Consider the following 115343-nt stretch of genomic DNA (forward strand, 5'->3'; position numbering starts at 1 on the left):
CGACCTCGACGGGCAGGTCGACCTGGTCGTCTCCAACCCGCCGTACATCCCGCTGACCGAATGGGAGTACGTCGCTCCGGAGGCCCGGGACTACGACCCGGACATGGCGCTGTTCTCCGGCGAGGACGGCCTCGATCTCATCCGCGGTCTGGAACGGACCGCGCACCGGCTCCTGCGCCCGGGCGGTGTCGTCGTCATCGAGCACGCCGACACCCAGGGCGGCCAGGTGCCGTGGATCTTCACCGAGGAGCTGGGCTGGGCCGACGCGGCCGACCACCCGGACCTCAACAACCGCCCCCGCTTCGCGACCGCCCGCCGGGCGATGCCGTGAACACCGCCCACGTGAACACCCACCTGACTTCTGTCCAGCAGTACGTGCACGAGGAGGCCCGCTAGACATGGCTCGGCGATACGACACCAACGACGCGACCGACCGTGTGACCGGTCTGCGCGAGGCCGCGTCCGCCGTCCGCCGGGGCGAGCTCGTGGTCCTTCCGACCGACACGGTGTACGGCATCGGCGCCGACGCGTTCTCCAAGGAGGCCGTGGGCGATCTGCTCGAGGCCAAGGGGCGGGGCCGCAACATGCCCACCCCCGTCCTCATCGGCTCCCCGAACACCCTGCACGGCCTGGTCACGGACTTCTCCGAGCTGGCCTGGGAGCTGGTCGACGCGTTCTGGCCGGGCGCGCTGACGCTCGTCGCCAAGCACCAGCCGTCCCTGCAGTGGGACCTGGGCGACACCCGGGGCACGGTCGCCGTGCGCATGCCGCTGCACCCGGTCGCCATCGAGCTGCTGACCGAGGTCGGCCCCATGGCGGTCTCCTCCGCCAACCTCACCGGCCACCCGGCGCCGGAGAACTGCGACTACGCCCAGGAGATGCTCGGCGACTCCGTCTCCGTCTACCTCGACGGCGGCCCGACCCCCGGGAACGTCCCGTCCTCGATCGTCGACGTCAGCCGCGAGATCCCGCTGCTGCTGCGCGAGGGGGCGATCACGGCCGACGAGCTGAGGAAGGTCGTACCCGACCTCGAGGTGGCGAATTGACAGCCCCTGACGCGGGGCGTGGCATAGGCAACGGGGAACGCGCCGCGGAGATCACGACGACCTTCGTCGGACTTCCGCGCGACACCTTCCGCATCCTCCACGTCAGCACCGGCAATGTCTGCCGCTCGCCCATCACCGAGCGGCTGACCCGGCATTTCCTGTCGCAGCGGCTCGGGGTGCTGGGCGGCGGGATGATCGTGGAGAGCGCGGGCACCTGGGGCCACGAGGGCGCGCCGATGGAGGCCAACGCGGAGACCGTGCTGGCCGACTTCGGCGCGGACCCCTCCGGCTTCACCGGCCGGGAGCTGCTCGACGAGCACGTCATCATGGCCGACCTCGTCCTGACCGCGACCCGGGACCACCGCGCCCAGGTCATCTCCATGGGGCATTCCGCGGGCCTGCGCACCTTCACCCTGAAGGAGTTCACCCGCCTCGTGAACGCGATCGACCCGGCCACCCTCCCCCCGCTGGAGGAGGGCGTGGTCCGCCGGGCCCGCGCCCTGGTCCGCGCCGCCGCCGCCCTGCGCGGCTGGCTGCTGGCCCCCACCCTGGAGGCGGACGAGGTCTACGACCCCTACGGCGCGCCGCTGCCGTTCTTCCGCTCGATCGGCGACGAGATACACCAGGCCCTGGACCCGGTGGTGACGGCGCTGACGGGCGTCCCGGCGCGAACCTGAGACGGCTCCACGGCGTCCCGGCGTCCGCGACAGCGCCCCGTTGCCCGGGAGGCCGGTCAGGGCCGGGCGGTGCGAGGGGCACGTCCGGAGTCCGTGGCAGCGCCCCGTTGCCCGGGCGGGCCGCCGGGGCGGGGTGGTGCGGCGGTGGTGACGGTGTTGAGGGGTGTGCGGGGTGCGGGTCTGCGGCGGGTCGGTGGTCGGAGTCCGTGTCCGGGGAGGCGCCCGGGGCTGACGGGTGTGGCGGCGGGCGGGGTGTGGGGGGTGGGCCTACATTGGTCGTACGGCAGCGTCGACGTCCCGGAGTCCGTCATGTCGGTCACCCCTGTATCTGTTGCGGCCGCCGATGCCGATGTGCTGCGGCGGCAGGATCCCGAGATGGCCGAGGTCCTGCTCGGCGAGGCGACGCGGCAGGCGTCGACGCTCCAGCTGATCGCCGCCGAGAACTTCTGCTCCCCGGCCGTGCTGGCCGCGCTGGGCTCGCCGCTCGCCAACAAGTACGCCGAGGGGTATCCGGGCGCCCGGCACCACGGGGGCTGCGAGATCGTCGACGTCGCGGAGCGGCTCGCGGTGGAGCGGGCGAAGCGGCTGTTCGGGGCCGAACACGCCAATGTGCAGCCCCATTCCGGATCGTCCGCCGTGCTGGCCGCCTACGCGGCCCTGCTGAGACCCGGTGACACCGTTCTCGCCCTGGGGCTGACCCACGGCGGTCATCTCACCCATGGCTCGCCCGCGAACTTCTCCGGCCGCTGGTTCGACTTCGTGCCGTACGGGGTGGACGCGGAGACCGGGCTGATCGACCACGAGCAGGTGCGGACGCTGGCCCGCAGCCATCGGCCCAAGGCGATCGTGTGCGGGTCGATCTCCTACCCGCGCCATGTCGACCACGCCTTCTTCCGGGCCGTGGCCGACGAGGTCGGCGCCTATCTCATCGCCGACGCCGCGCACCCCATCGGGCTGGTCGCCGGGGGAGCGGCGCCCTCTCCGGTGCCGTACGCCGACATCGTCTGCGCCACCACCCACAAGGTGCTGCGGGGCCCGCGCGGCGGGATGCTGCTGTGCGGCAGCGAGCTGGCGGAGCGGGTCGACCGGGCCGTGTTCCCGTTCACCCAGGCCGGCGCGCAGATGCACACGATCGCCGCGAAGGCGGTCGCGTTCGGCGAGGCGTCGACCGAGGCGTTCGCGGTGTACGCCCATCAGGTGGTCGCCAACGCGAGGGTCCTCGCGGCGCAGCTGGCGCAGGAGGGGCTGGCCGTGACGTCCGGCGGCACCGACACCCACCTCATCACCGCCGACCCGGCGCCCCTGGGCGTCGACGGGCGCTCCGCGCGCGGGCTGCTCGCGGCCGCCGGGATCGTCCTGGACTGCTGTGCGCTGCCCCACGCCGATGGGCGCGGGCTCCGGCTCGGCACGGCCGCGGTGACCACGCAGGGCATGCGGGAGGAGGAGATGGCGGGTGTCGGGGCGCTGATCGGAGGCGTGCTGCGCGGCCGGGTCGAGGCCAAGCGGGCCCGCGAGGAGGTCCGGGAACTGGCCACGGCCTTCCCGCCGTACCCCGGCTGAGGGAGGCGGAACCGGCCGACTTCGCGCGTACGGGCGCCGAAACCGGGTACGCGCGCTGTCACAAAACGCCCCCGTGCACCCATGCACACAGCCACACGTGCAACCATCGTCGCTACCCGGAAGTCCCCACACATATGCGCCGTGTGTGAGTCGATCGCTAGGGTGTGGGGCTGAGATGGCCAGCGAGACCTGTGGGGAAGCCTGTGCGTGAATACCTGCTGACGCTCTGCATCACGGCCGCGGTGACGTATCTGCTGACCGGGCCGGTACGGAAGTTCGCGATCGTGGCAGGCGCGATGCCGGAGATCAGGGCCCGTGACGTGCACCGGGAACCGACTCCGCGGCTCGGCGGGATCGCCATGTTCTTCGGGCTGTGCGCGGGGCTGCTGGTCGCGGACCACCTCACCAACCTCAACGAGGTCTTCGAGAAGTCGAACGAGCCGCGCGCCCTGCTCTCGGGGGCCGCGCTGATCTGGCTGATCGGCGTGCTGGACGACAAGTTCGAGATCGACGCGCTGCTGAAGCTGGGCGGCCAGATGATCGCCGCGGGCGTGATGGTCATGCAGGGCCTGACGATCCTGTGGCTGCCGATCCCGACGGTCGGCACGGTCGCGCTGACCCAGTGGCAGGGCACCCTGCTGACGGTGGCGCTGGTGGTGATCACCATCAACGCGGTCAACTTCGTGGACGGCCTCGACGGTCTCGCGGCCGGCATGGTGTGCATCGCCGCCGCCGCGTTCTTCATGTACACGTACCGCATCTGGTACTCGTACGGCATCGAGGCCGCCGCTCCCGCGACCCTGTTCGCGGCCATCCTGATGGGCATGTGCCTGGGCTTCCTGCCGCACAACATGCACCCCGCGCGGATCTTCATGGGGGACTCGGGCTCGATGCTGATTGGCCTGGTGCTGGCGGCGGGTGCGATCTCCGTCACGGGCAACGTCGACCCGGACAACCTGTTCGGCGGCTCCGAGCGCTCCACCGTGCACCAGATGGTGCCGGTCTACATCCCGCTGCTGATGCCGCTGACGATCATCGCGATCCCGGCCGCCGACCTGATCCTGGCGATCGTGCGCCGCACCTGGCGCGGTCAGTCGCCGTTCGCGGCGGACCGCGGGCATCTGCACCACCGGCTGCTGGAGATCGGCCACTCGCACAGCCGGTCGGTGCTGATCATGTACTTCTGGTCGGGGCTGATCGCGTTCGGCGCGCTCGCCTACTCCGTCAACGCGGCGTCCATGTGGATCGTCCTCGGTGTGGTGTTCCTCAGCGCGCTCGGTCTGGTGCTGCTCCTGCTGCCGCGTTTCACCCCGCGTGCGCCGCGCTGGGCGGAGGCCTTCGTGCCGCCGCGCTACCGCCGCCGACGGTCCGCCGAACTGGCCGCGGAGGCCGCGCTGGCCGCCGCCGAGGGGGCCGAGCCGCAGCCGCGTACGCCCGTGGCGGTGGGGGTCTCCGGGGTCAACGGTGCGACCGCCGTGGGTTCTCGTTCGCGGTCGGCAAGGTAAGAATCTGACTAGAGCATTGCCAAGTCGTGGGGGAAGCGGGCGCGGGCAAAGGCGCCCAATACCAGACAACTCGGCGCCGTTCCCGCACAGACGCGCACCGTCACTCTCATGTGTGACAGCGGGCACACCATCCAGGTAAAGACCTCATCAAATAGTTTGTGATACGGTTCACGAGAACCCCGGACGCAGCCGAAGGACCGTAGTGCGACGGCCCCTTGGCGCGAGGTAGGCGTGAGGTCTTTCGCCCCTCGAACCGGGACTACGCTCGTCCATGACGACACCCTGCCCCCATTGAAAGCGGAGTTGCCGCCATGCCGTCCAACGACGTCCGGATCCTGGCTCAGGCCGCCGTGCCCACAGCTGCCGCCGGCGCGATCGCAGCCGTCGTCAGCGGTGTGGTCGCGGGCGGCAAGGGGGCCATCGGCGCCGTCGTCGGCACGGTCATCGTGATCGCGTTCATGGGAATCGGCCTCTACGTCCTGCAGCGCACCGCCAAATCGCTTCCGCAGCTGTTCCAGATGATGGGCCTCATGCTCTACGCGGCGCAGATCCTGCTGCTGTTCATCTTCATGGCTGCGTTCAAGAACACGACGCTGTTCAATCCCCGCGCCTTCGCCATCACGCTCGTCGTCGCCACGATCGCCTGGATCGCCGCGCAGACCCGTGCGCACATGAAGGCCAAGATCCTTTACGTCGAACCCGATTCGGGCGCGAAGCCCGAAAAATCGGGGCACTCGTCGTGAGGGGTAGGGCCGGGATAAAGACGTCTGAGATCTCCTGCTATCGTCCGGTGCCAACTGCGGCATCGCGGGCGCGGGCATCCCAGCTGACGCCTGCTCAAGCGCGAGGCGAGATGCCCCACAGCCGCCCCCACATCCGAAACACCAGTCCCGTGCCGAAACGCGGCCGTACGCCGCGCCGACACAACGAGGTTGCCGTACCTATGCGCCACGACGAAGGAGCCCGCGGTGAGTGCTGACCCGACGCAGGTGCTCGCTTTCGAGACCGACTGCCACCTGTTCGACGGTTGTGGCTTCCCGGCTCCGGGCCTGCACTCGTTCCTGTTCGAGCCGCTCTTCGGCGACGCGGACGGCAACTCGTACTTCAACAAGACGATGCTGCTGGCGCTGCTCGGCTCGATCATCATCGTCGGCTTCTTCTGGGCCGCCTTCGCCCGCCCGAAGGTCGTCCCCGGCAAGCTCCAGATGGTCGCCGAGGCCGGCTACGACTTCGTCCGCCGCGGCGTCGTCTACGAGACGATCGGCAAGAAGGAGGGCGAGAAGTACGTACCGCTGGTCGTCTCGCTGTTCTTCTTCGTCTGGATGATGAACCTCTGGTCGATCATCCCGATCGCCCAGTTCCCGGTCACCGCGATCATCTCGTACCCCGCGGTCCTCGCCGGCATCGTCTACATCCTGTGGGTCTCGCTGACCTTCAAGCGCCAGGGCTTCGTCGGCGCCTGGAAGAACTTCACCGGCTACGACAAGTCCCTCGGCGCGGTCCTCCCGCTGTCGATGACGATCGAGCTGTTCTCGAACCTCCTCGTGCGGCCTTTCACCCACGCCGTCCGGCTCTTCGCGAACATGTTCGCCGGTCACACCCTCCTGCTGCTCTTCACGATCGCCACCTGGTACATGCTGAACGGCATCGGCATCGCCTACTCCGCCGTCTCGTTCGTGATGGTCCTCGTGATGACGGCCTTCGAGCTCTTCATCCAGGCGGTGCAGGCGTATGTCTTCGTCCTGCTGACCTGCAGCTTCATCCAGGGCGCGCTCGCCGAGCACCACTGAGCACTCCCGACCCCATCCAGACATCCGGTGGCCAACCCCCACCGGTCATTGAAAGAGAAGGAATAACCGGCATGTCCGCTCTCTCGCAGGCCACCCTCGCCGCCGTCGAAATCAAGGGCAACCTCGGCTCGATCGGTTACGGCCTCGCCGCGATCGGCCCGGGCGTCGGCGTCGGCATCATCTTCGGTAACGGCACCCAGGCGCTCGCCCGTCAGCCCGAGGCTGCCGGTCTCATCCGCGCCAACCAGATCCTCGGCTTCGCCTTCTGTGAGGCGCTCGCCCTCATCGGTCTGGTCATGCCGTTCGTCTACCCGACCTCCTGATCCGTCGGACCGCCCCTTTCGACGAAAGGCACTGATATGAGCCCCCTGGTTCAGCTGGCGGCTGAGGAAGCGGAAAACCCGCTCATCCCGCCGATTCCGGAGCTCGTGATCGGCCTGATCGCCTTCGTCATCGTCTTCGGCTTCCTCGCCAAGAAGCTCCTCCCGAACATCAACAAGGTTCTGGAAGAGCGTCGCGAGCAGATCGAGGGCGGTATCGAGAAGGCGGAGGCCGCTCAGACCGAGGCCCAGAGCGTGCTCGAGCAGTACAAGGCTCAGCTCGCCGAGGCCCGCCACGAGGCCGCGCGCCTGCGCCAGGAGGCTCAGGAGCAGGGCGCCACGCTCATCGCGGAGATGCGCGCGGAAGGCCAGCGGCAGCGCGAGGAGATCGTCGCCGCCGGTCACGCCCAGATCGAGGCCGACCGCAAGGCCGCCGCGTCCGCGCTGCGTCAGGACGTCGGCAAGCTCGCCACGGAACTGGCCGGCAAGCTCGTCGGCGAGTCCCTCGAGGACCACGCCCGCCAGAGCCGCGTCATCGACCGCTTCCTCGACGAGCTTGAGGAGAAGGCCGAGGCGTCGCGATGAACGGAGCGAGCCGCGAGGCCCTGGCAGCCGCACGTGAGCGTCTCGACGCGCTGACGGACTCCACGTCCGTGGACGCGGCGCGGCTCGCCGACGAGCTGGCGGCCGTCACCGCGCTGCTCGACCGCGAGGTGTCGCTGCGTCGGGTCCTCACCGACCCGGCGCAGGCCGCAGAGGCCAAGGCCGAGCTGGCCCAGCGCCTGCTCGGCTCCCAGGTCAGCGGCAGCACCGCCGACCTGGTGGCCGGCCTGGTGCGGTCCCGCTGGTCGCAGTCGCGCGACCTGGTGGACGCCCTGGAGGAGCTGGCGGACATCGCCGACCTCACCGCCGCGCAGAAGACCGGCGCGCTCGACGACGTCGAGGACGAGCTGTTCCGCTTCGGGCGGATCGTCTCCTCCAGCACCGAGCTGCGCGCCGCGCTGACCGACCGGAAGGCCACCGCCTCGGCCAAGGGCGAGCTGCTGCGCAGCCTGCTCGGCAGCCGTGCCGACGCGGCCACCGTTCGACTGGTGACGCGCCTTGTGACCGCTCCTCGGGGACGTAGCCTGGAATCGGGACTCGAGTCCCTGTCCAAGCTCGCCGCCGAGCGCCGCGATCGCGTCGTGGCCGTCGTCACGTCGGCCGTTCCGCTGAGCGACCCGCAGAAGCGACGCCTCGGCGCCGCCCTCGCGAAGCTCTACGGGCGCCAGATGCACCTCAACCTCGACGTGGACCCCGACGTCGTCGGCGGGATCCGGGTGCAGGTCGGCGACGAGGTGATCAACGGCTCCCTCGCGGACCGCATCGAGGACGCCGCCCGCCGCATGGCGAGCTAGCAGCACCGCAACAACGCAGCAGTACGTACGCAAGCGGCCCTGGTTGGGCCGTGCAGAGGATTCACCTCTTTCAGGGGGGAGTCCGGGAGTTTAGGCATCCCCCCAAAGTGAAACTTCGGGCCCAACAAGGAGAGCAGGGAACCCAGATGGCGGAGCTCACGATCCGGCCGGAGGAGATCCGGGACGCGCTGGAGAACTTCGTCCAGTCGTACAAGCCGGACGCGGCCTCGCGCGAGGAGGTCGGTACGGTCACCCTTGCCGGCGACGGCATCGCGAAGGTCGAGGGTCTCCCCTCGGCCATGGCCAACGAACTGCTGAAGTTCGAGGACGGCACCCTCGGCCTCGCGCTCAACCTCGAAGAGCGTGAGATCGGTGCCGTCGTCCTCGGTGAGTTCAGCGGCATCGAGGAGGGGCAGCCGGTCACCCGTACCGGTGAGGTCCTCTCCGTCGCGGTGGGCGAGGGCTACCTCGGCCGCGTCGTCGACCCGCTCGGCAACCCGATCGACGGCCTCGGCGAGATCGAGACGTCCGGCCGCCGTGCCCTGGAGCTCCAGGCTCCCGGCGTCATGGCCCGTAAGTCGGTGCACGAGCCGATGGAGACCGGCTACAAGGCCGTCGACGCGATGACCCCGATCGGCCGTGGCCAGCGTCAGCTGATCATCGGTGACCGCCAGACCGGCAAGACCGCCCTGGCCGTCGACACGATCATCAACCAGCGCGACAACTGGCGCTCCGGTGACGTGAACAAGCAGGTCCGCTGCGTCTACGTCGCCATCGGCCAGAAGGGCTCGACCATCGCCTCCGTGCGTGGCGCCCTCCAGGAGGCCGGCGCGCTGGAGTACACGACCATCGTCGCCGCCCCGGCGTCCGACCCGGCCGGCTTCAAGTACCTGGCGCCGTACACCGGCTCGGCCATCGGCCAGCAGTGGATGTACGAGGGCAAGCACGTCCTGATCATCTTCGACGACCTGTCGAAGCAGGCCGACGCCTACCGCGCCGTGTCGCTGCTGCTGCGCCGCCCGCCGGGCCGCGAGGCCTACCCGGGCGACGTCTTCTACCTGCACTCCCGCCTGCTGGAGCGCTGCGCGAAGCTCTCCGACGAGCTGGGCAAGGGCTCGATGACCGGTCTGCCGATCGTCGAGACCAAGGCCAACGACGTCTCGGCGTTCATCCCGACCAACGTCATCTCCATCACCGACGGCCAGTGCTTCCTGGAGTCGGACCTGTTCAACGCCGGTCAGCGCCCCGCGCTGAACGTCGGTATCTCCGTCTCCCGGGTCGGTGGTTCCGCGCAGCACAAGGCGATGAAGCAGGTCTCCGGCCGTCTCCGCCTCGACCTCGCCCAGTACCGTGAGCTGGAGGCGTTCGCCGCCTTCGGTTCCGACCTGGACGCCGCGTCGAAGGCGCAGCTGGAGCGCGGTCAGCGCCTGGTCGAGCTGCTCAAGCAGGCTCAGTACCAGCCGATGCCGACCGAGGACCAGGTCGTCTCCGTGTGGGCCGGTACCACCGGCAAGATGGACGACGTCCCGGTCGCCGACGTCCGCCGCTTCGAGAAGGAGCTCCTGGAGTACCTGCACCGCTCGGAGCAGGGCCTCATGACCTCCATCAAGGAGGGCGGCAAGATGTCGGACGACACCCTCACCGCTGTTGCCGACGCCATCGCCGACTTCAAGAAGCAGTTCGAGACCTCGGACGGCAAGCTTCTCGGCGAGGACGCCCCGGCCGCGGCCAAGTGACGTAAGGAAGGGACCTGACTCATGGGAGCTCAGCTCCGGGTCTACAAGCGTCGCATCCGATCCGTCACCGCGACCAAGAAGATCACCAAGGCGATGGAGATGATCGCCGCCTCGCGCGTCGTCAAGGCGCAGCGCAAGGTGGCGGCCTCCACGCCGTACGCGACCGAGCTCACCCGCGCGGTCACGGCGGTGGGCACCGGCTCGAACACGAAGCACCCGCTCACCACGCAGGCCGAGACGGTCGTGCGGTCCGCGGTGCTGCTCCTGACGAGCGACCGTGGTCTTGCCGGCGCCTTCAACTCCAACGCCATCAAGGCCGCGGAGCAGCTGACGGCGCGCCTCGAGGCCGAGGGCAAGCAGGTCGACACGTACATCGTCGGCCGGCGTGGTCTCGCGCACTACAACTTCCGTGAGCGCAAGGTCGCGGAGTCGTGGTCGGGCTTCACGGACGAGCCGACGTACGCGGACGCCAAGACGGTCGCGGCCCCCCTGATCGAGGCCATCGAGAAGGACACGGCGGACGGCGGCGTGGACGAGATCCACATCGTCTTCACCGAGTTCGTCTCGATGATGACGCAGACGGCGCTGGACGACCGTCTGCTGCCGCTCAGCCTCGACGAGGTTGCCAAGGAGGCGAAGCCGGCGGGCGAGATCCTTCCGCTCTACGACTTCGAGCCCTCGGCGGAGGACGTCCTCGACGCCCTTCTGCCGCGCTACGTGGAGAGCCGCGTCTACAACGCTCTCCTCCAGTCGGCAGCCTCGAAGCACGCCGCCACGCGGCGCGCGATGAAGTCGGCGACCGACAACGCAGGAGAGCTCATCGAGACGCTCTCCCGCCTTGCCAACGCGGCCCGCCAGGCCGAAATCACCCAGGAAATCAGCGAGATCGTCGGTGGCTCCGCAGCCCTGGCCGACGCGACCGCGGGGAGTGACAGGTAATGACGACGACAGTTGAGACGGCCGTTGCCACGGGCCGCGTCGCCCGGGTCATCGGCCCGGTCGTCGACGTGGAATTCCCCGTCGACGCCATGCCGGAGATCTACAACGCCCTTCACGTCGAGGTCGCCGACCCGGCGAACGAGGGCGAGAAGAAGACGCTGACCCTCGAGGTCGCCCAGCACCTGGGTGACGGCCTGGTCCGCACGATCTCGATGCAGCCCACCGACGGTCTGGTCCGCCAGGCCCCGGTCACCGACACCGGCACGGGCATCACCGTCCCGGTCGGCGACTTCACCAAGGGCAAGGTGTTCAACACCCTCGGTGAGGTGCTGAACGTCGACGAGAAGTACGAGGGCGAGCGCTGGTCCATCCACCGCAAGGCCCCGAACTTCGACGAGCTCGAGTCGAAGACCGAGATGTTCGAGACCGGCGTCAAGGTCATCGACCTTCTCACCCCGTACGTCAAGGGTGGAAAGATCGGTCTGTTCGGTGGTGCCGGCGTCGGCAAGACGGTGCTCATCCAGGAGATGATCTACCGCGTCGCCAACAACCACGACGGTGTCTCCGTGTTCGCCGGTGTCGGTGAGCGCACCCGTGAGGGCAACGACCTCATCGAGGAGATGGCCGACTCGGGCGTCATCGACAAGACCGCGCTGGTCTTCGGCCAGATGGACGAGCCCCCGGGCACCCGTCTGCGCGTGGCCCTCGCGGGTCTGACCATGGCGGAGTACTTCCGCGATGTGCAGAAGCAGGACGTGCTGTTCTTCATCGACAACATCTTCCGCTTCACGCAGGCCGGTTCCGAGGTGTCGACCCTGCTCGGCCGTATGCCCTCCGCGGTGGGCTACCAGCCGAACCTGGCCGACGAGATGGGTCTCCTCCAGGAGCGCATCACCTCGACCCGTGGTCACTCGATCACCTCGATGCAGGCGATCTACGTCCCCGCGGACGACCTGACCGACCCGGCCCCGGCCACCACCTTCGCCCACCTCGACGCGACGACGGTGCTCTCCCGTCCGATCTCCGAGAAGGGCATCTACCCGGCCGTGGACCCGCTGGACTCCACGTCCCGGATCCTGGACCCCCGCTACATCGCGGCGGACCACTACAACACCGCGATGCGCGTCAAGACGGTCCTGCAGAAGTACAAGGACCTCCAGGACATCATCGCGATCCTCGGTATCGACGAGCTCGGCGAGGAGGACAAGCTCACCGTCCACCGTGCCCGTCGTGTGGAGCGCTTCCTGTCCCAGAACACCCACGTCGCCAAGCAGTTCACCGGCGTCGACGGGTCGGACGTGCCGCTGGACGAGTCGATCACCGCGTTCAACGCGATCATCGACGGCGAGTACGACCACTTCCCGGAGCAGGCGTTCTTCCTCTGCGGTGGCATCGAGGACCTCAAGGCCAACGCCAAGGAGCTGGGCGTCTCCTGAGCCTCGCGCTCATGAAGAGGGGCGGGCGCGTCCCGCCCCTCTTCGTACGCCCACTAGACTTGTAACCCACACCCGGCAGAACCGCCGGGTGGTGACCCGAGGAGCCACCTTGGCTGCTGAGCTGCACGTCGCGCTGGTCGCGGCCGACCGAGAGGTCTGGTCCGGCGAGGCCACCCTGGTCGTCGCGCGCACCACGTCCGGCGACATCGGCGTCATGCCCGGTCACCAGCCGCTGCTCGGTGTGCTGGAGTCGGGCCCGGTGACCATCCGTACGAGTGAGGGCGGGACGGTCGTCGCCGCGGTGCACGGCGGTTTCATCTCGTTCGCGGACAACAAGCTGTCGCTGCTGGCCGAGACCGCCGAGCTGTCGGACGAGATCGACGTCCAGCGCGAGGAGCGCGAGCTCGAGCGCGCGAAGGCGGAGGGCGACGCCATCGCCGAACGCCGTGCGGACGTACGACTGCGTGCGGCGGCCTCGCGCTGACAACCCGGCGCGGAGCTGTATGACGTCACTCAGCCGCGGTCGGCACCGGAGCAATCCGGAGCCGACCGCGGCTGAGGCAGATATGGATGTTTTTTCCGTTCCGTTACCTATTTTCGGTACCTAGGAGACGAGGAGGTCGGTGTCGATGGTCCTCGCTCTGACTGTGTGCGGAATCGTCGTGGCCCTGGTGGTGCTGGGGCTGTTCGTCTTCGGTCTGCGCCGCAGACTCATCCAGCGCTCCGGCGGCACCTTCGACTGTTCCCTGCGCTGGGACATCCCCGAGAAACCGGACACCAGCGGCAAGGGCTGGAGCTACGGCGTCGCCCGCTACAACGGCGACCGCATCGAGTGGTACCGCGTCTTCTCGTACGCCTATCGCCCCCGCCGGGTCCTGGAGCGCGCCTCGATCGAGGTGGCCGGCCGTCGGCTCCCCGAGGGCGAGGAGGAGCTGGCGCTGCTGTCCGACGCGGTGATCCTCGCCTGCTCCCACCAGGGTGTCCGCCTGGAACTGGCGATGAGCGAGGACGCGCTGACCGGTTTCCTCGCGTGGCTGGAGGCAGCCCCGCCCGGTCAGCGCGTCAACGTCGCCTAGTCGCTGCTCTACAGGTTGTTGCTGATGGCGCTCACCAGCTCCCCGTTGCTGGTGTCGCCGCTGAACTCCCAGAAGAACGCGCCGCCGAGGCCCTGGTTCTTGGCCCAGGTCATCTTCCCGGCGATGGTGGCCGGGGTGTCGTAGGACCACCAGTTGCTGCCGCAGTGCGCGTAGGCCGTGCCGGCGATGGTGCCGGTGGCCGGACAGGACGTCTTGAGGACCTTGTAGTCCTCGATGCCCTGCTCGTAGGTGCCCGCCGCGGCGCCCGTGGCGGTGCCGCCCGGGGCGTCCTGGGTGACCCCGGTCCAGCCGCGGCCGTAGAAGCCGATGCCGATGAGCAGCTTGCTCGCGGGGACGCCCTTCGCCTTGAACTTGGCCATCGCGTCGGCGGTGGTGAACCCGGCCGTCGGGATGCCGCTGTACGAGGTGAGCGGGGAGTGCGGGGCGGTCGGGCCCTGGGCGGCCCAGGCGCCGAAGAAGTCGTACGTCATCACGTTGTACCAGTCGACGTACTGGGCCGCGCCCGCGTAGTCGGCGGCGTCGATCTTGCCGCCGGAGGAGCCGTCGGCCGTGGTGGCCGCGGTGACCAGGTTGCCCGTGCCGAACTTGGCGCGCAGGGCCTGCATCAGGTTCTTGTAGGCCGCCGCGCCGCTGGTGTCGCAGGACAGACCGCAGGCGTTCGGGTACTCCCAGTCGATGTCGATGCCGTCGAAGACGTCGGCCCAGCGCGGGTCCTCGACCAGGTTGTAGCAGGACTGGGCGAAGGCCGTGGGGTTGGCCGCCGCCTGGGCGAAGCCGCCCGACCAGGTCCAGCCGCCGAAGGACCACAGCACCTTGATGTTGGGGTACTTCGCCTTGAGCTGCCGCAGCTGGTTGAAGTTGCCGCGCAGCGGCTGGTCCCAGGTGTCGGCGACGCCGCTGACGGACTGGTCGGCGGTGAAGGCCTTGTCGTAGTCGGCGTAGGAGTCACCGATCGCGCACTGTCCGTTGGTGACGTTGCCGAAGGCGTAGTTGATGTGGGTGATCTTCGCGGCCGAGCCGGACGTCACCAGGTTCTTGACGTTGTAGTTGCGGCCGTAGATGCCCCACTCGGTGAAGTAGCCGAGCTTGACCTTGGAGCCGGTGGTCGGGGGAGGGGTGGTGCCGCCCGTGGTGTGCACGGCGACCGCGCCGCTGACCGGGCCGGTCTGGTCGGCGGTGTCGCGGGCCTGGACGGTGTAGGAGTAGTCGGTGCCGGCGGTGAGGCCCGTGTCGGTGTACGACGTGGTCGTCACCGTGGCGACCTTGGTGCCGTCGCGCAGGACGTCGTAGTTCTTGACGCCCTTGTCGTCGGTGGCGGCGGACCAGGCCAGGGTGGCCGAGGTGTTCGTGATCCCGGAGGCGGTGGGGGTGCCGGGCGCCGAGGGGGCCGCGTCGCCGGGGACCGTCGTTCCGTCACAACTGTCGTTGTTCAGCTTGCAGTTGGACGGGGAACCGGAGCCCGCGCCGTTGAAGCCGAAGGAGACCGAGGTGCCGGGGGCGAGGGAGCCGTTGTAGGACTTGTTCTTGGCGGTCCAGTGGGTGCCGGAGGAGGTGACGTCGGCGTCCCAGGCGGAGGTGACGGACGTGCCGGAGGGGAAGTCCCACTCCACGGTCCAGGAGCTGAGGGCGGTGGTGCCGGTGTTCTTCACCGTCCACTTGCCCTCGAAGCCGGTGCCCCAGTCCTGGGTCTTGGCGTAGGTGGCGGTGGCCGTCGTGGCGGCCTGGGCGGGACTCGCGAGACCCACCAGCCCGGCCAGGGGGAGCAACAGGGTCGCGAACCCTGCCGCGGCTCTGTGTCTGAAGCGCATGCTGCGCCTCCTATGGGGAGTTGGGGGGCGCGACTGAGCCTTCACGCCCACAGTGCCGCGAGAATAGAAAGGTCTGGACCACGGGTCAATAGGTCTGGACCACTCTCGTATACGGCTGCTTGATCCCCAACTCCCGTGCTACGGCGCCTGCTTGGACCCGGCTGCGCAGACTCGTCGAGCTCGAGGCCGTCGCCACCAGTACGTCCGCCGGCCCCTCCCCGACGACCTGACGGGTCGCCGCCACCCCGTCCAGACACGGCATCTGCACATCCATCAGCACCACATCGGGCCGCAGCTCCCGGGCCGACGCCACCGCCCGCTCCCGCATCTGCTCCGGAGCCGGTGGCCGCGGACCGCCGTCCGGCAGCCGAGGGACACGGTCACCGGCCCGGGCAGGCGTGCTTGAGGGCATTGGCCGACGACTCCAGAACGATCCGGTGGGCGGCGAGCTCCACGGGTGCCGGGATCCGGCCGGGATCGGCGTCCAGGGTGACGTCGAGGGTCGGCGTCACGGAGGGCTCCGGCGATCCGGTGGGCGGCGAGTTCCACGGGTGCCGGGATCCGGCGGGGATCGGCGTCCAGGGTGACGTCGAGGGTCGGCGTCACGGAGGGCTCCGGCGATCCGGTGGGTGGCGAGTTCCATGGGTGCCGGGATCCGGCGGGGATCGGCGTCCAGGGTGACGTCGAGGGGCGGTGACGCGGGAGGGCTCCGGCCCGCCGCCCTCGTCGCGCAGGATGCCGATCAGTCGTCGCATCTCCGTGAGCCCGTCGGCGCCGTTCTCCCGGATGACGGCCGGCGCCTGCCGGGAGGTCTCCGGGGGCGTCGATGGACGGCGCGGCCGTGGAGTGGATGGCGATCGCCGACAGATGGTCGGCGACCAGGTCGTGCACCTCCCGCACGCTCCAGTCGGTGGCGGCGTACGCCAGGTCGGTGAACATCGGGATCGCCGTCGAGGAGCGCGTTCGGCTCGGTGGCCGGCCGGGTGCTCGGGCCAAAGGGCATCAGCGGCAGCCCGCCGAGCAGCTGCTCGACCGGGCGGAGGAAGGTGAGCGGACCGTCATCACCCGGGGCGGTGCTCCGGTGGCGGCCGCGGACCCTCCGGGAGGGGAGCGGGGCGTCGCGGGCCACGCCGGCGGACGTGCTCGCGGACATCTTCGGCCCGCCGCCACCTGCAGGGGGCCGATCAGGCGACCGCGCTGTGCGTTCTGCGCGGCCGGAGGGTGATGCGGGTCAGCGTTCGCCGCCCGGGACCCACAGGACGTCCCCGATCTCTTTGTTGGCCGTGCGCGCAAGGATGAACAAGAGGTCGGAGAGGCGGTTGAGGTAGGTCGCGGTGAGCGGGTTCATCGTCTCGGCGTGGGTCTCCAGGGCGGCCCACGTCGAGCGTTCGGCCCGGCGTACGACCGTGCAGGCCTGGTGGAGCAGGGCGGCGCCCGGGGTGCCGCCGGGCAGGATGAAGGAGCGGAGCTTCTCCAGCCGCTCGTTGAAGAGGTCGCAGTCCGCCTCCAGCCGGTCGACGTAGAACTGCTCGACCCGCAGCGGCGGGAACTGCGGGTTCTCCACCACCGGCGTCGACAGGTCCGCGCCCACGTCGAACAGGTCGTTCTGCACCCGGGTGAGGACCGCGACGACCTCCTCCTCCAGGCCGCCCAGCGCGATCGCGGTGCCGATGACCGCGTTCGCCTCGTTGGCGTCGGCGTAGGCCGCGATCCGCAGGTCGGTCTTGGCGACCCGGCTCATGTCACCGAGGGCGGTCGTGCCCTGGTCCCCGGTCCTGGTGTAGATGCGCGTCAGATTGACCATGCGGCCAATCTAGACCGTCCCCGCGGATCCGCCGCGTTCGCTGGGTCACGTCCGCCCCGCGAAGATCCAAACGGTGCGAATAGGCTTGAATCGGACAGGAATTGACGACGTGACCGGTGTCTCACGCCGTGAGACGTGAGACGCGTTACTAACCGGTCGCACAGCGCTCCACGAGCGCTAATCTCCGGCCGAGAGCCATACGTGAGCCATACGGCGAATGCGCCGGATGGTTGACGCCGGTGACATCCGAGGCGAGAGCGGGCAGGGCTTACTCCAAGCGCCGAAACCGCACAGGCCCCAGGGGTCTCACCCCTGCGGGTGAATTCGGTATCGGTTCGCTCACAGACGGCAACCTCCGACCGCTTCGCGCAGTCAGAGCATGCAACACCGGACATCACACCGCGGAGCACGAGACGCACGCTTAGGGGAGCGCTATGCACATCAGGGGCGACCACGTCGAGCTGGTCGTCGGGGGCCGCCTCGACGTGCGCAGCGCGGCGGACGCCCGCACGGCCCTGCACACGGCCGTGGACGACGGCGTCGGCGACCTGGTGCTCGACCTGTCCGAACTGGACTCCTGGGACGCCACCGGACTCGGCGTCATCATGGGCGTCCACCGACGGGCCGGCCGCTGCGGCCGGCGCCTGGTGCTGCGCGGCGTACCCCCGCAGATGCAACGCCTGCTGGTGGCCACCCGGCTGCACCGGATCCTCGCCATCGAGGGCGGCATCGGCGTGGAGTCCCTGCCCCGGGTCTGACCGCGACGGGGCCGACACGGGGCCACCTGCGGCGAAACGTACGGCGGGCACCAATCCTCACCGGACTGTGACGTCTCGGACCGCGCGGCACCCCGGACTGTCGTAGATACTGTGCGAAGGTTTACGGTTCGTCTGCCCGCCGCCCTCGGCCCTCTACCGAGCGGGCACCGGACCAGAAGCGACAGCGCAGTGTGCAGCGAGGCCGGGAGGGGCTACCGCCACACGACGCTCTTGGGGGGCTATAACCCATGGACCCGACGAACCAGGGGCCCGAGGAGTACGGTCACGAGGGCGACGGCCGCGCGCCGCGCCCCCGCCCGCCCAGGGACCCCCTCACGCCCGACTTCGGCGCGCACACCCCCGGACCCGCCCGCACGGTCCGCGTGGTCGCCGGCGAGCATCTCCTCACGGTCAACCCCGTGGACGGCAGCGAGATCGAACTCTGCCCGCCCACGGAGCGGCCCGGCCGCCCCGCCAAGCGGTCCGCCGAGGAACGCGCCGAGTACGACGAGCTCGCCGCCCGGCCGCCCGCCCCGGCCGGCCCCGCCCGGCCCGAACAGCCCCTGCTCGGCCGCCAGGACGAACGCGAACAGCTCGTCCGCCTGCTCGCCCGCGGCCGCTCCGTCCGTCTCACCGGACCCTCCGGCTCCGGCCGCACCAGCCTGCTCGACCTGGTCGCCGAGGACTGTGAGGACCTCGCCCCCGACGGCGTCGTCCGCCTCTGTGGCTACGGCCGCACCCCGGCCGAACTCCTCCACGACCTCTTCCACACCGTCCACGACGCCGACCTGCACCGCCCCGACCCCGAGGAACTGCGCACCCTCGTCCGGGAGATCGGCGCGGTCGTGGTCGTCGACGACCTCGGCTTCGGCGGCGCGCTCCTCGACGAGCTCCTGGACGCCACCCCCGAGTGCGCCTTCCTGCTCGGCGCCACCCCCGACACCCCGCTGCCCTCCGCCGACTCCGCCGTCGAGGAGGTCGTCCTCAGCGGCCTCGACCGGGCCGGCGGCGTGGACGTCATCGAGCGCGCCGTGGGCCGCACCCTCACCGAGGAGGAGGCCAACTGGGCCGGCGACCTCTGGTTCGAGTCCGAGGGCCTGCCGCTGCGCTTCGTCCAGGCCGGCGCCCTGCTGCGGCAGCGCGACCAGCTGCGCGCCGACGTGGACGCCGTGGACACGTTCGGCGTGTTCGAGGACGCCCGCCCGCTCGCCGCCCCCGTCGACGCCGGAGCCGGTGAGGCCGAGGAGATACCCCTGCCCTCCCTCGGCGAGGCCGCCGCGCCCGCCCCGCTGCTCGCCGCCCGGCTCAGCGCCTCCGCCCGCGCCACCCTGCGCTTCGCCGTCGCCCTGGACGGCGAGGTCCCGCACCAGGCCCATCTGCCCGCCCTGGTCGGCGACACCCACGCCGACGCCGCCCTCGGCGAACTCGTCGCGTGCGGACTGGTCTCCCCGGTCGGCGTCCGCTACCGGCTCGCCGCCGGCATCCAGACCCAGCTGGAGGCCGCCGGATACGACGACGACACCGAGGCGCGCGCCGCGTCCGCCGCCCAGCACTACGCCTGGTGGGCCGGCCACCCCTCGGTCACCCCCGAGCGGGTCTGCGCCGAGGCGGACGCCGTCCTCACCGCCCTCGCCCTCGTGGTGCCCTCGACGACCCCGCCCGCCGAGGACGAGGAGGCCACCTCGGTCCGCCTCGCCCGTGCCGCGGCGCCCGCGTTCGCCGCCGGACTGCACTGGAGCGCCTGGGAGAGCGCCCTGCACGAGGGCGCCGAGGCGGCCCGGCTCGCCGGGGAGTCCGCCGACCGCGCCTACTTCCACCACGAACTCGGCGTCCTCGCCCTGTGCGCCGGGGACCTCGACCGGGCCCGCTCCGAACTCGAGGCCTCCCTCGGGCTGCGCGGCGCCCTCACCGACAAGCGCGGCACCGTCGCCGGCCGCCGCGCCCTCGCGCTGGTCGCCGACGCCTCCGGGGACGTGCCGGGCCTCGCCGCCCTGACGATCGGCGAGGAGGTGGCCGACGCCCGCCCCGAGGAGCCCGTGTCCCCGCCGCGCGGCATCCAGGCGGCGCTGCCGACCTATCCGCCCGAGGCCCAGACCGTCGTCCACCGCGCGGTGACCCCGCCGCCCGCCCCGGCCCCGCAGCCCCGGCGCCAGGGCGGCCTCAAGGGCCTCGCCAAGCGCAACCTCGTCGCGGCCGGAGCGGGCGCGCTCCTCGTCGCCGTCCTCGGTACGGTCGTCACGCTCGGCGCGACCTCCAACAACGACGCGGGCGATCCCGCCGACCGCGGCGGCGTCAACCCCTCCGCCAGCTCCGGCCTCGACGACGGCGGCCTGGACTCCGACACCCCGGGCGCCGACACCGGCACCGGCGACACGGGCACGGCGACCAGCCGGCCCACGGACCCGGGCCCGGACGGGACGATGGGGACCTCGGACGACCCCACGCCGTCGGAGTCGGCGTCGGCGACGGAGAGCGGCTCGACGGGGGCGACCAGCGGCACCTCCCCGTCCCCGTCGCGGTCCACCTCATCGAGCCCGTCCTCCCGGCCCTCGCCCTCGTCGAGCCCGTCGGCATCGAGCAGCTCGGGTACGGGCAGCTCGCCGTCCCCCTCGTCGAGTCCGTCGTCGAGCCCCTCCAGCTCGCCGAGCGGCAGCCCGGCGACGGCGAGCAGCTCGGTCTCCTCCGCCCCGATCAGCTCCGCCAGCTCCTCCCAGAACAGCGGCGCGAGCACATCGGACCCGGTGATCTGAGACACCCCCGCACACGAGCGAAGGCCGGGTTCCTCTCCAGGAACCCGGCCTTCACCGTCGTAGCACCCCCGCGGGACCGTCCGCTCAGAACAGCCGCAGCTTGTCGTCCTCGATGCCGCGCAGGGCGTCGTAGTCCAGGACCTGGCAGCCGATGCCGCGGTCCGTGGCGAGGACGCGGGCCTGCGGCTTGATCTCCTGCGCGGCGAAGATGCCGCGGACCGGCGCGAGATGCGGGTCGCGGTTCAACAGCTCCAGATAGCGCGTGAGTTGCTCCACGCCGTCGATCTCGCCGCGCCGCTTGATCTCGACCGCGACGGTCTGCCCCGTCGCGTCCCGGCAGAGGATGTCGACCGGGCCGATGGCCGTCATGTACTCGCGGCGGATGAGGGTGTAGCCCTCGCCGAGGGTCTCGATGCGGTCGGCGAGCAGCTCCTGGAGGTGCGCTTCCACGCCGTCCTTGATCAGGCCCGGATCGACGCCCAGTTCGTGCGACGAGTCGTGGAGAATCTCCTCCATCGTGATGATGAGCTTCTCTCCGCCCTTGTTGACGACGGTCCAGACGCCCTCCTCCTCGCCCGTGCCCTCCTTCAGCGTGCAGGGCGGCGACATCCAGTTCAGGGGCTTGTAGGCCCGGTCGTCCGCGTGGATCGAGACGCTGCCGTCCGCCTTCACCAGGATGAGACGGGGGGCGGAGGGGAGATGGGCGGTGAGCCGGCCGGCGTAGTCGACGGAGCACCGGGCGATGACGAGACGCATGGTCGGCAACGCTATCCGACACCTTGCGCCCCACGCGATTCGCCCTGGAAAACGATCGTTCGGACTACGGCCGACTCTGGCCGATTGTGTGCCCCATAGGGACCGCCTATGTGCCCATTCTCCTGGTGCCGTCACGGTCAGTTGCCTACCGTAGTAAACGGGAGGTCGCGATGCGTGTACTCAGCGTTGCGGTGTTTTGGCATGGCGAACTCCCGTGCCCTGTCCGGCAACCCCTGCTCTCTTAGGGGTGCGAGAGGAGAACCCATGTCGCTCGACGTCTCACCGGCCCTACTCGAACAGGCCGAGCGAGGCGAGGTCGACGAAGCTGAATTCGTCGACTGCGTCCGGACCTCCCTGCCCTACGCATGGGAGATGATCAGCTCCCTGGTGGCCCAGCTGAAGGTGGACGGCGGAGCCTTCGCCGACAACCAGACGCCCCCGCCGGACGAGCAGGCGCGCGGGCAGCTGCTGCGCGCGCTCGCGAGTGACGCCATACGCGGCGCCCTGCAGCGGCACTTCGGTGTCCGGCTGGCCTTCCAGAACTGCCACCGGGTGGCGGTGTTCCCGTTGGACGCGGCTGTCGACGAGAAGCTCGCCCGCTTCACCTCGGTGCGCAGCCAGGTGCTGAACCAGTCGCCGGAATTCCGGGACTGCTGAGGCATCGGTGTGAGCCTGTTGCTTGCCGCTCCGCACGCAGGAGGTGCGAACCGTACCGGAGCGGCAAGCTCCCGGCCGTCCCGCCCCGTTCAGCGAAGCCGGGGGAGCACCTCCGCGCCCAGCCGCCGGACGTTCTCCTCGGTGGCCGCCAGGTCGCCCGAGCCCTCCACGAGCAGGGCGAAGCGCGAGATGCCGGTCCGTTCGCAGGTCGCCGCGAGACGGTCGGCACACAGCCGCGGGGTGCCCACCGGGTGCAGCCCGCAGAGCAGTTCGGTGTACGCCACCGGGTCCCGCATGGAGCGGGGGCGGCCGTCCACCGTCACATGGGCGTCGAGCCCCTGCCGCAGCCAGCCCGGCATCGCCTTCACGAGGGTCTCCACCGCGTCCGTGCGCCGGTCCGCGAGCTGGCAGACGCCCGCCGAGACATGGGCCGCGGCCCGGATCTCGTCGCCCGAGCGCCCCGCCGCGCGCGCGTGCTGCCGCCACAGGGCGACCATCTCCGCCTTCTCCTCGTCCCCGACGTGCATCCCGAGCAGCATCGGCAGCCCGCGCTCGGCGGCCAGCCGGACACTCGCCGGTGAGGTGCACGCCACGATCACCTCCGGGCCCCCGGTGTCCGTCAGCGCCTCCGACGGGCGGGGGACGACGGGGACTTCACGGAAGCGGAAGCGTTCGCCCTCCGCTCCCACGGACGGCTCGCGCAGCCAGCGCACCAGCAGATCGAGTGATTCCGGGAACCCCTTCTCGTACGCCGCGAGGCCCGATCCGAAGACCTCGAGATCGATCCACGGCCCGCCGCGGCCCACGCCCAGCGAGAACCGGCCGCCGCTCGTCAGATGCAGCAGCGCGGCCTGTTCGCCGAGGGCGACGGGATGGACGGTGGGCAGCACGCTCACCGCCGTACCGACCCGGATGCGCCGGGTGCGGCCCAGCAGCAGCGCGGCGAGGGTGACCGCCGACGGGCAGGTGCCGTACGGCACGAAGTGGTGCTCGCCCAGCCAGACCGAGTCGAGGCCCGACTCCTCGGCGACCTCCGCGGAGCGGACCGCGCGGTGCAGCGCCTCTCCCTGGCCCTGTCCGGGGAACTGGGCACCCAACACGAAACTACCAACGCGCATGGACTTTCCTGCTTCCTTGGCTCCGACACGGAGCTCCCCCACCCGGCATAACCGGCTGACACGTGCCGAGGACACGGCCTGGCGGAGAGATTTGCCGATTGTCTGCAGAATGGGGTGTCGGGCAGGGGGACTTGTGGGGATCGGTCCCTTCCGGGTACCCGTGTCGGCGCCGCGTAGGCTGGACGGGAACCCTGCTTCCTGTATAGCCCTGTGAGGTGTTCCGTGTCCCCGCGTCGCAACCGACCCAAGGGTGCCGATCCGTCCGGCGCGTCCGGCTCGTCCGGCCGGAGCGCCGAGGACGACCGCGCGAGCCGGTACGGCGGCTGGCAGTCCTCGGTGAGCTGGCAGGGCGAGGAGTGGAACGTACGGCATGTGGCCGGCGCGAGCGCGCAGGGCAAGAGCTACCGGTGCCCCGGCTGCGACCTGATGATCCCGGACGGGGTGCCGCATGTCGTCGCCTGGCCCGAGCACGCGGGCGTCGACGACCGCCGGCACTGGCACAAGGCCTGCTGGAACGCGCGGGACCGCCGCACCCCGGGGGTGCAGCGGTCCCGTAACGCGCCTCGCTTCTGAGCGTGCTCCCGGCTAGACGTCCCGCTTCTCCAGCAGGGCGAAGGCCCCGGCGAACGCGGCGGCCGTGACGCCGAGCGCGATCCACAGCGGGTCCCAGCCGGAGGGGCCGGTCTCGCTGAGCTGGGTGGAGTACCAGACGCCGAGCTGGCTGGGGATCGAGTACTCGAACAGGGCCTCGCGCAGCTTCTGCAGCGACTCGGAGAACATGAAGATCGCGATGACCAGCGGGGCCAGCAGCAGGCCGATCATGATGGTGATGGCGCCCGCGGAGTGCCGGATGATCGAGCCGACGGCCAGGGACAGCAGCCCCAGCAACGCGATGTAGAGGGACACGCCGACGGTGGCCTTCAGCCACTCGCCGGCCGAGGGCTCGCGCGCGTCGGTGAACAGCGCCGCGTCCACCATGGCGACGAATCCGGTGGAGACCAGGGTCACGACGAACGCGATCGCGAAGAACACGATGCCCTTCGCCGCGAGGACCCGGCCGCGCGAGGGGCAGGCGACCATCGTGGTGCGGATCATGCCGGTGCCGTACTCGGAGGCGGTGGTGAGCACGCCGAGCGTGATGATCGGCATGCTGCCCAGGAGCACGCCGAAGAAGCCGAAGGACAGCGGGCTGTCACCCGCGAGGTCGCCCTCGGAGGCGTTCGCGTCGACGATCAGCGCGACCATCATCCCGATGCCGACGACGAGGAGCACGAACACCCCGAGCGTCCACATCGTCGACCGCACCGACCGGATCTTCGTCCACTCCGACGCGATGGCGTGCCCGAGGTGCGTGCGCACGACGGGAATCGGCGAGGTGTAGCCCGGGACGGCGTACGAGGGACCGGGCGCCCCCTGCCAGCCGGGCGCGGCGGCCTGCGGGGCCGGGTGCTGCGGGGTGCTCATCGGGCGTCCTCGGGCTGAGTCGTCGGGGCGGCATCGGAAACGGGGGCCTTCGCCGGCGAAGCAGGAGCGACCGCCACCGACCCCTGCGAAGCGACGGCCTGCGCGGCGGCCGCCACCGACGGGGCGGTCTGCGCGGCGGCCGGGGCCACCGGCGGGGTGGTCTGGGCGGCGGCCGGCGCTACGGACGGGGCGGTCTGGGCGGTGGTCGGGGCCACCGGCGGGGCAGCCTGGGCGGTGGCCCTCGGGGCCTCTGCCGGGGCGGCAGCCGCTGCGGGCGGTACCGGGCTTCCGGCCGACGGCGCGGGAGCCTGGGCGTACGGGTTGGCGCCGGCCGGGGCCGGGGGCGCGACGGGGGCGCCGTAGCCGGTGCCGTACGGCTGCGCGGGCTGCGGCGGGGCGTAGCCGTGCTGCGGGGGCGGTGGGGCGTACCAGCCGGGCTGTCCCTGGCCGGGGACCGGCATGGGCGGCATGGCGCCGGGCGGCAGCGGCTGCTGGAGGCCTTCCTTCTGGTCGGTCGTCGAGCGGTAGTCGACGGCGCCCTGCGTCATCCGCATGTACGCCTCCTCCAGCGAGGCCTGGTGCGGCGACAGCTCCCACAGGCGTACGTCCGTGTCGTGGGCGATGTCACTGATCTGCGGCAGCGCCAGTCCGGTCACCCGCAGGGCGCCGTCCTGCTCGGGCAGGACATGGCCGCCCGCCGCCGACAGCGCCCCCGCGAGCTTCTCGCGGAGCTGCGGCTCGGTCTGCGGGGTGCGGACCCGCGCGAAGTCCGCCGAGTTGGCCGAGATGAAGTCCCTCACGCTCATGTCGGACAGCAGCTGACCGCGTCCGATCACGATCAGATGGTCCGCGGTCAGCGCCATCTCGCTCATCAGGTGCGAGGAGACGAAGACCGTGCGGCCCTCCGCCGCGAGGGACTTCATCAGGTTGCGCACCCAGAGGATGCCCTCGGGGTCGAGGCCGTTGACCGGCTCGTCGAACAGCAGCACCTGCGGATCGCCGAGCAGCGCCGCCGCGATGCCGAGCCGCTGCCCCATACCGAGCGAGAAGCCCTTGGAGCGCCGCTTCGCCACGTCCTGGAGCCCGACCACGCCGAGCACCTCGTCCACCCGGCGGGCGGGGATGCCCGAGAGCTGGGCCAGGGACAGCAGATGGCTGCGCGCCGACCTGCCGCCGTGCACGGCCTTGGCGTCGAGCAGCGCACCCACCTGGCGGGCCGCGTTCGGCAGCCTGCGGTACGGGTAGCCGCCGATCGTGACCGTCCCCGAGGTGGGGTTGTCCAGGCCGAGGATCATCCTCATCGTCGTCGACTTGCCCGAGCCGTTCGGCCCGAGGAAGCCGGTGACGGCACCCGGCCGTACCTGGAAGGAAAGGTTGTACACAGCGGTCTTGTCGCCGTAGCGCTTGGTCAGGCCGACTGCCTCGATCATGCTCCGCACCCATCGACAGGTTCAGGACAGCGGGGCACACGCCCCCGTAAGGGTTAGGAGCTTATCGAGGCGCTGACGGTTCCGCCCAAATCAAAGTAAAGCCCAGAGCTTCACACCGGTCCGCACGCCACGAAGCCCGCTGCCACCCCTGGCAACGGGCTTCGTCCGACATCGGCCGGTGTACCCCGAGGGTTACCGGGACTGCTGCGCCGGCACTCCGCGGGAGATCGGCTCGTCGTCCGCGACCGGCGCGCCGGCCGCGGCCACCGCGGCGCCCGTCAGCGTGGCGAGCATCTCGCGGACGTTCGTCAGCTGCGCGTTGATGCTGTCGCGGCGGTTGGTGAGGGCCGCCAGCTCGCGCTCGGATTCCGAACGGATCCGGTCCGCCTTGGCGTTGGCGTCGGCCACGATGTCCTCGGCCTGGCGCTGCGCCGTCTCGACGGTCTGGCGGGCGCGGCGCTCGGCGTCCGTGCGCAGCTTCTCCGCCTCCAGGCGCAGCTGCTCCGCGCGGTGCTCGATCTCCGCGAGACGCTTCTCCGCCTTCTGCTGACGGGACGCCAGGTCACGCTCGGACTGCTCGCGGCGCTTGGCCAGGTTGGTCTCGAAGTCGGCGGCGGCCTGCGCGGCCTTGGCGCGGGTCTCCTCGAAGAGGGCGTCCGCCTCCTCGCGCTTCGACTGCGCGTCCTTCTGGGCCTCCTGGCGCAGCTGCGACGCGTCGCTCTTGGCCTTCTCGACGATCCGGACGCCCTCGTCCTCTGCCTTGGCCTTGCGGTCCGCAGCGAACGATTCTGCGTCGTTGCGCACCTGCTGGGCCGCCGACTCGGCGAGCTCGCGGTGCTGCTCGGACGCGCGACGGGCTTCCTCGCGCAGATCCTTGGCCTCCTCCTCGGCGAGGCGGAGGATCTTCTCGACCCGCGCGCCGAGCCCGGCGTACGACGGCTCGGCGTCGGTGACCTGGGCCTGGGCGTTCTGGGTCTCGAGGTGGAGCTCCTCGATGCGCTTTTCCAGAGCGGTGATGCGGGCGAGAGCGCTGTCACGGTCGGAGACGAGCTTGGAGATCCGTTCGTCCACCTGAGCGCGGTCGTACCCACGCCGCACTAGCTCGAAGCCGTAGGGGGAAGTGTCGCTCATGGGGTTCCTGTCGAATGAGACCGGTGAGGTGATAGGTGGAATCCTAGGGGCCAGAGCGCTGTGTCATCGAGCGTATGCGTGTTTGATCTGAGGAATGACACCCCTTTTGGGTGGCTGAACCCCACACCCCTTGCCAAAAACTCAGGGTAAGAGGGCAGACTTTAACGCAATCCACACATTCTGTTAGCCGTCAGTGGACTTCCCACCCGATCGTGGCGCGCCGATGCTCGCGCCGGCCCGGACGCTCCCGTCCTTGTTCCCGGACGGGATCTCGAAGGACTCCAGCGCCTCCAGCACATCCTGGACCCGGGAGATCTCGGCGTTGATGTCCTCACGCCGCCGCACCAGGACCTCCAGCTCGCGCTTGCCCTCCTCGACCGTGAGCCGCGCCTCGCGGATCGCCTCGGCCTTGAGCTCCTCGGCCTCCCGGATCAGCGCCGACTTCTTCTGCTCGGCCTCCTTCAGCAGGCCCTCCGCCTTCTTCACGGCGGCGATCCGGACCTTGCCGGCCTCGGAGTTGGCCTCCGACACCAGCTCCTTCGCCTTGGCCTGCGCCTTGGCGAGCTGCTCCTCGGACGCCTTGATCAGCGCGTCGCAGCGGTCGCCGGTCGACTTCATCGTCTCCGCGGCCTCGCGGCGGGCCCGCTCGTGCAGCGACTCGATCTCGGCGGTGATGCGGTCGCGCAGCTCCTCCGCGCGCTCCCTTATGGCGGTGGCGTCCCGGCGGGCGCCGACGAGCAGCTCGTCCGCGTCCGTACGGGCCTTCTCCACCCGGGTGTTGCCCTCGCGCGTCGCCTCGGAGACCAGCCGGTCGGCCTCGGTACGGGCCGCGCCCACCATCGAGTCGGCCTGCGTCTCGGCGTCCGCGGTGGTCTGCAGCGCCTGCTCCTGAGCCTCCGTCAGCAGCTTGTCGACCTCGGCCGTGGTCTCCGTGATGAGCGTGTCGACCTGCTCGGCCGCCTCGGAGCGCCGCCTGTTGGCCTCCTTGCGGGAGGAGTCCAGCGTCTCGTCGGCCTCGTCGCGGGCCACGCTCAGCATGCGGTCGGCCTCCGCCGCCGCCTGCGCCTTGACCCGCTCCGACTCCAGCCGGATCCGCTCGGCGGCCTGCTGCGCCGAACCCACCGTCTCGGCGGCCTCGGCCCGCAGCCGCTCCGCGTCGCCGCTCGCGTCCTGGATCAGCTTCTCCGCCCGGGCGACGGACTCGGCACGGACCCGCTCGGCCTCCGCGGCCGTGTCGGCCGTCAGCCGCTCCGCCTCGGCGATGGTCTCCGTCTGGAGCCGCTCCGCCTCGTTGCGGGCCTCGGTGATCAGGGTGTCCGCCTGGGTCGCCGCGTCCGACCGGATGCGGTTGGCGTCCTCGCGGGCCTCGGCCCGGGTGCGGGACGCGGCCTGGTCGGCCTCCGCCAGCGCGTCCGAGGCCTCCGTGCGCACCCGCTGGGCGTACGCCGACGACTCCGCGCGCAGCCGCTCGGCCTCCGCGATCGCCTCGCCGACGGTCCGCTCGGCCAGTTCCTGCGCCGCCTCGGCGGCGTCGTTCGCCTCGCGGCGGATCCGGCTCGCGTCCTCGCTGGCCCGCTCCCGCTCGGCGTAGGCGTCGGAGCGGACCCGGTCCGCCTCCTCCTCGGCCTCCCGCCGGGTGCGGTCCGCGGCGTGCTCGGCGGCCGAGCGCAGCCCGTTGATCTCCTCCTGGGCCTGCTCGTGCAGCCCCGTCACGGAGTCCCGTACCTGCTGGGCGTGGAGTTCGGCCGCGCCGACCATCTCGCCGGAGCGCCGGTCGGCCTCCTCGACCAGCCGGACCGCCTCGGTCTGCGCCTCCTCCACCCGGTTGCGCGCCGACGCCAGCAGCTCCTCGGACTGCGCCCGGGCCCGCTCGCGCTCCTGGTCGGCCTCCTGACGGGCGGAGCCGAGGAGCTCCTCGGCCTCGCGGCGCCGGCGGACGGCCTCCTCCTGGGCGGCGTCCAGCGTCTCGGTCGCCTCGTCGGCCAGCCGCTCGGCGGCCGCCGTGGCCTCCGTGCGCACCCGGTCGGCGAAGTCCTGCGCCTCGTTCTTGAGCCGCTCGGCCTCGGCCGCGGCATCCGACCGCAGGCGTACGGCGACGGCCTCGCCCTCGGCGCGCGAGGCGGACGCGTCGGCCGCGGCCTCGGTGCGCAGCCGGTCGATCTCGTCGGCGGCCTGCTGCTGGAGCGTACGGATCCGCTCGGCGGCCTCGGTGCGCAGCCGGTCGGCCTCGTCGGCGGCCTCGCGGCGGATCCGGGCGGCCTCCTCACGCGCGTCCGTCAGCGCCTGCTCGGCGGACGCCAGCCGCGACTCGGCCTCCGTGTGCAGCCGGGTCAGCTCCTCGGCGGCCTCCGCCTGCCGGGCCTCGACCCCGCGCTCGGTCTCCTCGCGCAGCTCCTCCGCCGCGCGCTCGGCGCCGGAGGTGATGGTCTCGGCGAGCTCCACCGCCTCCTCGCGGGAGCGCTCGGCCTCGGCGCGGGTGCGCTCCAGGGTTTCCTCGGCCTGCCGGCGCAGGGTGGTGGCGCGCTCGATGGCCTCGGTGCGGACCTTCTCGCTGTCCGCCGTGGCCTTCTGGCGCAGCTCGTCCGCGTCGGCCTTCGCCTTGGACAGCAGCTCCTCGGCCGACCGGGCGGCCTCCTCGATCTGCTGGACGGCCTCCCTGCGGGCCTCCGCGCGGATCTTCTCGCCCTCGCCGACCGCGTCCGAGCGCAGCTGCTCGGCCTCGCCGCGCAGCCGGCGCGCCTCCTCCTGCAGCTCGACCGTCTTGGCGCGGTACTCCTTGGTGTCGTCCTTCGCGGAGCCCTTGAGCTGCTCGGCGATGTCGTGCGCCTCGGCGCGCAGCCGGTCCGCCTCGTTCTCCGCCTCCCGGCGGATCCGCTCGGCCTCCTCGGCGGCGGCCTTGGTGGTGCCCCGCGCGTCCGCCTGCGCCTTGTTGAGGACGTCCTCGGCGGTCTTGGCCGCCTTCGACAGCTGGGTGGCGCTCTCCTCGGCGGTGATCGTGCGGGCCTTCTCGGAGGCCTCCGCGACGATCTTCTCGGCCTCGGCGCGGGCGTCGGCGACGACCTGCTCCGCGTCCGCCTTGGTGGTCTCGGCCTCCTGGCTGGCCTCGGTGACCAGCCGGGCGACCTGCTCCTTCGCCGTACGGGTGCGCTGCTCGTTGGTGGCCTCGGCGCTCGCGAGGGCCTTCTCGGCGGAGGCATTGGCCTCGGCGACGACCTTCTCGGCCTCGGACTGGGCCTTGCGCAGCGCCTCCTCGGCGTCGGCCATCCGCTGCTCGGCGGCGCGGCTCAGCTCACCCGCGTGGCGGCGGGCCGAGTCCGACTCGTTCGCCGTGGAGCTGCGCATCGCCTCGGCGTGCTCGGTGGCCTCCTGGGCCTGGGTGGAGGCGGCGTTCAGCATCCGCTCGGCGTCGGTGCGGGCGCGCAGCAGGAGCTGCTCGGCCTCCGCGCGGGTCTGCTCCGCGTCGGCCTGGAGCCGCTGGCGGGCCTCCGCGGCCACCCGTTCGGCCTCGGCGCGGGCGGCGGCCATGGCCTGCTCGGCCTCGGCCCGGGACTCCTCGAGGAGACGGCGGGCCTGGGCCTCGGTCCGGGCGCGCAGCTGCTCCGCCCAGGCCACGTTCTCGTTGACGTGCGACTCGACGGTCTGCCGGCGCTCCGCCAGCTCCTGGTCGAGCTGCTGGCGCCGGCTGACGGCCTCCTGGTGCAGCTCGGCCTGGAGCCGGGCCGCCTGCTCGGCGTGCTCCTGGAGGATGCGCTGGGTCTGCGCGCGGACCTGGCTCAGCTCACGCTCGGCGTCCTGGCGCAACTGGTCGGCCTGCATCTGCGCGTTGCGCAGCATCTGCTCGGCCTGGTACCCGAGGTCGCCGCCGTCGAAGGACGGCCGGGACATGAGTGTGCGGCGCGCCTCGTGCAACTTGGCGCGCAGCACCTCGACCTGGTAGCCGAGGTCCTCGGCATGCTGGATCGCCTTCTCACGCTCGGTCTTCAGCCGCTTCATCTCGGCTTCGAACCGTGTGAGGTGGTCGACGTCAGCCGCCGGTTCCCGCTCCTGGCTCTCGTAGCCCCGCACTGCGCGGTCCCATCCGTCCCTGGTCGCAAGCTTGCCGAACGAGCTCCGTCCATCCGCCGAACGGGGCCCCCGGGGAATGGTGTCAGATCAACGACGGAGCATGGGCTGCTGCCCCGACGCTCGTCCCCCGAAACCCGGACCCCGGCAACGTCCCGCCGTCCAAGGCAGCAGGACCGGCCGCCCTGGTGGAGCGACGACCGCCCCCAACCCTACCGGCCCATATGTACGAGGGTCAGTGCTCAGGTGACTCAACAGGTGCCGAAGTGACCAGTTCTGTCAGTACTCCGTGGCAATCCTTGGGGTGCAGGAAGGTGATTCGTGACCCCATGGAGCCGCGTCGCGGCTCTTCGTACAGAACGCGTACGCCCTTGGAGCGGATGTCCGCGGCCTCGCCGTCCACATCCGCCGTACCGAAAGCGATGTGGTGGACGCCCTCGCCGTTCTTGTCGAGCCACTTGGCGACGGTGGAGTCCGGGCGGGTCGGCTCCAGAAGCTGCAGGTAGGAGGCGCCGCCGTCGGAGGTCTCGTTGATCTTGAGCATGGCTTCCCGGACACCCTGCTCCTCGTTGACCTCCGAGTGGAACACCTCGAATCCGTACGTGGAGCGGTAGAACTCGACAGTCGCGTCGAGGTCGTGACAGGCGATCCCGATGTGGTCGATTCGCGTCAGCATGGTGTTAGTGGAGCGCGGCGGAGGTGGTTACGCAACGTGCGCGCGATCACACTGAAGGGCCGATGACGGCACGGAGTGCCACTCAGTACATTCGCAGTAAACCCTCGTTCACTCCTCGGCCAGTGCAGGCCGGTAAGGGGATTCGCAGCTCATGACTGGATCGACTGGAACGAACAGCAGGACCTCGGTGATCGTCGCGGGCGCGCGGACGCCCATGGGACGGCTGCTGGGCTCGCTGAAGTCCTTCTCCGGAGCCGACCTCGGCGGCTTCGCGATCAAGGCCGCCCTGGACCGCGCCGGGATCGGCGGCGACCAGGTGCAGTATGTGATCATGGGCCAGGTGCTCCAGGCCGGAGCGGGCCAGATCCCGGCCCGCCAGGCCGCCGTCAAGGCCGGCATCCCGATGAACGTCCCGGCGCTCACCATCAACAAGGTGTGTCTGTCCGGCCTCGACGCGATCGCGCTGGCCGACCAGCTGATCCGCGCGGGTGAGTTCGACGTGGTCGTCGCGGGCGGCCAGGAGTCCATGACCAACGCCCCCCACCTGCTGCCGAAGTCCCGCGAGGGCTTCAAGTACGGCGCGATCGAGATGCTCGACGCGATGGCGTACGACGGTCTCACCGACGCCTTCGAGAACATCGCCATGGGCGAGTCCACGGAGAAGCACAACACGCGCCTCGGCATCCTGCGCCCCGAGCAGGACGAGATCGCCGCGCTGTCCCACCAGCGGGCCGCCGCCGCGCAGAAGAACGGGATCTTCGAGGCCGAGATCACCCCGGTCGAGATCCCGCAGCGCAAGGGCGAGCCGGTGGTCTTCAGCAAGGACGAGGGCATCCGCGGCGACACCACCGCGGAGTCGCTCGGCAAGCTGCGCCCGGCCTTCACCAGGGACGGCACGATCACCGCGGGCACGTCCTCGCAGATCTCCGACGGCGCCGCCGCGGTCGTCGTGATGAGCAAGGCCAAGGCCGAGGAGCTGGGGCTCGCCTGGATCGCCGAGATCGGCGCCCACGGCAACGTGGCGGGCCCGGACAACTCGCTCCAGTCCCAGCCCTCCAACGCCATCACGCACGCCCTCGCGAAGGAGGGCCTCGGCGTCGCGGACCTCGACCTCATCGAGATCAACGAGGCCTTCGCCGCCGTCGCGGTCCAGTCAATGAAGGACCTCGGCGTGTCCACGGAAAAGGTGAACGTCAACGGGGGTGCGATCGCCCTCGGCCACCCGATCGGCATGTCCGGCGCCCGCCTCGTCCTCCACCTGGCCCTGGAGCTCAGGCGGCGCGGCGGCGGCGTCGGCGCGGCCGCGCTCTGCGGCGGCGGCGGCCAGGGCGACGCCCTGATCGTCCGCGTACCCAAGGCCTGAGCCGCTGGCCCGGCCCCGCGGGCTTGAGCCACCGGCCCGGGTCTGCGGCTTGCGCCTGCGGCCCGGGCTCGGGTGCTTGGGTCTGCGGCCCGATGCGGCGGTCTGGGCCTGGGGCTTGAGCCGGCGGCCTGGGTCTGTGGCTTGAGCCGGTGGTCTGGGTCTGTGGCTTGAGCTGGTGGGCCTGGGTCTATGGCCTGAGCTGGCGGTCCGGGTTCGTGGCCTGAGCCGCTGGTTAGGGTCCGTGGCTTGGGCCGCTGGCTTGGGTCTGCGGCCCGATGCGGCGGCCTGGGCCTGGGGCTTGAGCTGGTGGTCCGGGTCCGTGGCCTGAGCCGACGGCCTGGGCCTGTGGCCTGAGCTGGTGGCCTGGGCCTGTGGCTTGAGCCGGTGGTCTGGGTCTGTGGCTTGAGCTGGTGGGCCTGGGTCTATGGCCTGAGCTGGCGGTCCGGGTTCGTGGCTTGAGCCGCTGGTTAGGGTCCGTGGCTTGGGCCGCTGGCTTGGGTCTGCGGCCCGATGCGGCGGTCTGGGTCCGTGGCTTGAGCCGACGGCCTGGGCCTGTGGCTTGAGCCGACGGCCTGGGCCTGTGGCTTGAGCTGGTGGTCCGGGTCTGTGGCTTGAGCTGTCGGCCTGGGTGTGTAGCCCGATGGGGCGGCCCGGGTCCGTGGTCTGAGTCTGTGGTCTGGGTACGTGGCCCGGTGCGGCGGCCCCGGTCCGTGGACTGAGTCGGCGGTTCGGTCCGTGGTGGATCTCTTCGTGAACGGAGCTGTGATGCAGGACGTGCCCTCGCTGGTCGCCCAGGCCAGGGAAGGTCGGCCCAGGGCCGTGGCCCGGCTGATCTCGCTCGTGGAGGGGGCGTCCCCGCAGCTCCGTGAGGTCATGGCGGCCCTGGCCCCGCTCACCGGCAACGCCTATGTCGTCGGCCTCACCGGCTCCCCGGGCGTCGGCAAGTCCACCTCGACGTCCGCGCTGGTGACGGCGTACCGCAGACAGGGCAGGCGGGTCGGCGTGCTCGCCGTGGACCCGTCGTCGCCGTTCTCCGGCGGCGCCCTGCTCGGCGACCGGGTGCGGATGTCCGACCATGCCTCGGACCCCGGTGTCTACATCCGCTCCATGGCCACCCGGGGCCATCTGGGCGGCCTCGCCTGGTCCGCCCCGCAGGCGATCCGGGTGCTGGACGCGGCGGGCTGCGAGGTGATCCTGGTCGAGACGGTCGGCGTCGGCCAGTCGGAGGTCGAGATCGCCTCCCAGGCGGACACCAGCGTCGTCCTGCTCGCCCCCGGCATGGGCGACGGCATCCAGGCGGCCAAGGCCGGGATCCTGGAGATCGGCGATGTGTACGTCGTCAACAAGGCCGACCGGGACGGCGCCGACGCCACCGCCCGGGAACTGAACCACATGCTGGGCCTCGGCCAGCCCCGCAGGCCGGGGGAGTGGCGCCCGCCGATCGTCAAGACGGTCGCCTCCCGCGCCGAGGGCGTCGACGAGGTCGTCGAGGCCCTGGAGAAGCACCGCGCCTGGATGGAGGAGCACGGCGTCCTCACCGAGCGCCGCCGCGCCCGCGCCGCCCACGAGGTCGAGACGATCGCCGTCACGGCCCTGCGTCGGCGCATCGGAGACCTGCACGGCGACCGCCGCCTCGGCGCCCTGGCCGAGCGGATCGTCGCGGGCGAACTGGACGCCTACCGGGCGGCGGACGAGCTGATCGCGGGCCTCACCGCGAGCTGATCCCTCGTCATGCGGGCGCCCCCGCTGGTACGTTGACCCCCATGTTCCTCGCCCAGGCATAGAGCGCGCACCGAGCCACCGCCCCACGAAGGGCCGGGTGGCCCTCAGGTGTCCCCGCTCACGCCTCCTTCGAGGAACTCCCATGTCGCATTCCTACGCGGCCGTGCTGCGCCTCCCGCATGCCCGCCGCACCTTCGCCGCCGCCCTGCTCGGCAGGCTGTCGTACGGCGTCGTCCCGCTGTCCGTGATGCTCTCCGTGACCCGCGCCTGCGGCTCGTACACCGTGGCCGGCGCGGTGATGGCCCTGTTCGGCGGCACCGCCGTGTTCCTGTCGCCCGCCCGGGCGGCCCTCGTCGACCGCCTCGGCCCCCGCCGGGCGCTCCCCGCGATGAACGCCGCCTACCTCACCCTCCTGGCCCTGCTGACCCTCTCCCTCACCCGCCCCTCCCCGCTCGTCCTGGCCCCGCTCGCCGCGGCCGCGGGGTCCTGCTGCCCGCCGCTCGGGCCGACCATGCGGGCGGTGTGGGGCCGGCTGGCCCCCGACCGGGGGCTGCTGCAACGCGCCTACAGCCTCGACGGGGTCGCCGAGGAACTGCTCTTCGTCACGGGGCCCCTGCTGGTCGGCGTCCTGGCCGGGTTCGCCCCGCCGGCCGCCGGGATCGGCCTCGGCGCGGTCCTGATGGGCGTGGGGACGGCCGCCTTCGTGACCTCCCCGGCGGTGCGGGAGGTGCCGCCGGGGAAGGGGGCCGGGCGGCGCGGCGGAGGCGGCGGGCCGGGCCGGCTCGCGCGGCCGGTGGCCGCCGCCCTGGCCGTGGGGCTCGCGATCGGGGTGGCCGACCTGCTGATCGTGGCGTTCACCGAGAGCCATGGCTACGGCGGTGCGTACCCGGCCTGGCTGCTGGCGGCGATGTCGGCCGGGAGCGCGATCGGCGGGCTGACGCACGGTGCCGTGTCCTGGCGGGGCGCTCCCGGGGCACGTCTGCCGCTGCTCACGGCGGGTCTCGGGCTGACCCTGTGCGCCGCCGGACTGGCACCGGGTGTCGTCACCCTCGCCGCGGCCGTCGCGGCCGTCGGGTTCTTCGTGTCGCCGACGATCACCACCGGCTATCTGATGGCGGACGAGAGCGCCGCGCCCGAGGCCCGGGTGCGGGCCGGGGCCTGGGTCAACACGGCCGTCAACGCGGGCAGCACGGCCGGTACGGCGGTCGCGGGCGCGCTGGCCGGGCGGCTGCCGGTCGCGGCGTGCTTCGCACTGACGGGCGCGGTGGTGCTGACGACGGCGTCGGCCGTCGCCCTGCGCTCCGTCGGGGGCGGTCGGCGCGTGCCCGCGTGACCTTCCCGGTGCGCGCGGAACGCCGCCGGCCGGAGCCCGGACCGGGCCCCGGCCGGCGGTCGCCCGGGTGTGGTTACGGGCGTCCCCGCTGGCCGCGCAGGTGCTCGGCGATCGGCTTCAGGGACTTGTCGAGGTCCACGAGGGCCTCGGGGGAGAGGAGGTCGATGAAGTGCCGGCGCACGGATGCCACATGATGCGGGGCGACCTTCATCATGGTCTCCATGCCATGCTCGGTCAGGACCGCGTAGAGCCCCCGGCGGTCGGACTCGCAGTTCTCGCGCCGGACCAGGTTCGCGTTCTCCATGCGGGTGATCTGGTGCGAGAGACGGCTCTTGGACTGGAGGGTGGCGGACGCGAGGTCGCTCATCCGCATCCGGACGTCCTCCGACTCGGAGAGGTTCACCAGGATCTCGTAGTCGTTCATGGTCAGGCCGAACGGCTGCAGGTCCTTCTCGAGCTGGTACGTCAACAGCCTGTTGACCTCCAGGTGGGTGCGCCAGGCGCACTGCTCCGCATCGGTCAGCCAGCGCGTGGCCGTTTCGGTCTCCATATGTGAAGTCTACCTAAAATGTTGAAAGGCGAACTAGTGAGGGTGGTGTGACGGTGCGCACGCGTTCGATGTCACACTCCGCAGACTACCGCTCACAGCCCGAAGCGACGCTGGAGGTCTCCCAGCTGTCCGGGAAGGCGCGGTACGCCGCTCTGACCGCCGTGCCCACCCGGGACACCTGGCATTCCGCCCCCGCCGGGCACTCCCGGCTCATGCGGAACGGCCCCCGTGGCCTGCTCCACCATGAGGGTCTCGGTCGACTGCAGCAGCACCGTGCCGGCACCGACGAACTCGAACTGGTGCTCCTCCCCGGAGGCCCCGCCGAGGCCCGTCAGCGCACGTAGACCGCCCATGACACCCGTCATGTACCCGTGGTCGTAGTGATGGCACGGGGAGGGGCAGTCGGCCCAGCCGACGAGTGCCTGGGGATCCACCCGAAGGGGAGGTTCCATGAACACCACCGGGCCGTTAGATGCGGCCACGAACTTTCCGGTTCCGATCAGCGTGAGAAATCCCGGCACGATCGACTGCTTGAGGGACAGAGTTGGCTGAAAAGCGAGCAGATTGCCCGAGCGAATGGTCAGATTGCCGTCGTCCAGGTCGTACGAATTGACGTCGAAGGCCCGGTCGGCGAGGAGCATCTTGCCCGAGCCCTCCGCCACGACCCAGTCGCTCGCGTGCAGAGGCGAATGGAACGAGGTGCGCACCAGACGGTCCAGCCGGCCGTGCCCGATGCCGTTGAAGTCGATCGAGCCGTAGTAGGCGATCATCTTCCCCTTCTGGAGGAACCACTGGCTCCCCTTCAGCTCCACACAGAAGGTGTAGTGGTTGACGTTGTCGTCGACCGGGAGGGTCATCGGGTCGTACACGGTGGGGCCGGCATGGCCCGCGCCCGGGTGGTGGCTCACAGCTTCTCCTCCGACGCCTGGACGAACACCGCACCACTGCCGCTGAGCTCCAGCTGGAACGCCTCGCCGGAGCCGCGCCCCACCATGTCCCGCCAGCCGAGCGCCGTCGAGAGCTTGTTGCGCACGTCGCCGTGATGGGCGACGTAGGCCTGCGGATCGACATGGACCGGGCGCTGCGGGGTGATCGGGATCTCGAAGACCCCGCCGTGGGCCATCACGGCGACCGCGCCCTGCCCCTTGAGGGTGGTGGTGAACAGGCCCTGGCCGCTGATCTGACCCCGGACCATGCCCATCACCCCGCCCTGGGAGCCCAGGAACATCGTGCCCTGCTGGAGGGTGCCCTCGAAGGCGAGCAGCCGGTCCGCCTCGACGTACAGGGTGTCGCCGGTGAGCCGGATGACCTGGACGTGGTGGCCGCCGTGCCCGAACAGGACCGTGCCGCTGCCCTCGACCGTCATCAGCGGGGTGTCCTCGTTGGCCAGCCGCCGGCCGATCATGGACATCACACCGCCCTGACCGCCCTGCATGTTGGGGGTGAAGGAGACCTCGCCGCGGTACGCCAGCATGGCGCCGCGCTGACTGAACAGCCGCTGCCCCGGCGCGATCGTCGCCTCGACCATTTTGGAGTTGATCTCTCGGAAGGTCACCTCAGACGTCCCCCGCGATCGTGTTGCGCTCGCTCGGCTGGACGTACACCAGACCGTCCCCCTCGAAGCGGATCTGGAAGGCCTCGCCGCCGCCCTCGCCCAGGAACGTGCGGAACGTCACACCGGACTGGAAGGACTGACGGACGTTCCCCTGGTGCGCGATGTACGCCCCCGGGTCGACGGTCAGCGGGTACTGCGGGCTGACCCGCAGCACGACGGCCGGTCCGTCGGAGGTGATGGCCGCCTGGCCGTGCCCCTCCACCGTCGTCGTGAACAGCCCGTTGCCCTGGGAGGCGCCGCGCAGACCGGTGAAACTCGTCCCCGTCCGCAGGCCCGCGTCCGTCGCGAGCAGATTGCTCGACTCCACGAACAACTTGTCCCCCTGGAGGCTGACGAGGTTGATCTCGGAGGCGCGGTCGGCGAACCAGCACGTCCCCTGTCCCCTCACCTCCATCACGGTCATCTGCTCGCCGGTGAGCCGCCGGGTCACCATCCCCCGGATCCCCTCACCGCCGCCACTGAGCTTCTTGAAGGCCATCTGACCGTCGTACGCGACCATCGAGCCGTTCTTCGCCTTCACGGCGTCCCCGGTCATGTCGACGGCGAGCACCTTGCTGCCTTGCAGTCGGAACATCGCCACGCTGCGAAGGTAGCGGCCCCGTGGGTGCGCAGAACAGCACCTGTGGGTGGAGAACGACCCTGACCGCACCCCTAGGTGAACCGTTTGCCACAATGGGCGAACCCTTGTGCGTGCGTTCACAAGCGAACCGACCGACGTAGTCCCCCCGAAGTCCCCCCGAAGGTGACCCCGTGGACCTGAAGACCGCCTCCGCCCTCCGCCGCCTCCGACTGGTCTCCGCCCCGGAGGCCGTCTCGTTCCTGCTGCTGCTCGTCTGCTCGGTGCTGAAGCGGACCACGGACTTCAACGCGGTGCCCGTGATGGGCATGGTCCACGGCATCCTGTTCGTCCTGTATGTCCTGTTCTGGGCGGATGCCTGGAACCGCGCCAAGTGGTCCCTGAAGACGGCCGCCCTCTACTTCGTCCTCTCGGTCCTGCCGACCGGCGGCTTCTTCGCCGAGCGCAGGCTGCGCCGCGAGGCCGAGAGCGCGGTCGACGCGGCCATCGCCGCCCGCGCCCGCAAGGAAGGCGTGGTGAACGCGTGATCGTCGCCTTCTCCGTCACCCCGCTCGGCGTGGGCGAGGACGTGGGGGAGTACGTCGCCGAGGCCGTCCGCGTGGTCCGCGCGTCCGGCCTGCCCCATCGCACCGACGCCATGTTCACCTCCGTCGAGGGCGACTGGGACGAGGTCATGGACGTCGTCCGGCGTGCCGTGGCCGCCGTGGAGGAGCGCGCGCCCCGTGTCTCCCTCGTCCTCAAGGCGGACATCCGACCGGGGGTGACGGACGGTCTGACGTCGAAGGTGGAGACGGTCGAGCGGTACCTCGCGGACTGAGCGGTTCCCCCCCCCGGCGGGCCCTGGGCAGGGCGTCCGCGGGGCGGCTCACCGCCGCGCGGACGCCCGCCGCAGGTACTGCCGCACCGCCCGCTGGGCCACCGGGCCGAGTTCCTCCAGGGCGGCGACCAGGAGGCCCAGCTGTTCCAGGGCGTCCAGCGCGGAGGTGGCGCCGGCCGCGTCCACCCCTTCGTACAGTTCGATCCCGACGAACGAGGCCGCGACGGCCCGTGCGAGACCCGGGGGGTCGGTGAACTCGCCGAACGGGGTGCCGGTGAGCACGCGTTCGAGGACCTTCTCGATCTCCGCGACCCACAGGTCGAGGCCCGCCGCCGTGGCCGGGCCCAGCGTCGCGTGGGTCGGGGCGCCCGCCAGCAGCTGGCCGAGGAGCGGCACATGGCCGCCCGCGCGCTCCTGGTCGTGGATCTCGCGCCCCAGGGCGAGGAGTTCGGTCAGTGAGGCGACGGCGGCGAGACGGGGCCGGTAGCGCGCCACCGTGCGCTCGGCGCCGTAGCGGCAGGCCGCCGCGAGCAGTTCGTCCACCGAGCCGAAGTGGTAGAAGACCAGCGCCTGGTTGACACCGGCGGTCGCCGCGATCGTCCGCGCCGACGCCTTGGCGATCCCCTGCTCGGTGAGCGTGCGCAGGGTGCCTTCCAGCAGCTTGGTCCGGGTGTCCGGGCCGGTCCTCGGTGCGGGGCTCAATCGGGTGCCTCCGTGCGCGGAAAATGGTCGATACGGGTGAAATGCGGGTGAATTACGGGCCCCACCGGTGGCGCTCCGACGGGTCCTGTGTTCGAGCCCGGACCTCGTCGAGGCGGACCCGGACGCACGCCTCCATGAAGATCGTCATACGAATCCCCCAGGTCGGGGCCTGTTTGAGCGATCGCTCAAACAGCTCGCGAGGGACGGTACACCCGTTTGAGCAGTCGCTCAATAGGGCGACCGGGGGACGGGTTTCGACCCGGCGGGCGCTGGCTAATCTCTCCCGGTGTCGATCAAGTCCTGTGTGATGAACCGTTGTTCGGCCGCCGTGCTCCTGGCGGCCTCGCTGGCCTTCCTCGCGTCCGGAGCCGGTACGCACACGCGTGCGGAACACTCCGGCCACGCGTGTGTGCTCGCCCCCGGCGAGCTGACCGTCGACGACCTGCCCGCCGGCTCCTCCGCGACCCGCTGTGGCGCCGTGGGCCGTCTGGTCACCCATGGCGGCGCCGGCCTCACGGTCCCCGAACCCGGCACCAAGGCCAGCGTCGACTCCCTCACGGCGGACGGTTCCAGCCGCGGCTTCACCCTGGCCGTCGCCGCCGACGGCACGGTGTCCTACGGCTACGACGACGGCGAGGACGACCGCAGTCACGGCGACGCCGGGCACCGTCCGTCGGGCAAGGGCGCCCGCCCCACCCGCCTCAGGGGCAGCCGCGCCGACGCCCCCGCCCCCTGCGCGGACACCGCCTACTCCGTGGCCGACCGCAAGGAGTACGGCACGTACGAGTGGTTCGTCGGCGACGGCCCCCAGCCGGGCGACCTGCCCCGCCGTCAGGTCCGCCAGGCCTTCGAGGAGGGCATCACCGCCATCATCCGCGGCCGCAACGCCTGCGGACTCGCCGACACCATCGGGGCCCGCGCGAGGTTCCTGGCCGCCACCGGCCACGAGGCCGGGATCGACCACATGGCCCGCTGCACCGACCGGGACGGCATGAACGTCTGGGACGCCGGGGACCTCAGCAGCGACAGCGTCGCCACGACCTGCTCCTGGAGCCGCCCCGTCTCCCGCGGCCCGGACCGGCTGATCGAGGCCGACGTCCGCTTCAACATCCACGACTACACGTTCACCGACGACCCGACGGGCGACTGCGACGACGCGTACGACATCCGCAGCGTCGCCACCCACGAGGCCGGCCATGTCTTCGGCCTGGGCCATGTCGGGTCCGGCCACGAGAACCTCACCATGTACCCCAGCTCCTTCGCCTGCTCCACCACCGCCCGCACCCTCGGCAAGGGCGATGTGCTGGGCCTGCGCAGCATCTACTGAACGCCGCCGTCCGCCGGACGCGCGAAGACCCCCGCGCGCCCGGCGGACCGAAAGCCGAGACAGGGCTCACCACGATATGACCGGCGGGTAGGGTCGATTCCGTGCCGAAGCCGCTCAGTCTCCCCTTCGATCCCATCGCGCGCGCCGACGAGCTCTGGAAGCAGCGGTGGGGCAACGTGCCGTCCATGTCGGCGATCACGTCGATCATGCGGGCGCACCAGATCCTGCTCGCCGAGGTCGACGCGGTGGTCAAGCCGTACGGGCTGACGTTCGCCCGCTACGAGGCACTGGTGCTGCTCACCTTCTCCAAGGAGGGCGAGCTGACCATGTCGAAGATCGGCGAGCGGCTCCAGGTGCACCCCACCTCGGTGACCAACACCGTCGACCGCCTCGTGAAGTCGGGCCTGGTCGCCCGGCGCCCCAACCCCAACGACGGCCGCGGCACCCTCGCCGTCATCACCGCCAAGGGCCGCGAGGTCGTCGAGGCGGCCACCCGCGACCTCATGGCGATGGACTTCGGGCTCGGCGTGTACGACGCGGAGGAGTGCGCCGAGATCTTCGCGATGCTGCGCCCGCTGCGGGTCGCGGCGCGTGACTTCGACGAGGGCCGGCCCGGGGGCTGACCCGGCCCAAGATCTACCGGAACGGGCGGTTACGCTCGACGGCATGAAGAAGAGCGTGCTGACCCGCTACCGCGTGATGGCCTACGTCACCGGTGTGCTGCTGGTCCTGCTGACCCTGGGCGTGATCGCCAAGTACGTGCTCGACCTCGACGGCGCCGACGGCTTCACCCGTGCCGTGGGCATCGCGCACGGCTGGCTGTACGTCGTCTATCTCGTCTTCGCCTTCGACCTGGGTTCCAAGGCGAAGTGGCCGGTCGGCAAGCAGCTCTGGGTGCTGCTCGCCGGCACCGTGCCGACGGCCGCGTTCTTCGTGGAGCGCAAGGTGACGCGCGAGCTGGAGGAGCGGGTCGCCGACGCCGCCCCGGACGTCGTCAAGGCGTAGACCGGCGTAATGAAGGCGTAGTCCCCGAGAAGCACCCCCACCGCCGTACGCACGCGTGCGGCGGTTTCGGGCTGCCCCGGGCCGCCCTAGGAGCCGGGCGCGCCCGCCAGTCCCAGCAGCAGGATGCTCGTGAACCCGCGCACCCATTCCTCGTCCGCCGGTTCCGCGCTGACCAGGGTGCGGTGGACCACCGCACCGGCGACGATGTCGAAGATGAGGTCGGCCGTGCGGGCGGCCTCCTCGGGGCAGGACTCCGGGGGGAGTTCGCCGCGCAGCCGGGCCCGGGTGCGGCCCTCCAGGACGAGGTGCTTCTGCGGTTCCACGATGGAGGACCGGATACGTGCGCGCAGGGCCTCGTCGCGGGTGGACTCGGTGACCACCGCCATCAGTCCGCTGCGCGCCTCCGGCAGCGCCAGGATCGCCGCGAACTGGAGCACCACGCCCTCGATGTCGGCGGCCAGGCTGCCCCGGTCGGGGAGTTCCAGTTCCGCGAAGAGCTCGGCCACCGCGTCGACGACGAGTTCGTTCTTGCCGGCCCAGCGGCGGTAGAGGGTCGTCTTCGCCACCCCGGCGCGCGTCGCCACGTCCCCCAGGGTGAGCTTCGACCAGCCCAGCTCGACCAGCGCCTCCCGGGTCGCGGCCAGGATCGCGGTGTCCGCGGCGGCGCTGCGCGGGCGGCCGGCGCGGCCGACGGGGGTACGGCTCTGCATGGACCGACCATAACCGCCGGTTTCGGACCTGCCAGTCCCCCCGGCGCCGTGAGAGAGATCACCGGGAACCCGTGGTGCGCAGGCACTCGGTGCCATTACGATACGACGCGTAGCGAAAGCGTGCGATGCCGCGCGGCGCCCCTCGTGACGGACGTATCACGAGCCGCGGGCAAAGGTGTGGGGTGGGGACCCCGGCGCCTGGGCAGGAACGCTTTCGGAACGCTTTTCGCCTACGCGCGCGGACGGGGGAGGATGGACGCATGCAGCCACGGAACATGTCCATGAGCGGAGTCGTCGACCTCGCCGCGGTGAAGGCGGCCCAGGAGGCCAAGGCGAAGGCGGAGCAGGCGCGCGCCGAAACGGCCCGGCAGGGCGGCGCGGGGGCCGTCTCCCCGGCCGATCTCGTCATCGACGTCGACGAGGCGGGCTTCGAGCGCGAGGTCCTGCAACGCTCCGCCGAGGTGCCGGTCGTCATCGATTTCTGGGCCGAGTGGTGCCAGCCCTGCAAGCAGCTGAGCCCGGTCCTGGAGCGGCTCGCCGTCGAGTACGACGGCCGCTTCCTGCTCGCCAAGATCGACGTCGACGCCAACCAGATGCTGATGCAGCAGTTCGGGGTGCAGGGGATCCCCGCGGTGTTCGCCGTCGTGGCGGGCCAGGCGCTGCCGCTCTTCCAGGGGGCCGCGGGCGAGGCCCAGATCCGCCAGACGCTGGACCAGCTGGTGCAGGTCGCCGAGGAGCGGTTCGGGCTCACCGGTCTGACCGTCGACCCCGACGCCGAGCCGGGGGCCCAGGGCCCGGCCGCCGAGGTGCCTGCCGGGCCGTACGACGCCCTCCTGGAGGCCGCCGTACAGGCGCTGGACGCGGGTGACTTCGGCGGCGCGGTGCAGGCGTACAAGAACGTGCTCGCGGATGACCCGGCGAACACGGAGGCGAAACTCGGTCTGGCGCAGGCCGAGTTGCTGCACCGGGTGGGCGGGATGGACCCGCAGCAGGTGCGCAAGGACGCGGCCGAGCAGCCGGGGGACGCGCAGGCGCAGATCGCCGCCGCCGACCTGGATCTGGTGGGCGGTCATGTCGAGGACGCGTTCGGGCGGCTCATCGACACCGTGCGGCGCACGGCCGGCGACGACCGGGACGCCGTACGGCTGCGTCTGCTGGAGCTGTTCGAGGTCGTCGGGCCCGACGACCCCCGGGTGGCGGCGGCGCGGCGGGCGCTGGCGCGTGCCCTGTTCTGACGCGGGCGGCGGCCGGGCCTGACCAGTCGCTAAACGTCGGGGGCCTGTGGTTCCCCAGTGAAAATTCAGCCCAGATGGTTCCCGTGCGGCCGCGCTTTACCAAATCTTGGTAATCGCGGCCGCTGTTACTGGAAGTAAGACCGGGGCGTTGTTCTGTCGGGTTCTGTCCGTCCATCAACAACTTTGTGCCGGGCCCTGTTGACACCCTGAGTCGCCGCCCGAGATCTCTGGGTCGTTGCTCGGTTATCTGTCCGTTACTAGCGAGTAACGAACCCCCTTGTGCGGGCGGCGAGAATGGACCACGATCGGCCACGCTCGGTCCATTCCCGTACCCCGACAGCCGGTTGGGTACAACGGGTTTTCCTGGGTCCCCACCGAGCAGGGTCCACGGCACACGCCGCGGGCTCTTGGACAGGGGGGTCTTCGCCGCTCGGTGGAGCCTGTCCAGCAAGGTTGTGCGTGATGCGTGTCAGGCGCGACCAGTGGTTGTCGCTCGGGGGTGATCGCCGGTGATCGGTGCGCGGTACGCGCCTCCGAGACGGGCGCTCCCCTTCCCGAGGACGTAGCACTTCTCCCATCCCTGTCCGGCTGAGCCGCCGCATAAGTGGGGCGAGCCGGGGCCAGGAGATGTACGTCCGAGAAGGAGGAAATATGGAGTCCCAGGTGCGTGGCGGGACCAGATGGAAGCGGTTCGCGCTGGTCATGGTGCCCAGCGTCGCCGCCACGGCAGCGATAGGCGTCGCCCTGGCACAGGGTGCGCTGGCCGCGTCGTTCAGCGTTTCGGGTCAGTCGTTCAAGGTCAAGGCCGACTACATCCACGGCACGGGCTTCTCGCAGTACGGAGCCATCGACGCGGGCAAGACGCTGGACGGCAAGGACACGATCCACCCGGTCGCGGTGTCGGCGTTCTCCAAGGCCCGCATCCAGAACATGTGTCAGTCGGTCGTCACGCCGAACATCCCGCTGCTCGGCTCGGTCACGCTGACGCTCTCGGCGGGCGACAGCAGTGACGAGGACAAGCAGGTCTCGGCCTCGAACCTGTACATCGACGTCGAGGACCTCGGCGCCGACAACGCGGTGTTCAACGGTCTCGACATCGGCGTCCAGGCCGGCTCGATGACGAACCCGCCCATGAAGGGCGGCAACGAGAAGGCCAACCCCTACGGCTTCGGCCAGCAGGCCACGTCCGTGGACCTGTACGGCGTGAAGCAGACGGCGTGGGCGACCACCGCCGGAACCTTCACCCTGCCCGGGCTGAGCATGAAGCTCTCCGCGGGCTCCAACCCGTGCTACTAAGCACTCGGTGACGGGCGGGGGAGGCCGAAAGGCGCCCCCGCCCGCATCTCTCCGACCGGGTCTTCGAGCACGGTCCCGTGCAGCGACGGAAGACCCCCCTCACAGAGCAACACCGCACCAGGGAGCTGTTTCCATGAGCGCCGAGACTCCTGCTGCACCCAGCCAGTTCACCCGCTGGAGGCTGCAGTTCCGCGCCTGGCGCGGCATGAGGCCGTTCTGGGCCGGTCTGTTCATGATGATCGGCGGCGTCCCGATCATGTACTTCCCGTACGCGCACCTCACGATCGGTCAGCTGACGATCCGCATGTCCACCACGGCCGGTGCGGGATCGCTGATCATCGGAGTCCTGCTCGTCGTGCTGGGCGTCAGCGTCTGGTTCCAGCAGCACATTCGCACCTTCGCGGGTGTCGCGGCGATCCTGCTGGCCCTGGTGTCCCTCCCGGTCTCCAACTTCGGTGGCTTCGTCGTCGGCTTCCTCTTCGGGCTGATCGGCGGTGCGATGGCCATCGCGTGGGTGCCGGGGGCCCCGCCGGAGCCGCAGGCGGAGCAGACGCCGGAGGGCCTGGGCGACGCGCCCGAGAGCGCCGTCACGGACCTCACCAAGGCCGACGACGCGCCCGCTCGCCCCGAGGCCGCTGACGCACCTGCCCGCTTCGAGGCCGACGGCGGGCCGGAAGAGCCGAACGACATGTCAGAAACGAGCCCGGCGAACGGGGCGAACGGGAGGCACAGTGTCGGCTGACGAGGTGACGCACGGGGCGGACGCGGAGGCGTCCCGTGTGAGAACCGGGCCACGCCACGCGGCACCCAGGAAGCCGCTGCTCGCCAGGATCCACCTGCCGGCGGGCAAGGCGATCGCCCTGGCGGCGATGCCGACGGCCGTTCTCATGGGCATGGGGTTCACCCCGACGCTCGCGCGCGCGGACGACCAGCCGACCTCGAAGAGCCTCACGGCCGAGGAGTACGAGGCCTGCGTCGACGCCATGACGGCCGAGGCGTCGGCCTCCGCGTCGCCCTCGGCCTCCGAGACGTCGGCCGACGCCACGGACGAGTCCACGAGCGACACGAAGGAGTCGACCTCCAAGGACACGACCTCCAAGGACGACGACAGCGCCTCGGACGGCTCCTCCTCGTCGGATTCAGGTTCCGACGACACGGCCGAGCCCTCGCCGTCGGCCTCCTCCGAGGCCGCCTCCTCGACGGACACCTCGGCGTCGTCCTCCGACGACACCGCGACGGCCAGCCCGTCGGCCACGGAGACGAGCAAGAGCGTCCTGGAGACCATCGGCGACGCCATCAAGGACGTCTTCGACGGCGACAGCTCCGACGACGCGACCGCGACGGCGAGCCCGTCGCCCTCCGCGTCCGCCTCGGAGAGCGCCACGGACAACGGCACGGACACGTCCTCGGACTCCTCCGACGCCACCAAGGAGACGACCGAGAAGACCAGCGGCACGGTGAAGGACGCCGCGAGCGAGGCGGCTGCCGCCGCCGACGCCGCCGACACCGCGACGGAGTCCGCCGAGTCCGCCGACGCCTCGGCCAGCGCCTCGCCGAGCCCCTCCGCGAGCGCCACCACGGACGTCGAGGACTGCCCGGTCGCCACGGAGGACGAGAGCGGGGTCGACAACAAGCTGCCGCTGCCCGACGACCCCTGGTACCTCAACGCCAGTTCGCTGCTGCTCAAGGGCGCCGACTACCAGGGCATAGTCAAGGTGAAGACGTCCAACGGCAAGACCAAGCAGGTCCTGAAGTACGTCATCTCCGGCGGCACCGACATCGGTGACCTGCACCAGACCGTGATCGACAAGCAGGCGGGCAAGACCTACCACGTCCAGGCGGGCAAGGGCACGACGTCCACGATCAAGGACGGCGACACGGTCATGTACACCGAGAGCATCTCGGGGAACCTGTTCGGCCTGATACCGGTCACGTTCACCCCGGACAACCCGCCGCCGCTGAACATCCCGCTGATCTACTTCACCAACGTGAAGGTCCAGCAGGCAGGCCAGTTCGGCGGCACGCTGACCGTACCCGGCCTGCATCAGTACATCAGCTGATCCGCCGGGTCACAGAGCCACTTCGGGAGCCGCTCACAGCTGAGGGCGCCCCCCTGTCACAGGGGGGCGCCCTCAGCGCTGTGCACGTCCCTTGTGGGGAACCGCGGTTCAGTCGATCGCGCCGCCGCCCAGGTGGTGGACGCGGAGCATGTTGGTGGTGCCGGGGACGCCGGGGGGCGAGCCGGCGGTGATGATGACGGTCTCGCCCGGGTTGAAGCGGTTGATCTTCGCGATCTCCTGGTCGACCATGTCGACCATCTCGTCGGTGGAGTTGACGAAGGGGACCACGTGGGACTCGACGCCCCAGCTGAGCGTCAGCTGGTTGCGGGTGCCCTCGTCGGTGGTGAAGGCGACGATCGGCTGCTGCGCGCGGTAGCGGGAGAGCCGACGGGCGGTGTCACCGGACTGGGTGAAGGCCACCAGGCCGCGGCCGCCGAGGAAGTCGGCGATCTCGCACGCGGCGCGCGCGATCGAACCGCCCTGCGTGCGCGGCTTCTTGCCGGGCACGAGGGGCTGGAGGCCCTTGGAGAGCAGCTCCTGCTCGGCCGCGGTGACGATCTTCGACATGGTCTTCACGGTCTCGATCGGGTAGGCGCCGACCGAGGACTCCGCCGACAGCATGACCGCGTCCGCGCCGTCCAGGATCGCGTTGGCCACGTCGGAGGCCTCGGCGCGGGTCGGACGGGAGTTGGTGATCATCGACTCCATCATCTGGGTCGCCACGATCACCGGCTTGGCGTTGCGCCGGCACAGCTCGATGAGGCGCTTCTGCACCATGGGGACCTTCTCGAGCGGGTATTCGACGGCGAGGTCGCCACGGGCGACCATCACGGCGTCGAACGCCATCACGACGTCCTCCATGTTCTCCACCGCCTGCGGCTTCTCCACCTTGGCGATGACGGGCACCCGGCGGCCCTCCTCGTCCATCACGCGGTGGACGTCGGTCACGTCCTTGGCGTCACGGACGAAGGACAGCGCGACCATGTCGCAGCCCATGCGCAGCGCGAAACGGAGGTCCTCGACGTCCTTCTCGGAGAGCGCGGGCACGTTGACGGCCGCGCCGGGCAGGTTGATGCCCTTGTGGTCGGAGATGACACCGCCCTCGATGACGATCGTCTTCACCCGCGCGCCCTCGACGTCGAGGACCTTCAGCTCGACGTTGCCGTCGTTGATCAGGATCTGGTCGCCGCGGTCGACGTCGCCGGGCAGGCCCTTGTACGTCGTGCCGCAGATCGTCTTGTCACCGGGGACGTCCTCGGTGGTGATGGTGAACTCGTCACCCCGCACCAGCTCCACCGGACCCTCGGCGAAGGTCTCGAGACGGATCTTCGGGCCCTGGAGGTCGGCGAGGACACCGATGGCCCGGCCGGTCTCCTTGGAGGCGGCCCGGACCCGGTCGTAACGGCCCTGGTGCTCGGCGTGCGTGCCGTGGCTGAAGTTGAAGCGGGCCACGTTCATGCCGGCTTCGATCAGGGAGACGAGCATCTCGTGGGAGTCGACCGCGGGGCCGAGAGTACAGACGATTTTCGAACGGCGCATGGGGCGATCCTATCGGTTTGTTTCGCTACGGAATAATGCGTCTGGCGGAAGATACAAATGGGCGGGTTGGTGCTCAGTTGCTTTCCGGCTCAGTTTGTCCGTACGACCAATGCATACGTCTGCGTGGCGATCTCGAGTTCCTCGTCCGTCGGCACCACGGCGACCGCCACCCGGGCGTCCGCGGGCGAGATCAGCCGGGGCTCGTCGCCCCGTACGGCGTTGAGCCCGCCGTCCACCGCCAGGCCCAGGGTCTCCAGGCCCGCGACGGCCGCCGCGCGCACCTCGGCCGCGTTCTCGCCGACCCCCGCGGTGAACGCCACCGCGTCCACCCGCCCGAGGACGGCGTAATAGGCGCCGATGTACTTCTTCAGACGGTGAATGTAGATGTCGAAGGCGAGCCGCGCCTGTACGTCGCCCTCGTCGATCCGGCGCCGGATCTCCCGCATGTCGTTGTCGCCGCACAGTCCGACCAGCCCGCTCTTCTTGTTGAGAAGAGTGTCGATTTCGTCGATGGACATTCCGCCAACTCGTGCCAAATGGAAGATGACGGCGGGATCGACGTCCCCGGAGCGCGTTCCCATCACCAGTCCCTCCAGCGGCGTCAGGCCCATCGAGGTGTCCACGCACCGGCCCCCCTCGACCGCGGACGCGGACGCCCCGTTGCCGAGGTGCAGCACGATGACGTTCACCTCTTCGGGTGCCCTGCCGAGCAGCTTCGCCGTCGCCCGGGAGACGTACGCGTGCGAGGTCCCGTGGAAGCCGTAGCGCCTCACCCGGTGCGCGTCGGCGGTCTCCACGTCGATCGCGTAGCGGGCGGCGGCCTCCGGCATCGTCGTGTGGAAGGCGGTGTCAAACACGGCGACCTGGGGCAGATCGGGCCGCAGGGCCCGGGCGGTGCGGATCCCGGTGAGGTTGGCCGGGTTGTGCAGCGGCGCGACCGGGATCAGCCGCTCTATCTCGGCGAGGACCGTGTCGTCGACGACCGTCGGCTCGGTGAACAGCTTCCCGCCGTGCACCACCCGGTGCCCGACGGCGGCCAGCTCGGGCGAGTCCAGCCCTAGCCCGTCCCGCGCCAGTTCTTCCGATACGGCCTTCAGCGCGGCGCCGTGGTCGGCGATCGGCCCGGTCCACTCGCGGGTCTCCCCGCCGGCCGCGAGCGGCGTGTGCTTCAGCCGTGAGGTCCGCTCACCGATGCGCTCGACGAGCCCGCTCGCCAGCCGGTCGCCCTCCCGCATGTCGAGCAGCTGGTACTTCACCGACGAGGAGCCGGAGTTGAGGACGAGGACACGGGTCGCGGTCACTGCTGGGGAGCCTTCTGGTCGAGGGGCTGGTCGAGGGTCTGGGCCTGGATCGCCGTGATGGCGACGGTGGTGACGATGTCGGGGACGAGCGCGCCCCGGGACAGGTCGTTGACGGGCTTGCGCAGTCCCTGGAGCACCGGCCCGACGGCGATCGCGCCGGCCGAACGCTGCACGGCCTTGTAGGTGTTGTTGCCGGTGTTGAGGTCCGGGAAGATCAGCACACTGGCCTGGCCCGCCACCTCGGAGCCCGGCAGCTTGGTCGCCGCGACACTGGGCTCGACCGCGGCGTCGTACTGGATCGGCCCCTCGATCTTCAGATCGGGCCGCCGGGAGCGCACCAGCTCGGTGGCCTCGCGCACCTTGTCGACGTCGGCGCCCGACCCGGACGTGCCCGTCGAGTACGACAGCATCGCGATCCTCGGCTCCACGCCGAACTGGGCGGCGGTGGCGGCCGACTGGATGGCGATGTCGGCGAGCTGCTCGGCGTTCGGGTCGGGGTTGACCGCGCAGTCGCCGTAGACGAGGACCTTGTCGGCCAGGCACATGAAGAAGACGGACGAGACGATGTCCGCGTCCGGCTTGGTCTTGATGATCTCGAAGGCGGGCCGGATGGTCGCCGCCGTGGAGTGCACGGACCCGGAGACCATGCCGTCCGCGAGTCCCTCCTGCACCATCAGCGTGCCGAAGTAGTTCACGTCGGAGACGACGTCGTACGCCAGCTCCACCGTGACGCCCTTGTGGGCGCGGAAGTGCGCGTACCGCTCGGCGAAGGCGTCCCGCAGCTCACTGGTCGCCGGGTCGATCACCTGGCAGCCGCCCAGGTCGATCCCGAGGTCGGCGGCCTTCTTGCGGATCTGGTCCTGCGGCCCGAGCAGGGTGAGGTCGCAGACGCCGCGCCGCAGCAGCACCTCGGCCGCGTGCAGCACCCGCTCCTCGGTGCCCTCCGGCAGCACCACCCGCCGCCGGTCGGCGCGGGCCTGCTCCAGCAGCTTGTGCTCGAACATCATCGGCGTGACCCGGTCGGTGCTGGGGGCGGAGACGCGCTTGAGGAGCTCTGCGGTGTCGACGTGCCGCTCGAACAGCCCGAGCGCGGTCTCGGCCTTGCGCGGGGTCGCCGCGTTCAGCTTGCCCTCCAGGGAGAACAGCTGTTCGGCGGTGGGGAAGCTGTTGCCGGGCACCGACAGGACGGGGGTGCCGGGGGCCAGCCGGGCGGCGAGGGTGAGGATCGCGTCGCTGGGGACCTCGTCGAGGGTGAGCAGCACCCCGGCGATCGGCGGGGTCCCGGCGCTGTGCGCGGCGAGCGAGCCGATGACCAGGTCGGCCCGGTCGCCCGGGGTGACCACCAGAGCGCCCGGGGTCAGGGCGTTGAGGAAGTTCGGCAGCATCGCGCCGCCGAAGACGAAGCCGAGGGCGTCGCGGGCGAGCCCCGAGTCGTCGCCGAGCACCACCCTCGCGCCGAGCGCGTGGCTGACCTGGGCGACGGTCGGCGCGGACAGGGCGGGCTCGTCGGGCAGCACGTAGGAGGGGACGGGCAGCCGCTTCGCCAGCGCCTCGGCCATCTCGTCCCGGTCCTCGCGGGCGACCAGGTTGGCGACCATGGCGAGCACGTCGCAGCCGAGCGCCAGATAGGCGCGGTAGGCGTTGCGCGTCTCGGCGAGGACGGACTCCGCGGTCTGCTTGCGGCCGCCGACCACGGGGATCACGGACGCGCCGAACTCGTTGGCGAGGCGCGCGTTGAGGGCCAGCTCGTCGGGGAACTGGGTGTCGGCGTAGTCCGTGCCCAGGACGAGGACGACGTCGTACTCCCGGGCGACCCGGTGGAACCGCTCGACGAGGGTGGAGACCAGTTCGTCCGCGCCCTGCTCGGCCTGGAGGGTGGACGCCTCGTGGTAGTCCATGCCGTAGACCGTCGTCGGGTCCTGGGTCAGCCGGTAGCGGGCCCGCAGCAGCTCGAACAACCGGTCCGGCCGGTCGTGGACGAGCGGCCGGAAGACACCCACCCGGTCCACCTGCCGGGTCAGGAGCTCCATGACCCCCAGTTCGACGACCTGCCTGCCGTCGCCGCGGTCGATACCGGTCACGTACACGCTGCGGGTCACGCGAGCACTCCGTTTCGTCTGGTGGTGTGTCGAGGCGGTGTGGGGGGCCGGGATCATAAAAATCGCCCACCTGGGTGAGCAGAACCCTCTTGACAATACCCCTGCGCATGGATAAGGCGCCCGTCAAGAGACAGTGCCCTGGGCGGCGTGGAACAATCGGACCTGGCTCACCGGCATCAACACCCGAGCAGGAGACACACCACGATGCGCATCGGAGTTCTCACCGCAGGCGGCGACTGCCCCGGCCTGAACGCAGTGATCCGGTCGGTGGTGCACCGCGCGGTCGACAACTACGGCGACGAGGTCATCGGCTTCGAGGACGGGTACGCCGGTCTCCTGGACGGCCGTTACCGCAGTCTCGACCTCAACGCCGTGAGCGGCATCCTGGCCCGCGGCGGTACGATCCTCGGCTCCTCGCGGCTGGAGCGGGACCGGCTGCGCGAGGCCTGCGAGTCCGCCTCGGACATGATCCACGACTTCGGCATCGACGCGCTGATCCCGATCGGCGGCGAGGGCACGCTGACGGCGGCCCGCATGCTCAGCGACGCCGGTCTCCCGGTGGTCGGCGTCCCCAAGACCATCGACAACGACATCTCCTCCACGGACCGCACCTTCGGCTTCGACACCGCGGTCGGTGTGGCCACGGAGGCGATGGACCGCCTGAAGACCACGGCGGAGTCCCACCAGCGCGTGATGGTCGTCGAGGTCATGGGCCGCCACGCGGGCTGGATCGCCCTGGAGTCGGGCATGGCGGCCGGCGCCCACGGCATCTGCCTGCCCGAGCGCCCCTTCGACCCCGCCGACCTGGTCAAGATGGTCGAGGAGCGCTTCGCGCGCGGCAAGAAGTTCGCCGTGGTGTGCGTGGCGGAGGGCGCCCATCCCGCCGAGGGCAGCATGGACTACGGCAAGGGCGAGATCGACAAGTTCGGCCACGAGCGCTTCCAGGGCATCGGCACGGCCCTCGCGTACGAGCTGGAGAGGCGGCTCGGCAAGGAGGCCCGGCCGGTCATCCTCGGCCACGTCCAGCGCGGCGGCGTCCCCACGGCCTACGACCGCGTCCTCGCCACCCGCTTCGGCTGGCACGCCGTTGAGGCGGCCCACCGCGGCGAGTTCGGCAGGATGACGGCCCTGCGCGGCACCGATGTGGTCATGGTCCCGCTGGCCGAGGCGGTCACCGAACTGAAGACGGTCCCGAAGGACCGGATGGACGAGGCGGAGTCGGTCTTCTAGGCGTCCCCCGGCGCGAGTTGGCCGGATGGCGTCGTCGGGCGCCTCGGCGACCCCTGGAACGGCCGTGAGCCGGCCGACGCGGATGCGGGCCCGGGTGCCGTACGGGGCAGCTGTCGGCTGCTGCCCACCACCGGCCCGTACATGCTCAAGGACGTGTTCTCCCCGGCCCTGTGCGGCGCGGACCCAGACGGCGACCAGGGTGTGTACGGAGCGGTCATCGCCCCTTCCCCGCCGCCCCCTTCACCCACCGGTACACCAACTCAGGCCTGCCCACCTGCCCGTACAGCGGCTTGCGTTCGGCGCGGCCCGCCTCCACCAGGTGCTCCAGATAGCGCCGGGCGGTGATCCGGGAGATGCCGACCGTCTCGGCGACGCCCGCCGCCGTAAGGCCTTCCGGGGCCTCGCGGACGGCCTCCGTGACGCGTTCCAGCGTCGGGGCGCTCAGGCCCTTGGGCAGGGCCGCCGGGGTCGGGGCGCGCAGGGCGGCGAGGGCCCGGTCGACCTCGTCCTGGCCGCTCGCCTCGCCGGCCGCGCCGCGGAACTCCGCGTAGCGGACCAGCCGGTCGCGCAGCGTCGCGAACGTGAAGGGCTTCAGTACGTACTGGACGACGCCCAGGGAGACGCCCTCGCGGACCACCGTCAGATCGCGGGCCGAGGTCACCGCGATGACATCCGCGTGATAGCCGGCCGCCCGCAGGGAGCGGGCCAGTTGGAGGCCGTGCGCGTCCGGCAGATGGAGGTCGAGGAGGAGCAGGTCCACCGGGGTGCGGTCGAGCAGGCGCCGGGCCTCCGCACCCGTGTGCGCCTTCCCGACCGCGACGAACCCCGGCACCCGCCCGACGTACATGACATGCGCGTCCGCGGCCACCGGATCGTCCTCGACGACCAGCACTCTGATGGGCCCACCCGGTACTTCCGGTGTCTCCGGCACTTCCGTCATCCTTTGCCTCCTGGTACCGCCGTCGCCCGCCGCAACGGCAGCCGCACCATGAACGCGGCCCCGCCGCCGTCCGCCTCCGTCACCGACAGCGTCCCGTCGTGCCGGTGCACGGCCTGCCGGACGAGGGCGAGACCGAGACCACGCCCCCCGGGACCCGACGGCTTCGTCGAGAAGCCCCGTTCGAAGACCAGGGAGGCGTGGGCAGGATCCACCCCCGCGCCGGTGTCCGCCACCCCCAGCAGCAACTCGTCCCCCTCCGTGCGCGCGGTCACCGTGACCCGCGCCCGCACACTGCCCTGCGCCGCGTCCACCGCGTTGTCGATGAGGTTGCCGAGGATGGTGACCAGGTCCCGGGCCGGCAGCGACGGCGGCAGCAGACCGTCGTCCAGTCCGCTGTCCTGCGACACCACCAGCTCCACGCCCCGCTCGTTGGCCTGGGCCGTCTTGCCCAGCAGCAGCGCCGCGAGGACGGGCTCGCTCACCGCCGCCACCACCTGGTCCGTCAGCGCCTGGGCCAGCTCCAGCTCCGCCGTGGCGAACTCGACCGCCTCGTCCGCCCGGCCCAGCTCGATCAGCGAGACCACGGTGTGCAGCCGGTTCGCCGCCTCGTGCGCCTGGGAGCGCAGCGCCTGGGTGAAGCCCCGCTCGGAGTCCAACTCACCCATCAGGGACTGGAGTTCGGTGACGTCCCGGAGCGTCACGACCGTACCCCTGCGTTCTCCGCCGGACACCGGTGACGTATTGATCACCAGCACCCCCGCCGCCGTCAGATGCACCTCGTCCACCCGGGGCTCGGAGGCCAGCAGCGCGCCCGTCAGCGGGGCCGGCAGCCCCAGGTCCGCCACCGACCTGCCCACGACGTCCCCCGGCACCCCGAGCAGCTCCCGCCCGCCGTCGTTGATCAGCGCCACCCGGTACTGCCCGTCCAGCATCAGCAGCCCCTCGCGCACCGCGTGCAACGCCGCCTGGTGGTAGTCGTGCATCCGGCTCAGCTCGGCGGCGTTCATCCCGTGGGTGTGCCGGCGCAGCGAGGCGTTGATGACGTACGTCCCCACCGCGCCCAGCAGCAGCGCGCCCGCCGCCGCCGAGAACAGGGCCGTGACCTGGTCCTGGACCCGCTTGCTGATCGCCTCCACCTTGATCCCCGCGCTGACCAGCCCGATGATCCGGTCGCCGTCCTCGATCGGGGTGACCGCCCGCACGGACGCGCCCAGCGTGCCGGTGTACGTCTCCGTGAAGGTCTTGCCCGCCAGGGCCTTCGCCGTGTTGCCGCGGAAGTGCTGGCCGATCTCCTTCACCTCCGGGTGGGTCCAGCGGATGCCCTCCGGATTCATGATCGTCACGAAGTCGACCTCGGTGTCCTTCATGACGCGCATCGCGTACGGCTGGAGCTCGGCCGTCGGGTTCGCCGTACCGATGGCCGTCCGCACCGACGGGGAGTCGGCGACCGAGCGGGCCACCGCCGTGGCCTGGCGGCCCGCGGCCTCCTCGGCCTGGGTGCGGTCGCTGACGTACGTGAACAGCGCGTACCCGGCCACGAGCACCGCTATCAGCACGGCCTGCATGGCGAAGAGCTGGCCGGCCAGGCTGCGGGGTCTCGGTACACGGACGGGGAGGCGCATGTCGTCAGTGTGCCTCCCGTGTTAAGCGCGAACTAAATGAACGTAAGGGTGACCGCCCTCACAGGCCCGGCGATAGTCACTGCATTCCCCTTATCTCCCCGGACGTGAGCCGCACGCCGGTGATGCCGACGAAGACGTCAAGGAGGGCAGCCGTGGCCGCCAGCACCACCCCCAATACGGCACCTGCCGCACCCGCTGGGAAGCGGGACCGCACCCACTATCTCTACATCGCCGTCATCGCCGCCGTGGCGCTCGGCATCGCCGTGGGTCTGATCTGGCCCGACCTGGGCGTCGAGCTCAAGCCGCTCGGCACCGGGTTCGTGAGCCTGATCAAGATGATGATCTCCCCGATCATCTTCTGCACGATCGTGCTCGGCATCGGCTCCGTACGGAAGGCCGCCAAGGTCGGCGCCGTCGGCGGTATCGCGCTCGGCTACTTCCTGGTGATGTCCCTGGTGGCGCTGAGCATCGGCCTCGTCGTGGGCAACATCCTCCACCCGGGCGAGGGACTGCAGCTCACCGACGCGATCAAGGCCACCGGCCACGACCAGGTCTCCGACGAGGCACTGCCGCCGGTCGAGTTCGTCCTGTCGATCATCCCGACCACGTTCCTGTCCGCGTTCACCGAGGGCCAGGTCCTGCAGACCCTGCTGGTCGCCCTGCTCGCCGGCTTCGCGCTCCAGGCCATGGGCAACGTCGGCCAGCCGGTGCTGCGCGGCATCGAGCACATCCAGCGGCTTGTCTTCCGCATCCTCGCCATGGTGATGTGGGCCGCCCCGATCGGTGCCTTCGGCGCCATCGCCGCGGTCGTCGGCTCGGCCGGCCTGGACGCGCTCAAGAGCCTCGCCGTCCTGATGCTCGGCTTCTACGTCACCTGCTTCCTCTTCGTCTTCATCGTCCTCGGTGTGCTGCTGCGGGCGGTCGCGGGCCTGAACATCCTGGTCCTCTTCAAGTACCTCGCCCGTGAGTTCCTGCTGATCCTGTCCACCTCCTCCTCCGAGTCCGCGCTGCCGCGCCTCATCGCGAAGATGGAGCACCTCGGTGTCAGCAAGCCCGTCGTCGGCATCACCGTCCCGACCGGCTACTCCTTCAACCTCGACGGCACCATGATCTACATGACCATGGCGTCCCTCTACATCGCCGACGCCCTGGGCACCCCGATGTCCATCGGCGAGCAGATCCCCCTCCTCCTCTTCCTGCTCCTCGCCTCCAAGGGCGCGGCGGGCGTCAGCGGCGCCGGTCTGGCCACGCTGGCCGGCGGGCTCCAGTCCCACAAGCCGGCCCTGGTGGACGGCGTCGGCCTGATCGTCGGCATCGACCGCTTCATGAGCGAGGCCCGCGCCCTGACGAACTTCGCGGGCAACGCGGTCGCCACCGTCCTGGTCGGCACCTGGACCAAGGAGATCGACAAGGCCCGCGTCCAGCAGGTCCTCGCCGGTGAGCTGCCCTTCGACGAGAAGACCCTGCTCGACGAGGGCGAGACCGTCACCGGCGGCGAGGTGCCCGAGCCCCGCGAGGAAGGCGAGAAGGAACTCGCGAAGGCCTGAGCCGTACCCCACGCACCACCCTCGCAGGACCCCCGAACCCCGGGTGTCCGGCCCCGCCTGAACCGGGGCCGGACACCCGGACAAGGCCCGGGCGGCCGAGCACTCCCCCGTAGCTCGGCCGCCCGGCTTTTTCGTGTGTCCGGGGTCCGGATCCTCACCCTTGCGGATCCTCACCCTTGCGGATCCTCACCGACCTCTTACCCGCCTCCACTAGCCTGCCGCGCCGACAGCGCGACGGGAGGCACGGGGGATGAAGATCGACTGGGACCGGCGGACCTGCGCCCGGCGCGGGCATGTGACGTACGCGCCGGACGAGCCGGCCCTGCGGGTGCGGCTGAAGGCGCAGACCGCGCTCGGCGAGGTCTGGCGCTGTCTGCGCTGCGGCGACTTCGTGCTCGGCGAGCCGCACGGCGCGGGACCCGCCGCCGGCGCCCCGCTCGTCCCGCGCGGCAAGGTGCTCCGGGACCTGTTCGTGCTCCGCTTCCTCGCGATCGAGCGGGCCGTGCGCGGAGTGTTCGTCGTGCTGGTCGCGGCGGCCGTGTGGAAGTTCAGCAACTCCCGCGACGCGGTCCACCGCCTCTTCGACGAGTACCTCGACGTCTTCCGCCCGGTCTTCCGGCACTTCCACTACGACCTCGACCACTCACCGGTCGTCGGCACCCTGCAGAAGACCTTCGGCTACCGGCACTCCACCCTGATGCTGGTGGCGGGGCTGCTCCTCGCCTACGCGCTGATCGAGCTGGTCGAGGCGGGGGGCCTCTGGTACGCCAAGCGCTGGGCGGAGTACCTGACGGTCGTCGCCACCGCCGCCTTCCTCCCTCTGGAGATCTACGAGCTCACCGAGCACGTCAGCTGGCTGAAGATCGGCACGCTGGTGCTCAACGTCCTCGCCGTCCTCTACATCCTGCTGACCAAGCGGCTGTTCGGGCTGCGCGGCGGGCATCGCGCCTTCGAGGCGGAACGCCGCGGCGCGTCCCTGCTGGAGGTCGAGGAGTCGGCGGGGCTGCCGGTGGGTGAACCGCTCTTGCCCTGACGTCGGCGTCAAGCCGTACGGTCGTGGGCATGCGAATCGGCGAGCTGGCCGCACGGGCCGGGACCACCACGCGGACGCTGCGGTACTACGAGTCACGGGGGCTGCTGCCCGCGCGGCGCGGCGAGAACGGCCACCGGACCTACGACGAGGACGACCTGAAGCTGCTGCGGCAGATCAGGACGCTCCAGGACTTCGGGTTCGGCCTGGAGGAGACCAGGCCGTTCGTGGAGTGTCTGCGGGCCGGTCACCCCGAGGGCGACTCGTGCCCGGCGTCGCTCGCGGTCTACCGGCGCAAGCTGGACGAGCTGGACGCGCTGATCGGGGAACTGCGGTCGATCCGGGCCCGGATCGGAGTGCGGCTGGCCACGGCCGGAGGCGAACCACCGTTGTGCGAACTGGGAGGGCAGGAGCTGTGATCGAAGTGGACGGTGTGGCCGCGGTGACGGACGCGGACTTCGCGTCGGAGGTGCTGGGGGCGGATCTGCCGGTGCTGGTGGAGTTCACCGCCGACTGGTGTCCGCCGTGCCGGCAGATGGGGCCGGTGCTGAAGGCGCTCGCCTTCGAGGAGGGGGACCGGCTGAAGGTGGTGCAGCTGAACGTGGACCACAATCCGGAGACGACCAACGCCTACAAGGTGCTGTCGATGCCGACGTTCATGGTGTTCCGGGGCGGTGAGCCGGTGAAGGCGATGGTGGGCGCCCGGCCGAAGCGCCGACTGCTGGAAGAGCTGTCCGACGTGCTCTGACCATGCTCTGACCTGGTCCTACGCAAAGAAATCCCCCGGACAATTGCGTCCGGGGGATTTCTTTGCGTATATTCGATGGTTCGCGACTTCGTAAGAATTGAGTCGCAAATAAGTTCAGTGAGCACAGTATATCCGGGCGGGAGCGGAATTGTCAAACACCGGCTTTCCAGACAGTGAATTGCGGCGCGAGCAGGAATTCATCGACGGCCTGTACGCCCGTGTGGACGCCCTGCGCGGGGACACCGAGGCCTCCGTCGGTGACGCGCTCGCACAGGGGAACACACCCATGCAGGCCCGCCTGGAGCGGGACATCCTGGTCGCCGAACGCTCGGGGCTGCTGGCCGCGCTCAACGCCGTCGACGGCTCGCTCTGCTTCGGCCGGATCGACCTGACCTCGGGCGTCAGCCACCACATCGGCCGGATCGGACTGCGCGCCGACGACACCGACCGCACCCCCGTGCTGATCGACTGGCGGGCGGCCGTGGCCCGCCCGTTCTACCTGGCCACCGGGCACACCCCGCTGGGCCTGCGCCGCCGCCGGCACCTGAGCACCGAGGGCCGTACCGTCACCGCCCTGCACGACGAGATCCTCGACCTCGGCGACCAGGAGCGCACCGGCCACGAGGACCCCACCGGCGACGACGTCCTGCTCGCCGCGCTGAACGCCGCGCGCACCGGCCGGATGCACGACATCGTGCAGACCATCCAGGCCGAACAGGACGAGATCATCCGCGCCCCGCACCGGGGCGTCCTGGTCGTCGAGGGCGGCCCCGGCACCGGCAAGACCGCCGTCGCCCTGCACCGCGCCGCCTATCTCCTCTACGAACACCGCGAACTGCTCGCCAAGCGCGCCGTCCTCATCGTCGGCCCCAACCCCGCCTTCCTCGGCTACATCGGCGAGGTGCTGCCCTCCCTCGGCGAGACCGGTGTGCTGCTGGCGACCGTCGGCGAGCTGTTCCCCGGCGTGAAGGCGACGGCGACCGACACCCGCGAGGCCGCCGCGGTCAAGGGCCGCGCCGACATGGCCGACGTGCTCGCCGAGGTCGTCCGGGACTGGGAGTCGCTGCCCGATCCGGTGATCGCCATCGAGCACGACCGGGAGGTCCTGATGCTCGACGACGGCCTGGTGAAGGTCGCGCGCGAGCGCACCCGGGCCGCGCGGCTGCCGCACAACGTGGCCCGGGAGCACTTCGAGGGCCACATCCTCAACACCCTCACCGAGCTGTACGCCGAGCGCGTCGGCACCGACCCCTACGACGGCTCCAGCCTCCTCGACGCCAGTGACATCACCCAGATCCGCGACGAGCTGGCCGAGAACCCCGAGGTGTGGGCCGCGATCGACCAGCTCTGGCCGCGGCTGACCCCGCAGCGCCTGGTCGCCGACTTCCTCGCCGACCCGGTCGGCTACCTCCCCGACGAGGACGCGGCCGCCGTGCGGCGCCCCGTGACCCGGGCCTGGACCGTCGCGGACGTCCCGCTGCTCGACGAGGCCGCCGAGCTGCTGGGCTGGGACGAGCGGGTGGCCCGGGCCCGCGCGGAGCGGGAGCGCGAGACACAGGTGGCGTACGCCCAGGGCGTGCTGGACGTCTCCTACGCCTCCCGGACGTACGAGTTCGAGGGCGTCGACGACGAGGACAGCGAGGTGCTGTCCGCGCACGACATCATCGACGCCGAACGCTTCGCCGAGCGGCAGGAGGAGGACGACCACCGCAGCGCCGCCGAGCGCGCCGCCGCCGACCGGACCTGGGCGTTCGGGCACATCATCGTGGACGAGGCGCAGGAGCTGTCCCCGATGGCCTGGCGGCTGCTCATGCGACGCAGCCCGACCCGCTCGATGACCCTGGTCGGCGACCCCGCGCAGACCGCGGAGGCGGCCGGTGTCGGCTCCTGGGCGAAGATCCTCCAGCCGTACGTCGAGGACCGCTACGAGCACACCCGCCTCGGCGTCAACTACCGCACCCCCGCCGAGATCATGGACGTCGCGGCGGCCGTCGTACGCGCCGAGGACCCGGACTTCGAGCCGCCGAGCTCGGTGCGCTCCACCGGGCTACGGCCCTGGGCGCGCGCCACCGACGACCTGCCCGAGGCGGTCGCCGAGGCGGTGAAGGAACTGACGCCCGCCGAGGGCAGGCTCGCCGTCATCGCCCCGCGCCATCTGCACCGCAGGCTCGCCGCCCGGCTGGACGGGGTGACCGCGGGCGCCGAGCCGGACCTCACCCGGACCGTCGTGCTGCTCGACCCGCGCCAGTCCAAGGGCCTCGAATTCGACTCGGTGCTGGTGGTCGAGCCGGGCCTCTACGGCACCAGCGACCTCTACGTCGCCCTCACCCGCGCCACCCAGCGCCTCGGCGTGGTCCATACCAAGGAGCTGCCGAAGGCGCTGGTGGCAGCCCTGGCGTAACGCGGGATCACCAAGACGTAACAGTTCGTGCCGTGATCACTGCGCGTGCACGGCCGGTGCGGTAAGCGTTGCCGTATGGAAGCCCAGCCCCACGCCACCGCACCGGCCGACAGCCCCGACCTCGGCTCGCTGGCCGTCCAGCCGCTGCTCACCGCGGAGTTCGACGCCGACCCCGGCGCGGTGTACCGGCGGCTGCGCGCCACGTACGGCCCCGTGGCGCCCGTCGGCCTCATGGGCGTACCGGTGTGGCTCGTTCTGGACTACCGCGAGGTCCTGGAGGTCCTGAAGAACGAGAGCCAGTGGCGGCGGGACGTGCGGTACTGGCGGGCCCGGGCTCAGGGCGAGCTGCCGCACGACTGGCCGCTGCTCGCGGGCTACGAGGTGCGCCAGACGATGTTCATGGACGACGAGGAGCACCGCGCCGCCCGCCGCACCCACCACGCGGCCCTGCGCCCCTTCCAGGACCCCAAGAGCCCCGTCGGCTGGGAACTGCGCCAGGCCGTCGCCCGGTACGCCGACGAACTCGTCGCCCTGCTCGCCGCCGAGTCGGGCCGCACCGGCCACTGCGACCTGGGCGCCCAGTACACCCGCCCGCTGCTGCTGATGGTCACCACGAAACTCTTCGGCTGCCCGGTCGACCTCGGCGACGAACTGGTCATGGACCTGTGGCGGATGCTGGACGGCGGCCCCGACGCGGGCCCCGCCACCGGCCGGGCGCTGGCCGCCTTCACCCGGCTCGCCGCCCACCGCCGCGCCCGCCCCGGCGACGACCTCACCTCGTACCTGATGCTGGCCGACCCGGACCTCGACGACGAACAGCTCGGCCGGGAGCTGTTCATGAACGCCGTCTACCTCAACGACATCACCGGCAACATGGTCCTCAACACCCTGCTGGAGGTGTTGCGCGGCAACGCCACCGTGCGCCGCAGCCTGTCGGCGGGCCAGCTCGGCGAGACCGTCAACCGGGCCGCCCTCGCCAACCCGCCGGTCGCCAACATGTGCTTCCGGTTCGCGGCGCGGGACGTGCGGCTCGGCCGGTTCTGGATCCGCGCGGGCGACATCGTCTCCCCGTCCTCCGCCGCCGCCCACCAGGACCTGCTGGCCATCGGCTCCTCCACGATGGTCGGCTCCACCGTCTCCACCCGGGCCCACCTCGGCTGGGGCGCCGGCCCCCACCAGTGCCCGAGCGCCGCCCGTGAACTCGGCGCCCTGATCGTCTCCACCGCCGTCGGCCGGGTCTTCGACCACTTCGCCAAGGCCGAACTCACCCTTCCGCCCGACCAGTTGCCCTGGCGCTCCGGCCCGGTGGTGCGCGGCCTGAAGGTCCTCCCGGTCCGCTACGAGCTGTCCCCCGACACCCCGGCCCTGCACCGCCCCGACCCGGACCTCCTCCCCGCCGTTTCCCACCAGGAGAGCCAGGCGAGGGGACTGCTGGCGGCACTGCGACGGCTGATGTTCGGCGGCAAGAAGGAGGGCAAGGAGAGTTAGGGCCCTTCTGATGGATCTCCGCGGCGTCGCGACGCCCGGCACGCACTCTCGCCGCACCGGACAAAAGCCCTAGTAGCTCCGCTACGAGGGCTTCCGCCCGGCACTCCCCCAGCCTTCGGCCGGGGGGACCCCCAGAGCACGCACCGAACGCCGCTCCTACTCCCACGGAGATCCATCAGAAGGGCCCTAGGCCGGTCGCAGCCACACCGTCGCGAGGGGTGGCAGCGTCAGGCGGATGCTGGCCGGACGGCCGTGCCAGGGCTGGGCTTCCGGCTTCACCGGGTCGGGGTGACCGACGCCGCTGCCGCCGTAGCGTTCGGCGTCGGTGTTGAGGATCTCGTGCCAGGCGGGGATGTCGTCGGGGACGCCCAGACGGTATGCGTGGCGGACGACCGGGGAGAGGTTGGAGACGGACAGCAGCGGCGCGCCCTCCGCGTCGAGGCGCAGGAACGCGAAGACGTTGTCGTCGGCGGCGTCCCCGACCACCCACTCGAAGCCGGCCGGATCGGTGTCCCGCTGCCACAGCGCGGGCGTCGCCCGGTAGGCCGCGTTGAGGTCGCGGACCAGGTCGCGCACCCCCCGGTGGTCCGGTTCGGCCCCGTACGCCGAGTCCAGCAGCCACCAGTCCGGTCCGTGCGCCTCCGACCACTCCGCGCCCTGCGCGAACTCCTGCCCCATGAAGAGCAGTTGCTTGCCCGGATGGGCCCACATGAAGCCCAGGTAGGCCCGCAGGTCGGCGCGCTGCCGCCACCAGTCGCCCGGCATCTTCGACACCAGGGAGCGCTTGCCGTGCACCACCTCGTCGTGGGAGATCGGCAGCACGTAGTTCTCGCTGTACGCGTACACCATCGAGAACGTCATCTCATGGTGGTGGTACTTGCGGTGCACCGGCTCATGGGCCATGTACTGGAGCGAGTCGTGCATCCAGCCCATGTTCCACTTCAGCCCGAAGCCGAGCCCGCCGAAGCCGCTCGGGCCGCGATGGTGGGTGGCCCGGGTGACGCCGTCCCACGCGGTCGACTCCTCGGCGACCGTCACGACCCCCGGGTTGCGCCGGTAGACCGTCGCGTTCATCTCCTGGAGGAACGCCACCGCGTCCAGGTTCTCCCGGCCGCCGTGCTCGTTCGGCGTCCACTGGCCCGGCTCGCGCGAGTAGTCGAGGTAGAGCATCGAGGCGACCGCGTCCACCCGCAGCCCGTCGATGTGGAACTCCTCGCACCAGTACGTGGCGTTGGCGACCAGGAAGTTGCGCACCTCGTGCCGCCCGAAGTCGAACTCCAGCGTCCCCCAGTCGGGGTGCGCGGCCCGCAGCGGGTCCTCGTGCTCGTACAGCGGCCGCCCGTCGAACTCCGCGAGCGCCCACTCGTCGCGCGGGAAGTGCGCAGGCACCCAGTCCATCAGGACGCCGATGCCCGCCCGGTGCAGCGCGTCCACCAGGCACTTGAAGTCGTCCGGGGTGCCGAGCCGGGCCGTCGGCGCGTAGAACCCGGTGACCTGGTAGCCCCAGGAGCCGCCGAAGGGATGCTCGGCGACCGGCATCAGCTCCACATGCGTGAAGCCCAGGTCGCCGACATAGGAGGGGAGCTGCTCGGCCAGCTGCCGGTACGTCAGCCCCGGCCGCCAGGACGCGAGATGGACCTCGTACACCGAGAACGGGGCCTCGTGCACGGGTATCTCCCCCCGCCGTGCCAGCCACTCCTCGTCGCCCCACTCGTACCGCGAGGCGTGCACGATCGACGAGGTCGCGGGCGGTACCTCCGTGCGCCGGGCCAGCGGATCGGCGCGCAGGGTGTGCGAGCCGTCCGGGCGGGCGATGTCGAACTTGTACAGCTCACCCTCGCCGACCCCCGGCAGGAACAGCTCCCACACCCCCGAGGAGCCCAGCGAGCGCATCGGACACCCGGTGCCGTCCCAGAAGTTGAAGGACCCGGCCACCCGCACCCCGCGCGCGTTCGGCGCCCACACCGAGAACCGGGTGCCGGGCACCCCCTCGTGGACCGTCGGGTGCGCGCCGAGCGCCGTCCACAGCTCCTCGTGCCGGCCCTCGCCGATCAGATGCAGGTCCAGCTCGCCCAGCGTGGGCAGGAAGCGGTACGCGTCCTCGGTCTCCAGGGTCGTGCCCTCGTACTCCACCAGCAGCCGGTACGCCGGGACCTCCGTCAGGGGCAGCAGCCCCGAGAAGAAACCGTCCCCGTCGTCGTGCAGTGCCGCCCGCAGCCCGCCCGCGACCACGGTGACCGACCGCGCGTACGGCCGGAGCGCACGGAAGACGACCCCGCCGGGCCGCGGGTGCGCGCCCAGCACGGAGTGCGGGTCGTGATGGGTGCCGTGGAGCAGCCGCTCACGGTCGGCGGCGTCCGGGGCGGGGGAGAAGGCGGGTGCGGGCGGCTGCACCGGAGGTTTCCCCTTCCTTCCGGTCTTCCCGGCGGCCTTCTTGCCCTTCTTCGGGGGCTTCGGGGGAGTCACGTGCGGGGCCTCCTCAAGGCTGTTCGGGTGCGGCGAGGCGCTCTACGGCGGACAGCGGAACGGGCAGCCAGTCGGGTCGGTGCCGGGCCTCGTAGACGACCTCGTAGACCGCCTTGTCCGTCTCGAAGGCCCGCAGCAGCACCGGATCGGTGCGAGGATCGCGGCCCGCCGCCTCGGCGTACCCCGAGCAGTACGCCGACCGGCAGGCGTGCGCCCAGCCGGGAACCGGCCGCTCGCACGCGTGGGCCGCGTAGTCGAAGGACCGCAGCATGCCCGCCACGTCCCGCACCGCGGGCTGCGGCATCCGGCGCTCCGCCGGCGGCCGGGCCGGCTCCCCCTCGAAGTCGATCAGCGACCACTGCCCGGACGGCGCCCGCAGACACTGCCCGAGGTGCAGATCCCCGTGCACGCGCTGCGCGGTCCAGGTCTGCCCCTCCGCCGCCAGATCCGCCAGCGCGGTGAAGGCGGTGCGCAGCGCGGGCGCGTACGGTCGCAGCGCCGGCACCGCCCGCGCCGCCGCCTCCAGCCGTACGACCATCCCCTCGGCCATCGGCTGTATCTGCGCCGGTCCGAGGGTCACCGTGGGCAGCGCCCGGGCCAGCGCCCCGTGCACCTCGGCGGTGGCCCGCCCCAGCGCCCGCGCCTCCGCGCCGAAGTCCTCCCCCTTGGCCAGCTCCCGCAGCGCCAGCTCCCAGCCGTCCGTCGCGCCCTGCACATAGGGCTGGAGCACCCCGAGGACGTACGGCTCGCCGGCGCCGTCCGCGCCCTCCTCCGGGTTCATCTCCATCCAGGCCGTCGGCGCCGGCACCCGGGGGCAGCCCTCGCGGGCCAGCGCCAGGGGCAGCTCCAGGTCGGGATTGATCCCGGGCGCGACCCGGCGGAACAGCTTCAGGATGAACGTATCTCCATAGACGACCGACGAGTTCGACTGCTCGGCGGTCATCAGCCGCGGGACCAGACCGGACCGGATCTCCTGCGCGGGGTCGCGTTCGCAGCGCAGGGCGCCGATCCGGGCCCGGGAGCGCAGCGCCTCAAGGAGCAGCTCGGCGGGCCGGGTGTCGTACAGGGCGTCGTACACCGTCCGCCCGGCGAGCGGTCCATGGGTCACATGGCCGATCAGCGCGGGTGCCAGCCGGGGCGGCAGGGCCTCGCGGATCCCGATCAGCAGCTGGTAGCGGTCGCCGGGGGTGTCCGGCTGGTGGGCGCGCAGCACCAGGTGGTACAGGCCGAGCCGGGCGTCGGCCGGCAGCAGCTCGGTGGCCGCGACCAGCGAGAACCCGGTGACCGGGCGGCCCTTGCCGGCGAACCAGCGCTGCCGTGGCAGCCACTCCCGCAGCAGCGGGTCCAGTGACGCGAGGAGGCCCGGGCTGATCGTGCCGGAACCGCCGGAACGTGTGACAGTCTTCGCCATGGCGTCACATTCCTTTCCCCGGGTGGTCGGGGTGTCACTGATGCGTGCCCCGGGCGGGACGGGGGAAACCGTCCCGCCGCGGGCGTTCTAGGCGCCTTCCCCGCGGAGCCGGAACCAGTAGAAGCCGTGTCCGGCCAGGGTCAGCAAGTAGGGCAGATCGCCGATGGCCGGGAAGCGCACCCCGCCGAACAGCTCGACCGGATGGCGTCCGTTGAACCGGCTCAGGTCCAGTTCCGTGGGCTGGGCGAAGCGCGAGAAGTTGTGCACGCACAGGACGAGGTCGTCCTCGAATTCGCGCAGGAACGCGAGCACGGCCGGATTGGTGGAGGGCAGTTCGGTGTAGGTCCCGAGGCCGAAGGCGGGGTTCTGCTTGCGGATCTCGATCATCCGGCGGGTCCAGTGCAGCAGCGACGACGGCGACGACATCGACGCCTCGACGTTGGTGACCTGGTAGCCGTAGACGGGGTCCATGATGGTCGGCAGATAGAGCCGCCCGGGGTCGCTGGAGGAAAAACCCGCGTTACGGTCCGGTGTCCACTGCATCGGGGTGCGCACGGCGTCGCGGTCGCCGAGCCAGATGTTGTCGCCCATGCCGATCTCGTCGCCGTAGTAGAGGATCGGCGAGCCGGGCAGCGAGAGCAGGAGAGCCGTGAACAGCTCGATCTGGTTGCGGTCGTTGTCCAGCAGGGGGGCGAGGCGGCGGCGGATGCCGATGTTGGCGCGCATCCGCGGGTCCTTGGCGTACTCCGCGTACATGTAGTCGCGCTCCTCGTCGGTGACCATCTCCAGGGTCAGCTCGTCGTGGTTGCGCAGGAAGATGCCCCACTGGCACTTGGCCGGAATGGCCGGGGTCTTCGCCAGGATCTCCGAGACCGGATAGCGCGACTCGCGGCGGACGGCCATGAAGATGCGGGGCATGACGGGGAAGTGGAACGCCATGTGGCATTCGTCGCCGCCGGAGGCGTAGTCGCCGAAGTAGTCCACCACGTCCTCGGGCCACTGGTTGGCCTCGGCGAGGATCACCGTGTCCGGGTAGTGGGCGTCGATCTCCTTGCGGACCCGCTTGAGGAACTCATGGGTTGCCGGAAGGTTTTCGCAGTTGGTGCCCTCCCGTGCGTACAGGTACGGCACGGCGTCCAGCCGGAACCCGTCGATGCCGAGGTCCAGCCAGAACCGCAGCGCGGAGATCATCTCCTCCTGGACGGCCGGGTTCTCGTAGTTGAGGTCGGGCTGGTGGGCGAAGAAGCGGTGGAAGAAGTACTGCTTGCGGACCGGGTCGAAGGTCCAGTTGGAGACCTCGGTGTCGACGAAGATGATGCGGGCGTCGGCGTACTGCTTGTCGTCGTCGGCCCACATGTAGTAGTCGCCGTAGGGCCCGTCGGGGTCCTTCCTCGACTCCTGGAACCACGGGTGCTGGTCACTCGTGTGGTTCATGACGAAGTCGATGATCACCCGCATACCGCGCTGATGGGCGTGGTCGACGAATTCCACGAAGTCGGCGAGGTCGCCGAACTCGGGGAGCACGGAGGTGTAGTCGGAGACGTCGTATCCGCCGTCGCGGAGGGGGGACTTGAAGAAGGGCGGCAGCCAGAGGCAGTCGACGCCGAGCCACTGCAGGTAGTCGAGTTTGGCGGTGATGCCCTTGAGGTCGCCGACACCGTCGCCGTTGCTGTCCTGGAAGGAACGGACGAGGACCTCGTAGAAGACGGCTCGTTTGAACCAGTCGGGGTCGCGGTCCTTGTCGGGGGTGTCCTCGAACGTGTCCGGAACGGGCTCGTTGACGATCATCGTGTGGGTGACCCTCCGATCTGCGGGTTGGACGGTCGCAGGACGGTGAGGACGTGCGCGGGCCGGGTGCCCGGTTCCAGGCGCACGTAGTTGGCCCTGCCCCAGTGGTAGGTCTCGCCGGTGAGCTCGTCGCGCACCGGCACCGACTCGTGCCAGTCCAGGCCGAGTTGCGGCATGTCCAACGAGACCGTCGTCTCCTGGGTGTGGTGGGGGTCGAGGTTGACGACCACCAGAACCGTGTTCGAACCGCTCTTCTTCGAGTAGGCGATCACCGCTTCCTTGTCGGTGTCGTGGAAGCGCAGCGTGCGCAGGGTGTGCAGGGCGGGGTTCTCCCGCCGGATGGTGTTGAGGCGGGTGATGAGGGGGGCGAGGGTGTCGGGGGTGTCCCAGTCGCGGGCTTTGAGCTGGTATTTCTCGGAGTCGAGGTATTCCTCGCTGCCGGGGCGCAGGGGGGTGTTCTCGCAGAGTTCGTAGCCGCTGTAGATGCCCCAGGTGGGGGAGAGGGTGGCGGCGAGGACGGCGCGGACGGCGAAGGCGGGCGGGCCGCCGTGCTGGAGGTAGGCGTGCAGGATGTCGGGGGTGTTGGCGAAGAGGTTGGGCCGCATGTAGGAGGCGGCGTCCCCCGACAGTTCGGTGAGGTACTCGGTCAGTTCGGCTTTGGTGGTGCGCCAGGTGAAGTAGGTGTAGGACTGCTGGAAGCCGGTCTGGGCGAGGGTGTGCATCATCGCGGGGCGGGTGAAGGCCTCGGCGAGGAAGAGGACGTCGGGGTCGGTGCGGTTGATGTCGGCGATGACCCGTTCCCAGAAGACGACGGGTTTGGTGTGGGGGTTGTCGACGCGGAAGATCCGCACGCCGTGGGACATCCAGTGGCGCAGGACGCGCAGGGTCTCGGTGATGAGTCCGTCGAGGTCGGCGTCGAAGGCGATGGGGTAGATGTCCTGGTACTTCTTGGGGGGGTTCTCGGCGTGGGCGATGGTGCCGTCGGGGCGGTGGTGGAACCACTCGGGGTGTTTGTGCACCCAGGGGTGGTCGGGGGAGCACTGCAGGGCGAAGTCGAGGGCGGTCTCCAGGCCGAGGGCGCGGGCCTGGTCGACGAAGCGGGTGAAGTCCTCGAGGGTGCCGAGGTCGGGGTGGACGGTGTCGTGGCCGCCTTCGGGGGAGCCGATGGCCCAGGGGACGCCGACGTCGTCGGGGGTGGCGTGCAGGGTGTTGTTGCGGCCCTTGCGGTGGGTGGTGCCGATGGGGTGGATCGGGGGGAGGTAGACGACGTCGAAGCCCATCGCGGCGATGGCGGGCAGCCGGCGGGCGGCGGTGCGGAAGGTGCCGTGGGGGTTCTCGGGGGTGCCCTCGGAGCGGGGGAAGAATTCGTACCAGGCGCCGTACAGGGCGCGTTCGCGTTCCACCAGCAGGGGCAGCGGTGCGGAGGCGGTGAGCAGCTCCCGCAGCGGGTGGCGGGCCAGGACCGCGTCCACCTCCGGCGTCAACGCCGCCGCCAGCCGGGAGGCCGGCGGCAGGGAGTCGTCGCGCAGCGCGGCGACGGCGGCGCGCAGAACGGCGCGTTTCCCACCCCCCTTGGCCACACCGGCCACCGCGCGCTCGTACAGCCGGGCGCCCTCCTCCAGGACCAGCTCGGTGTCCAGCCCTGCGGGGATCTTGATCTGCGCATGGTGCCGCCAGGTGGCCACCGGGTTGCCCCAGGCCTCCACCTGGTACGTCCAGTGCCCCGGCGCGTCCGGCGTGACGTCGGCGCCCCAGCGGTCCGTGCCCGGGGCGAGTTCACGCATCGGGGTCCAGGGACCGGGCCGGCCCCGGGGGTCGGTCAGGACGACATTGGCGGCGACGGCGTCATGGCCCTCGCGGAACACGGTCGCCGAGATCTCGAAGGTCTCACCGGTCACGGCCTTCGCGGGCCGGCGCCCCTGCTGGACCAGCGGGCGCACGTCGAGGACCGGGATGCGCCCGACGGCGGTGGGCCCGGGCGGCGCCGCTGCGGAGGCATGGGTGGCCTCGGTGCGGGGGGTACGGGGTGTCGGGGGTGATGACGAGTGGTGCGTGGCGGGCATGACCGCTCCTGTCCGCATCAACGAGGGTGGGCGGAGGGATGTGGGGTCCAGTACCGGGGGAGCCTTCCCACCCTGATCGGGTGCGCATTCCGGCACTTTGTTAACTACTCGCGCGTATGTCTACGCACAAGACCGGCCCCGTTCGCGGCCTCTGCGGGCGCGGGGGGAGCCGGTCGTGGTGGTCCGTCACCTGAGGGGGGTCACCTGAAGGAGTTTGTCCGGTGAACCGGCCCCCCGGCCGGAAATCCTGCCGTTCACGGCGCCCGCGACCAACGCCCGGGCCACCTGCGCCGGTGCGGCTTCCGGGTGAGCGGCGAGATACACCGCGGCCGCTCCCGCCGCGTGCGGCGCCGCCATCGACGTACCCGACCGGGTGACGCGGCCGGTGTCGCTCGTGGACGACGCGGAGGTGATGGCCACCCCCGGGGCGAACAGGTCGAGGGCCGAGCCGTAGTCGGAGAACGCGGCCCGGGCGTCCCCGCGGTCGGTGGCGCCGACCGTGACGGCCTCCCGGACGTCGGCCGGCGACCCCAGGGCGGCGGCCCGGCCCCCGTTGCCGGCCGCGACCACATAGGTGACACCGGACCGGATGGAGGCGCGGACGGCCGCGTCGAGCCGGGCGTTGTACGAGCCGCCCAGACTGAGGTTGGCGACGGCCGGCCTGCGGGCGTGCCGGGTGACCCAGTCGATGCCGGCGATGACCCGGGCGGTGGTGCCGGCGCCCGCGTCGTCCAGGACGCGCACGGCGACGACCTTCGCCTTCCCCGCGACCCCGAAGGTCCGGCCCGCGACGACCCCGGCGACCTGGGTGCCGTGCCCGTTGCCGTCGGGGGCGCCGCGGTCGCCGCCGACGAAGTCCCAGCCGTAGCTCGCGCGTCCGCCGAAGTCCGCGTGGCTGATCCGGATCCCGGTGTCGATGACGTACACCGTCACCCCGGCGCCCCCGGAACCGGGCGCCCGGTAGCCCCCGTCCAGCGGCAGACCCCGCTGGTCGACCCGGTCCAGTCCCCACGACGGCGGGTTCCGCGCGGCGTCCACCGTCACCGCGGTGTCCTGGACGACCGAGGCGACCGCGGGGTCGGCCGCGAGCCGCCGGGCCTGTCCCGCGTCCGCGCGTACGGCGAAGCCGTTGAGGACCGTGCCGTAGGTGTGGCTGATTCTCACCCCGTAGGCGGTGACGAGCCGCCGGCCGGCGTCCGAGGACGCCCGGGTGTCCCCCTTCAGCGTCACCAGATAGCTCCCGCCGACGGAACCGGGCCGGCCGGCGCCGACGACTCTCCCCTCCGGTACGGCCTGCGCGGGCGGACTCGCGGCCGACAGGACCATGGCCGTGACGACCGCGGTCAGGCTTCCCGCCCGGCGCAGACGCCGGGTGTGCGTCCGTGCCATGGTTCGCGTTCCCCTCCTCGACTCGGCGCACGCCGGGCCGGGTACGGCAACCGGGCACGCCACTGGGCAGCCTCTCGTGCGGGGTGAAGGGTCACAAGGTGGCCTAGGGGGGTGAATCGGCCATATCGCCGTTTGCGTGATCCGGCCCGTCCAGCCTTCGGCAGGGGCGGGGACAACACCGGTACGGTGCTGGATGACCGGGCGTACACAGCCGTACGTCCATCCAGCGAACGCGCCACGCCGAGGTGGAATGTGAAGGCGATCCGTCGATTCACCGTCCGACCCCTTCTCCCCGAACCCCTCCGGCCGCTCAGTGACCTGGCCCGCAATCTGCGCTGGTCATGGCACGCGGACACCCGTGAACTCTTCCAGTCCGTCGATCCCGAACGCTGGGCCGCCTCGGACGGGGACCCGGTACGACTGCTCGGCGGCGTACGGCCGGAGCGCCTCGCCGAACTGGCCGAGGACCGCCGGTTCCGGCGCCGGCTGACCGCCGCAGTCGACGAGCTGCACGACTATCTGACCGGCGACCGCTGGTACCAGACCCGGCCCACCGCCGCCGAACTCCCCGCCGCCGTCGCCTACTTCTCGCCCGAGTTCGGCATCACGGCCGCCCTGCCCCAGTACTCCGGCGGCCTCGGCATCCTCGCCGGCGACCATCTGAAGGCCGCCAGCGATCTGGGCGTCCCCCTGATCGGCGTCGGACTCCTCTACCGCCACGGCTACTTCCGCCAGACCCTCTCCCGCGACGGCTGGCAGCAGGAGCACTATCCCGTCCTCGACCCCAACGAACTGCCGCTCGGCCTGCTGCGGGAGGAGGACGGCACCCCCGCCCGGATCTCCCTCGCCCTGCCCGCCGGCCGGCGGCTGCACGCCCGGATCTGGCTGGCCCGGGTCGGCAGGGTGCCCCTGCTGATGCTCGACTCCGACGTCGAGGAGAACGACCTCGGCGAACGCGGGGTGACCGACCGGCTCTACGGCGGCGGCAGCGAACACCGGCTGCTCCAGGAGATGCTGCTCGGCATAGGAGGTGTCCGGGCGGTACGGACGTACTGCCGGCTCACCGGGCACGCCCCGCCCGAGGTGTTCCACACCAACGAGGGGCACGCGGGCTTCCTCGGCCTGGAGCGGATCGCCGAACTCGGCGACGACGGACTGGACTTCGACGCGGGACTCGAGGCGGTCCGGGCGGGAACCGTCTTCACCACCCACACCCCCGTCCCGGCCGGCATCGACCGCTTCGACCGCGAGCTGGTCGCCCGCCACTTCGGCCCCGACGCCGAACTGCCGCGCATGGACGTCGACCGCATCCTGCGGCTGGGCATGGAGACCTACCCCGGCGGCGAACCCAATCTCTTCAACATGGCCGTGATGGGCCTCAGGCTCGCCCAGCGCGCCAACGGCGTGTCCCTGCTGCACGGCCAGGTCAGCCGGGGGATGTTCGCCGGTCTGTGGCCCGGCTTCGACCCCGACGAGGTGCCGATCACCTCCGTCACCAACGGGGTGCACGCCCCGACCTGGGTGGCCCCCGAGGTGCTGCGGCTCGGCGCCCGCCAGGTGGGCGCCCAGCGCGCCGAGGACGCGCTGGCCGTCGGCGACGGCGACCGCTGGGACGTCGTCGCCGGGGTCTCCGACCAGAGCATCTGGGACCTGCGGCGCGTCCTGCGCGAGCAGTTGGTGGTGGAGGTGCGCAAACGGCTGCGGGCCTCCTGGCGGCAGCGCGGCGCGGGCACCGCCGAGCTGGGCTGGATCGACGGGGTCCTGGACCCCGACGTCCTCACCATCGGATTCGCGCGCCGCGTCCCGTCGTACAAGCGCCTCACCCTCATGCTGCGCGACCGCGACCGGCTGATGGAACTGCTGCTGCACCCGACCCACCCGATCCAGATCGTGGTGGCGGGCAAGGCGCACCCGGCGGACGACGGCGGCAAGCGCCTGGTCCAGGAGCTGGTCCGGTTCGCCGACGACCCGCGCGTGCGGCACCGGATCGTCTTCCTCCCCGACTACGGCATGGCGATGGCGCAGAAGCTGTACCCCGGCTGCGACATCTGGCTCAACAACCCGCTGCGCCCGCTGGAGGCCTGCGGCACCTCCGGCATGAAGGCGGCGCTCAACGGCTGTCTCAACCTCTCGGTCCTGGACGGCTGGTGGGACGAATGGTTCCAGCCCGACTTCGGCTGGGCGATCCCCACCGCGGACGGCGCCGGCACCGATCCCGACCACCGCGACGACATCGAGGCGGCGGCCCTGTACGACCTCCTCGAACAGCGCATCACGCCCCGCTTCTACGAGCGCGGCCGCGCCGGTCTGCCCGACCGCTGGATCGAGATGGTCCGCCAGACCCTCACCCTGCTCGGCCCGAAGGTCCTGGCCGGCCGGATGGTCCGCGAGTACGTCGACCGGCTCTACACCCCGGCCGCCCAGGCACACCGCGCGATGAACCCGGCCACCGCCCGCGAACTCGCCGTCTGGAAGGCACGGGTGCGCTCCGCCTGGCACGCGGTGACGGTCGACCATGTGGAGACCTCGATGGCCACCACCACCGCGGAACTCGGCAGCACGCTCTCCCTGCGCGTCCGGGTGGGCCTCGGTGAACTCGCCCCCGAGGACGTCGAGGTGCAGGCGGTCTCCGGCCGGGTCGACGAGGAGGACCGCATCACGGACGCCTCCACCGTCCCCCTGAAGGCGGCCTCCGGCCCCGACCTGGAGGGCCGCTGGCTCTACGAGGGCCCCCTGTCCCTGGACCGCACCGGCCCCTACGGCTACACGGTCCGCATCCTCCCCTCCCACCGCCTCCTCGCCTCGGGCGCGGAACTGGGGGTGCTGGCGGTGCCGGGGGAGGACGGGGGTGAGGGGGCCGGGGTGCTGATGCGGTAACGGCACGGTGGGGCACGGGCGTCGGGCGGTCGCGGCAGACCGCCCGGCGCCCGTGTGCTGGTGCGCCCGGGTGCTGCCGGCCACCCGAAGTCGAACTACAGTCCTTGTGAACTGTCTTGCGACAGAGGGAAGGTGCAAGCGGGCGTGGTGGGCAGATCCCCCGAAGAACCCGAGGACGGCTCGTCCCTGTCCGACGACGCGCTGCGGGCGTTTCTCGAGGAGAGCGAACGCGGAACGGCCTCCGGGGTCCCGAAGGAGCCGTCCGCCCGGGCCCGCATGGTCTCGGAGCGGCTGCGGCAGCAGGACGAGCGCGGTGAGCGGCCTTCGGGGTGGCGTGCGGGTCCGGCCCTGGGGGACCTGGAACGCAGAGCGGCCCGCAGGCGCAGACTCTGGGCGCTGCTCGGTGTGCCCGCGGTGATCGTGCTCGCCGTGGTGGCGATGCGGCCGTCGCTGCTGCCCGGTGACCCCTTCGGCGCGGGGGAGCCGCAGGCCGCCGCGGAGTCGCCCCTGGCGCCGGAGACCGCCGCCCCGACCGCGGCCCCGGACGCGGTGGATCCCGAAACCCCCACGCTCGACCGGCCCTTCGCGGGATCCCCGGCCCTGCGCTGGGCCGACGGCGCGGACGGCATCGTCGTGCCCGGGGCGGCCCCGGTCGGATCGCTGTCCAAGGCGCAGGTCGCGCGGGCGCTGCGGCAGACCAGGGAACTCCTGGTCGACGCGAACCTCGATCCGGCCACCTTGCGCGGTGAGCGCCCCGAGACCGCGCTCGCGGTGATCGAGCCGAGGCAGAAGGACCTGCTCACCCTGCTGAACACCGCGCTGAGCAAGCCGGACGAGAAGCACGACCCGCTGGTGATGTTCAGCCGCTTCGATCCCGGCGAACTGCGCCTGGCCGGTGACGTGGTCAAGACCCGGGGACGGATGACGTTCGAGGCGGGTGAACACGCCTCCGTCGTCGTGCACGCCGACTACACCTTCGTCTACCCGCTGGTGCGGACCGACGAGGGGGCCACCGAGGTGTCCCGCACCATCGTCCGTCGCGTCCTGGACATGGAGCTCTCCGACCCCGCCGAGTACACCGTCACCCCGGGGAAGATCGCCGTTCTGAAGTACGACGAGAAGATCGGCAACTCCGCCTGCGACGTCTACGACGGCTTCCTGCACCCCCAGTTCTCGACCGGTGGGACCGCGAGCGCGGGCGCGACCCCGACCGGACCGACGACGGACCCCTACGACCGCAGCGAGGACCTCGCGGCGGACCGTGAGGAGGGCTGCGGGGTGGTGTCGCGCACCTGACCCCTCCGCGACGTCCGGCCGCTACGGCTGCCCGTCCGTGCACAGCCCCCGCAGCACCGTCCCGCACCGCCGGGCGTACGCCTGTTGCAGCCCCCGGGTCGCCGGGCCCGCCGCCCGGGCGTACCACTTGGCCGCGCGGCTGAAGGCCGAGACCGTCAGCCAGACCGTGCCGTCACCGGTGCGGTCGACGAGGAAGGACTCCTCGCCGGACTCGGGGTGACCGGCGAGGGTGCCGTAGGCCCAGCCCGCGCGGCGGTGTTCGTCGGCCGTCCATATGACACGGCAGGGGGCCTTGATCAGGCCGGCCAGGGTGATGGTGACGTCCACGTCGGGTGCCGCGCGGTCCGCCGAGGTGGTGACGCCGACGCCCATCGCGCGGTGCATCTCCCACGTCATGACGGCCTCCGCCGCGCGCCGGAAGAGGTCGTGGCCCTCGCCGACGCGGGTGCGTACGTGCAGGGCGTGGAAGCCGGGCGGGCAGAAGCCGGGTCGGTCGCGGGTCGCGCCGACGTCGTCGTAGGTGAAGTCCTTGGGCGGCATGGGAGACAAGGGTAGGGCGGTACCCGGGGACGCCTTCGTCCCGGGTACCGCCCCACCTCATGTTCGGGATCGTCAGGCGGTGACGTTGACCGCCGTCCAGGCCGCGGCGACCGTGGCGTACTCGGTGCTGCTGGAGCCGTACAGGGCCGACGCCGCGCTCAGGGTCGCCGTGCGGGCGCCCTTGTAGTTCGTCGTCGAGGTCATGTACGTCGTGAGCGCCTTGTACCAGATCTGGAGCGCCTTGGCGCGGCCGATGCCGGTGATCGTGGAGCTGTTGTACGTCGGCGAGCTGTAGGTCACGCCGTTGATCGTCTTGGTGCCGCTGCCCTCGGACAGCAGGTAGAAGAAGTGGTTCGCGACACCGGACGAGTAGTGGACGTCCTTGCTGCCGACGGAGGAGGACCAGTAGTCCGACGAGCCGCCGTCCTTGCTGGGCTTGTCCATGTAGCGCAGCGGGGTGCCGTCGCCGTTGATGTCGATCTTCTCGCCGATGAGGTAGTCACCGGGGTCGTTGGAGTTGGCCGCGTAGAACTCCACGCCCGTGCCGAAGATGTCCGAGGTGGCCTCGTTGAGGCCGCCGGACTCGCCGGAGTAGTTCAGGCCCGCGGTGTTGGCGGTGACGCCGTGGCTCATCTCGTGGCCGGCCACGTCCAGCGAGGTCAGCGGGTTGACGTTGCCCTCGCCGTCGCCGTACGTCATGCAGAAGCAGCTGTCGTCCCAGAACGCGTTGACGTACGCGTTGCCGTAGTGGACGCGGGAGTAGGCGGCCACGCCGTTGTTCTTGATGCCGCTGCGGCCGAACGTCGACTTGTAGAAGTCCCAGGTCACCTGGGCGCCGTAGGCGGCGTCGACGGCGGCCGTCTGGTCCGTGGTGGAGCTGGAGGCGGCGCCGGTGCCCCACGTGTCGTCGGCGTCGGTGAACAGGGTGCCCGCCGAGGAGGAGGTGCCGTGCGACTTGTTGTACGTCTTGTGGCTGCCCCGGGTGCCGTCGGTCAGCTGGTACGTCGAGCCCGACAGCGTGGTGTTCAGGGTGACGGTGCCGGAGTACAGGCTCTTGCCGGTGCCGGTCTCGATGCCCTGGTACTCGTAGAGCTTCTTGCCGGTGGCCGCGTCGGTGATGACGTGCAGCTCGTTCGGGGTGCCGTCGTCCTGGAGGCCGCCGACGACCGTCTCGTAGGCGAGGACCGGCTTGCTGCCGTTGCCCGCCCAGATCACCTTGCGGGGCGCGTTGTCGGCCGCGGTCTTGGCCGAGCCGGCGGCCTTGGCGAGGGTCAGCGCCTGCTTCTCCGCCTTGGCGGCGGTGACGACGGCCTTGAGCGAGGCGACCTTGATGGTGGTCTTCGTCGCCTTGGTGACGCCCTTGTTCACGCCGGCGGCCGACTCGTGGACGACCAGGTCGCCGCCGAGGACCGGCAGGCCCGCGTAGGTCCGCTCGTAGCGCGTGTGGACGGTGCCGTCGGCGTCCTTGACGACGTCCCGGACGACCAGCTTCTCCTTGGTGCCGAGGCCTATCTCCTGCGCTGTCTCGGTCGCGTCGGCCTGCTTGTCCTTGATCAGGGCGGTGCGGGCGGAGGCGGAGAGCGCGGTCGGCGCGGCGAGCGGCTTGGCGGCGGCGTCCGAGGCGGTCGGGGCGGCCACGGCACCGGAGGTCAGGCCGGTGGTGACCAGGGCGCCGGCCGCGACCGCGGTGGCGATCGCCAGAGTGGTGCGCTGGTGACGCGCGTAGAGGGAGGTCACACAAGCTCCTTGGGTGTGGGGGTGCCCGGACGGCGTGGGGATGCTGTCCGAAGCTGTGGTGAAGTTGTGCGGCGGTTGCCAGGAAGCCTCGCATCAAGGTCGCGTACATGTCAGGACCCCCATGTGATGTTGGCCGAAAATCGACCAACCGGTGAACATTGCCGGAATGTAAACCGAGTTGACCTCGGTAAAAGGCCAACAGGTGGTGGGTAATCGGCTGGCAAAAAGGCGGTGCCGCCCCGGAGGTTTCCCGGCCTCCGGGGCGGCACCTTCGCTGTGTCTGTCCCGGTTTACGGGAACGTCAGCTTCCAGCTGTTGATGTAACCGGTGTCGACGGCCGCGTTGTCCTGGACCCTCAGCTGCCAGACACCGTTGGCGACCTCGGAGGAGGCGTTCACCGTGTACGTGGTGCTGAGGTTGTCCGTGCTGCCGCCGGTGCCGTACGCCTTCAGCGTGTACGCCGTGCCGTCGGGGGCGACCAGCTGCACCTGGAGGTCACCGATGTAGGTGTGGACGATGTCCACCCCGACCTGGAGGTTCGAGGGCGCGTTGCCGGTCCGGCCGGAGACGGTGATCGACGAGGTGACCGCCGCGCCGTTGTCCGGAATCGATACGTCGGCGGTGTTCTCGAACGAGGTGCCGCCGCCCCCGCCGCCACCGGGCCGCGAGCCGACCGCGACGCCCGCCCAGGCGTTCGCCACGGCCGTGTACTCGGCGCTCGTCGTGCCGTACAGCTCACCTGCCGCCGCCAGCGTGCCGGTCCGGGCCGCGGCGTAGTTGGTGGTCGAGGTGAACTTCGTGGTCAGCGCGCGGAACCAGATCTTCTCCGCCTTGTCCCGGCCGATGCCGGTGACCGCAAGGCCGTCCGAGGTGGACGAGTTGTAGGTGACACCGTTGATCGTCTTGGTGCCGCTGCCCTCGGAGAGGAGGTAGAAGAAGTGGTTCGCCGGACCCGAGGAGTAGTGCACGTCGACCGAGCCGATGCCCGAGTACCAGCTGTCCTTCGACGCGCCGTCCTTGCTCGGCTTGTCCATGTACCGCAGCGGCGAGCCGTCGCCGTTGATGTCGATCTCCTCGCCGATGAGGTAGTCACCGACGTCCGAGGAGTTGTTGGCGTAGAACTCCACCGAGGTGCCGAAGATGTCCGAGGTGGCCTCGTTGAGGCCGCCGGACTCGCCGGAGTAGTTCAGGCCCGCGGTGTTGGCGGTCACGCCGTGGGTCATCTCGTGGCCCGCCACGTCGATCGCCGTCAGCGGGTGGGTGTTGCCCGAGCCGTCGCCGTACGTCATGCAGAAGCAGCTGTCCTGCCAGAACGCGTTGACGTACGCGTTGCCGTAGTGGACCCGGGAGTACGCGCCCACACCGTCGCCGCGGATACCGCTGCGCCCGTGCACGTTCTTGTAGTAGTCCCAGGTCAGGGCCGCGCCGTAGTGGGCGTCGGCGCCCGCGGTCTCCGTGTTGGACGCCGAGCCGTTGCCCCAGACGTCGTCGGAGCCGGAGAACAGCGTGCCGGTGCCGGAGGTGCCCCGGTTGAGGTTGTACGTCTTGTGGTTGCCGCGCGCCGCGTCGGTCAGGTTGTACGTCGACCCGGACTGCGTGGTGCCGAGCGTCACCGTGCCGCTGTACATGGTGTTGCCGGTGCCGGTCTCGATGCCCTGGTACTCGTAGAGCTTCTTGCCGGTGGCCGCGTCGGTGATGACGTGCAGCTCGTTCGGGGTGCCGTCCTCCTGGAGGCCGCCCACGACCGTCTCGTACGCCAGGACCGGGGTGCCGTTCGCCGCCCAGATCACCTTGCGCGGCGCGCGGTCGGTGGCCGCGCCCGCCGCTCCGTCGGCCTTCGCCAGGGACAGCGCCTGCTTCTCCGCCTTGGCCGCGGTGACGGTGGGCGTGAGCGAGGCGACCTTGATGGTGGCGCGGGTCGCCTTGACCACACCCTCGGTCGCGCCGGACTTCGCGGTGTCCACGACCAGGTCGCCGCCGAGCACGGGCAGCCCGGCGTAGGTGCGCTCGTAGCGGGTGTGCAGCGTGCCGTCCGCGTCCTTGACCACGTCACGGACGACCAGCGCCTCCTTGGCGCCGAGGCCCAGTTCCTTGGCGGTCGCCGCCTTGCCGGCGTCCGCCGTGTGGATCAGCGCGGCGCGCTGGGCGGGGGTGAGCTTGACCGACTCGGAGCCGGTCGGCTTCGGGGCCCGCTCGGGGGCGGCGGTCGCGGCGCCGGACTGCACGGCGGCGGCGATCAGTGCGGAGACGCCGATCAGGGCGACGGCGGCGGACTTGCGGACTGCGGTGTGGGGGGTGCGTCTGCGAGAGGACGTGCTTCTCACCACTGACTCCTTCTGCTGGACACGACAAAGGCGGTACGCAGAACGGTTTTGCTGTGGGGTTGCTGTGAAGTAGCAGTGGGAAGAGTGGCAGGGGATTGCGCTGTCTGTCAGGAGCGCGTCAGAAATTTGGCCGGAAACGGTCCGTTGTCCGGGAGTTCATGTTCGATATGCGGATAATCAGGCCAGACTGTCCCGCCAGGCCCGGTGCAGATCCGCGAAGCGGCCCGTGCCCGCGATGAGGTCGGCGGGCGCGCCGTCCTCGACGATCCGTCCGCGCTCCATCACCAGCACCCGGTCGGCGATCTCCACCGTCGACAGCCGGTGTGCGATCACCACCGCCGTACGGCCCTTCAGTACCGTGGCCATCGCGGCCTGCACGGCCCGCTCCCCGGGGATGTCCAGCGAGCTGGTCGCCTCGTCCAGGATCAGCACCGCCGGATCCGCGAGCAACGCCCGGGCGAACGCCACGAGTTGTCGCTGACCCGCGGAGATACGACCGCCCCGCTTGCGGACGTCGGTGTCGTAGCCGTCGGGCAGCGCGCTGATGAACTCGTGCGCACCGATCGCCTTCGCCGCCCGCTCGATCTCCTCCCGGGTCGCGTCCGGGCGTCCGATGGCGATGTTCTCGGCGACCGTGCCGGAGAACAGGAACGCCTCCTGCGTCACCATGACCACCCCGCGCCGCAGCTCGGGCACGGTGAGCTCGCGCAGATCGACCCCGTCGAGCAGCACCCGGCCCTCGGACGGGTCGTAGAAGCGGGCCAGCAGCTTGGCCAGGGTGGACTTGCCCGCGCCGGTGGAGCCGACGACGGCGACCGTCTGCCCGGCGGGCAGGGTGAGCGCGAAGCGGGGCAGGACCTCGCCACCGGTGCGGTAGCCGAAGGACACCTCGTCGAACACGACCTCGCGGCCGGGCAGTTCGCTCCGGCAGGCGGGCAGCTCCTTCGGCACCGAGGGCTCGGGCACCGACGGCGTCTGCGCCAGCAGGCCCGCGATCTTCTCCAGCGAGGCCGCCGCCGACTGGTACGAGTTGAGGAACATGCCGAGCCGGTCGATCGGGTCGTACAGCCGCCGCAGATACAGCACCGCCGCCGCCAGCACACCCAGCGCCAGCGTGCCGCCCGCCACCCGGTAGGCGCCCCACAGGACGATCAGCGCGACGGCCGTGTTGGCGACGATCCGTGAGCCGATGACGTACCGGGCCATCTCCAGCAGCGCGTCGCCGTTCGTCCGCTCGTGGCGGCGGTTGAGGACCCCGAAGTCGGCGTCGTTGACGGCCTCGCGGCGGAAGGCGCGCACCGGCCGGATGCCGTTCATCGTCTCCACGAACTTCACGATCACGGCCGCGATCGCGGTGGACCGGGCGGTGAACACCCGCCCCGCGCGCCGCTGGTAGATCCGCACCAGCAGGTACAGCGGCACGAACGACGCGACCGCCACCGCGCCGAGCCCGAGGTCCAGCCAGAGCAGCATCGCCGAGATGTACAGCAAGGACAGCACCACGGTCACCAGCTCCTGGAGGCCCTCGTTGAGGAGCTCGCGCAGGGACTCCACGTCCGTGGTGGAGCGGGAGATGAGCCGGCCCGAGGTGTAGCGCTCGTGGAAGTCCACGCTGAGGGACTGCGCGTGCCGGAAGATCCGGCCGCGCAGATCGAGCAGCACGTCCTGGTTGACCCGGGCGGCCGCGATCAGGAACGCGTACTGGAGCACGCCGGAGGCCAGCGCGCAGCCCAGATAGCCGACGGCCACCGCGATCAGCGGCCCGTTGTCGCCGGTCCGGAACGCGGGCACCGCGCGGTCGATGGCGTACGCCACCAGCAGCGGGCCCGCCTGGACGGCCGCCTGCTGGAGCAGCAGCAGGAGCGTGGTCAGCGCGACCCGCGCCCGCATGGGGGCGAGCAGGGAGCGCAGCAGGATGCCGGTGGCGCCGGGCGGGGTGGGCAGGACGTCCTTGTCGAAGGGGTCGTCGGCGGCCCGGACGGGCAGGTCCTCCGGCGGGTCGTCGGTGGTGGGGGACGAGGTGGCGGGGGCACTCATCGGTCGTCCTCCTGGCGGCCGTTCCCTGACATGAGGTGGGCGTACTCGGTGTTGGCGCGCAGCAGTTCCTGGTGGGTGCCGACGGCGGTGATCCGGCCCCCGGAGAGCAGGGCGACCCGGTCGGCGAGCAGCACGGTGGACGGGCGGTGGGCCACGATGAGCGCGGTGGTGTCGGCGAGGACCTGGCGCAGCGCGGCCTCCACGGCGGCCTCGGTGTGCACGTCCAGCGCGGACAGCGGGTCGTCGAGCACGAGGAACCTCGGCTGTCCCACCACGGCTCTGGCCAGCGCCAGCCGTTGCCGCTGCCCGCCGGAGAGGCTGAGGCCCTGCTCGCCCACCTGGGTCTCGGTGCCCTGCGGCAGGGCGTGCGCGAACTCGGCCTGGGCGATGTGGAGCGCCCGCTCCAGCTCGGCGGCCCCGGCGCGGTCGTCCGCCCCCATCAGCACGTTCTCCCCGACGCTCGCCGAGAACAGCGTCGGTTCCTCGAAGGCGACGGCGACCTTGGCGCGCAGTTCCTCGCGGGGCATCGCGGTGACGTCCTCGCCGTCGAGCGTGATCCGCCCGGCGGTCACCTCGTGCAGCCGGGGGACGAGCGCGGTGAGGGTGGTCTTGCCGCTGCCGGTGGCACCGACCAGGGCCATGGACTCCCCGGGCCGGATGTGCAGATCGACCCGGTCCAGGATCGGGGGCGAGCCCGGATCGGCATCGGGATACCGAAACACGACCCCGACAAACCGAAGCCCGTCCCCTTCGCCCGCGTCCCCTGCGCCGGCGTCCCCTTCGCCTGCGGCGCCCGCGCCTGCGGCGCCCGCGCCCGGCGCGCCCGCACCTGCGGCGCCCGGACCTGCGGCGCCCGAGTCCGTGGAGCCTGCGTCCGTGGCGACGGCGCCTGCGGCGCTCGCGTCCGTGTCGACCGCGTTCGTGGCGTGCACGGTCTCATCGCCGGCGCCCGCGAGCATGGCGGCGGCACCGGCGATCACGACTGCGTCGCCCGAGCCCGAGCCGTCCATACCGCCTGCGGCGGCCGTGCCTGCGGCGGCCGTGCCTGCGGCGGCCGTGCCTGCGGCGGCCGTGCCTGCGGCGGCCGTGCCTGCGGTGCCCGTGCCCGCGCCAACCGTGCCCGCGCCAACCGTGCCCGCGGCACCCGCTCGCGCGGCGCCCGCTCCCGCGCCGACTGTGCCCGTGGCACCTGCTCCCGCGGCGCCCGCTCCCGCGCCGACCGCGTGTTCCGTACCCGAGTCTGTGACCTCCGTGGGACCGGCGACGCCGCGGCCCCCGGTGGTGGTCTCCGTTTCCGGCTTCTCGTCCATCACCTCGAAGTAGCGTTCCGTGGCTGTCGCCGCCTCCTGGCTCATCGCGAGCAGGAAGCCGATGGAGTCGACGGGCCAGCGCAGCGCGAGGGCCGTCGAGAGGAAGGCGACCAGCGTGCCCGCGGACAGCTCCCCGTCCGCCACCTGGACCGTGCCCAGCACCAGCGCCGCCCCGATCGCCAGCTCGGGCAGGGTCACGATGACGGCCCAGATCGTCGCCAGCAGCCGGGCCTTGCGCAGTTCCGTCCCGCGCAGGGTCGACGACAGCGCGCGGAAGGCCCGCGCCTGGCTGCGGTGCCGGCCGAACCCCTTGATGATCCGGATGCCGAGCACGCTCTCCTCGACGACCGTCGTCAGATCGCCGACCTGGTCCTGGGCGAGCCGCGCCACGACCGCGTACCGGTTCTCGAAGACCACGCACATCACCATGACGGGGAGGGCGGGTCCCAGGATCACCAGGCCCAGGGACCAGTCCTGGAGCAGCATGATGATCACACCGGCCAGGATGGTCACCGCGTTGACCAGCAGGAACGTCAGCGGGAAGGCGAGGAACATCCGCAGCAGCATCAGATCGGTGGTGGCCCGGGACAGCAGCTGTCCCGAGGCCCACCGGTCGTGGAAGGCCACCGGCAGCCGTTGGAGATGCCGGTACAGCCCCGCCCGCATCTCCGCCTCGACATGCGAGAGCGGCCGCGCCACCAGCCAGCGCCGGAGCCCGAACAGCCCGGCCTCCAGGAGCCCGAGCAGCAGCAGGTACAAGGCCCCGAGCCAGACGCCCGCCGGGTCCCGGTCGGCGACCGGCCCGTCCACCATCCACTTCAGGACCAGCGGGATCACCAGCCCGACACAGGAGGCGACGACGGCCACGGAGGCGGCGGTGAACAGCCGCACCCGCACCGGCCGCACATACGGCCACAAACGCAGCAACGTCCGCACCGCGGACCGGTCCTTGGTGGTTGCACGTGTCGTCGACATCACGAGCGAGCCTACGGATCGCCACTGACATCGCCCAACGGGTTTTGGTCGGACCGGCATCGGCCGTTGGTCCTACGACCTGCGGGTTCGAGGGGCCGTACCCCCTTGCGGGTGAATCTCGGAAGGCGACGGGGCGGCGCCGTCAGCGGTCCGCGACGCGCATCTCGAACCAGGTCGTCTTGCCGCGTGGCAGCAGGTCCACGCCCCAGCGGTCGGAGAGTTTGTCGACGAGGAAGAGGCCCCTGCCGCTGACGTCCAGTTCCTGGACCGGCATGAGGCAGGGCAGGCCGCGGGAGGGGTCGCGGACCTCGACGCGGATCCAGCCGCGGCGCCGGCGCAGTCGGAGGCCGAAGACACGGGCGCCCGTGTGGCGTACGGCGTTGCCGACGAGTTCGGAGACGAGCAGGACCGCGTCCTCGGTCATCTTGGGGGACAGCCCCCACTGGCGCAGCACGACGACCTGGGTGAGACGGCGGGCCGTGGCGGCGGACTCGGGACGGGAAGGGAGCGGAACCTCACCCTCCGTGGGGTTGCCGAACAACTCCAGTGCCTTCAGCGCCCGTTCGTCCTCCACCGCAGGCGACCAGCGTGCCGCGGCCACACGCCCGTGCCCCCGCGGCTGTTCGACATCCTCCAGCCCCGCCATGCCCCCATCATGGCCGTCCGGGGCGCTCTCCGGGGCCGTTCCGGCGGAATACGCCCCCTCGGCGGCCTCCTCGGACGCAGGGTCCGCGGTCTGCGCGGGGGGCGGTTCGGAGTCCGGAAAAGCCGCGTTGACCTGCGGTGACGGATCCTGTGCGGGCAATCGCCGGACTCCCTCGACAAGGCGGGCTCAGGGTCGACCCCAGGGTCCCATGAACCGCCCCATCGAGGGACCCGGACGGGACATCTCGAATGAGACATCCCGTCAATTGCAAGGGATGGCAACCCCGTTCAGGGAGACCTGCCTCACAGCACCCGCCTCACAGGAACTTGGCCTTGCCCGGTCCCTCCTCGACGAAGCTCCGCATGCCGATCTCACGGTCGGCGGTGGCGAACAGGCCCGCGAACCAGTTGCGCTCGACCGCGAGACCGGTGTCGATGTCCGTCTCCAGGCCGGTGTCGACCGACTCCTTCGCCGCCCGCAGCGCGAGCGCCGGGCCCTGGGCCAGCTTCGCGGCCCACGCGTGCGCCTGCGGGTACACCTCCGCCGCCGGGACCACGCGGTCCACCAGGCCCAGGGTCAGGGCCTCGTCCGCCTTCACCATCCGGCCGGTGAAGATGAGGTCCTTCGCCTTGGAGGGGCCGATCAGCCGGGCCAGCCGCTGGGTGCCGCCCGCGCCGGGGATCAGTCCGAGCAGGATCTCCGGCTGGCCCAGCTTGGCGTTGTCGGCCGCGATCCGGAAGTCCGCGCAGAGGGCCAGCTCGCAGCCGCCGCCCAGGGCGTAGCCCGTGACGGCCGCCACGACCGGCTTGGGGATCCGGGCCACCGCGGTGAAGGAGTCCTGGAGGGCGCGCGAGCGCAGGACCATCGCGGTGTGGTCCATGTCCTGCATCTCCTTGATGTCCGCGCCCGCCGCGAACACCTTCTCCCCGCCGTACACCACGACGGCGCGGACGTCGTCCCGGCGGGTCGCCTCCTCGGCCAGTTCCTTGAGCCGGTCCTGCGTGGCGACGTCCAGGGCGTTCATGGGCGGGCGGTCGAGACGGATCGTGCCGACGCCCTCGGCGACTTCGAGATGAACGGTCATGGCAGCAGGTTAACCACCATTAACGACGGCGGGCCCGGTGCCGTTGGTCACAGCACCGGGCCCGTCGCGAAAGCCGTTACTCCGTCACTTCGTCCACTCGGCCCAGGACAGGTTCCAGCCGTTGAGGCCGTTGGCCGGGTCGACCGTCGGGTCGGTGGAGTTCTTCACCGTCACCACGTCGCCGACCATCGAGTGGTTGAAGAACCACGCGGCCGGGACGCCGCTGTCGTAGCCGCCGCGCACATCGCGCAGGCCGATGCAGCCGTGGCTGGCGTTGTAGTTGCCGAAGGCGTCGCCGCCCCAGTAGTTGCCGTGCACGAAGGTGCCCGAGTTGGTCAGCCGCATGGCGTGCGGGACGTCCTTGATGTCGTACTCGCCGTCGTAGCCGACGGTGTCGCCGTTCATCCGGGTCACCGTGAACTTCTCACTGATGACCATCTGGCCGTTCCAGGTGGCGTAGCCGGGCTTGCCCGTGGTCACCGGGATGGTCTTGTAGAGCTTGCCGTCCCGCATGACCTTCATCGTGTGCTTCTTGGCGTCCACGATCGACACCTGGCTGCGGCCGATGGTGAAGGAGACGGTCTTGGACTGCTTGCCGTAGACGCCCTTGCGGCCCTCGACGCCGTCCAGGTTCAGCGTGACGGTGACCTTGGTGCCGGCCTTCCAGTACTGCTCCGGGCGGAAGTCCAGACGGTCGTTGCCGAACCAGTGGCCCTCGACGTCCACGGCCGGCTCGGTCTTGATCTCGATGGCCTTCTCGACGTCGGCCGGCTTGGTGATGCCCCGCGTGAAGCGGACCGAGAACGGCATGCCGACGCCGACGGTGGAGCCGTCCTCGGGCGTGAAGTTGCCGATGAAGGTGTTCTGCGGGCTGAGCGTGGTGAAGGAGGAGTCCTCGGCGGCCGTACGGCCCTCGGAGTCCTTCGCGACCGCGTGCACCTGGTACTCGGTCGAGGCGGCGAGGTGCGTGGCCGGCGTCCAGCCGGCGCCGTCGGCGGAGATCGTGCCCTTGATCGCCGTGCCCTTGTCGTCCTTGACGGTGACCTCGGTCAGCTTGCCCTTGCTGGCGGTCACCTTCAGGGCGCCGGTGGTGTCGACGTCCTTGGCACCGGTCTTCGGGGCGATCGCGACGACCGCCACCGACTGCTTGCTCTCGGCCGCCGCCGTGCTGCCCTTGTCGTTCTTGTCCTTGGCGTCGGACCCGGAGTCCGAGTCGCCGCCCCCGCCGCACGCCGTGACGGCGAGCAGCATGCCGCCGACGATCAGCGCCAACCGCTTGTGGCGGCCGCGTGAGCGCCCCGCGATCGACGCCCCCGATATCGGTCGCACGTTCAAGTCGTTCTCCCCTCCCAGGGCCTGGTCAGGCCCCCACCCCCGCGCACCCCGCGCGATCATTTGCGCATATTAACCGTGCGGTTTTGAGCTGCGTGTCAGGTGAATGTCACCGTTCTGTCGCAACTTGGACCATGATCACGCGGGGATGGTTGCACGGAGGGGAGAGGTCATCCGTCCGTGTCCGGGGAGGTCCAGTCCTCCCAGCTCATGTTCCAGCCGCCGAGCCCGTTGTCCGGCGCGACCTCCTTGTCCTTGCTGTGCACGACCTCCACGACGTCCCCGATCAGCGAGCGGTCGAAGAACCAGCCCGCGGGGGTGTCCGAGGCGCCGCCCCGGACGTCCCTCAGGCCGACGCAGCCATGGCTGACGTTGGCGCTGCCGAAGACGTCCGGCTCCGCCCAGTAGTTGCCGTGCAGGAAGGTGCCGGACTCGGTCAGCCGCATGGCGTGCGGCACGTCCGGGATGTCGTACTCGCCCTTGCCGTCCTTCTTCCTGAAGCCGACGGTGGCCCCGTTCATCCGGGTCAGTTCGAGCATCTCCGTGACGACCATCTTCCCGTTGTACGTCGTCGTCCTCGGCGCCCCGGCCGTGATGGGCACGGTGGCGATCAGGTCGTCCTCGCGCCACACCTTCATCGTGTGCTTCTCCGCGTCCACCAGGGAGACCTGGCTGCGGCCGACGGTGAAGGAGAACGTCTTGTACTGGAGCCCGTAGACCCCGGGCGCGCCCTCCACGTCCCGCAGCCTCAGCGCGACCGTGACCCTGGTGCCCGGCTTCCAGTACTCCTCGGGGCGGAAGTCGAGCCGGCCGCCGCCGAACCAGTGCGGCCGGATCTCCACGGCCGGCTCCGCGGTCACCTCGATCGCCCGCTGCACGGCGGCCCGGTTCTCGATCTCCCGGCTGAAGTCCAGGGACACGATCATCCCGGTGCCCACCGTGGAGCGGTTCTCCGGGGAGACGTACCCGATGAACCGCTCGTCGGGGACGAAGGTGGTGAAGGTGGTGTGCCGGGCCGAACGGTTGCCGTCGCCGTCCAGCGCCACCACATCGACCGTGTACCGGGCGGCCAGCGCCAGCCGGCCGCCGTCCGGCCGCCAGCTCCGCCGGTCGGCCGAGATCCGGCCCGCCACCCTCGTCTCCTGGGCGTCCTGCGACCGCATCACCTTCACCGACTCCAGCCGCCCGTCCGGCACCCGGACCAGCAGCCCCGTCTCCGGCCGCACCCCCTTCGCATGGTCGTCCGGGGTCACCCGGATGACGTCCTCGGGGGCCGCCGGTCTGCCGAGCATCCGGTCCAGCCCGCTCCCGCCGTCGCCCGAGCAGCCCACGGCCCCGGCCAGGAGTCCGGCCCACATCGCTACGGCGGCCACTGCGACGCCCGCGCGCCGTGCGCGCCCATGTACGTGCCTCACGGTGTGTCCAACGACCGGGTGCGCCCCGGGGAAACGTGAGTGCGAGGCGCGCTCTGGGCAGAACAGGGGGAGGACGACAGCGCGGGGCGGCGGCGGCCGGGACGCCGTACGCCCGCCCCTACGTCGTACCCACGAGCCGCGGGAGGCTGAACGGTGTCCAGCGCAGCCGAGCAGGAGGCGGTGGCGGAGGAACGCGCCACGCCGGACACCCGACTGAACGGGGTGTCCCAGAAGGTGCCCGGCGTGCCCGTGCGCCCGGGTGCGCCCACCCCGCTCGGCGCCCGCTTCCGGGTCGGCCCGGACGGGGTCGCGGGCACCAACTTCGCGCTGTGGGCGGGCGGGGCGGAAGCCGTCGAGCTGTGTCTGTTCGACGAGGGTGGCCGGGAGACCCGGGCCGCGCTGACCGAGCTGACGCACGAGATCTGGCACGGTTTCGTCCCGGGCGTGATGCCGGGCCAGCGCTACGGCTTCCGGGTGCACGGCCGCTGGGACCCGTGGACCGGCGGCCGCTGGAACCCGGCGAAGCTCCTCCTCGACCCCTACGCCCGCGCCGTCGACGGCGAGTTCACCCTCCCCCCGGAGGTGTACGGGCACGTCAGGGACTGGCCCCAGCAGCAGGTCGCCGACACCGTGCGCGACGAACGGGACTCGGCGCCGTACGTCCCGAAGGGCGTCGTCGTCCATGACGACGACGACTGGGCCGACGACCGCCGCCCCAAGACGCCGTGGGCCGACTCGGTCATCTACGAACTCCACGTTAAGGGCTTCACCCGGCGCCACCCCGGCATCCCGGAGGAACTCCGCGGCACCTACGCCGGGCTCGCCCACCCGGCGGCCATCGCGCACCTGGTGAAGCTGGGCGTGACCGCGGTGGAGCTGCTCCCCGTCCACCAGTTCGCCCACGAGGACCACCTGCTGCGCCGCGGCCTGCGGAACTACTGGGGCTACAACTCCATCGGCTACTTCGCCCCGCACGCCGGCTACGCCTCCTCCGGTACGACGGGAGGGCAGGTCGGCGAGTTCAAGCGGATGGTCCGCGCCCTGCACGCCGCCGGCATCGAGGTGATCCTCGACGTCGTCTACAACCACACCGCCGAGGCCGGCGAACTCGGCCCCACCCTCTCCCTCAAGGGCATCGACAACCGCGGCTACTACCGGCTCCAGTCCGACGCCCGCCGGTACGCCGACTACACCGGCTGCGGCAACACCCTGCACGTGGTGCAGCCGCATGTGCTCAGGCTGATCACGGACTCCCTGCGCTACTGGGTCACCGAGATGGGGGTGGACGGCTTCCGCTTCGACCTCGCCGCCGCCCTCGCCCGCTCCATGCACGACGTCGACATGCTCTCCCCGTTTCTCGCGGTCATCGCCCAGGACCCGGTGCTGCGACGGGTCAAACTGATCGCGGAACCCTGGGACGTGGGCTCCGGCGGCTACCAGGTGGGCGCCTTCCCTCCCCTGTGGACCGAGTGGAACGACCGCTACCGCAACGCCGTGCGCGACTTCTGGCGGCACGCCCTGCCGGACGTCCGGGAGATGGGCTACCGGCTGTCCGGCTCCAGCGACCTCTACGCCTGGGGCGGCCGCCGCCCGTACGCCTCGGTCAACTTCGTCACCGCCCACGACGGTTTCACCCTGCGCGACCTCGTGTCCTACGAACGCAAGCACAACGAGGCCAACGGCGAGGGCAACCGGGACGGCACGGACGACAACCGGGCCTGGAACTGCGGGGCCGAGGGGGAGACGGACGACGAGCGGGTCCAGGCGCTCCGGCGCCGCCAGCTGCGCAACCTGCTCACCACCCTCCTGCTGTCGACCGGCGTGCCCATGCTGGTCGCGGGCGACGAACTGGGCCGCACCCAGGGCGGCAACAACAACGCCTACTGCCAGGACAACGAGACCGGCTGGCTGGACTGGAGCCTGCTGGAGGAGCCGGGGTGGCGCGCGCTCCTCGACCTGACCTCCCGTCTGATCGCGCTGCGGCACCGGCATCCGGTGCTGCGCCGCCGCGCCTTCTTCTCCGGCCGCGCCCACTCGGCGGACGGGCTGCGCGACCTGGCCTGGTTCACCGCGCGGGGCACGGAGATGACCGAGGGCGACTGGTACGCCCCCGCCGCGACCCTCGGCATGTACCTCTCCGGCCGGGACATCCCGGGCCGCGACGAACGGGGCGCCCCGATCACCGACGACAGCTTCCTCGCGGTGCTGCACGCCGGGGACCGGCCGGTGAGCTTCGTCCTGCCGGGACCGCCGTGGGCCGAGCGCTACGAGGTGGTCGTCGACACCTCCCGCGAGGACCAGACCGAGCCCCCGGGCGTGGTCCACCGCGCAGGGGAGGCGGTCACGGTGCCGGCGCGGGCGGTGGTGCTGCTGCGGGTGGCGGGCTGAGCCGCCGCTCCTGCCAGCACTCCGTCAGTTCCCGGACCTTCTCCGCGAACCGCGCGTCGGCGAACGACGTCGGCGCGGGCAGGGTCGTCCGGCGGCCGTCCGCGAGGTGCGCGACCACCTGGCTCACCCCGAGGACACGGCGGACCTCCAGCCGCTCGATGCCGGACCAGGGAAGCGCACGGCGTGCCCCGTGCACGACCACCAGGGCGTCCTCGGTGAGGATCACCCCGCGCCGCCGCCCGGTCAGCGCCAGGACGGCGACGCCGACGAGGGACCAGCCGAGCAGCTGCCCGAGGTCGCGCACGCTCATCGGGTCGTCGGTGAGGAACTTCCCGGCGTACAGCACCAGCGAGGCGCCCAGGAAACCGATCGCGCCGGGGAGGGCGCGCTGCGCGAGGCCGAGCCGGAACGAGCGCCCGGAGCCCTGCGCGGCCCGGGGAGCGGAGGAGTTCAAGGAGACCGCCGTTCACGGGAGGGGCTCCAGGGTGGCATGCCGGACCCGGCGGGAGGCAGGGGGCCGCCGCCCGGCCGACGCCGACTCCGGCCGCCACGCGGGTGAATGACTCTGTTTCTTACCTTTTGCCCCTTAAATGGTGCGGGTGACTTCGACCGACCGCCGTGCCGCGCTGCGGGCGGGTGCCGGACTGGTCGCCGGGGGCGCGTTCGCCGGCGCGTGCTCCACGTCCGGCTCCGCCTCAGGCCGCTCCTCCGACGCGTCCCCCGGCCCGTCCTCGCCCCCGGCGACCCGTCCGGCACCCGCCGGCCCCCGGCCCGCCCCGGCCCCCCGCGCCTTCCCCGGACAGCCGGCCCAGATCAGCCACGGCCCCCGTGACCGGCCCCGGGTCGCCCTCACCTTCCACGGGCAGGGCGAACCGGCCCTCGCCGAGGCCCTCCTGGGAGAGGCCGAGCGGCAGGGCGCACGGGTCACCGTGCTCGCCGTCGGGACCTGGCTCGACGCCCACCCGGCCCTCGCCCGCCGGATCCTCGACGGCGGCCACGACCTCGGCAACCACACCCACCGCCACCTCGACATCAACGCCATGTCCGAGACCGGGGCGCGCGGCGAGATCGAGGAGTGCGCCCGGCGGCTCAAACGGCTCACCGGCTCCGTCGGGACCTGGTTCCGGCCCTCCCGCGCCTCCCGCGCCTCCCCGCTCGTCGAGCGGCTGGCCCGCGCCGCCGGCTACCCCCACGTCCTGTCCTACGACGTCGACTCCCTCGACTTCACCTCGCCCGGCGCCGCCGCCGTCACGGCCAACGTCCTGCGCGAGGTCCGCGACGGATCCGTCGTGAGCCTGCACTTCGGCTACGCGGACACCCTCGCCGCGCTCCCCGCCGTACTGGACGAACTCGCCCGCCGCGGACTGCGCGCGGTCACCACCACGGAGCTGATCGGCTGATGCGACCCCCACTCCTCACCCGCGCCCTGTTCACCGCCGCCGCCCTCACCGCCCTGGCCGCCTGCGCCAGTCAGGGCGAGGAGGGCGCACGGGAGCCGACCAAGGCCGCCGTGCCCGCCCCCGTGAAGAAACCGGCCGCCCGCGGGCTGCCCGGCATGCCGCCCCTCCTCGACCCCAAGGACGTCTACGCCGCCGACCGCCCGAACAAGCTCTCCCCGGTCGTCAAGGACTTCCCGTCCCGCGTCTACGTCCCCAACACCGAGTCCGACACCGTGTCCGTGATCGACCCGAAGACGTACAAGGTGATCGAGACCATCCGGGTCGGCCGCCAGCCGCAGCACGTCGTGCCCTCCTGGGACCTGAAGACGCTGTGGGTGAACAACGACCGGGGCAACACCCTCACCCCCATCGACCCCAGGACCGGCAAGGCCGGCGACACGGTCGACGTGCACGACCCGTACAACCTCTACTTCACGCCGAACGGCAAGTACGCCGTCGTGATGGCCTCCCTCGACCGCGAGCTCGTCTTCCGGGACGCGCACGCGATGAAACGGAGGGAGACCGTCCCGGTCAGCTGCTACGGCGTCAACCACGCCGACTTCTCGCCCGACGGGCGCTACTTCATCGTCTCCTGCGAGTTCAGCGGCGAACTGCTGAAGGTCGACACCGAGAAGATGCGGGTCGTGGGGCAGGAGAAACTGCCGTTCGCCGGGGCGATGCCGCAGGACGTCAAGATCTCGCCCGACGGGAAGCGGTACTACATCGCCGACATGAAGGCCGACGGCGTGTGGATCCTCGACGGCGACCGGTTCACCAAGCCCTCCTTCCTGCACACCGGCAAGGGCTGCCACGGTCTGTACATCAGCCGCGACTCCCGCGAGATGTACATCTCCAACCGGGGCGAGGGCACGGTCTCCGTCTTCGACTTCACGAAGAACGCGCTGACGAAGAAGTGGCGCCTGCCGGACGGCGGCAGCCCCGACATGGGCGGCGTCTCGGCGGACGGCAAGGTCCTGTGGCTCTCCGGCCGCTACGACGCCGAGGTGTACGCCATCGACACCCGGACCGGCAAGCAGCTCGCCCGCATCCCCGTCGGCAGCGGCCCGCACGGCCTCGCCGTCTACCCCCAGCCCGGCCGCTACTCCCTCGGCCACACCGGCATCTTCCGCTAGTCACCGGCGGGCGGTCAGCAGCAGTTCCGCGCCCACCGGCACATATCCCGCCGCCTGGAACGCCCGTACGCTGCGGGCGTTCCCCGGGGCGACCTGGGCCCACACCGGCTCGTCGGCGAGATGGCGGGCGGCGGTCACGAGCAGCCGGCCGAGGCCCCGGTGCCGCAGCGGCTCGTCCACCTCGACCGAGACCTCCAGCCGCCCGCCGATCCCGCGCCCGGTCACCAGCACCCCGCCGTCCGCCGACCACGCCCGCACCTCGTGACGCCGGCGCAGGGCGTACCGGATCCGGGGATGGCCGCGGTCCTCGATCTCCGTCAGCGACAGCGCCGACGGCGGCCCGCCCGGTAGCGGCGAGGCCACCAGCATCGCGTCGATCGTCTCGGCCGTACGCCCCGTGCGCTCCATCAGCGCCGCGAGGAAGCGCGGGTTCATCGAGGCGGAGAGCGCGTCGCAGTCCACGGCGTGCAGGGTGTCGTACACCCACTGCGGGTCCTCGTCCGTGAAGACCACCGAGTGCGCGGTGAAGGCGAGGACGCCCGCGTCGCGCGGGGACATCTGCCCGACGACCGTCGTCCGCCCGTCCTCCGGCGGGAAGACGCCGTGCGTGGCCCCGTCGAGAATGTCCCGCAACGTCTCCACCGCACCGCTCCTTGAGTCTCCACCCACTGGAAGGCCCAGACTCGCAGACATGATCGACGACGGCACCGGCCTGTTCACCATCGGCGAGCTGGCCCGCGCCACCGGACTGACCGTGCGCACCATCCGCTACTGGTCCGACGAGGGCGTCCTGACCCCCGTCACCCGCTCCACCGGCGGCTACCGGCTCTACGACGCCGAGTCCACCGCCCGGCTGGAACTGATCCGCACCCTGCGCGAACTGGGCCTCGGCCTCGCCGACGTCCGACGGGTGCTGGCGGGGGAGCGGACGGTCGCGGAGGTCGCGGCGGCGCACGTGTCCGCGCTGGACGCGCAGATCAGGTCGCTGAAGGTGACCCGGGCGGTGCTGTCGTCGGTGGCCCGGCGCGGTTCGAGTGCGGAGGAGATGACCCTGATGAACAGACTGGCGCGGCTGTCGGCGGCCGAGCGCAGAAGGATCCTGGAGGAGTTCGTGGACGAGATGTTCCACGGGCTGGACACCGCGGACCCGGTGATCCGCGAGCGGATGCGGTCCACGGCAGTGGACCTGCCGGAGGAGCCGACACCCGAGCAGGTGGACGCCTGGGTGGAGCTGGCCGAGCTGCTCCAGGACCCGGAGTTCCGGGTGCAGATGCGCCAGGTCGCCGAGTTCAACGCGGCGGACCGGGGGCCCGAGGTGCCTGCCGGGGCGTCCCTGTGGTTCGCCCGGCGGCTGGTGCTGGCGGCGGCGCAGGCCCGCGCGCGGGGCGTCGACCCCGGGTCCCCCGAGGCGGCGGCGGTGCTGCGGGGCGTGCTCGGCGACGCGGACCCGGCCGAGGTCCTCGAACGCCTCACCTCGCCGTCGAACCACCAGGTGGCCCGGTACCGGGAGTTGCTGGTGACGGTGAAGGGCCAGGCGCCCGAGGCGGCCCACCGGGAGGAGTTCGCCTGGGTGGTCGCCGCGCTGGCGGCCCGCACGGGCAGCTAATCTGACCTGCGTCAGTACGACAGCAAGACACCGCAAGGTATGGCGAAGAGGGGCGGATCGGTGGCCGACATCGAAGAAGCACGCACGCAGTTCCAGCGCATCGACACGGACGGCGACGGTTTCATCACCGCCGCCGAGTTCAAGACCGCCCTGGCCCAGGGGGGCGACTGGAACGTCACCGAGTCGGTGGCCGAGGCCATCATCAAGACCCGCGACCTGAACGGCGACAAGGTCCTGTCGTTCGACGAGTTCTGGACGTACCTGAGCAAGTAGGCCCAGCAGGGCAGGGGGGGGCGTCCCGGTCCGGGACGCCCCCCCTTTCTTTCGGCTCATGCCCCGCGGGCGATACGTACGCCGGCGCCCGTCGTCGTGCCGCTCCAGGGCGAGCGGCAGGCCGAAGCAATTGCCGCAGAGGAGTCAGTCCGCCTTGCGTGCCACGACGGCGGCGTTCGCGCCCGCCGCGTCCAGGGGAAGCGCCGTGATGCCGGTGAAACCCGCCTCGGTGAGCCAGTTCCGGTACTCGGCGTAGGTGTAGTTGTGGCCCGAGCGGGTCTCGACGAGCATGTTCAGACCCATCAGCGCGGCCGCCGCGGGACCGGACTCGTCGTCGTCCAGGACGAGTTCGCAGATGATCACCGCCCCGCCGGCGGGCAGCGCCGCGTGGCATTCCGCCAGCAGCCGCCGCCCGGTCGCCTCGTCCCAGTCGTGCAGGATCATGCTGAGCAGGATCACGTCGTGCCCCCCGGGCAGCGGCGCCCCGGACAGGAAGTCGCCGTCGCACGCGTCGATCACCCCGGCCATCCCGAGCCCGGCGACCTTCTCCCGGGTCATCGCCGTGATCCGCGGCAGATCCAGGACCGTGGCCCGCAGCCCCGGGAACCGGCGGCACAGCCCCACCGGGAACGCCCCGGTGCCGCCGCCCACGTCCAGCAGTCGGCGGTGCGCGGTGAAGTCGTAGGCCCCGGCCAGGGCGTCGGCCGTGAACGACGACAGCGTGAACATCGCCTCCCAGAACCCCTCCAGGACCTCCGGATCGGTCGTGACGAACGCCGACTCCTGGCGGTCCGGGTCCCAGGTGGTCGGCCGGTTGTCCCGCAGCGCCTCCTGGAGTCGGCCCCAGCCCGGATAGCCGTGCCGGTCCGAGTACCGCACGAACCCGCCGAAGTAGTGCGACCGGCCCTCGACCAGGAACTCCTCCGCGACCGGGGCGTTGCGGTAGAGACCGTCCTCGCGCACCAGCAGCCCGAGGGAGGTGCAGCACGCCAGCAGCATCCGGGCCGGCCGCGGATGCAGCCCCAGTTCCGCGCCGAGCTTCGCCGCGTCGGCCGGCCCCCGTCGCGACAGGACCGAGAACACGCCGAGGTCCACACTGGCGGCGAGCACCTTGAACCGCCAAAAACCGGTGGTCAGTTCCATGAGCGGGACGGGCGTGGGCCGGTCGGTCGGCTGAGGCATCCTGCGGCTCCTGTACATGGTCGACGCGCGGTCCGGGGCATCCCCGGCGAGGGCATAGAGTAATGGATCAAGCACAAAGCGTAGTCATCAGTCATCCGAGTTCCGGGACATCCCACTTGACGAACCCCGCCGTACCCGGCAGCCCCATCGCCCTGGTCCTGCCACTGCCCACCGAACTGCCCCCCGCCGCCGCCCGTGTCGGAGCCCGGCTGGCCGCGGTGCAGAAAGGCTTCTCCGTCCCGTACGTCACGCTCGACGACGAGCCGCCCGCCGGGAGCCGGGTCCACGACCGGTTCTTCGCGGTCCGGCGGGCCCGGGGCGACAGCGCCGCGCTCCTCGCCGGCGCGCTCCTGCTCAGCGACGTCCTCGTCCGGGACGATCTCGCCCGCAACGGCAGCACGCTCGACGAGGACCCCGACAACCCGCTGCTGGGGGTCACCGCGTTCCTGGCCGACACCCTCGCGCCGGCCGCCAAGCACGCGCCGTGGCGGCCCGCCGACCCCGGCGCGGCCGCGCAGGAACGGTGGCTTGTCGGCCACCAGCGCTTCTTCGTCATGCTGCAGCTCCTGATCGTCGCCCTCCAGGAGCTCGACCGGCCCGGCGCCACGGCCGACGAGGAGACGGCGGCGGTCCGCTCCTTCGGACGGATCTGCCGCAGCACCTCCGCGGCCATGCGGTACGCCGCGGACTTCCCGCCGCACCTGTACGGCCCCGTGCGCGACACCATGACCCCGCCTGCCGTCAACGCGGGCTTCAGCGGGCTCCAGACCCGCGACCACCACGCGCTGGTCAACCTCCTGCGCGGCCAACGGCGCGACGGCGTCTTCGCCCGGCTGGCCCCCGCGTCCCTGGTGGCCGTCCACGCCGCGGTGCAGGAGCTGTACGACGCCCATGTCTGGGTCTGCGCCCGGTTCGGCGGAGAGAGCGAGCCCAGCCTGCTGATGGAGCAGACCGGCCGGCGGTCGGCCGGGGCGGAGCCGCCCGAGAGCGGGGTGTCGGCGGCCCGGCGCCTGGCCGCGCAGCGCCTGGACCACCTCGGCTGAACGCCCCGGGAGAGAACAACGTGAACACCTCATCGAGCGCTGGACCGGCGGTCTGCGAGCGGTGCGGGGGGACCGGGAGCCCCACCGCACCGGAGTCGGCGCAGTCGGTGGCGTCCGTGGAGTCCGGGCGGTTCCGGGAGCGGCGCGTGGCCGGGACGCTGCGGCCCCGCAGCCTTGAGGACGTGGTCCGCATCGTGCGCGACGGCCCGTCCGCGCCGCTCCATACGGTGAGCACGGGACGCAACTGGGGCCTGGGCTCCGCCCGTCCGGTCCGCGACGGTGCCCTCCTGCTCGACCTGTCCGCCCTCGACCGGGTGCGCGCCCTTGACCCCGACCGCGGCTACGCCGTCGTCGAACCGGGCGTCACCCAGGGCGAGTTGGCCCGGCTTCTGGTCGGTACCGGGCGGATCCTCAACCCCACCGGCGCCTCACAGCACACCAGCGTCGTCGGCAACGTCCTGGAACGCGGCGTCGGTCTGCACCGCGTCCGCGCCGACGACCTCGCCGGCCTGGAACTCGTCCTCGCGGACGGCGAGGTCGTGCACACCGGCTGGTGGCCCGGCCGGCACGGCGCGGCCGTGGTCCAGCCGCACGGCCGAGGGCCCTCCCTCAACCACCTCTTCACCCAGTCCGCCCTGGCCGTCGTCACGGCGGCGGCCGTACGGCTGCTGCCCCGGCCGGAGGCGGTGCGCGTGCTGCCCCTGACCTTCCCCGAGGCGGACCTCGCCGCCGCCGTCGACATCCTGCGGGCCTGGACCGCCCAGCACCTGATCCCCGCCACGACGAAGATCTACAACCCGGTCGCCGCGCGCACCTACGGCGTCCACGGCCGGTGCCTCGCCCACCTCTGCCTGACCGGCGACCCCGAACTGGTCGACCTGCGGACGCGTCTCGTCACCGAGCGGGCCGGAGCCCCCGGCTCCCCGTTCGCGCTCGCGCCCGGGACGGCCGCCGACAACCACGTCCACCGTGCCTACGCCGGCCTGCCCGACCCGGACGACACGCTCTTCCTCCGCAAGACCGGCCACTGCGCCCGCTGCCTGGACGCCGGACGGGGCCTGCTGATGTTCCTGCCGGTCGTCCCCTTCGCGGGCGGAGCCGTCCGCCGCGCCGCCGCCCTGCTGGACGGCGCCCTGGCCGGCCGCACCGCCCCGCCCGGCGTCACCCTGAACGTCCTCGACGCCGACACCGTCGACCACGTCGTCACCCTGGGCTTCCCACCCGAGGACCCGGACGCCGTACGCGACGCCCACCGCACGCTCGACCGCCTCCACGACGCCTTCGCCGCCGAACGCTGGCTCCCGTACCGCCCCGACATCGACCACCCGCTGCCCGGCCCGGGCACCGTCCTGCACCGACGCCTCGCCGAAGCCCTCGACCCGCAGGGCGTGTTCGCGAGCGGCCGCTACCGCAGCTGAGCCGGCCCCCGGCCCCCTGGGCCGTGACGGGGACCTGGCCGTTCCAGGACGGAGGGATCGGTGAACGCCGGGTCCCGGCGGACGTCCGTACGGAAGCCCCGGCCGGAGTCCCGGTCCCGGCTCTCCTCCTCCTCGGCCCGCTCCGCGAAGTACTCCCCGGGAGTCGTCCATGTCGGCCGGGTTGGCGATCGCGCCCAGGTCCGCCACGGGAGTGCTCAGCCACCGCTCGAACCCGTCCCGCGTCATCGGGATACGTCCGTCCGCCGCGATCCGGAGGCGAGCGCGCTGCCGTATCTGCTCCCGTACGTGAACGTGCCCTGGGTGGAGGGCGGTGTCGCCCGGCCGATGGCCGAGGACGCACTCGCCGAGGCCGTGTTCCCGTCCGGGCGTCCGCTGCCGCCGAGCCTGCGGGCCTGGCTGGCGTACGACACCGGCCTGCTGGAGCGCCACGGATGGTTCGCCCCGGACGGCTCCTTCGCGCCGCGCCCGCTCGACGAACTGGTCGGGGACGAGATGGGCGACTTCTGGGGCAACGAGTTCGCCTGGCTGTCCGGACGCCTCTCCGAGTGCTTCCTGCTCCCCGGCGGCTCCGACTCCCGGCGCATCCTGGCCGTCACCGAGCCGGACGAGGAGGGGGAGTACCCCGTCCTCGCCCTCGACCTGGACGACATGCCGTACCTGGGCCTGATGTACGCCGCGCAGTGCTTCGCGGGCGAGGCCTGTGTGGAGTACCCCTTCGAGTTCACGGCCGCCTTCGCCGAACTCCATCCCGAGCGGGCCGGGAAGAACCCCCGGCGCGGGGGTTCCGCACGCTGACCGCGGGTGCCTCAGCACTCGATGATGTTCACCGCCAGCCCGCCCCGGGCCGTCTCCTTGTACTTCACGCTCATGTCGGCGCCGGTCTCCTTCATGGTCTTGATGACCTTGTCGAGGGACACCTTGTGGGAGCCGTCGCCGCGCATGGCCATCCGGGCGGCGGTGACCGCCTTGACCGCGGCCATGCCGTTGCGCTCGATGCACGGGATCTGGACCAGGCCGCCCACGGGGTCGCAGGTGAGGCCGAGGTTGTGCTCCATGCCGATCTCGGCGGCGTTCTCGACCTGCTCGGGGGAGCCGCCGAGCACCTCGGCGAGGGCGCCGGCCGCCATGGAGCAGGCGGAGCCGACCTCGCCCTGGCAGCCGACCTCGGCGCCGGAGATGGAGGCGTTCTCCTTGAACAGCATGCCGATCGCGCCGGCGGCGAGCAGGAAGCGGACCACACCCTCCTCGTCCGCGCCGGGGACGAAGTTGACGTAGTAGTGCAGGACGGCCGGGATGATGCCCGCCGCGCCGTTGGTCGGGGCGGTGACCACCCGGCCGCCCGCCGCGTTCTCCTCGTTCACCGCCATCGCGTAGAGGGTGATCCACTCCATGGCGTGCGCCAGCGGGTCGCCGTCGGCCCGCAGCTGACGGGCGGTCACGGCGGCCCGGCGGCGGACGCGCAGCCCGCCCGGCAGGATGCCCTCCCGGGACATGCCCCGGGTGACGCACGCCTGCATCACCCGCCAGATGTCGAGGAGCCCCTCGCGGATCTCCTCCTCGGTGCGCCAGGCCCGCTCGTTCTCCAGCATCAGCGCGGAGATCGACAGACCCGTCTCCCGGGTCAGGCGCAGCAGCTCGTCGCCCGTGCGGAAGGGGTACTTCAGGACCGTGTCGTCCAGCTTGATGCGGTCCGCTCCCACCGCCTCCTCGTCGACGACGAAACCGCCGCCCACCGAGTAGTACGTCCTCGTCAGCAGCTCCGCGCCCGAGGCGTCGTACGACCGGATGGTCATGCCGTTGGCGTGGTAGGGCAGCGCCTTGCGGCGGTGCAGGACCAGGTCGTCGTCGAAGGAGAACGGGATCTCGCGCTCGCCGAGCAGCCGCAGCCGGCCCGACTCCTTGATCTGCTCCACCCGCTCGTCGGCGGTCTCCACGTCCACCGTGCGGGGGGAGGCGCCCTCCAGGCCGAGCAGGACCGCCTTGGGGGTGCCGTGGCCGTGGCCGGTGGCGCCGAGCGAGCCGTACAGCTCGCAGCGGACCGAGGCGACGGAGTCCAGCAGGGCGTCGCCGCTCAGGCGTCGCGCGAACATACGGGCCGCACGCATCGGGCCGACCGTGTGGGAGCTGGACGGCCCGATGCCGATCGAGAAGAGGTCGAAGACCGAGATGGCCACGGGGATTCCTTACCGGGAGGGTGGGGGCACACGCCTTCGGGTACCCCCACCAGGGAACTACTTGTTCAGAACGGGGTAAAGCGGGTGCTTGGCGGCGAGGGCCTCGACCCGGGCCTTCAGCGCGGTGGCGTCGTAGGCCGGCTTGAGGGTCTCGGCGATGACGTCGGCGACCTCGGTGAAGTCCTCGGCGGTGAAGCCGCGGGTGGCGAGGGCCGGGGTGCCGATGCGCAGGCCGGAGGTGACCATCGGCGGGCGCGGGTCGTTGGGGACGGCGTTGCGGTTGACCGTGATGCCGACCTCGTGGAGGCGGTCCTCGGCCTGCTGTCCGTCGAGCTCGGAGGCGCGCAGGTCGACCAGGATCAGGTGCACGTCGGTGCCGCCGGAGAGCACGTCGACGCCGGCCTCGCGGGCGTCCGGGGCGGTCAGGCGCTCGGCGAGGATGCGGGCGCCGTCGAGCGTGCGCTGCTGGCGCTCCTTGAACTCCTCGCTCGCGGCGACCTTGAAGGAGACCGCCTTGGCGGCGATCACGTGCTCCAGGGGGCCGCCCTGGAAGCCGGGGAAGACGGAGGAGTTCAGCTTCTTCGCGAACTCCTTCCTCGCCAGGATGATCCCGCCGCGGGGGCCGCCGAGGGTCTTGTGGGTGGTGGAGGTGACCACGTCCGCGTACGGGACGGGGTTGGGGTGCAGTCCGGCGGCGACCAGGCCGGCGAAGTGGGCCATGTCCACCCACAGACGGGCGCCGGCCGCGTCCGCGATCCGGCGGAACTCGGCGAAGTCCAGCTGCCGCGGGTACGCCGACCAGCCCGCGATGATCACCTTCGGGCGGTGCTCCAGGGCCAGCTTCTCCACCTCGGCCATGTCGACCAGCCCGGTCGCGGCGTCGACGTGGTAGGCGACCACGTCGAACTGCTTGCCGGAGAAGTTCAGCCGCATGCCGTGGGTGAGGTGGCCGCCGTGGGCGAGGTCCAGGCCGAGGATGGTGTCGCCGGGCTGGGCCAGCGCGAACAGGGCGGCCTGGTTGGCGGAGGCGCCCGAGTGCGGCTGGACGTTGGCGTACTCGGCGCCGAACAGGTCCTTGATCCGGTCGATCGCGATCTGCTCGGCCACGTCCACGTGCTCGCAGCCGCCGTAGTAGCGGCGGCCCGGGTAGCCCTCGGCGTACTTGTTGGTCAGGACCGAGCCCTGCGCCTCCATGACCGCGAGCGGAGCGAAGTTCTCCGACGCGATCATCTCGAGCGTGGACTGCTGGCGGTGCAGCTCGGCGTCGACCGCGGCCGCGATCTCCGGGTCGAGCTCGTGCAGGGGAGTGTTCAGAACAGTCATCTGGGCAGTCCTAGGAATCTCAGCCGGCGGTGAAGGCGGTGTACTCGTCGGCGGACAGCAGCTCCTCCTGCTCACCCGCGACGCGTACCTTGAACAGCCACCCGCCCTCGAAGGGGGCGGAGTTCACCAGCGACGGGTCGTCGACGACGTCCTGGTTGACCTCGACGATCTCGCCGTCGACCGGCGAGTACAGCTCGCTCACCGACTTGGTCGACTCCAGCTCACCGCAGGACTCGCCCGCGGTGACCGTGGCGCCGGCCTCCGGGAGCTCCACGAAGACGACATCGCCGAGCGCGTTGGCCGCGTGCTCGGTGATGCCCACCGTCGAGACGCCGTCCTCGGCGGCCGACAGCCACTCGTGCTCCTTGCTGTAGCGCAGCTGCTGGGGGTTGCTCATGGCCTGAATTCTCCTGTACGCGAGGGGGTGCTGATGAATGGGAACCGCTCAGGGCCGGTGTGAGCAGCGCGAATGTGCGCAGGTTCACGTGCCCGGCGGGGTCGGTCGCTACTTCTGACGCTTGTAGAACGGCAGGGCCACGACCTCGTACGGCTCGTGGCTGCCCCGGATGTCCACCCCGACGCCCTCGGTGCCCGGCGCGGCGTGCGCGGCGTCGACATAGGCCATCGCGATGGGCTTGCCCAGGGTGGGGGAGGGGGCGCCGGAGGTGACCTCGCCGATCACCTCGCCGCCGGAGACGACCGCGTACCCGGCGCGCGGGATCCGCCGGCCCTCGGCGACCAGGCCGACCAGGACGCGCGGAGGGGCAGACGCCGCCCGCTCGGCGGCCGCCTCCAGGGCCGTACGCCCCACGAAGTCGCCCTTCTTCCCGAACTTCACGACCCGGCCGAGCCCGGCGTCGAAGGGCGTGAGCGACGTGCTCAGCTCATGCCCGTACAGCGGCATGCCCGCCTCCAGGCGCAGGGTGTCCCGGCAGGACAGACCGCAGGGGACCAGTCCGACGCCCGCGCCGGCCTCGGTCAGCGCCTGCCACAGCCCGACCGCGTGCTCCGGCCGTACGAACAGCTCGAAGCCGTCCTCACCGGTGTAGCCGGTGCGCGCGATCAGTGCGGGAACCCCGGCGACGGTGCCGGGCAGGCCCGCGTAGTACTTCAGACCGTCGAGGTCGGCATCGGTGAGCGCCTTCAGGATGCCCGGCGACTCGGGACCCTGGACGGCGATCAGCGCGTACGCGTCCCGGTCGTCGCGCACCTGCGCGTCGAACCCGGCGGACCGCTCCACCAGCGCGTCCAGCACCACCTGGGCGTTGGAGGCGTTGGCGACGACCAGGAACTCGGTCCCGGCGAGCCGGTACACGATCAGGTCGTCCAGGATGCCGCCGTCCTCCCGGCAGATCATGGTGTAGCGGGCGCGGCCGACACCGACGGAGGCGATGTCGCCCACCAGCGCGTGATTCAGCAGCTCGGCGGCCTGCGGCCCGGTCACCGTGATCTCGCCCATGTGCGAGAGGTCGAAGAGCCCGGCCCGGGTCCGCACGGCGGTGTGCTCGTCGCGCTCGGAGCCGTAGCGCAGCGGCATGTCCCAGCCGGCGAAGTCGGTCATGGTCGCGCCGAGCGAACGGTGCAGCGCGTCGAGCGCGGTACGACGGGGTGGGTTACTGCTCATCGGACGGTCGTCTCCCAAGGCATGACGGGCGAGGTCGTTCCTCCCCGTTCCTCCCCATCTGTCATCGGAACCTGAGAGGTTCGCCATGACCCGCGAACGGGGGCACGGCTTGCACCTTGGGTGGGGTCGCCGGAGACGGCGGCCCGCTTTTCAGATGTGCCTCGCCCGCGCGGTAACGGGGCCTGAGAGATTCAAGGGAGGGACTTGCTCCTTCGGCGCCCCGGCGAAAACTGCTGCTGGGGACTCTCCCGCGCGGATTCAAACGGCCGGTATGCAGTTGGCGCGGACATCATTGCACGCCCGCACCCGATCGCGGCAGGCCGCATCTGTAACCGGCTTGTGTCTGTACGCGCACGAAATGAGGAGGCACCGCGCATTACCTTCTCTTTACGCTCGATGGGGAGGAGGGACTTACCCGAACCCCAGGGGAGGACGATCACGGTGGACAGGACCACGGCGAGGACCACGGCATTCGCGACCACCTCGGCACTCACGCTGCCCGCACTGCCCGCACAGCCCCAGGGCCGTGCCCGGGAGGCCTGCGGTCCGCGGACCGTCCCCGTCGTCCGCGATCTGCGCGAGCGCGCCGGCCACAGCCCGCACGGACTGCTCTTCGGCCCCCGCGACCTGGTCGTCGTCACCGGACTCCCCGGCAGCGGCAAGTCCACGCTGATGCGGCGCGCCGTGCAGGGCGCGGCGATCGACTCCCAGGACACCCGCGACCGCTGGGACGCCCGCACCCCCCGCTTCCTGCCCTACGCCCTCTACCGTCCCCTCGTCCGCCTCTCCCACTTCGCCGGACTGCGCCGCGCCCTGCGCGGCGGCGAGGGCGTCGTCGTGCACGACTGCGGCACCCAGACCTGGGTGCGCGACTGGCTGGCCCGGGAGGCCCGCCGCCGGGGCGGCACCCTGCATCTGCTCCTCCTCGACGTCACCCCGGACACCGCGATCGAGGGCCAGCGCGAGCGCGGCCGCGGTGTCTCGCGGTACGCCTTCCTGCGGCACCGCAGGGCCGCCGCCCACCTGGTCCGCGCCGTGGAGAAGGGCAGGCTGCCCGCCGGGGTCGGCTCGGCCGTGCTGCTCGACCGGGACTCGGCGGACGCCCTGAAGCGGATCGGGTTCACCGCATGAGCGTCCCGGACCGTCCGAGGACGGAGGAAAGCCCCCGCGTACCCGCTAGCCTTTCAGCCACCACAGCGGTTCCCAGCAGGCGGTAGGCAGATGGACTTCCCCCCGGCGGACTTCCCGGTCTCCCCGGACTTCCCGGCGCAGGCACACCCCCATCCCCACAGCGGATGGCCCGGCAACGAACTGGAGGAGGTGCTCTCCGTCTCCCTCGGCATGCCCGGCGCCGGCGCACGGATCGTGGAGGTGCTCGGGCGCAGCTTCGTCTGGGTGCCCCTGCCCAACGGCGGCGGCCCGCACAGCGGCCCCCTCGACCTGCCCACGCTGGAGCTGGAGGGCCAGGTCTATGTGCCGGTGTTCAGCTCCGAGGAGCAGTTCCACCAGGCCGCCGGCTCCCACATGTCGTACACGATCGCCCCGGCGGTCGAGTTCGCCCGCGGGCTGCCCCCGCAGGTCGGGCTGCTCGTCAACCCGGACGGCACGGTCGGCGTCCCGCTGCCCCCGTCGGCCGTGGCCGAGCTGTGCCGCAGCGGCCGCACGGTGCTGGACGGACCCGCGAGCGGCGGCCGCGTCCGCCTCTTCGAGCCCGACTGGCAGGAGGACCCGATGGAGTTCCTCGCCGCGGCCGCCGCCGAGTTCGAGGCGACCGGCGTGGTCCGCACGGCCCGCCGCTGCCTCGCCGCCGTCGAGACGGCCGACCCGGTCATGTTCGTGGGCGTCGAACTCTCCCACCTGGACCCCGAGGTCCGCGAACTCCCCCTGGACGCCCTGGGCCGCGCGATGGGCGCGACCCCGGTGAACTGGCCGGTCAACCTGATCCTCCTGGACCTGGCCCAGGACCCGGTGGCCGAGTGGATGCGCGACCGTATACGGCCCTTCTATACGAGGGGCCACTGAGCCAACCTGGAGGGGCGCGGGGCTGCGTCGATATGCGGCTCCGCCGCGGGGCGCGACAGGCCACAGCGCACCCGCACCCGCCCACGCACAACGGCCCCCGGCCCACTGGGCGCTTAAGCTGTGCACAGACGCGGGGAAACAAAGAAGAAGGGGCGGTAAACGGTGAGCGCCAGCGGCATCGCGACCGGACAGGTCGAGCACATGCTGCGCCAGGTCACGCCCGGGCGCTACGACGCCTACGAGGCCCTCCTGCGCGCGCTCGCGACCCCCGCCTCCGGTCAGGTCTGGATGCTCCTGTGGCACGGCCAGGCCGGGTCCCCGGACGCCCAGTACGGAAACATGGAGGTCGACGGCCACGGCTACGCCCCCTGTGTCACCTCCGCCCAGGAACTCTCGGCGAGCGGCTGGAACCGCGGCTACGAGGTGGTGGACGCGGTCGACGTGGCCCGCACCCTCTACCCCGACCACTACGGCCTCTGGCTGAACCCGCACGCGCAGGGCGGCGGCGTCGGCATCCCCTGGCTGGACCTGCGCCGGATCGCCACCGGCCTGGACCGCCAGCCCGCCGGCCCCCTGCGGCTGTCCGAACCCGGCATCGAGATCCCCCAGTTCTACGCCCTGCTCGCGCAGAACGCCCACCGCACCCCGGCGGTCCGCGCGCTGCGCCGCGCCTGGGTGCAGCCGGCGCTGGGCGCCCCCTACCTGGCCATCGGGCTCGACGTGTACGACACCTCGCCGCCGGCCGTGGACGCCGTACGGGCGATGATGCAGCAGTCGATCGGGGCCGTACCGGACGGGCTGCCGGTGTCGACGGTCGCCATGACCGACGAGCACGACCCGGTCGTGATGTGGATGCGGGCCGGTGCGCGCCCGTTCTACGACCGTGAGGCCCACGTTCCCGCCGCCCCGGCGCAGGCTCCCGCGGGCGGTTACGGCTACCCGCCCGCCGGCCGGTACTGAGAATTGGTAAACCCTGTGGACTCCTGAGGGTTGACGGTCGTTGATCTTCGCGCGTAGATGACGGCGATTCAGATGGCTTACGTCTGGTGTGTCCGGATAAGTCGCCGTCCGCCCCCCGTTACCCCGCGTCCGGATAACGGAACCTCCATGGTCGCATCACGTTTACGCATCCTTTCGTCGCCAACTCTGGCTACAGATCGCCAAAGCGTTGAAGACTCCCGGTCCAGGGGACTTCGTCCCTGTGTACGACGGACTGAATGTGCCGCTACAAGCGGCAAGTGCGCGCCGGTCACCGCCGGTTGAGAGGGGTCCCTGCCAGATGACGGCACCATTGCACGAGCCGACCGCGGAAGCGGCCCCGAGCGCGGCTGAAGAAGCGGCGGTCGCCGCCGGCGACGCCAAGGCCGTACAGGGCCGTTCCCTGGGACGGATCGCCTGGGAGCGCCTGAAGCGGGACAAACTCGCCCTGACGGGCGGCATCGTGGTGCTCTTCCTCATCGTGGTCTCCCTGCTCGCCCCGGTCATCACCCACCTGCTCGGGCAGGACCCGAACGAGTATCACGAGAACCTGATCGACCCGCTGTTCGGCACCCCGACCGGTTCTCTCGGCGGCATCAGCGGCGACCATCTGCTGGGCGTCGAGCCGGTCAACGGCCGTGACATCTTCGCGCGCATCCTCTACGGCGCCCGGATCTCGCTCCTCGTCGGCTTCCTGTCCGCGGTCGTCGCCGTCATCCTCGGCACCGTCCTCGGCGTCCTCGCCGGCTTCTTCGGCGGCTGGATCGACTCCCTGATCAGCCGGATCATGGACGGTCTGCTCGCCTTCCCCCAGCTGCTGTTCATCATCGCGCTGGTCTCCGTCATGCCGAGCGACCTGCTGGGCCTGACCGGTTCCAGCGTGCGTGTGTTCGTGATGATCCTGGTCATCGGATTCTTCGGCTGGCCGTACATCGGACGTGTGGTCCGCGGTCAGACGCTCTCCCTGCGCGAGCGCGAGTACGTCGAGGCGGCCCGGTCCCTGGGCGCCGGACGGCTGTACATCCTGTTCAAGGAGCTGCTGCCCAATCTCGTCGCCCCCATCGTCGTCTACACGACGATGATGATCCCCACCAACATCCTCACCGAGGCGGCCCTGAGCTTCCTGGGCGTCGGCGTCAAGCCGCCCACCGCCTCCTGGGGACAGATGCTCTCGAGCGCGATCGACTACTACGAGTCGGACCCCATGTACATGGTGGTCCCGGGTGTGGCGATCTTCATCACCGTGCTGGCGTTCAACCTCTTCGGCGACGGCGTCCGGGACGCGCTGGACCCGAAGGCATCCCGATGAACCGCCGGCCGGCCTCTCGACCGAACCGCCGCAGCACAGCCCGCACCACAGCCGCACCCCAAACGTCCCGTGGCATTCACACGGGGTCTCTCATCGAATCCGGAGGATCCGAGATCGTGACTACCCAACGCACCTCAGGGCGGCGGAAGCAGGCGTTTGCCGCTGCCGCCGCGGTCGCCGCGCTGCTGACCACGGCGGCGTGCGGCGGCGGTGACAGTGACAGCGGCAAGGGTTCGGCCACCGGGGCCGCCGGCTACAACGCCGCGGTCGAGAAGGTCGCCCAGGCTTCGCTCGCCAAGAAGGGCGGCACGCTGAAGTTCGGCGGCGCCCAGGACGCCGACTTCTGGGACACCACGCGCGGCTACTACGGCTTCATGTGGAACTTCGCCCGCTACTACAGCCGTCAGCTCGTCACGAACAAGGCCGAGGCGGGCACGGCGGGCTCGGAGCTCACCCCGGACCTCGCCACCGGTCTCGCCAAGGTCACCGACGACGGCAAGACCTACACGTACACCCTGCGTGACGGCATCACCTGGGAGGACGGCAAGGAGATCACGTCCAAGGACGTGAAGTACGGCATCGAGCGCGTCTGGGCGCAGGACGTGCTGTCCGGCGGTCCGACGTACCTCAAGGACGTCCTCGACCCCAAGGGCGAGTACAAGGGTCCCTACAAGGACTCCACCAAGGACAAGCTCGGTCTGAAGGCGATCGACACGCCCGACGACAAGACCATCGTCTTCCACCTCCCGCAGGCCAACTCGGACTTCGAGGAGATCCTGTCCCTGGTCTCGGCCTCCCCGGTCCGCCAGGACAAGGACACCAAGGCCAAGTACACCCTGCACCCGTTCTCCTCGGGCCCGTACAAGTTCGAGTCCTACAACCCGGGCAAGGACCTCACCCTGGTCCGCAACACCGAGTGGAAGCAGTCCTCGGACCCGATCCGCAAGGCCTACCCCGACAAGATCACCATCAAGTTCTTCTCGGACGCCAACCAGCTCGACCAGCGTCTGATCAACGGTGACATCGACCTCGACATCAACCAGACCGGTATGTCGCCGCAGGGCCGCACCACCGCCCTGAAGGAGCACAAGGCCAACCTGGACAACCCGACCACGGGTTACATCCGGTACGCGGTCTTCCCGCAGAGCGTCGCGCCGTTCGACAACATCGAGTGCCGCAAGGCCGTGATCTACGGGGCCGACCACGTGTCGCTCCAGACCGCGCGCGGTGGCCCGGTCGCGGGTGGCGACATCGGCACCAACATGCTGCCGCCGTTCCTCCCGGGCGGCGAGGGCCAGAAGTACGACCCGTACAACATCGCCGGGTCCGGCAAGAACGGCGACGTGACCAAGGCCAAGGAGGCCCTGAAGGCCTGCGGTCAGCCGAACGGCTTCAAGACCACCATCGCGGTCCGCAACAACAAGCCGGCCGAGGTGGCCACCGCCCAGTCGCTCCAGGCGTCGCTGAAGAAGATCGGCATCACCGCCGACATCGACCAGTACGACGGCTCGCAGACCTCCGGCATCATCGGTAGCCCCACCAACGTGAAGAAGAAGGGCTACGGCATCATCATCATGGGCTGGGGCGCCGACTTCCCGTCGGTCCAGGGCTTCGGTCTCCCGCTGTGGGACAGCAAGTACATCTCGGACAGCGGTAACAACAACTACGCGCTCATCAAGGACAAGACCATCGACGGTCTGTTCGACTCCTACGTCACCACCCTGGACGACGCCGGCAAGGCCAAGATCGCCACGGAGATCAACCACAAGGTGATGGACGGCGCGTACTACCTGCCCTTCACCTTCGAGAAGACCATCAACTGGCGCTCGGACAACCTGGCGAACGTCTACACCAGCGCGGGCACGAACGGCACGTACGACTTCGTGAACCTCGGCCTGAAGAACCCGAAGAAGTAGACCGGCACACCCGCCGAACGGCACGAAAGGCAGGTGAAGGCCGGCGCGGCGTGACCGCGGGCCACCTGGGGGCACCTCCCACGTCCATAAGACAGTGGGGGAGACCTCCGGTGGCCCGCGGTCCGCAGCGGGCCGAGAGCTGTGCTCGCTTACCTCATCAGGCGGTTGTTCGCCGCCGCAGTGATGCTCGTGGTCATCGTCATGGTGGTCTTCGGCATCTTCTTCCTGATCCCCAAGTGGGCGGGCGTCGACATCGCGCTGAGCTTCGTGGGCAAGCAGGCCGACCCTGCGGCCATCGCGGGCGTGCGGGAGAAGCTGGGCCTGGACACCCCGATCTACGCCCAGGTCTGGGAGTTCTTCAAGGGGATCTTCGCCGGCCGCACCTACACGGGCGGCGGGGACTCCGTCCACTGCTCCGCCCCGTGCTTCGGCTACTCCTTCCGCAGCGAGCAGGCCGTCTGGCCGGTGCTCACCGACCGCTTCCCGGTGACCCTGGGTCTCGCGCTCGGTGCCGCCGTGCTGTGGCTGGTCTTCGGGGTCGCGGCCGGTGTGCTCTCCGCGCTCAAGCGGGGCAGCCTGTGGGACCGCGGCGCGATGATCATCGCGCTGTCCGGTGTCTCCCTGCCGATCTACTTCACCGGCATGGTCGCCCTGTCGATCTTCGTGTACGGGTTGAATCTGTTCGACGGACAGTACGTGCCCCTGGAAGACAGCTTCACCGGCTGGTTCGGCGGCATGATCCTGCCGTGGATCACCCTCGCGTTCCTCTACGCGGCCATGTACGCCCGGATCACCCGCGCCACCATGCTGGAGATCCTCGGTGAGGACTACATCCGCACGGCCCGGGCCAAGGGCCTGACGGAGCAGGTCGTCATCGGCAAGCACGCCATGCGCTCCACGATGACGCCCATCCTCACCATGCTCGGCATGGACCTCGGCGCCCTCATCGGCGGCGCGATCCTGACCGAGACGGCGTTCAACCTGCCCGGTCTCGGCCAGGCCGTGCTGGGCGCCATCAAGAACCAGGACCTGCCCATCATCCTGGGCGTCACCCTGATCACCTCCCTCGCGGTGCTCGTCGCCAACCTTGTGGTGGACATCCTGTACGCCGTGATCGACCCCCGAGTGAGGCTCGCATGACCGACCTCAGCAAGAGCGGAACGGCCGTGAACGAGCCCACCTCTTCCTCGCCGGCCCCCTCCGCCTTCCTCGAAGTACGCGACCTGAAGGTGCACTTCCCCACCGACGACGGCCTGGTGAAGTCCGTCGACGGGCTCAGCTTCCAGCTGGAGAAGGGCAAGACCCTCGGGATCGTCGGCGAGTCCGGTTCCGGCAAGTCGGTGACCTCGCTCGGCATCATGGGCCTGCACACCGCCGGCCAGTACGGCAAGCGCAAGGCGCAGATCTCCGGCGAGATCTGGCTGAACGGCACCGAACTGCTCGGCGCCGACCCGGACTACGTCCGCAAGCTGCGCGGCCGCGAGATGGCGATGATCTTCCAGGATCCGCTGTCGGCGCTCCACCCGTACTACACGATCGGCCAGCAGATCGTGGAGGCCTACCGGATCCACCACGACGTCGACAAGAAGACCGCGCGCCGACGGGCGATCGAGATGCTCGACCGGGTCGGCATCCCGCAGCCCGACAAGCGCGTCGACAACTACCCGCACGAGTTCTCCGGCGGTATGCGCCAGCGCGCGATGATCGCGATGTCGCTGGTCAACAACCCGGAGCTGCTCATCGCGGACGAGCCGACGACCGCCCTGGACGTGACCGTCCAGGCGCAGATCCTGGACCTCATCCGGGACCTGCAGAAGGAGTTCGGCTCCGCGGTCATCGTCATCACCCACGACCTGGGCGTCGTCGCCGAACTCGCCGACGACCTGCTGGTGATGTACGGCGGACGCTGCGTCGAGCGCGGACCGGCCGAAGAGGTGTTCTACCAGCCCCGCCACCCCTACACCTGGGGTCTGCTCGGCTCGATGCCGCGGCTGGACCGCGACCAGCAGGAGCGCCTGATCCCGGTCAAGGGCTCCCCGCCCTCCCTGATCAACGTCCCGTCCGGCTGCGCCTTCAACCCGCGCTGCCCGTACGCGGACCTCCCGAAGGACAACGTCACCCGCACCGTCCGGCCCGAGCTCGCCGAGGTCGGCAGCCGGCACTGGGCGGCCTGCCACCTGGGCAAGGAGCAGCGGGAGCGGATCTGGACCGAAGAGATTGCGCCGAAGCTGTGAGTGACGAGAAAGCGGTGAAGATTCCCGCGCAGGCCGGCGAGAGCCGTCGTAATGACGGCGAGGTGCTGCTGAAGGTCACGGGGCTGCAGAAGCACTTCCCGATCAAGAAGGGCCTGCTCCAGCGGCAGGTCGGGGCGGTGCACGCGGTCGACGGCCTGGACTTCGAGGTCCGCTCCGGCGAGACCCTCGGTGTGGTCGGCGAGTCCGGCTGCGGCAAGTCGACGATGGGCCGGCTGATCACCCGGCTCCTCGAACCGACCGGCGGCAAGGTCGAGTTCGAGGGCAAGGACATCACGCACCTCGGTGTGGGCGGGATGCGTCCGCTGCGCCGCGATGTGCAGATGATCTTCCAGGACCCGTACTCCTCGCTGAACCCGCGCCACACCATCGGCACGA

96 protein-coding genes, 3 pseudogenes and 2 riboswitches (2 of these 101 cut by a window edge) are annotated in these 115343 nt (G+C 71.1%); of the genes and pseudogenes, 56 read left to right on the top strand and 43 right to left on the bottom strand.

Annotation, left to right across the window (positions count from 1 at the left end):
• The 15 genes from prmC to ACYQ8Q_RS31120 form a co-directional block, all read left to right on the top strand.
• Positions 1-331, top strand: partial view of a peptide chain release factor N(5)-glutamine methyltransferase gene (gene prmC, locus ACYQ8Q_RS31050; protein ID WP_460069541.1) — the 3' end only. 515 nt of this gene lie to the left of the window's left edge; the window shows 331 of its 846 coding nt (coding positions 516-846); the start codon falls outside the window, past its left edge; it ends in the stop codon at positions 329-331.
• Between the two features lie 67 nt (positions 332-398).
• Entirely contained in the window at positions 399-1046 is a 648-nt protein-coding gene (locus tag ACYQ8Q_RS31055; protein ID WP_055632548.1) for an L-threonylcarbamoyladenylate synthase, read from the top strand.
• Entirely contained in the window at positions 1043-1723 is a 681-nt protein-coding gene (locus ACYQ8Q_RS31060) for an arsenate reductase/protein-tyrosine-phosphatase family protein (RefSeq protein ID WP_460069543.1), read from the top strand. Before ACYQ8Q_RS31055 ends, ACYQ8Q_RS31060 begins: the two co-directional genes overlap by 4 nt.
• A 309-nt stretch (positions 1724-2032) precedes the next feature.
• Positions 2033-3283, top strand: a complete 1251-nt coding sequence (locus ACYQ8Q_RS31065) for a serine hydroxymethyltransferase (protein ID WP_460073565.1) — start codon at positions 2033-2035, stop codon at positions 3281-3283.
• Positions 3284-3486: 203 nt separating this feature from the next.
• On the top strand, positions 3487-4788 hold the full coding sequence (locus ACYQ8Q_RS31070) for an MraY family glycosyltransferase (protein WP_460069545.1): 1302 nt from the start codon (positions 3487-3489) through the stop codon (positions 4786-4788).
• A 311-nt stretch (positions 4789-5099) separates the two neighbouring features.
• On the top strand, positions 5100-5531 hold the full coding sequence (locus tag ACYQ8Q_RS31075) for a hypothetical protein (protein WP_358999300.1): 432 nt from the start codon (positions 5100-5102) through the stop codon (positions 5529-5531).
• Positions 5532-5756: 225 nt separating this feature from the next.
• Positions 5757-6578 carry a F0F1 ATP synthase subunit A gene (gene atpB, locus ACYQ8Q_RS31080; protein WP_460069547.1) on the top strand — a complete coding sequence of 274 codons (822 nt, stop codon included), beginning with the start codon at positions 5757-5759 and terminating at the stop codon, positions 6576-6578.
• Between the two features lie 71 nt (positions 6579-6649).
• Positions 6650-6901, top strand: coding sequence for an ATP synthase subunit c family protein (locus tag ACYQ8Q_RS31085; protein ID WP_055635049.1), 252 nt, complete (start codon positions 6650-6652; stop codon positions 6899-6901).
• Between the two features lie 36 nt (positions 6902-6937).
• Complete coding sequence (locus tag ACYQ8Q_RS31090; RefSeq protein WP_055635048.1) at positions 6938-7483, top strand: F0F1 ATP synthase subunit B; 546 nt, start codon at positions 6938-6940, stop codon at positions 7481-7483.
• A complete protein-coding gene (locus tag ACYQ8Q_RS31095; protein WP_460069550.1) occupies positions 7480-8295 on the top strand; it encodes a F0F1 ATP synthase subunit delta in 816 nt (271 codons plus the stop codon). Before ACYQ8Q_RS31090 ends, ACYQ8Q_RS31095 begins: the two co-directional genes overlap by 4 nt.
• A gap of 146 nt (positions 8296-8441) precedes the next feature.
• Entirely contained in the window at positions 8442-10031 is a 1590-nt protein-coding gene (gene atpA, locus ACYQ8Q_RS31100; protein ID WP_340376163.1) for a F0F1 ATP synthase subunit alpha, read from the top strand.
• A gap of 21 nt (positions 10032-10052) precedes the next feature.
• The gene (locus ACYQ8Q_RS31105; protein ID WP_055635045.1) at positions 10053-10970 is read left to right on the top strand and encodes a F0F1 ATP synthase subunit gamma; all 918 of its coding nucleotides are present in this window, start codon (positions 10053-10055) and stop codon (positions 10968-10970) included.
• On the top strand, positions 10970-12406 hold the full coding sequence (gene atpD / locus ACYQ8Q_RS31110) for a F0F1 ATP synthase subunit beta (RefSeq protein ID WP_359272425.1): 1437 nt from the start codon (positions 10970-10972) through the stop codon (positions 12404-12406). The genes ACYQ8Q_RS31105 and atpD overlap by 1 nt, the downstream gene beginning before the upstream one ends.
• A 109-nt stretch (positions 12407-12515) precedes the next feature.
• Positions 12516-12890 (top strand): F0F1 ATP synthase subunit epsilon, encoded by a 375-nt coding sequence (locus ACYQ8Q_RS31115; RefSeq protein WP_067259266.1) that lies wholly within the window; start codon positions 12516-12518, stop codon positions 12888-12890.
• Positions 12891-13035: 145 nt separating this feature from the next.
• Positions 13036-13482, top strand: a complete 447-nt coding sequence (locus ACYQ8Q_RS31120; protein WP_460069554.1) for a DUF2550 domain-containing protein — start codon at positions 13036-13038, stop codon at positions 13480-13482.
• 8 nt (positions 13483-13490) lie between these two features.
• On the opposite strand, the gene ACYQ8Q_RS31125 is transcribed toward ACYQ8Q_RS31120, so the two are convergent.
• The 4 genes and pseudogenes from ACYQ8Q_RS31125 to ACYQ8Q_RS31140 form a co-directional block, all read right to left on the bottom strand.
• A complete protein-coding gene (locus ACYQ8Q_RS31125; RefSeq protein WP_460069556.1) occupies positions 13491-15311 on the bottom strand; it encodes a glycosyl hydrolase family 18 protein in 1821 nt (606 codons plus the stop codon).
• 187 nt (positions 15312-15498) lie between these two features.
• Positions 15499-15633, bottom strand: a pseudogene (locus ACYQ8Q_RS31130) (response regulator); the annotation flags it as partial.
• A 61-nt stretch (positions 15634-15694) separates the two neighbouring features.
• Positions 15695-16208: pseudogene (locus ACYQ8Q_RS31135) on the bottom strand (histidine kinase); the annotation flags it as partial.
• A gap of 334 nt (positions 16209-16542) precedes the next feature.
• Entirely contained in the window at positions 16543-17115 is a 573-nt protein-coding gene (locus tag ACYQ8Q_RS31140) for a cob(I)yrinic acid a,c-diamide adenosyltransferase (protein WP_460069558.1), read from the bottom strand.
• Between the two features lie 434 nt (positions 17116-17549).
• Here ACYQ8Q_RS31140 and ACYQ8Q_RS31145 point away from each other — a divergent pair, with 434 nt between their 5' ends.
• Both ACYQ8Q_RS31145 and ACYQ8Q_RS31150 read left to right on the top strand, forming a co-directional pair.
• Positions 17550-17873, top strand: coding sequence for an STAS domain-containing protein (locus ACYQ8Q_RS31145; protein WP_020131168.1), 324 nt, complete (start codon positions 17550-17552; stop codon positions 17871-17873).
• A gap of 248 nt (positions 17874-18121) precedes the next feature.
• Positions 18122-20623 carry an ATP-binding protein gene (locus tag ACYQ8Q_RS31150; protein ID WP_460069560.1) on the top strand — a complete coding sequence of 834 codons (2502 nt, stop codon included), beginning with the start codon at positions 18122-18124 and terminating at the stop codon, positions 20621-20623.
• A gap of 84 nt (positions 20624-20707) precedes the next feature.
• On the opposite strand, the gene nucS is transcribed toward ACYQ8Q_RS31150, so the two are convergent.
• Positions 20708-21379 carry an endonuclease NucS gene (nucS, locus tag ACYQ8Q_RS31155; RefSeq protein WP_460069562.1) on the bottom strand — a complete coding sequence of 224 codons (672 nt, stop codon included), beginning with the start codon at positions 21377-21379 and terminating at the stop codon, positions 20708-20710.
• 264 nt (positions 21380-21643) lie between these two features.
• On the opposite strand from nucS, the gene ACYQ8Q_RS31160 reads away from it, so the two are divergent.
• Positions 21644-22036 (top strand): SCO5389 family protein, encoded by a 393-nt coding sequence (locus ACYQ8Q_RS31160; protein WP_358999350.1) that lies wholly within the window; start codon positions 21644-21646, stop codon positions 22034-22036.
• Between the two features lie 89 nt (positions 22037-22125).
• On the opposite strand, the gene ACYQ8Q_RS31165 is transcribed toward ACYQ8Q_RS31160, so the two are convergent.
• Positions 22126-23154, bottom strand: coding sequence for an LLM class flavin-dependent oxidoreductase (locus tag ACYQ8Q_RS31165; protein WP_460069564.1), 1029 nt, complete (start codon positions 23152-23154; stop codon positions 22126-22128).
• A gap of 222 nt (positions 23155-23376) precedes the next feature.
• Between ACYQ8Q_RS31165 and ACYQ8Q_RS31170 the strand changes: the two genes are divergently transcribed.
• Positions 23377-23727, top strand: a complete 351-nt coding sequence (locus tag ACYQ8Q_RS31170) for an ATP/GTP-binding protein (protein WP_460069566.1) — start codon at positions 23377-23379, stop codon at positions 23725-23727.
• Between the two features lie 12 nt (positions 23728-23739).
• Here the strand turns inward: ACYQ8Q_RS31170 and ACYQ8Q_RS31175 are convergent, their stop codons facing one another.
• From ACYQ8Q_RS31175 to mce, 5 genes are all read right to left on the bottom strand, one after another.
• Positions 23740-24618: an ABC transporter permease gene (locus ACYQ8Q_RS31175; protein ID WP_460069567.1), complete on the bottom strand. Its 879-nt coding sequence runs from the start codon at positions 24616-24618 to the stop codon at positions 23740-23742.
• Entirely contained in the window at positions 24615-26048 is a 1434-nt protein-coding gene (locus ACYQ8Q_RS31180; RefSeq protein WP_460069568.1) for an ABC transporter ATP-binding protein, read from the bottom strand. Before ACYQ8Q_RS31180 ends, ACYQ8Q_RS31175 begins: the two co-directional genes overlap by 4 nt.
• A gap of 192 nt (positions 26049-26240) precedes the next feature.
• The gene (locus tag ACYQ8Q_RS31185; RefSeq protein ID WP_359272381.1) at positions 26241-27179 is read right to left on the bottom strand and encodes a coiled-coil domain-containing protein; all 939 of its coding nucleotides are present in this window, start codon (positions 27177-27179) and stop codon (positions 26241-26243) included.
• A 183-nt stretch (positions 27180-27362) separates the two neighbouring features.
• Positions 27363-31244, bottom strand: coding sequence for a polarized growth protein Scy (gene scy, locus ACYQ8Q_RS31190; RefSeq protein WP_460069570.1), 3882 nt, complete (start codon positions 31242-31244; stop codon positions 27363-27365).
• A 232-nt stretch (positions 31245-31476) separates the two neighbouring features.
• The gene (gene mce / locus ACYQ8Q_RS31195; protein ID WP_107441870.1) at positions 31477-31917 is read right to left on the bottom strand and encodes a methylmalonyl-CoA epimerase; all 441 of its coding nucleotides are present in this window, start codon (positions 31915-31917) and stop codon (positions 31477-31479) included.
• Positions 31918-32068: 151 nt separating this feature from the next.
• On the opposite strand from mce, the gene ACYQ8Q_RS31200 reads away from it, so the two are divergent.
• From ACYQ8Q_RS31200 to ACYQ8Q_RS31210, 3 genes are all read left to right on the top strand, one after another.
• Positions 32069-33280, top strand: a complete 1212-nt coding sequence (locus ACYQ8Q_RS31200) for an acetyl-CoA C-acetyltransferase (protein ID WP_460069573.1) — start codon at positions 32069-32071, stop codon at positions 33278-33280.
• Positions 33281-34045: 765 nt separating this feature from the next.
• A complete protein-coding gene (gene meaB / locus ACYQ8Q_RS31205; protein ID WP_460073567.1) occupies positions 34046-35002 on the top strand; it encodes a methylmalonyl Co-A mutase-associated GTPase MeaB in 957 nt (318 codons plus the stop codon).
• A gap of 142 nt (positions 35003-35144) precedes the next feature.
• The gene (locus ACYQ8Q_RS31210; protein ID WP_460069574.1) at positions 35145-36335 is read left to right on the top strand and encodes an MFS transporter; all 1191 of its coding nucleotides are present in this window, start codon (positions 35145-35147) and stop codon (positions 36333-36335) included.
• Between the two features lie 73 nt (positions 36336-36408).
• Here the strand turns inward: ACYQ8Q_RS31210 and ACYQ8Q_RS31215 are convergent, their stop codons facing one another.
• The 4 genes from ACYQ8Q_RS31215 to ACYQ8Q_RS31230 all read right to left on the bottom strand — a co-directional run bounded on the left by ACYQ8Q_RS31215 (position 36409) and on the right by ACYQ8Q_RS31230 (position 39074).
• Positions 36409-36885, bottom strand: coding sequence for a MarR family winged helix-turn-helix transcriptional regulator (locus ACYQ8Q_RS31215; protein ID WP_133917204.1), 477 nt, complete (start codon positions 36883-36885; stop codon positions 36409-36411).
• A gap of 92 nt (positions 36886-36977) precedes the next feature.
• Positions 36978-37742 carry an AIM24 family protein gene (locus ACYQ8Q_RS31220; protein WP_460073569.1) on the bottom strand — a complete coding sequence of 255 codons (765 nt, stop codon included), beginning with the start codon at positions 37740-37742 and terminating at the stop codon, positions 36978-36980.
• Between the two features lie 47 nt (positions 37743-37789).
• Positions 37790-38440, bottom strand: coding sequence for an AIM24 family protein (locus ACYQ8Q_RS31225; protein WP_460069576.1), 651 nt, complete (start codon positions 38438-38440; stop codon positions 37790-37792).
• 1 nt (position 38441) lies between these two features.
• The gene (locus tag ACYQ8Q_RS31230) at positions 38442-39074 is read right to left on the bottom strand and encodes an AIM24 family protein (protein ID WP_358999479.1); all 633 of its coding nucleotides are present in this window, start codon (positions 39072-39074) and stop codon (positions 38442-38444) included.
• A 176-nt stretch (positions 39075-39250) separates the two neighbouring features.
• Between ACYQ8Q_RS31230 and ACYQ8Q_RS31235 the strand changes: the two genes are divergently transcribed.
• Both ACYQ8Q_RS31235 and ACYQ8Q_RS31240 read left to right on the top strand, forming a co-directional pair.
• On the top strand, positions 39251-39604 hold the full coding sequence (locus ACYQ8Q_RS31235; RefSeq protein ID WP_460069578.1) for a DUF3817 domain-containing protein: 354 nt from the start codon (positions 39251-39253) through the stop codon (positions 39602-39604).
• Positions 39601-39894 carry an MTH1187 family thiamine-binding protein gene (locus tag ACYQ8Q_RS31240; protein WP_358999390.1) on the top strand — a complete coding sequence of 98 codons (294 nt, stop codon included), beginning with the start codon at positions 39601-39603 and terminating at the stop codon, positions 39892-39894. The genes ACYQ8Q_RS31235 and ACYQ8Q_RS31240 overlap by 4 nt, the downstream gene beginning before the upstream one ends.
• A gap of 48 nt (positions 39895-39942) precedes the next feature.
• Here the strand turns inward: ACYQ8Q_RS31240 and ACYQ8Q_RS31245 are convergent, their stop codons facing one another.
• Positions 39943-40596, bottom strand: a complete 654-nt coding sequence (locus ACYQ8Q_RS31245; protein ID WP_460069581.1) for a TetR/AcrR family transcriptional regulator — start codon at positions 40594-40596, stop codon at positions 39943-39945.
• 286 nt (positions 40597-40882) lie between these two features.
• Between ACYQ8Q_RS31245 and ACYQ8Q_RS31250 the strand changes: the two genes are divergently transcribed.
• The 3 genes from ACYQ8Q_RS31250 to ACYQ8Q_RS31260 all read left to right on the top strand — a co-directional run bounded on the left by ACYQ8Q_RS31250 (position 40883) and on the right by ACYQ8Q_RS31260 (position 42928).
• Entirely contained in the window at positions 40883-41923 is a 1041-nt protein-coding gene (locus tag ACYQ8Q_RS31250) for a matrixin family metalloprotease (protein ID WP_460069583.1), read from the top strand.
• A gap of 101 nt (positions 41924-42024) precedes the next feature.
• Positions 42025-42546: a MarR family winged helix-turn-helix transcriptional regulator gene (locus ACYQ8Q_RS31255; protein ID WP_460069585.1), complete on the top strand. Its 522-nt coding sequence runs from the start codon at positions 42025-42027 to the stop codon at positions 42544-42546.
• Positions 42547-42589: 43 nt separating this feature from the next.
• A complete protein-coding gene (locus ACYQ8Q_RS31260; RefSeq protein ID WP_340376141.1) occupies positions 42590-42928 on the top strand; it encodes a DUF3817 domain-containing protein in 339 nt (112 codons plus the stop codon).
• An 86-nt stretch (positions 42929-43014) separates the two neighbouring features.
• Here the strand turns inward: ACYQ8Q_RS31260 and ACYQ8Q_RS31265 are convergent, their stop codons facing one another.
• Positions 43015-43638 carry a TetR/AcrR family transcriptional regulator gene (locus ACYQ8Q_RS31265; protein WP_460069588.1) on the bottom strand — a complete coding sequence of 208 codons (624 nt, stop codon included), beginning with the start codon at positions 43636-43638 and terminating at the stop codon, positions 43015-43017.
• 260 nt (positions 43639-43898) lie between these two features.
• Here ACYQ8Q_RS31265 and ACYQ8Q_RS31270 point away from each other — a divergent pair, with 260 nt between their 5' ends.
• The 4 genes from ACYQ8Q_RS31270 to ACYQ8Q_RS31285 all read left to right on the top strand — a co-directional run bounded on the left by ACYQ8Q_RS31270 (position 43899) and on the right by ACYQ8Q_RS31285 (position 48229).
• Positions 43899-44873: a tetratricopeptide repeat protein gene (locus ACYQ8Q_RS31270; RefSeq protein ID WP_460069589.1), complete on the top strand. Its 975-nt coding sequence runs from the start codon at positions 43899-43901 to the stop codon at positions 44871-44873.
• A 651-nt stretch (positions 44874-45524) separates the two neighbouring features.
• Positions 45525-46169, top strand: a complete 645-nt coding sequence (locus ACYQ8Q_RS31275; protein WP_460069591.1) for a DUF6230 family protein — start codon at positions 45525-45527, stop codon at positions 46167-46169.
• 133 nt (positions 46170-46302) lie between these two features.
• A complete protein-coding gene (locus ACYQ8Q_RS31280) occupies positions 46303-46911 on the top strand; it encodes a DUF6114 domain-containing protein (RefSeq protein WP_460069593.1) in 609 nt (202 codons plus the stop codon).
• Positions 46901-48229 carry a hypothetical protein gene (locus ACYQ8Q_RS31285; protein ID WP_460069595.1) on the top strand — a complete coding sequence of 443 codons (1329 nt, stop codon included), beginning with the start codon at positions 46901-46903 and terminating at the stop codon, positions 48227-48229. Before ACYQ8Q_RS31280 ends, ACYQ8Q_RS31285 begins: the two co-directional genes overlap by 11 nt.
• A 108-nt stretch (positions 48230-48337) precedes the next feature.
• Here the strand turns inward: ACYQ8Q_RS31285 and pyk are convergent, their stop codons facing one another.
• The 3 genes from pyk to pta all read right to left on the bottom strand — a co-directional run bounded on the left by pyk (position 48338) and on the right by pta (position 53168).
• Positions 48338-49768, bottom strand: coding sequence for a pyruvate kinase (pyk, locus tag ACYQ8Q_RS31290; RefSeq protein ID WP_460069597.1), 1431 nt, complete (start codon positions 49766-49768; stop codon positions 48338-48340).
• 89 nt (positions 49769-49857) lie between these two features.
• Entirely contained in the window at positions 49858-51069 is a 1212-nt protein-coding gene (locus ACYQ8Q_RS31295; RefSeq protein ID WP_460069599.1) for an acetate kinase, read from the bottom strand.
• Positions 51066-53168 (bottom strand): phosphate acetyltransferase, encoded by a 2103-nt coding sequence (pta, locus tag ACYQ8Q_RS31300; RefSeq protein WP_460069600.1) that lies wholly within the window; start codon positions 53166-53168, stop codon positions 51066-51068. Before pta ends, ACYQ8Q_RS31295 begins: the two co-directional genes overlap by 4 nt.
• Positions 53169-53372: 204 nt before the next feature.
• Between pta and ACYQ8Q_RS31305 the strand changes: the two genes are divergently transcribed.
• The gene (locus ACYQ8Q_RS31305) at positions 53373-54398 is read left to right on the top strand and encodes an ATP-dependent 6-phosphofructokinase (RefSeq protein WP_460069602.1); all 1026 of its coding nucleotides are present in this window, start codon (positions 53373-53375) and stop codon (positions 54396-54398) included.
• A gap of 214 nt (positions 54399-54612) precedes the next feature.
• On the opposite strand, the gene ACYQ8Q_RS31310 is transcribed toward ACYQ8Q_RS31305, so the two are convergent.
• Together ACYQ8Q_RS31310 and ACYQ8Q_RS31315 are read right to left on the bottom strand one after the other, a co-directional pair.
• Positions 54613-55338, bottom strand: a complete 726-nt coding sequence (locus ACYQ8Q_RS31310) for a response regulator (RefSeq protein WP_460069604.1) — start codon at positions 55336-55338, stop codon at positions 54613-54615.
• The gene (locus ACYQ8Q_RS31315; RefSeq protein ID WP_460069605.1) at positions 55335-56960 is read right to left on the bottom strand and encodes a sensor histidine kinase; all 1626 of its coding nucleotides are present in this window, start codon (positions 56958-56960) and stop codon (positions 55335-55337) included. The genes ACYQ8Q_RS31310 and ACYQ8Q_RS31315 overlap by 4 nt, the downstream gene beginning before the upstream one ends.
• A 122-nt stretch (positions 56961-57082) precedes the next feature.
• On the opposite strand from ACYQ8Q_RS31315, the gene ACYQ8Q_RS31320 reads away from it, so the two are divergent.
• The 6 genes from ACYQ8Q_RS31320 (at position 57083) to ACYQ8Q_RS31345 (ending at position 64174) form a co-directional block, all read left to right on the top strand.
• The gene (locus ACYQ8Q_RS31320) at positions 57083-58507 is read left to right on the top strand and encodes a cation:dicarboxylate symporter family transporter (protein ID WP_460073571.1); all 1425 of its coding nucleotides are present in this window, start codon (positions 57083-57085) and stop codon (positions 58505-58507) included.
• Positions 58508-58757: 250 nt separating this feature from the next.
• Positions 58758-59540, top strand: a complete 783-nt coding sequence (locus ACYQ8Q_RS31325) for a DUF2127 domain-containing protein (RefSeq protein WP_460069608.1) — start codon at positions 58758-58760, stop codon at positions 59538-59540.
• A 29-nt stretch (positions 59541-59569) separates the two neighbouring features.
• Complete coding sequence (locus tag ACYQ8Q_RS31330; RefSeq protein WP_460069610.1) at positions 59570-59956, top strand: MerR family transcriptional regulator; 387 nt, start codon at positions 59570-59572, stop codon at positions 59954-59956.
• A complete protein-coding gene (locus ACYQ8Q_RS31335) occupies positions 59953-60285 on the top strand; it encodes a thioredoxin family protein (protein WP_460069611.1) in 333 nt (110 codons plus the stop codon). Before ACYQ8Q_RS31330 ends, ACYQ8Q_RS31335 begins: the two co-directional genes overlap by 4 nt.
• 178 nt (positions 60286-60463) lie before the next feature.
• The gene (locus tag ACYQ8Q_RS31340; RefSeq protein ID WP_460069613.1) at positions 60464-62686 is read left to right on the top strand and encodes a HelD family protein; all 2223 of its coding nucleotides are present in this window, start codon (positions 60464-60466) and stop codon (positions 62684-62686) included.
• 75 nt (positions 62687-62761) lie between these two features.
• The gene (locus tag ACYQ8Q_RS31345) at positions 62762-64174 is read left to right on the top strand and encodes a cytochrome P450 family protein (protein WP_460069615.1); all 1413 of its coding nucleotides are present in this window, start codon (positions 62762-62764) and stop codon (positions 64172-64174) included.
• Positions 64175-64360: 186 nt separating this feature from the next.
• Here the strand turns inward: ACYQ8Q_RS31345 and glgB are convergent, their stop codons facing one another.
• From glgB to ACYQ8Q_RS31370, 5 genes are all read right to left on the bottom strand, one after another.
• Entirely contained in the window at positions 64361-66568 is a 2208-nt protein-coding gene (gene glgB, locus ACYQ8Q_RS31350; RefSeq protein WP_460073572.1) for a 1,4-alpha-glucan branching enzyme, read from the bottom strand.
• Positions 66569-66653: 85 nt separating this feature from the next.
• Entirely contained in the window at positions 66654-68051 is a 1398-nt protein-coding gene (locus ACYQ8Q_RS31355) for a maltokinase N-terminal cap-like domain-containing protein (protein WP_460069617.1), read from the bottom strand.
• An 87-nt stretch (positions 68052-68138) separates the two neighbouring features.
• On the bottom strand, positions 68139-69839 hold the full coding sequence (gene treS / locus ACYQ8Q_RS31360; RefSeq protein ID WP_460069619.1) for a maltose alpha-D-glucosyltransferase: 1701 nt from the start codon (positions 69837-69839) through the stop codon (positions 68139-68141).
• On the bottom strand, positions 69836-71902 hold the full coding sequence (locus tag ACYQ8Q_RS31365; RefSeq protein ID WP_460069622.1) for an alpha-1,4-glucan--maltose-1-phosphate maltosyltransferase: 2067 nt from the start codon (positions 71900-71902) through the stop codon (positions 69836-69838). The genes treS and ACYQ8Q_RS31365 overlap by 4 nt, the downstream gene beginning before the upstream one ends.
• Before the next feature lie 186 nt (positions 71903-72088).
• A complete protein-coding gene (locus ACYQ8Q_RS31370) occupies positions 72089-73291 on the bottom strand; it encodes a S8 family peptidase (protein WP_460069624.1) in 1203 nt (400 codons plus the stop codon).
• Between the two features lie 252 nt (positions 73292-73543).
• Here ACYQ8Q_RS31370 and glgP point away from each other — a divergent pair, with 252 nt between their 5' ends.
• Entirely contained in the window at positions 73544-76168 is a 2625-nt protein-coding gene (gene glgP / locus ACYQ8Q_RS31375; RefSeq protein WP_460069626.1) for an alpha-glucan family phosphorylase, read from the top strand.
• Between the two features lie 144 nt (positions 76169-76312).
• Positions 76313-77464 carry a hypothetical protein gene (locus ACYQ8Q_RS31380; RefSeq protein ID WP_460069628.1) on the top strand — a complete coding sequence of 384 codons (1152 nt, stop codon included), beginning with the start codon at positions 76313-76315 and terminating at the stop codon, positions 77462-77464.
• A 21-nt stretch (positions 77465-77485) separates the two neighbouring features.
• Here the strand turns inward: ACYQ8Q_RS31380 and ACYQ8Q_RS31385 are convergent, their stop codons facing one another.
• The 9 genes from ACYQ8Q_RS31385 to ACYQ8Q_RS31425 form a co-directional block, all read right to left on the bottom strand.
• On the bottom strand, positions 77486-78004 hold the full coding sequence (locus tag ACYQ8Q_RS31385) for a DUF1990 family protein (RefSeq protein ID WP_460069630.1): 519 nt from the start codon (positions 78002-78004) through the stop codon (positions 77486-77488).
• A 72-nt stretch (positions 78005-78076) separates the two neighbouring features.
• Positions 78077-79741, bottom strand: a complete 1665-nt coding sequence (locus tag ACYQ8Q_RS31390; protein WP_460069632.1) for a M4 family metallopeptidase — start codon at positions 79739-79741, stop codon at positions 78077-78079.
• Positions 79742-80031: 290 nt separating this feature from the next.
• On the bottom strand, positions 80032-82065 hold the full coding sequence (locus ACYQ8Q_RS31395) for a M4 family metallopeptidase (RefSeq protein WP_460069634.1): 2034 nt from the start codon (positions 82063-82065) through the stop codon (positions 80032-80034).
• Positions 82066-82242: 177 nt separating this feature from the next.
• Positions 82243-84102 carry an ABC transporter ATP-binding protein gene (locus ACYQ8Q_RS31400; RefSeq protein ID WP_460069636.1) on the bottom strand — a complete coding sequence of 620 codons (1860 nt, stop codon included), beginning with the start codon at positions 84100-84102 and terminating at the stop codon, positions 82243-82245.
• Entirely contained in the window at positions 84099-86387 is a 2289-nt protein-coding gene (locus ACYQ8Q_RS31405) for an ABC transporter ATP-binding protein (protein WP_460069638.1), read from the bottom strand. Before ACYQ8Q_RS31405 ends, ACYQ8Q_RS31400 begins: the two co-directional genes overlap by 4 nt.
• A 142-nt stretch (positions 86388-86529) precedes the next feature.
• The gene (locus ACYQ8Q_RS31410) at positions 86530-87033 is read right to left on the bottom strand and encodes an ATP-binding protein (RefSeq protein WP_055632399.1); all 504 of its coding nucleotides are present in this window, start codon (positions 87031-87033) and stop codon (positions 86530-86532) included.
• 316 nt (positions 87034-87349) lie between these two features.
• Entirely contained in the window at positions 87350-88117 is a 768-nt protein-coding gene (locus tag ACYQ8Q_RS31415; RefSeq protein ID WP_460069641.1) for an enoyl-CoA hydratase/isomerase family protein, read from the bottom strand.
• An 84-nt stretch (positions 88118-88201) separates the two neighbouring features.
• Positions 88202-89452: a L,D-transpeptidase gene (locus ACYQ8Q_RS31420; RefSeq protein ID WP_460069643.1), complete on the bottom strand. Its 1251-nt coding sequence runs from the start codon at positions 89450-89452 to the stop codon at positions 88202-88204.
• 167 nt (positions 89453-89619) lie between these two features.
• Complete coding sequence (locus ACYQ8Q_RS31425; RefSeq protein ID WP_460069645.1) at positions 89620-90864, bottom strand: L,D-transpeptidase; 1245 nt, start codon at positions 90862-90864, stop codon at positions 89620-89622.
• A gap of 153 nt (positions 90865-91017) precedes the next feature.
• Here ACYQ8Q_RS31425 and glgX point away from each other — a divergent pair, with 153 nt between their 5' ends.
• Positions 91018-93252: a glycogen debranching protein GlgX gene (gene glgX / locus ACYQ8Q_RS31430; RefSeq protein WP_460069647.1), complete on the top strand. Its 2235-nt coding sequence runs from the start codon at positions 91018-91020 to the stop codon at positions 93250-93252.
• Here glgX and ACYQ8Q_RS31435 read toward each other — a convergent pair.
• Positions 93206-93706, bottom strand: coding sequence for a hypothetical protein (locus ACYQ8Q_RS31435; RefSeq protein ID WP_460069649.1), 501 nt, complete (start codon positions 93704-93706; stop codon positions 93206-93208). The two genes, glgX and ACYQ8Q_RS31435, sit on opposite strands and share 47 nt — an antisense overlap.
• A 136-nt stretch (positions 93707-93842) precedes the next feature.
• On the opposite strand from ACYQ8Q_RS31435, the gene ACYQ8Q_RS31440 reads away from it, so the two are divergent.
• Positions 93843-94652 (top strand): polysaccharide deacetylase family protein, encoded by an 810-nt coding sequence (locus ACYQ8Q_RS31440; protein ID WP_460069651.1) that lies wholly within the window; start codon positions 93843-93845, stop codon positions 94650-94652.
• Positions 94652-95824 (top strand): YncE family protein, encoded by a 1173-nt coding sequence (locus tag ACYQ8Q_RS31445; RefSeq protein ID WP_460069654.1) that lies wholly within the window; start codon positions 94652-94654, stop codon positions 95822-95824. Before ACYQ8Q_RS31440 ends, ACYQ8Q_RS31445 begins: the two co-directional genes overlap by 1 nt.
• Here the strand turns inward: ACYQ8Q_RS31445 and ACYQ8Q_RS31450 are convergent, their stop codons facing one another.
• Positions 95825-96466, bottom strand: coding sequence for a GNAT family N-acetyltransferase (locus ACYQ8Q_RS31450; RefSeq protein WP_460069656.1), 642 nt, complete (start codon positions 96464-96466; stop codon positions 95825-95827). It abuts the gene before it with no gap.
• A gap of 49 nt (positions 96467-96515) precedes the next feature.
• On the opposite strand from ACYQ8Q_RS31450, the gene ACYQ8Q_RS31455 reads away from it, so the two are divergent.
• Positions 96516-97430: a helix-turn-helix domain-containing protein gene (locus tag ACYQ8Q_RS31455; RefSeq protein WP_460069659.1), complete on the top strand. Its 915-nt coding sequence runs from the start codon at positions 96516-96518 to the stop codon at positions 97428-97430.
• 60 nt (positions 97431-97490) lie between these two features.
• Positions 97491-97703, top strand: coding sequence for an EF-hand domain-containing protein (locus ACYQ8Q_RS31460; RefSeq protein ID WP_460069662.1), 213 nt, complete (start codon positions 97491-97493; stop codon positions 97701-97703).
• A 144-nt stretch (positions 97704-97847) separates the two neighbouring features.
• On the opposite strand, the gene ACYQ8Q_RS31465 is transcribed toward ACYQ8Q_RS31460, so the two are convergent.
• The gene (locus ACYQ8Q_RS31465) at positions 97848-98885 is read right to left on the bottom strand and encodes a methyltransferase (RefSeq protein WP_460069665.1); all 1038 of its coding nucleotides are present in this window, start codon (positions 98883-98885) and stop codon (positions 97848-97850) included.
• 116 nt (positions 98886-99001) lie between these two features.
• Here ACYQ8Q_RS31465 and ACYQ8Q_RS31470 point away from each other — a divergent pair, with 116 nt between their 5' ends.
• The 3 genes from ACYQ8Q_RS31470 to ACYQ8Q_RS31480 are packed head-to-tail and all read left to right on the top strand — an operon-like array spanning position 99002 to position 102162.
• Complete coding sequence (locus ACYQ8Q_RS31470; protein ID WP_460069668.1) at positions 99002-99928, top strand: hypothetical protein; 927 nt, start codon at positions 99002-99004, stop codon at positions 99926-99928.
• Positions 99929-99948: 20 nt separating this feature from the next.
• Positions 99949-101346 (top strand): FAD-binding oxidoreductase, encoded by a 1398-nt coding sequence (locus ACYQ8Q_RS31475; RefSeq protein ID WP_460069670.1) that lies wholly within the window; start codon positions 99949-99951, stop codon positions 101344-101346.
• Positions 101347-101406: 60 nt separating this feature from the next.
• The gene (locus ACYQ8Q_RS31480) at positions 101407-102162 is read left to right on the top strand and encodes a hypothetical protein (RefSeq protein ID WP_460069672.1); all 756 of its coding nucleotides are present in this window, start codon (positions 101407-101409) and stop codon (positions 102160-102162) included.
• A gap of 11 nt (positions 102163-102173) precedes the next feature.
• On the opposite strand, the gene ACYQ8Q_RS31485 is transcribed toward ACYQ8Q_RS31480, so the two are convergent.
• The 4 genes from ACYQ8Q_RS31485 to gcvT form a co-directional block, all read right to left on the bottom strand.
• Entirely contained in the window at positions 102174-103541 is a 1368-nt protein-coding gene (locus tag ACYQ8Q_RS31485; RefSeq protein ID WP_460069674.1) for an L-serine ammonia-lyase, read from the bottom strand.
• Between the two features lie 57 nt (positions 103542-103598).
• Positions 103599-104864: a serine hydroxymethyltransferase gene (gene glyA, locus ACYQ8Q_RS31490; RefSeq protein WP_460069676.1), complete on the bottom strand. Its 1266-nt coding sequence runs from the start codon at positions 104862-104864 to the stop codon at positions 103599-103601.
• Between the two features lie 19 nt (positions 104865-104883).
• On the bottom strand, positions 104884-105261 hold the full coding sequence (gene gcvH / locus ACYQ8Q_RS31495) for a glycine cleavage system protein GcvH (RefSeq protein WP_460069678.1): 378 nt from the start codon (positions 105259-105261) through the stop codon (positions 104884-104886).
• A gap of 108 nt (positions 105262-105369) precedes the next feature.
• Complete coding sequence (gcvT, locus tag ACYQ8Q_RS31500) at positions 105370-106488, bottom strand: glycine cleavage system aminomethyltransferase GcvT (protein ID WP_460069680.1); 1119 nt, start codon at positions 106486-106488, stop codon at positions 105370-105372.
• A 48-nt stretch (positions 106489-106536) separates the two neighbouring features.
• A riboswitch (glycine riboswitch) is annotated at positions 106537-106648 on the bottom strand.
• Positions 106649-106749: riboswitch (glycine riboswitch) on the bottom strand. It abuts the riboswitch before it with no gap.
• A 135-nt stretch (positions 106750-106884) separates the two neighbouring features.
• Between gcvT and ACYQ8Q_RS31505 the strand changes: the two genes are divergently transcribed.
• The 8 genes and pseudogenes from ACYQ8Q_RS31505 to ACYQ8Q_RS31540 form a co-directional block, all read left to right on the top strand.
• Positions 106885-107619, top strand: a complete 735-nt coding sequence (locus ACYQ8Q_RS31505; protein WP_460069682.1) for an AAA family ATPase — start codon at positions 106885-106887, stop codon at positions 107617-107619.
• Between the two features lie 90 nt (positions 107620-107709).
• Positions 107710-108510 (top strand): enhanced serine sensitivity protein SseB, encoded by an 801-nt coding sequence (locus tag ACYQ8Q_RS31510; protein WP_460069684.1) that lies wholly within the window; start codon positions 107710-107712, stop codon positions 108508-108510.
• A gap of 162 nt (positions 108511-108672) precedes the next feature.
• On the top strand, positions 108673-109470 hold the full coding sequence (locus ACYQ8Q_RS31515; RefSeq protein WP_460069686.1) for an enhanced serine sensitivity protein SseB C-terminal domain-containing protein: 798 nt from the start codon (positions 108673-108675) through the stop codon (positions 109468-109470).
• Between the two features lie 319 nt (positions 109471-109789).
• The gene (locus ACYQ8Q_RS31520; RefSeq protein WP_460069688.1) at positions 109790-110797 is read left to right on the top strand and encodes an ABC transporter permease; all 1008 of its coding nucleotides are present in this window, start codon (positions 109790-109792) and stop codon (positions 110795-110797) included.
• Between the two features lie 116 nt (positions 110798-110913).
• Positions 110914-112713 (top strand): ABC transporter substrate-binding protein, encoded by a 1800-nt coding sequence (locus ACYQ8Q_RS31525; protein ID WP_460069690.1) that lies wholly within the window; start codon positions 110914-110916, stop codon positions 112711-112713.
• 141 nt (positions 112714-112854) lie between these two features.
• Positions 112855-113853, top strand: coding sequence for an ABC transporter permease (locus ACYQ8Q_RS31530; RefSeq protein ID WP_460069691.1), 999 nt, complete (start codon positions 112855-112857; stop codon positions 113851-113853).
• On the top strand, positions 113850-114947 hold the full coding sequence (locus ACYQ8Q_RS31535; protein ID WP_460069693.1) for an ABC transporter ATP-binding protein: 1098 nt from the start codon (positions 113850-113852) through the stop codon (positions 114945-114947). Before ACYQ8Q_RS31530 ends, ACYQ8Q_RS31535 begins: the two co-directional genes overlap by 4 nt.
• Positions 114944-115343: pseudogene (locus ACYQ8Q_RS31540) on the top strand (ABC transporter ATP-binding protein) (its annotated part continues 768 nt past the right edge of the window); the annotation flags it as partial. The gene ACYQ8Q_RS31535 and the pseudogene ACYQ8Q_RS31540, both read left to right, overlap by 4 nt.

It is taken from the genome of Streptomyces sp. YKOK-I1, from assembly GCF_054660435.1.

Coding starts and splice junctions, on each gene's coding strand:
- ACYQ8Q_RS31200 (WP_460069573.1), top strand. CDS start 32,069: ATGACTGGATCGACTGGAACGAACAGCAGGACCTCGGTGATCGTCGCG.
- ACYQ8Q_RS31165 (WP_460069564.1), bottom strand. CDS start 23,154: ATGCGCGTTGGTAGTTTCGTGTTGGGTGCCCAGTTCCCCGGACAGGGC.
- ACYQ8Q_RS31400 (WP_460069636.1), bottom strand. CDS start 84,102: ATGAGTGCCCCCGCCACCTCGTCCCCCACCACCGACGACCCGCCGGAG.
- ACYQ8Q_RS31185 (WP_359272381.1), bottom strand. CDS start 27,179: ATGAGCGACACTTCCCCCTACGGCTTCGAGCTAGTGCGGCGTGGGTAC.
- ACYQ8Q_RS31180 (WP_460069568.1), bottom strand. CDS start 26,048: ATGATCGAGGCAGTCGGCCTGACCAAGCGCTACGGCGACAAGACCGCT.
- treS (WP_460069619.1), bottom strand. CDS start 69,839: ATGATCGTCAACGAGCCCGTTCCGGACACGTTCGAGGACACCCCCGAC.
- ACYQ8Q_RS31065 (WP_460073565.1), top strand. CDS start 2,033: ATGTCGGTCACCCCTGTATCTGTTGCGGCCGCCGATGCCGATGTGCTG.
- ACYQ8Q_RS31315 (WP_460069605.1), bottom strand. CDS start 56,960: ATGCGCCTCCCCGTCCGTGTACCGAGACCCCGCAGCCTGGCCGGCCAG.
- ACYQ8Q_RS31280 (WP_460069593.1), top strand. CDS start 46,303: ATGAGCGCCGAGACTCCTGCTGCACCCAGCCAGTTCACCCGCTGGAGG.
- ACYQ8Q_RS31145 (WP_020131168.1), top strand. CDS start 17,550: ATGCACATCAGGGGCGACCACGTCGAGCTGGTCGTCGGGGGCCGCCTC.
- meaB (WP_460073567.1), top strand. CDS start 34,046: ATGCAGGACGTGCCCTCGCTGGTCGCCCAGGCCAGGGAAGGTCGGCCC.
- ACYQ8Q_RS31365 (WP_460069622.1), bottom strand. CDS start 71,902: ATGCCCGCCACGCACCACTCGTCATCACCCCCGACACCCCGTACCCCC.
- ACYQ8Q_RS31305 (WP_460069602.1), top strand. CDS start 53,373: ATGCGCATCGGAGTTCTCACCGCAGGCGGCGACTGCCCCGGCCTGAAC.
- ACYQ8Q_RS31310 (WP_460069604.1), bottom strand. CDS start 55,338: ATGACGGAAGTGCCGGAGACACCGGAAGTACCGGGTGGGCCCATCAGA.
- ACYQ8Q_RS31265 (WP_460069588.1), bottom strand. CDS start 43,638: ATGCAGAGCCGTACCCCCGTCGGCCGCGCCGGCCGCCCGCGCAGCGCC.
- ACYQ8Q_RS31220 (WP_460073569.1), bottom strand. CDS start 37,742: ATGACCCTCCCGGTCGACGACAACGTCAACCACTACACCTTCTGTGTG.
- pyk (WP_460069597.1), bottom strand. CDS start 49,768: ATGCGCCGTTCGAAAATCGTCTGTACTCTCGGCCCCGCGGTCGACTCC.
- ACYQ8Q_RS31120 (WP_460069554.1), top strand. CDS start 13,036: ATGGTCCTCGCTCTGACTGTGTGCGGAATCGTCGTGGCCCTGGTGGTG.
- gcvT (WP_460069680.1), bottom strand. CDS start 106,488: ATGAGCAGTAACCCACCCCGTCGTACCGCGCTCGACGCGCTGCACCGT.
- ACYQ8Q_RS31410 (WP_055632399.1), bottom strand. CDS start 87,033: ATGGCGGGGCTGGAGGATGTCGAACAGCCGCGGGGGCACGGGCGTGTG.
- glyA (WP_460069676.1), bottom strand. CDS start 104,864: ATGACTGTTCTGAACACTCCCCTGCACGAGCTCGACCCGGAGATCGCG.
- ACYQ8Q_RS31505 (WP_460069682.1), top strand. CDS start 106,885: ATGGGGAGGAGGGACTTACCCGAACCCCAGGGGAGGACGATCACGGTG.
- ACYQ8Q_RS31330 (WP_460069610.1), top strand. CDS start 59,570: ATGCGAATCGGCGAGCTGGCCGCACGGGCCGGGACCACCACGCGGACG.
- ACYQ8Q_RS31320 (WP_460073571.1), top strand. CDS start 57,083: ATGCCGACGAAGACGTCAAGGAGGGCAGCCGTGGCCGCCAGCACCACC.
- ACYQ8Q_RS31215 (WP_133917204.1), bottom strand. CDS start 36,885: ATGGAGACCGAAACGGCCACGCGCTGGCTGACCGATGCGGAGCAGTGC.
- ACYQ8Q_RS31085 (WP_055635049.1), top strand. CDS start 6,650: ATGTCCGCTCTCTCGCAGGCCACCCTCGCCGCCGTCGAAATCAAGGGC.
- ACYQ8Q_RS31520 (WP_460069688.1), top strand. CDS start 109,790: ATGACGGCACCATTGCACGAGCCGACCGCGGAAGCGGCCCCGAGCGCG.
- ACYQ8Q_RS31270 (WP_460069589.1), top strand. CDS start 43,899: ATGCAGCCACGGAACATGTCCATGAGCGGAGTCGTCGACCTCGCCGCG.
- ACYQ8Q_RS31090 (WP_055635048.1), top strand. CDS start 6,938: ATGAGCCCCCTGGTTCAGCTGGCGGCTGAGGAAGCGGAAAACCCGCTC.
- ACYQ8Q_RS31140 (WP_460069558.1), bottom strand. CDS start 17,115: ATGGTCAATCTGACGCGCATCTACACCAGGACCGGGGACCAGGGCACG.
- ACYQ8Q_RS31105 (WP_055635045.1), top strand. CDS start 10,053: ATGGGAGCTCAGCTCCGGGTCTACAAGCGTCGCATCCGATCCGTCACC.
- ACYQ8Q_RS31160 (WP_358999350.1), top strand. CDS start 21,644: ATGTCGCTCGACGTCTCACCGGCCCTACTCGAACAGGCCGAGCGAGGC.
- ACYQ8Q_RS31465 (WP_460069665.1), bottom strand. CDS start 98,885: ATGCCTCAGCCGACCGACCGGCCCACGCCCGTCCCGCTCATGGAACTG.
- ACYQ8Q_RS31325 (WP_460069608.1), top strand. CDS start 58,758: ATGAAGATCGACTGGGACCGGCGGACCTGCGCCCGGCGCGGGCATGTG.
- ACYQ8Q_RS31125 (WP_460069556.1), bottom strand. CDS start 15,311: ATGCGCTTCAGACACAGAGCCGCGGCAGGGTTCGCGACCCTGTTGCTC.
- ACYQ8Q_RS31345 (WP_460069615.1), top strand. CDS start 62,762: ATGGAAGCCCAGCCCCACGCCACCGCACCGGCCGACAGCCCCGACCTC.
- ACYQ8Q_RS31095 (WP_460069550.1), top strand. CDS start 7,480: ATGAACGGAGCGAGCCGCGAGGCCCTGGCAGCCGCACGTGAGCGTCTC.
- ACYQ8Q_RS31275 (WP_460069591.1), top strand. CDS start 45,525: ATGGAGTCCCAGGTGCGTGGCGGGACCAGATGGAAGCGGTTCGCGCTG.
- atpD (WP_359272425.1), top strand. CDS start 10,970: ATGACGACGACAGTTGAGACGGCCGTTGCCACGGGCCGCGTCGCCCGG.
- ACYQ8Q_RS31230 (WP_358999479.1), bottom strand. CDS start 39,074: ATGTTCCGACTGCAAGGCAGCAAGGTGCTCGCCGTCGACATGACCGGG.
- ACYQ8Q_RS31210 (WP_460069574.1), top strand. CDS start 35,145: ATGTCGCATTCCTACGCGGCCGTGCTGCGCCTCCCGCATGCCCGCCGC.
- ACYQ8Q_RS31415 (WP_460069641.1), bottom strand. CDS start 88,117: ATGACCGTTCATCTCGAAGTCGCCGAGGGCGTCGGCACGATCCGTCTC.
- ACYQ8Q_RS31405 (WP_460069638.1), bottom strand. CDS start 86,387: ATGTCGACGACACGTGCAACCACCAAGGACCGGTCCGCGGTGCGGACG.
- ACYQ8Q_RS31175 (WP_460069567.1), bottom strand. CDS start 24,618: ATGAGCACCCCGCAGCACCCGGCCCCGCAGGCCGCCGCGCCCGGCTGG.
- ACYQ8Q_RS31370 (WP_460069624.1), bottom strand. CDS start 73,291: ATGGCACGGACGCACACCCGGCGTCTGCGCCGGGCGGGAAGCCTGACC.
- ACYQ8Q_RS31535 (WP_460069693.1), top strand. CDS start 113,850: ATGACCGACCTCAGCAAGAGCGGAACGGCCGTGAACGAGCCCACCTCT.
- ACYQ8Q_RS31440 (WP_460069651.1), top strand. CDS start 93,843: ATGGTGCGGGTGACTTCGACCGACCGCCGTGCCGCGCTGCGGGCGGGT.
- ACYQ8Q_RS31260 (WP_340376141.1), top strand. CDS start 42,590: ATGAAGAAGAGCGTGCTGACCCGCTACCGCGTGATGGCCTACGTCACC.
- ACYQ8Q_RS31075 (WP_358999300.1), top strand. CDS start 5,100: ATGCCGTCCAACGACGTCCGGATCCTGGCTCAGGCCGCCGTGCCCACA.
- nucS (WP_460069562.1), bottom strand. CDS start 21,379: ATGCGTCTCGTCATCGCCCGGTGCTCCGTCGACTACGCCGGCCGGCTC.
- ACYQ8Q_RS31510 (WP_460069684.1), top strand. CDS start 107,710: ATGGACTTCCCCCCGGCGGACTTCCCGGTCTCCCCGGACTTCCCGGCG.
- ACYQ8Q_RS31055 (WP_055632548.1), top strand. CDS start 399: ATGGCTCGGCGATACGACACCAACGACGCGACCGACCGTGTGACCGGT.
- atpA (WP_340376163.1), top strand. CDS start 8,442: ATGGCGGAGCTCACGATCCGGCCGGAGGAGATCCGGGACGCGCTGGAG.
- ACYQ8Q_RS31355 (WP_460069617.1), bottom strand. CDS start 68,051: ATGGCGAAGACTGTCACACGTTCCGGCGGTTCCGGCACGATCAGCCCG.
- ACYQ8Q_RS31150 (WP_460069560.1), top strand. CDS start 18,122: ATGGACCCGACGAACCAGGGGCCCGAGGAGTACGGTCACGAGGGCGAC.
- mce (WP_107441870.1), bottom strand. CDS start 31,917: ATGCTGACGCGAATCGACCACATCGGGATCGCCTGTCACGACCTCGAC.
- ACYQ8Q_RS31455 (WP_460069659.1), top strand. CDS start 96,516: ATGATCGACGACGGCACCGGCCTGTTCACCATCGGCGAGCTGGCCCGC.
- ACYQ8Q_RS31385 (WP_460069630.1), bottom strand. CDS start 78,004: ATGCCGCCCAAGGACTTCACCTACGACGACGTCGGCGCGACCCGCGAC.
- ACYQ8Q_RS31445 (WP_460069654.1), top strand. CDS start 94,652: ATGCGACCCCCACTCCTCACCCGCGCCCTGTTCACCGCCGCCGCCCTC.
- gcvH (WP_460069678.1), bottom strand. CDS start 105,261: ATGAGCAACCCCCAGCAGCTGCGCTACAGCAAGGAGCACGAGTGGCTG.